This is a genomic window from Variovorax brevis (genome assembly GCF_030317105.1).
Classification (GTDB): Bacteria; Pseudomonadota; Gammaproteobacteria; order Burkholderiales; family Burkholderiaceae_C; genus Variovorax; species Variovorax brevis.
Genome location: NZ_JASZYG010000014.1, coordinates 1 through 115,343, shown reverse-complemented (window position 1 = coordinate 115,343; position 115,343 = coordinate 1). Strand labels below are relative to the sequence as shown.

General features: G+C 66.0%; 91 protein-coding genes and 1 tRNA gene (1 of these 92 running past the window's edge). 44 read left to right on the top strand and 48 right to left on the bottom strand.

Annotated features, from left to right (window positions below):
• Nucleotides 1-2,811: the 3' portion of an efflux RND transporter permease subunit gene (locus QTI66_RS30835; protein ID WP_286564125.1), read on the top strand. Its footprint begins 330 nt before the window's first position; the window shows 2,811 of its 3,141 coding nt (coding positions 331-3,141); the start codon falls outside the window, past its left edge; its stop codon occupies nucleotides 2,809-2,811.
• A 66-nt stretch (nucleotides 2,812-2,877) separates the two neighbouring features.
• On the opposite strand, the gene QTI66_RS30830 is transcribed toward QTI66_RS30835, so the two are convergent.
• The 4 genes from QTI66_RS30830 to QTI66_RS30815 form a co-directional block, all read right to left on the bottom strand.
• On the bottom strand, nucleotides 2,878-4,797 hold the full coding sequence (locus tag QTI66_RS30830; RefSeq protein ID WP_286564123.1) for a sensor histidine kinase: 1,920 nt from the start codon (nucleotides 4,795-4,797) through the stop codon (nucleotides 2,878-2,880).
• 140 nt (nucleotides 4,798-4,937) lie between these two features.
• On the bottom strand, nucleotides 4,938-5,207 hold the full coding sequence (locus QTI66_RS30825) for a DUF3297 family protein (protein ID WP_286564121.1): 270 nt from the start codon (nucleotides 5,205-5,207) through the stop codon (nucleotides 4,938-4,940).
• A 62-nt stretch (nucleotides 5,208-5,269) separates the two neighbouring features.
• Nucleotides 5,270-5,674, bottom strand: a complete 405-nt coding sequence (locus QTI66_RS30820; protein ID WP_286564172.1) for a PPC domain-containing DNA-binding protein — start codon at nucleotides 5,672-5,674, stop codon at nucleotides 5,270-5,272.
• A gap of 141 nt (nucleotides 5,675-5,815) precedes the next feature.
• On the bottom strand, nucleotides 5,816-7,180 hold the full coding sequence (locus QTI66_RS30815) for an NAD(P)/FAD-dependent oxidoreductase (RefSeq protein ID WP_286564120.1): 1,365 nt from the start codon (nucleotides 7,178-7,180) through the stop codon (nucleotides 5,816-5,818).
• 151 nt (nucleotides 7,181-7,331) lie between these two features.
• On the opposite strand from QTI66_RS30815, the gene QTI66_RS30810 reads away from it, so the two are divergent.
• A tRNA-Gly gene (locus tag QTI66_RS30810) sits at nucleotides 7,332-7,407 on the top strand.
• 126 nt (nucleotides 7,408-7,533) lie between these two features.
• Here the strand turns inward: QTI66_RS30810 and QTI66_RS30805 are convergent.
• Nucleotides 7,534-9,585 carry an AsmA family protein gene (locus QTI66_RS30805; RefSeq protein WP_286564118.1) on the bottom strand — a complete coding sequence of 684 codons (2,052 nt, stop codon included), beginning with the start codon at nucleotides 9,583-9,585 and terminating at the stop codon, nucleotides 7,534-7,536.
• Nucleotides 9,586-9,808: 223 nt separating this feature from the next.
• Between QTI66_RS30805 and kdpF the strand changes: the two genes are divergently transcribed.
• From kdpF to QTI66_RS30755, 10 genes are all read left to right on the top strand, one after another.
• Nucleotides 9,809-9,907, top strand: a complete 99-nt coding sequence (gene kdpF, locus QTI66_RS30800; RefSeq protein ID WP_286564117.1) for a K(+)-transporting ATPase subunit F — start codon at nucleotides 9,809-9,811, stop codon at nucleotides 9,905-9,907.
• A gap of 1 nt (nucleotide 9,908) precedes the next feature.
• Nucleotides 9,909-11,642: a potassium-transporting ATPase subunit KdpA gene (gene kdpA / locus QTI66_RS30795; RefSeq protein ID WP_286564116.1), complete on the top strand. Its 1,734-nt coding sequence runs from the start codon at nucleotides 9,909-9,911 to the stop codon at nucleotides 11,640-11,642.
• A 9-nt stretch (nucleotides 11,643-11,651) separates the two neighbouring features.
• Nucleotides 11,652-13,745, top strand: a complete 2,094-nt coding sequence (gene kdpB, locus QTI66_RS30790) for a potassium-transporting ATPase subunit KdpB (protein ID WP_286564115.1) — start codon at nucleotides 11,652-11,654, stop codon at nucleotides 13,743-13,745.
• 17 nt (nucleotides 13,746-13,762) lie between these two features.
• On the top strand, nucleotides 13,763-14,338 hold the full coding sequence (kdpC, locus tag QTI66_RS30785) for a potassium-transporting ATPase subunit KdpC (protein WP_286564114.1): 576 nt from the start codon (nucleotides 13,763-13,765) through the stop codon (nucleotides 14,336-14,338).
• Between the two features lie 12 nt (nucleotides 14,339-14,350).
• Nucleotides 14,351-17,092 (top strand): DUF4118 domain-containing protein, encoded by a 2,742-nt coding sequence (locus QTI66_RS30780; RefSeq protein ID WP_286564113.1) that lies wholly within the window; start codon nucleotides 14,351-14,353, stop codon nucleotides 17,090-17,092.
• An 18-nt stretch (nucleotides 17,093-17,110) separates the two neighbouring features.
• Nucleotides 17,111-17,803, top strand: coding sequence for a two-component system response regulator KdpE (gene kdpE / locus QTI66_RS30775; RefSeq protein WP_286564111.1), 693 nt, complete (start codon nucleotides 17,111-17,113; stop codon nucleotides 17,801-17,803).
• Nucleotides 17,804-17,835: 32 nt separating this feature from the next.
• A complete protein-coding gene (locus QTI66_RS30770; RefSeq protein WP_286564110.1) occupies nucleotides 17,836-18,600 on the top strand; it encodes a pseudouridine synthase in 765 nt (254 codons plus the stop codon).
• Between the two features lie 107 nt (nucleotides 18,601-18,707).
• On the top strand, nucleotides 18,708-19,391 hold the full coding sequence (locus QTI66_RS30765; protein WP_286564109.1) for a response regulator: 684 nt from the start codon (nucleotides 18,708-18,710) through the stop codon (nucleotides 19,389-19,391).
• Nucleotides 19,346-20,779, top strand: a complete 1,434-nt coding sequence (locus QTI66_RS30760; protein ID WP_286564107.1) for a sensor histidine kinase — start codon at nucleotides 19,346-19,348, stop codon at nucleotides 20,777-20,779. Before QTI66_RS30765 ends, QTI66_RS30760 begins: the two co-directional genes overlap by 46 nt.
• Before the next feature lie 136 nt (nucleotides 20,780-20,915).
• Nucleotides 20,916-21,251 carry a hypothetical protein gene (locus tag QTI66_RS30755; protein WP_286564105.1) on the top strand — a complete coding sequence of 112 codons (336 nt, stop codon included), beginning with the start codon at nucleotides 20,916-20,918 and terminating at the stop codon, nucleotides 21,249-21,251.
• 38 nt (nucleotides 21,252-21,289) lie between these two features.
• Here the strand turns inward: QTI66_RS30755 and QTI66_RS30750 are convergent, their stop codons facing one another.
• The 7 genes from QTI66_RS30750 to QTI66_RS30720 all read right to left on the bottom strand — a co-directional run bounded on the left by QTI66_RS30750 (nucleotide 21,290) and on the right by QTI66_RS30720 (nucleotide 27,505).
• A complete protein-coding gene (locus QTI66_RS30750; RefSeq protein ID WP_286564103.1) occupies nucleotides 21,290-21,574 on the bottom strand; it encodes a hypothetical protein in 285 nt (94 codons plus the stop codon).
• A 312-nt stretch (nucleotides 21,575-21,886) separates the two neighbouring features.
• Nucleotides 21,887-22,564 carry a hypothetical protein gene (locus tag QTI66_RS30745; RefSeq protein ID WP_286564101.1) on the bottom strand — a complete coding sequence of 226 codons (678 nt, stop codon included), beginning with the start codon at nucleotides 22,562-22,564 and terminating at the stop codon, nucleotides 21,887-21,889.
• Between the two features lie 17 nt (nucleotides 22,565-22,581).
• A complete protein-coding gene (locus tag QTI66_RS30740) occupies nucleotides 22,582-23,412 on the bottom strand; it encodes a fimbrial biogenesis chaperone (RefSeq protein WP_286564099.1) in 831 nt (276 codons plus the stop codon).
• On the bottom strand, nucleotides 23,409-23,924 hold the full coding sequence (locus tag QTI66_RS30735) for a hypothetical protein (protein WP_286564097.1): 516 nt from the start codon (nucleotides 23,922-23,924) through the stop codon (nucleotides 23,409-23,411). The genes QTI66_RS30740 and QTI66_RS30735 overlap by 4 nt, the downstream gene beginning before the upstream one ends.
• Nucleotides 23,924-24,523 carry a hypothetical protein gene (locus QTI66_RS30730; protein ID WP_286564096.1) on the bottom strand — a complete coding sequence of 200 codons (600 nt, stop codon included), beginning with the start codon at nucleotides 24,521-24,523 and terminating at the stop codon, nucleotides 23,924-23,926. The genes QTI66_RS30735 and QTI66_RS30730 overlap by 1 nt, the downstream gene beginning before the upstream one ends.
• 19 nt (nucleotides 24,524-24,542) lie before the next feature.
• Complete coding sequence (locus QTI66_RS30725) at nucleotides 24,543-25,151, bottom strand: hypothetical protein (protein WP_286564094.1); 609 nt, start codon at nucleotides 25,149-25,151, stop codon at nucleotides 24,543-24,545.
• Between the two features lie 116 nt (nucleotides 25,152-25,267).
• The gene (locus tag QTI66_RS30720; protein ID WP_286564092.1) at nucleotides 25,268-27,505 is read right to left on the bottom strand and encodes an SdrD B-like domain-containing protein; all 2,238 of its coding nucleotides are present in this window, start codon (nucleotides 27,503-27,505) and stop codon (nucleotides 25,268-25,270) included.
• A gap of 527 nt (nucleotides 27,506-28,032) precedes the next feature.
• On the opposite strand from QTI66_RS30720, the gene htpG reads away from it, so the two are divergent.
• The 6 genes from htpG to QTI66_RS30690 all read left to right on the top strand — a co-directional run bounded on the left by htpG (nucleotide 28,033) and on the right by QTI66_RS30690 (nucleotide 39,787).
• The gene (gene htpG / locus QTI66_RS30715) at nucleotides 28,033-29,943 is read left to right on the top strand and encodes a molecular chaperone HtpG (protein WP_286564091.1); all 1,911 of its coding nucleotides are present in this window, start codon (nucleotides 28,033-28,035) and stop codon (nucleotides 29,941-29,943) included.
• 171 nt (nucleotides 29,944-30,114) lie between these two features.
• Entirely contained in the window at nucleotides 30,115-30,510 is a 396-nt protein-coding gene (locus QTI66_RS30710; protein ID WP_286564089.1) for a hypothetical protein, read from the top strand.
• A 153-nt stretch (nucleotides 30,511-30,663) separates the two neighbouring features.
• On the top strand, nucleotides 30,664-33,732 hold the full coding sequence (locus QTI66_RS30705) for a type VI secretion system Vgr family protein (RefSeq protein WP_286564087.1): 3,069 nt from the start codon (nucleotides 30,664-30,666) through the stop codon (nucleotides 33,730-33,732).
• Between the two features lie 77 nt (nucleotides 33,733-33,809).
• On the top strand, nucleotides 33,810-38,822 hold the full coding sequence (locus QTI66_RS30700) for an RHS repeat-associated core domain-containing protein (protein WP_286564085.1): 5,013 nt from the start codon (nucleotides 33,810-33,812) through the stop codon (nucleotides 38,820-38,822).
• Nucleotides 38,819-39,349, top strand: coding sequence for a hypothetical protein (locus tag QTI66_RS30695; RefSeq protein ID WP_286564084.1), 531 nt, complete (start codon nucleotides 38,819-38,821; stop codon nucleotides 39,347-39,349). The genes QTI66_RS30700 and QTI66_RS30695 overlap by 4 nt, the downstream gene beginning before the upstream one ends.
• A 252-nt stretch (nucleotides 39,350-39,601) precedes the next feature.
• Nucleotides 39,602-39,787, top strand: a complete 186-nt coding sequence (locus QTI66_RS30690) for a hypothetical protein (protein WP_286564082.1) — start codon at nucleotides 39,602-39,604, stop codon at nucleotides 39,785-39,787.
• A gap of 146 nt (nucleotides 39,788-39,933) precedes the next feature.
• Here the strand turns inward: QTI66_RS30690 and QTI66_RS30685 are convergent, their stop codons facing one another.
• From QTI66_RS30685 to QTI66_RS30660, 6 genes are all read right to left on the bottom strand, one after another.
• A complete protein-coding gene (locus QTI66_RS30685; protein ID WP_286564080.1) occupies nucleotides 39,934-41,058 on the bottom strand; it encodes a CaiB/BaiF CoA transferase family protein in 1,125 nt (374 codons plus the stop codon).
• Between the two features lie 27 nt (nucleotides 41,059-41,085).
• Nucleotides 41,086-41,511, bottom strand: a complete 426-nt coding sequence (locus QTI66_RS30680) for a PaaI family thioesterase (RefSeq protein WP_286564078.1) — start codon at nucleotides 41,509-41,511, stop codon at nucleotides 41,086-41,088.
• On the bottom strand, nucleotides 41,508-42,731 hold the full coding sequence (locus tag QTI66_RS30675) for a CaiB/BaiF CoA transferase family protein (protein WP_286564076.1): 1,224 nt from the start codon (nucleotides 42,729-42,731) through the stop codon (nucleotides 41,508-41,510). Before QTI66_RS30675 ends, QTI66_RS30680 begins: the two co-directional genes overlap by 4 nt.
• A gap of 5 nt (nucleotides 42,732-42,736) precedes the next feature.
• Nucleotides 42,737-43,717, bottom strand: coding sequence for a tripartite tricarboxylate transporter substrate binding protein (locus tag QTI66_RS30670; protein ID WP_286564075.1), 981 nt, complete (start codon nucleotides 43,715-43,717; stop codon nucleotides 42,737-42,739).
• 152 nt (nucleotides 43,718-43,869) lie between these two features.
• The gene (locus QTI66_RS30665) at nucleotides 43,870-44,853 is read right to left on the bottom strand and encodes a Bug family tripartite tricarboxylate transporter substrate binding protein (RefSeq protein WP_444815072.1); all 984 of its coding nucleotides are present in this window, start codon (nucleotides 44,851-44,853) and stop codon (nucleotides 43,870-43,872) included.
• 32 nt (nucleotides 44,854-44,885) lie between these two features.
• Complete coding sequence (locus QTI66_RS30660; protein ID WP_286564074.1) at nucleotides 44,886-46,631, bottom strand: acyl-CoA dehydrogenase family protein; 1,746 nt, start codon at nucleotides 46,629-46,631, stop codon at nucleotides 44,886-44,888.
• Between the two features lie 90 nt (nucleotides 46,632-46,721).
• Here QTI66_RS30660 and QTI66_RS30655 point away from each other — a divergent pair, with 90 nt between their 5' ends.
• The gene (locus QTI66_RS30655) at nucleotides 46,722-47,624 is read left to right on the top strand and encodes a LysR family transcriptional regulator (protein ID WP_286564170.1); all 903 of its coding nucleotides are present in this window, start codon (nucleotides 46,722-46,724) and stop codon (nucleotides 47,622-47,624) included.
• Here QTI66_RS30655 and QTI66_RS30650 read toward each other — a convergent pair.
• Complete coding sequence (locus tag QTI66_RS30650; RefSeq protein WP_286564073.1) at nucleotides 47,615-48,643, bottom strand: serine/threonine protein kinase; 1,029 nt, start codon at nucleotides 48,641-48,643, stop codon at nucleotides 47,615-47,617. The genes QTI66_RS30655 and QTI66_RS30650 overlap by 10 nt on opposite strands.
• Nucleotides 48,644-48,798: 155 nt before the next feature.
• Between QTI66_RS30650 and QTI66_RS30645 the strand changes: the two genes are divergently transcribed.
• From QTI66_RS30645 to QTI66_RS30630, 4 genes are read left to right on the top strand one after another with little or no spacing between them, the layout of a single operon-like run.
• The gene (locus QTI66_RS30645) at nucleotides 48,799-49,668 is read left to right on the top strand and encodes an amidohydrolase family protein (RefSeq protein WP_286564072.1); all 870 of its coding nucleotides are present in this window, start codon (nucleotides 48,799-48,801) and stop codon (nucleotides 49,666-49,668) included.
• Nucleotides 49,665-51,182 carry a sugar ABC transporter ATP-binding protein gene (locus QTI66_RS30640; RefSeq protein ID WP_286564071.1) on the top strand — a complete coding sequence of 506 codons (1,518 nt, stop codon included), beginning with the start codon at nucleotides 49,665-49,667 and terminating at the stop codon, nucleotides 51,180-51,182. Before QTI66_RS30645 ends, QTI66_RS30640 begins: the two co-directional genes overlap by 4 nt.
• A gap of 9 nt (nucleotides 51,183-51,191) precedes the next feature.
• Nucleotides 51,192-52,214: an ABC transporter permease gene (locus QTI66_RS30635; protein ID WP_286564069.1), complete on the top strand. Its 1,023-nt coding sequence runs from the start codon at nucleotides 51,192-51,194 to the stop codon at nucleotides 52,212-52,214.
• A gap of 55 nt (nucleotides 52,215-52,269) precedes the next feature.
• Nucleotides 52,270-53,211 carry an ABC transporter substrate-binding protein gene (locus QTI66_RS30630; protein WP_286564068.1) on the top strand — a complete coding sequence of 314 codons (942 nt, stop codon included), beginning with the start codon at nucleotides 52,270-52,272 and terminating at the stop codon, nucleotides 53,209-53,211.
• A gap of 251 nt (nucleotides 53,212-53,462) precedes the next feature.
• On the opposite strand, the gene QTI66_RS30625 is transcribed toward QTI66_RS30630, so the two are convergent.
• The 12 genes from QTI66_RS30625 to QTI66_RS30570 form a co-directional block, all read right to left on the bottom strand.
• Nucleotides 53,463-54,581: a DUF2855 family protein gene (locus QTI66_RS30625; RefSeq protein ID WP_286564067.1), complete on the bottom strand. Its 1,119-nt coding sequence runs from the start codon at nucleotides 54,579-54,581 to the stop codon at nucleotides 53,463-53,465.
• A 157-nt stretch (nucleotides 54,582-54,738) separates the two neighbouring features.
• Nucleotides 54,739-55,890: a DJ-1/PfpI family protein gene (locus QTI66_RS30620; RefSeq protein ID WP_286564066.1), complete on the bottom strand. Its 1,152-nt coding sequence runs from the start codon at nucleotides 55,888-55,890 to the stop codon at nucleotides 54,739-54,741.
• A 35-nt stretch (nucleotides 55,891-55,925) separates the two neighbouring features.
• Nucleotides 55,926-56,399, bottom strand: a complete 474-nt coding sequence (locus QTI66_RS30615) for a FixH family protein (RefSeq protein WP_286564065.1) — start codon at nucleotides 56,397-56,399, stop codon at nucleotides 55,926-55,928.
• An 81-nt stretch (nucleotides 56,400-56,480) separates the two neighbouring features.
• Nucleotides 56,481-57,872: an ABC transporter permease gene (locus tag QTI66_RS30610; RefSeq protein WP_286564064.1), complete on the bottom strand. Its 1,392-nt coding sequence runs from the start codon at nucleotides 57,870-57,872 to the stop codon at nucleotides 56,481-56,483.
• Nucleotides 57,869-58,564: an ABC transporter ATP-binding protein gene (locus QTI66_RS30605; protein WP_286564168.1), complete on the bottom strand. Its 696-nt coding sequence runs from the start codon at nucleotides 58,562-58,564 to the stop codon at nucleotides 57,869-57,871. Before QTI66_RS30605 ends, QTI66_RS30610 begins: the two co-directional genes overlap by 4 nt.
• 103 nt (nucleotides 58,565-58,667) lie before the next feature.
• Nucleotides 58,668-58,910, bottom strand: a complete 243-nt coding sequence (locus QTI66_RS30600) for a hypothetical protein (RefSeq protein ID WP_286564062.1) — start codon at nucleotides 58,908-58,910, stop codon at nucleotides 58,668-58,670.
• 10 nt (nucleotides 58,911-58,920) lie between these two features.
• Nucleotides 58,921-59,688, bottom strand: a complete 768-nt coding sequence (locus QTI66_RS30595; RefSeq protein WP_286564060.1) for a helix-turn-helix transcriptional regulator — start codon at nucleotides 59,686-59,688, stop codon at nucleotides 58,921-58,923.
• A 267-nt stretch (nucleotides 59,689-59,955) separates the two neighbouring features.
• Nucleotides 59,956-63,945: a thioester reductase domain-containing protein gene (locus tag QTI66_RS30590; protein ID WP_286564059.1), complete on the bottom strand. Its 3,990-nt coding sequence runs from the start codon at nucleotides 63,943-63,945 to the stop codon at nucleotides 59,956-59,958.
• Nucleotides 63,946-63,972: 27 nt separating this feature from the next.
• A complete protein-coding gene (locus QTI66_RS30585; protein ID WP_286564058.1) occupies nucleotides 63,973-68,712 on the bottom strand; it encodes a condensation domain-containing protein in 4,740 nt (1,579 codons plus the stop codon).
• Complete coding sequence (locus QTI66_RS30580; protein WP_286564056.1) at nucleotides 68,709-76,391, bottom strand: type I polyketide synthase; 7,683 nt, start codon at nucleotides 76,389-76,391, stop codon at nucleotides 68,709-68,711. The genes QTI66_RS30585 and QTI66_RS30580 overlap by 4 nt, the downstream gene beginning before the upstream one ends.
• Nucleotides 76,392-76,473: 82 nt before the next feature.
• Nucleotides 76,474-77,997, bottom strand: a complete 1,524-nt coding sequence (locus QTI66_RS30575) for an AMP-binding protein (protein WP_286564054.1) — start codon at nucleotides 77,995-77,997, stop codon at nucleotides 76,474-76,476.
• Nucleotides 77,994-78,761 carry an iron-containing redox enzyme family protein gene (locus tag QTI66_RS30570; protein ID WP_286564053.1) on the bottom strand — a complete coding sequence of 256 codons (768 nt, stop codon included), beginning with the start codon at nucleotides 78,759-78,761 and terminating at the stop codon, nucleotides 77,994-77,996. The genes QTI66_RS30575 and QTI66_RS30570 overlap by 4 nt, the downstream gene beginning before the upstream one ends.
• A gap of 174 nt (nucleotides 78,762-78,935) precedes the next feature.
• Between QTI66_RS30570 and QTI66_RS30565 the strand changes: the two genes are divergently transcribed.
• The 6 genes from QTI66_RS30565 (at nucleotide 78,936) to QTI66_RS30540 (ending at nucleotide 85,174) form a co-directional block, all read left to right on the top strand.
• Nucleotides 78,936-79,199, top strand: coding sequence for an acyl carrier protein (locus QTI66_RS30565; RefSeq protein ID WP_286564052.1), 264 nt, complete (start codon nucleotides 78,936-78,938; stop codon nucleotides 79,197-79,199).
• Nucleotides 79,200-79,208: 9 nt separating this feature from the next.
• Entirely contained in the window at nucleotides 79,209-81,056 is a 1,848-nt protein-coding gene (locus QTI66_RS30560) for an alpha/beta fold hydrolase (protein WP_286564051.1), read from the top strand.
• A gap of 182 nt (nucleotides 81,057-81,238) precedes the next feature.
• A complete protein-coding gene (locus QTI66_RS30555) occupies nucleotides 81,239-82,246 on the top strand; it encodes a PLP-dependent cysteine synthase family protein (protein WP_286564049.1) in 1,008 nt (335 codons plus the stop codon).
• Nucleotides 82,243-82,884 carry a GNAT family N-acetyltransferase gene (locus QTI66_RS30550; RefSeq protein WP_286564048.1) on the top strand — a complete coding sequence of 214 codons (642 nt, stop codon included), beginning with the start codon at nucleotides 82,243-82,245 and terminating at the stop codon, nucleotides 82,882-82,884. The genes QTI66_RS30555 and QTI66_RS30550 overlap by 4 nt, the downstream gene beginning before the upstream one ends.
• A 5-nt stretch (nucleotides 82,885-82,889) precedes the next feature.
• Nucleotides 82,890-83,870, top strand: coding sequence for an amidohydrolase family protein (locus QTI66_RS30545; RefSeq protein WP_286564047.1), 981 nt, complete (start codon nucleotides 82,890-82,892; stop codon nucleotides 83,868-83,870).
• Between the two features lie 50 nt (nucleotides 83,871-83,920).
• A complete protein-coding gene (locus tag QTI66_RS30540) occupies nucleotides 83,921-85,174 on the top strand; it encodes a cytochrome-c peroxidase (RefSeq protein ID WP_286564046.1) in 1,254 nt (417 codons plus the stop codon).
• Nucleotides 85,175-85,180: 6 nt separating this feature from the next.
• Here QTI66_RS30540 and QTI66_RS30535 read toward each other — a convergent pair whose 3' ends face one another.
• The 8 genes from QTI66_RS30535 to QTI66_RS30500 form a co-directional block, all read right to left on the bottom strand.
• Complete coding sequence (locus QTI66_RS30535; RefSeq protein ID WP_286564045.1) at nucleotides 85,181-85,588, bottom strand: RidA family protein; 408 nt, start codon at nucleotides 85,586-85,588, stop codon at nucleotides 85,181-85,183.
• A 30-nt stretch (nucleotides 85,589-85,618) separates the two neighbouring features.
• Nucleotides 85,619-86,890, bottom strand: coding sequence for a hypothetical protein (locus QTI66_RS30530; protein WP_286564044.1), 1,272 nt, complete (start codon nucleotides 86,888-86,890; stop codon nucleotides 85,619-85,621).
• On the bottom strand, nucleotides 86,887-87,675 hold the full coding sequence (locus QTI66_RS30525) for an outer membrane lipoprotein-sorting protein (protein ID WP_444815071.1): 789 nt from the start codon (nucleotides 87,673-87,675) through the stop codon (nucleotides 86,887-86,889). The genes QTI66_RS30530 and QTI66_RS30525 overlap by 4 nt, the downstream gene beginning before the upstream one ends.
• Nucleotides 87,676-87,840: 165 nt before the next feature.
• Nucleotides 87,841-88,197, bottom strand: coding sequence for a DUF1304 domain-containing protein (locus QTI66_RS30520; protein WP_286564043.1), 357 nt, complete (start codon nucleotides 88,195-88,197; stop codon nucleotides 87,841-87,843).
• A 31-nt stretch (nucleotides 88,198-88,228) separates the two neighbouring features.
• Nucleotides 88,229-88,654, bottom strand: coding sequence for an organic hydroperoxide resistance protein (locus QTI66_RS30515; protein WP_286564042.1), 426 nt, complete (start codon nucleotides 88,652-88,654; stop codon nucleotides 88,229-88,231).
• A 71-nt stretch (nucleotides 88,655-88,725) separates the two neighbouring features.
• Complete coding sequence (locus tag QTI66_RS30510) at nucleotides 88,726-89,148, bottom strand: MarR family winged helix-turn-helix transcriptional regulator (protein WP_286564166.1); 423 nt, start codon at nucleotides 89,146-89,148, stop codon at nucleotides 88,726-88,728.
• Nucleotides 89,149-89,383: 235 nt separating this feature from the next.
• The gene (locus tag QTI66_RS30505; protein ID WP_286564041.1) at nucleotides 89,384-90,199 is read right to left on the bottom strand and encodes a crotonase/enoyl-CoA hydratase family protein; all 816 of its coding nucleotides are present in this window, start codon (nucleotides 90,197-90,199) and stop codon (nucleotides 89,384-89,386) included.
• Nucleotides 90,200-90,240: 41 nt separating this feature from the next.
• On the bottom strand, nucleotides 90,241-91,089 hold the full coding sequence (locus tag QTI66_RS30500; RefSeq protein WP_286564040.1) for a 3-hydroxybutyryl-CoA dehydrogenase: 849 nt from the start codon (nucleotides 91,087-91,089) through the stop codon (nucleotides 90,241-90,243).
• A 93-nt stretch (nucleotides 91,090-91,182) separates the two neighbouring features.
• Here QTI66_RS30500 and purT point away from each other — a divergent pair, with 93 nt between their 5' ends.
• From purT to QTI66_RS30445, 11 genes are all read left to right on the top strand, one after another.
• Nucleotides 91,183-92,382, top strand: coding sequence for a formate-dependent phosphoribosylglycinamide formyltransferase (gene purT / locus QTI66_RS30495; protein ID WP_286564038.1), 1,200 nt, complete (start codon nucleotides 91,183-91,185; stop codon nucleotides 92,380-92,382).
• A 351-nt stretch (nucleotides 92,383-92,733) separates the two neighbouring features.
• Complete coding sequence (locus tag QTI66_RS30490; protein ID WP_286564037.1) at nucleotides 92,734-94,542, top strand: acyclic terpene utilization AtuA family protein; 1,809 nt, start codon at nucleotides 92,734-92,736, stop codon at nucleotides 94,540-94,542.
• Between the two features lie 125 nt (nucleotides 94,543-94,667).
• Nucleotides 94,668-95,489, top strand: coding sequence for a helix-turn-helix domain-containing protein (locus QTI66_RS30485; protein ID WP_444815070.1), 822 nt, complete (start codon nucleotides 94,668-94,670; stop codon nucleotides 95,487-95,489).
• 7 nt (nucleotides 95,490-95,496) lie between these two features.
• Nucleotides 95,497-96,372 (top strand): branched-chain amino acid ABC transporter permease, encoded by an 876-nt coding sequence (locus QTI66_RS30480; protein ID WP_286564035.1) that lies wholly within the window; start codon nucleotides 95,497-95,499, stop codon nucleotides 96,370-96,372.
• Nucleotides 96,373-96,469: 97 nt separating this feature from the next.
• Entirely contained in the window at nucleotides 96,470-97,546 is a 1,077-nt protein-coding gene (locus tag QTI66_RS30475; RefSeq protein ID WP_286564034.1) for a branched-chain amino acid ABC transporter permease, read from the top strand.
• A complete protein-coding gene (locus QTI66_RS30470; RefSeq protein WP_286564033.1) occupies nucleotides 97,543-98,355 on the top strand; it encodes an ABC transporter ATP-binding protein in 813 nt (270 codons plus the stop codon). The genes QTI66_RS30475 and QTI66_RS30470 overlap by 4 nt, the downstream gene beginning before the upstream one ends.
• 640 nt (nucleotides 98,356-98,995) lie before the next feature.
• Nucleotides 98,996-99,775 carry an ABC transporter ATP-binding protein gene (locus tag QTI66_RS30465; protein WP_286564032.1) on the top strand — a complete coding sequence of 260 codons (780 nt, stop codon included), beginning with the start codon at nucleotides 98,996-98,998 and terminating at the stop codon, nucleotides 99,773-99,775.
• A gap of 4 nt (nucleotides 99,776-99,779) precedes the next feature.
• Entirely contained in the window at nucleotides 99,780-101,636 is a 1,857-nt protein-coding gene (locus QTI66_RS30460; RefSeq protein WP_286564031.1) for an AMP-dependent synthetase/ligase, read from the top strand.
• A gap of 28 nt (nucleotides 101,637-101,664) precedes the next feature.
• A complete protein-coding gene (locus tag QTI66_RS30455) occupies nucleotides 101,665-102,834 on the top strand; it encodes an ABC transporter substrate-binding protein (RefSeq protein ID WP_286564030.1) in 1,170 nt (389 codons plus the stop codon).
• A 256-nt stretch (nucleotides 102,835-103,090) separates the two neighbouring features.
• Nucleotides 103,091-104,038 carry a DMT family transporter gene (locus QTI66_RS30450; RefSeq protein WP_286564029.1) on the top strand — a complete coding sequence of 316 codons (948 nt, stop codon included), beginning with the start codon at nucleotides 103,091-103,093 and terminating at the stop codon, nucleotides 104,036-104,038.
• 42 nt (nucleotides 104,039-104,080) lie between these two features.
• Nucleotides 104,081-104,650, top strand: a complete 570-nt coding sequence (locus QTI66_RS30445) for a DUF4124 domain-containing protein (RefSeq protein ID WP_286564028.1) — start codon at nucleotides 104,081-104,083, stop codon at nucleotides 104,648-104,650.
• 72 nt (nucleotides 104,651-104,722) lie between these two features.
• Here QTI66_RS30445 and QTI66_RS30440 read toward each other — a convergent pair whose 3' ends face one another.
• From QTI66_RS30440 to QTI66_RS30410, 7 genes are all read right to left on the bottom strand, one after another.
• Nucleotides 104,723-106,174, bottom strand: coding sequence for an NAD-dependent succinate-semialdehyde dehydrogenase (locus QTI66_RS30440; RefSeq protein ID WP_286564027.1), 1,452 nt, complete (start codon nucleotides 106,172-106,174; stop codon nucleotides 104,723-104,725).
• 65 nt (nucleotides 106,175-106,239) lie between these two features.
• The gene (locus QTI66_RS30435; protein ID WP_286564026.1) at nucleotides 106,240-106,452 is read right to left on the bottom strand and encodes a DUF3820 family protein; all 213 of its coding nucleotides are present in this window, start codon (nucleotides 106,450-106,452) and stop codon (nucleotides 106,240-106,242) included.
• Between the two features lie 147 nt (nucleotides 106,453-106,599).
• Entirely contained in the window at nucleotides 106,600-107,250 is a 651-nt protein-coding gene (locus QTI66_RS30430; RefSeq protein WP_286564025.1) for a TetR/AcrR family transcriptional regulator, read from the bottom strand.
• A 49-nt stretch (nucleotides 107,251-107,299) separates the two neighbouring features.
• Nucleotides 107,300-108,241 carry an ABC transporter permease gene (locus QTI66_RS30425; protein ID WP_286564024.1) on the bottom strand — a complete coding sequence of 314 codons (942 nt, stop codon included), beginning with the start codon at nucleotides 108,239-108,241 and terminating at the stop codon, nucleotides 107,300-107,302.
• 10 nt (nucleotides 108,242-108,251) lie between these two features.
• Entirely contained in the window at nucleotides 108,252-109,754 is a 1,503-nt protein-coding gene (locus tag QTI66_RS30420; protein ID WP_286564022.1) for a sugar ABC transporter ATP-binding protein, read from the bottom strand.
• Nucleotides 109,755-109,761: 7 nt separating this feature from the next.
• Complete coding sequence (locus QTI66_RS30415) at nucleotides 109,762-110,808, bottom strand: ABC transporter permease (RefSeq protein ID WP_286564021.1); 1,047 nt, start codon at nucleotides 110,806-110,808, stop codon at nucleotides 109,762-109,764.
• Nucleotides 110,805-111,917: a sugar ABC transporter substrate-binding protein gene (locus tag QTI66_RS30410; protein ID WP_286564020.1), complete on the bottom strand. Its 1,113-nt coding sequence runs from the start codon at nucleotides 111,915-111,917 to the stop codon at nucleotides 110,805-110,807. The genes QTI66_RS30415 and QTI66_RS30410 overlap by 4 nt, the downstream gene beginning before the upstream one ends.
• Nucleotides 111,918-112,152: 235 nt before the next feature.
• On the opposite strand from QTI66_RS30410, the gene QTI66_RS30405 reads away from it, so the two are divergent.
• The 4 genes from QTI66_RS30405 to QTI66_RS30390 all read left to right on the top strand — a co-directional run bounded on the left by QTI66_RS30405 (nucleotide 112,153) and on the right by QTI66_RS30390 (nucleotide 114,400).
• The gene (locus QTI66_RS30405) at nucleotides 112,153-112,758 is read left to right on the top strand and encodes a cupin domain-containing protein (protein WP_286564019.1); all 606 of its coding nucleotides are present in this window, start codon (nucleotides 112,153-112,155) and stop codon (nucleotides 112,756-112,758) included.
• An 85-nt stretch (nucleotides 112,759-112,843) separates the two neighbouring features.
• Nucleotides 112,844-113,167, top strand: a complete 324-nt coding sequence (locus QTI66_RS30400) for an ArsR/SmtB family transcription factor (RefSeq protein WP_286564018.1) — start codon at nucleotides 112,844-112,846, stop codon at nucleotides 113,165-113,167.
• A 91-nt stretch (nucleotides 113,168-113,258) separates the two neighbouring features.
• Nucleotides 113,259-113,765: an arsenate reductase ArsC gene (locus QTI66_RS30395; protein WP_286564017.1), complete on the top strand. Its 507-nt coding sequence runs from the start codon at nucleotides 113,259-113,261 to the stop codon at nucleotides 113,763-113,765.
• Nucleotides 113,762-114,400 (top strand): aquaporin, encoded by a 639-nt coding sequence (locus tag QTI66_RS30390; RefSeq protein WP_286564016.1) that lies wholly within the window; start codon nucleotides 113,762-113,764, stop codon nucleotides 114,398-114,400. Before QTI66_RS30395 ends, QTI66_RS30390 begins: the two co-directional genes overlap by 4 nt.
• 64 nt (nucleotides 114,401-114,464) lie before the next feature.
• Here the strand turns inward: QTI66_RS30390 and QTI66_RS30385 are convergent, their stop codons facing one another.
• On the bottom strand, nucleotides 114,465-114,836 hold the full coding sequence (locus QTI66_RS30385; RefSeq protein ID WP_286564015.1) for a YidH family protein: 372 nt from the start codon (nucleotides 114,834-114,836) through the stop codon (nucleotides 114,465-114,467).
• Between the two features lie 5 nt (nucleotides 114,837-114,841).
• Nucleotides 114,842-115,343 (bottom strand): AMP-binding enzyme (locus QTI66_RS30380; RefSeq protein ID WP_286564014.1); only part of this gene is annotated, 502 nt, incomplete at its 5' end.

Here is a 115,343-nt window from a genome sequence, read left to right as displayed (position 1 = left end):
GTCGAGTACCTGAACCAGGTGCAGGGCAGGCTGCCCGCCGGCGCCGTGGCCTCGCTCGGGCCCGACGCGACGGGCGTCGGCTGGGTCTACGAATACGCGCTGGTCGACCGCACCGGCCGTCACGACCTCGGGCAACTGCGGGCGCTGAACGACTGGTTCCTCAAGTTCGAACTCAAGAGCGTGCCCGACGTGGCGGAGGTCGCCAGCATCGGCGGCATGGTGCGGCAATACCAGGTGGTGCTGGACCCCGACCGCCTGCGTGCACTGGGCGTCACGGCGGCGGTGGTGAAGGCCGCCATCCAGAATGCCAACCAGGCCAGCGGCGGGTCCGTGGTGGAGTTGGCCGAGGCCGAGTACATGGTGCGCTCGCGCGGCTACCTGCGTTCGCTGGACGACTTCCGCACCATTCCCCTGTCGGTGTCCGGCGCCACGCCGGTATTGCTGCGCGACGTGGCCACGGTGCAGGTCGGCCCGGAGATGCGACGCGGCATCGCCGAACTGGACGGGGAGGGCGAAGTGGCCGGCGGCGTGGTCGTCATGCGCTCGGGCAAGAACGCGCGCAGCACGGTCGAGGCGGTGAAGACGAAGCTGGAATCGCTGAAAGCCAGCCTGCCCGCCGGCGTCGAGATCGTTCCGACCTACGACCGATCCTTGCTCATCGATCGTGCGGTCGACAACCTGCGCCACAAGCTGGTGGAAGAGTTCATCGTGGTCGCCCTGGTGTGCGCCGTCTTCCTGTTTCACTTGCGCTCGGCGCTGGTGGCTGTGGTGGCGCTGCCCATCGGGGTGCTGGCGGCCTTCGTCGTCATGCAATGGCAGGGCGTCAACGCCAACATCATGTCGCTCGGCGGCATTGCGATTGCCATCGGCGCCATGGTCGACGGCGCCATCGTGATGGTGGAAAACCTGCACAAGCATCTCGAAGCCTTCGAGACGCAGGCCGGCCGCCCGCCGGGTGCCGGCGAGCGCTGGAAGATCGTCGGCGAGGCATCGACGGAAGTGGGGCCGGCCCTTTTTTATTCGCTGCTGGTCATCACGCTGTCCTTCGTGCCGGTGTTCTCGCTGGAGGCGCAGGAAGGGCGACTGTTTTCTCCACTGGCCTTCACCAAGACCTACGCAATGGCCGCGGCTGCCGGCCTGTCGGTGACGCTCATTCCGGTGCTCATGGGCTACCTGGTCCGCGGGCGCATTCCGCATGAAGCATCGAACCCGGTGAACCGGCTGCTGATGGCCGCCTACCGGCCGGTGCTGGAAGCGGTGCTGCGTTTTCCGAAGGCGACGCTGGTCGCTGCGGCGCTGTTGCTGGCGCTCACCGTCGTGCCCTTGATGCGCCTGGGGGGAGAGTTCATGCCGCCGCTGGACGAAGGCGATCTGCTCTACATGCCTTCCGCGCTGCCGGGCCTGTCCGTGTCCAAGGCCTCGCAGCTGCTGCAGCAGACCGATCGCCTCATCAAGACGGTGCCCGAGGTGGCGCGCGTGTTCGGCAAGGCCGGCCGCGCCGACACGGCGACCGATCCCGCGCCGCTGGAAATGTTCGAGACGACCATCCAGTTCAAGCCCCGCGACCAGTGGCGCGCGGGCATGACGCCCGACAGGCTGATCGAGGAACTGGACCGCGCCGTGCAGGTGCCGGGCCTGTCCAACGTGTGGGTGCCGCCGATCCGCAACCGCATCGACATGCTGGCGACCGGCATCAAGAGCCCCGTGGGCATCAAGGTCGCGGGGGCGGACTTGGCCACCATCGACGCGTTGACGACGCAGGTCGAGGCGGCCGTGAAGCAGGTGCCGGGCGTGAGCTCGGCGCTGGCCGAGAGGCTGACGGGCGGGCGCTACATCGACGTCGACGTGGACCGCGCCAGGGCCGCGCGCTACGGCCTCTCGGTGGCCGACGTGCAGGCCGTGGTTGCCACCGCCATTGGCGGCGACAACGTGGGCGAACTGATCCAGGGCCGCGAGCGCTATCCCATCAATGTTCGCTACCCGCGCGAGATCCGCGATTCGCTGGAGCGCCTGCGCAGCTTGCCCTTCGTCACCGACAAGGGCGCGCAGTTGCTGCTGCAGGACGTGGCGCGCATCAGCATCGAAGACGGGCCGCCGATGCTGCGCAGCGAGAACGCGCGCCTGTCGGGTTGGGTCTATGTGGACGTGCGCGGGCGCGACCTTCGCTCCGCCGTGCAGGACATGCAGGCCGCCGTCGCGAAGGCGGTCAGGTTGCCGGCGGGCTATGCGCTGTCATGGTCCGGCCAATTCGAATACCTGGAGCGCGCGACCGAGCGGCTCAAGCTCGTGGTGCCGGTGACGCTGGCCGTCATCTTCCTGCTGCTGTATTTGCTGTTCAGGTCGTTCGCGGATGCGGCACTGGTGATGGCCGCCGTGCCCTTCTCGCTCATCGGCGGCTTCTGGCTGGTGTGGGCGATGGGGCACTCGGTGTCGGTGGCCACGGCGGTGGGCTTCATTGCGCTGGCCGGCGTGGCGGCGGAGTTCGGCGTCGTCATGCTGGTCTACCTGAAGAACGCGCTGGCCCGGCGGCAGGCTGCCGGCGAGCCGATGAACGACGAAACCCTGCGCGCCGCGATCCGCGAAGGTGCGGTGCTGCGCGTGCGGCCCAAGGCGATGACGGTGGCGGTGGTGATGGCGGGACTGCTGCCCATCCTGTGGGGCAGCGGCGCCGGCTCGGAGGTGATGAGCCGCATCGCCGCGCCGATGGTCGGCGGCATGATCACGGCGCCCATGCTGAGCATGCTGGTCGTTCCTGCCGCGTGGTATCTGCTGCGACGCCGGGGTTCTTCGCGGCCGATGGAAGGGGGTTGAGAGGCAGCCAGGCTCCCGCAAGCCGCAAGCCGCAAGCCGCAAGCCTCAAGCCTCAAGCCTCAAGCCTCACAAGCTGCGTCCTTCCACCAGCGTCCCGCGCGCGTCGCCGTGATCATTCATCGCGAAGTCCTGTCGCGCGGTCTTCGACGGAGCGTTCGGCCGCAGTGCCGACGGCGCTGGCGGCCGCGTCGTGGTCGTAGGCAATGCAATCGTGAACGTGCAGCCCTGGCCCGCGCCTTGGCTGACCGCGGCAACGGTGCCGCCATGCAGCATGACCAGATGCTTCACCAGCACGAGCCCGATGCCCAGGCCACTCTTGACGCGATTGGCCAGCGGCGGTCCCTGCACGAAGGGCTCGAAGATGTGCGGCAGCAGGTCCGCCGTGATGCCCACGCCGTTGTCCTTGATGTCGATCACCGCGTTGCGGCCGCGCTCCCGGGCCTCGATGCGGACTTCCATGCCCTGGCGCGAGTACTTCAACGCGTTGGTGACGAGGTTGCTGATGACCTGCTCCAGCCGCATCGGGTCCGCCATCACCCACAGGGGCCGTTCGGCCGGTTGCAACACGATGTCGTAGCCCTCGGCGGCGGGCGTGTCGCGAATCGATTCCACGCAGCCGTGGATGCACGCGAGCAGATCGACCGGCCGCGTGTCCAGCGCGATCTTGCCGGACAACAGCAGGCTCACGTCCATCAGGTCGTCGACGATGTTGCCCAGATGCCGGCTCTGGCGACGCACGATGTCGTAGTAGCGGGGCGAACGCTTCGGGTCGCTGGCAAAGCGCTCCAGCAGTCCGACGGCGCCTGCAATGGCGGCCAGCGGGTTTCGCAACTCGTGCCCCAGCAGGGCCATGAACTCGTCCTTGGCCCGGTTTTCCAGCTGGGCGCTTTCCCGGGCGCGCGTTTCGTTGGCCAGCAGTTCCTCGCGCTGGGCTTCCGCCGCCCGGCGGGCCTTGCGTTCGCTGTCGAGCAGTTCGCCCGCATGAAGCAGTTCCCGGTTGAGTGCGTTGACCTCCGTCAGGCCCGTGCGAAAGGGCGCCGGGCGCTCACCGTGCCCGAGCGAACGCGCGGCGCGCGAGGCGGCCGCGACGGCATTCACGATCTGCTGGCCAAAGAAATAGGCGCCGCACAGGGCCAGCGCCGTCGCGATGGTCATGCCGGCCAGCAGCCAGACCACGGCATGCCGGGCCGCGGCCTCGATGACGCTCACGGGCGCCGACACGGCCACGGTCCAGTCGGTGAGCGAAGAACGCGCGAACGCCACGTAGGCATCGATCTTTTCGAAAGTGGTGTAGCGCACGAGGCCTTCCGGCGAGCTGGCCGCCGCTGCAACCAGCTCCGGCCGCGCACCCTCGCCGAGCACCGCGTCGCCACCCTGGGTGCGCGCGATGAAACGCCCCTGCCGGTCGATGACGCGGACGATCCACTCGGGATGGCCCCTGACTGCGAGTGCCGCCTTCCGCCAGTAGTCGACGGGAAACGCCTGTGCAACGATGTATTTGCGCCCGCCTGCCGCCTTGGCGGGCACATAGACGGCCGTCAACAGCCGGCCGCTGGAGCGGCCCCAAAACAGATCGGACACCAGGGGCTGCTGCGTTTCCAGTACGCTGGCGAGCCGCGCGTTCGGCGCGTTGCGCGGGGACGGCGTTTCGAAGGGCAGGAGCGTGCTGAAGATCTGCCTTCCCTTCTCATCGAGCAGCAAGGTCCTCACGCCAGACTCGCTGCTGATCGCCTCGGCATCCTTGTAGAAGGACTCGAAGTCACCCGTATCGAGATACGGCGAGTTGCCGAGCACCTCGAGCGCGCCCAGCGAGCGCTGGATGTCGCGGTCCACCAGCAGCGCCGAGGCGCGAACGGTTTCGTGCAGGCCTCGCAAGGCCGCCTGTCGTTCCCCCTCCTTGACCTTGTTGAACGCGATGGCCGCTGCCAGCAGCATCGGGACCAGGATGGATGCCGTGGCGAGCGCGATGAGTGTGCGGATGCGCATCGGTTGGACCGTCGTTGTTGTAGTTCTTTGAATGGGTCGCGCGTTCCCTCCCCAAAGTCGGAACGGAGCTCGCCGGGAAGACCAGGCCGCGGCGGCGTGCCATGCCGCCTCCGGTCAGGAGGCGGTGGCCAACGGCGGCGCTAGCGGTAGAACACTTCGACTTTGCCCTTCAGCTTGATGAGCAGCGGCTTGCCCTTGCGGTCCACCGTCTTGCCGGCGGGCACCTTGATCCAGCCTTCGCTGATGCAGTACTCCTCCACGTCGTGGCGCTCCTTGTCGTTGAAGCGGATGCCGATGTCGTGGTCGAAGACCGCGGCGACGTGGTGCGGACTGCGCGGGTCGATGGACAGGTGGTCAGGGAGCGCAGGCAATGAAGATGCCGTGTCGGCGCTGGATTTCGAATCGTTCATCTCATCATTTTCAGACCATTGGCGAATGCGTCAAATGCGAGGGGGCTTGTTCATGTGTCCATTTATGTGGCGTCCGATCGCCGGATGACCAATTCGGCCCAACCCGTGGCGGGATCGGGTTCACGTGTGAAGTGCCACTGCGGCAACAATGCCAACAAGATCTCTGAGGTCGTGCGAACGATGCATCCGTAGGCGGCATGGCCACCCAGCACGCGGCCCTGTGCGTCGGCCACGCTCAGATGCAGGTGCGAACCCGTTGGCGCGACGCTGCCTGAAAGCGTGAGCAACTCCGTGTCTCCCTCGACAGTCGTGGCATCGGGAGCGCCTGCGAGCCGGATCTGCGCAGGTGAAAGACTGCCGATGCCGGACAGCACGAAGGCGGCTGTCATGCCGCTCGCGGCGACGGCGCGCTCCAGTGCGCGCCTCAGGTCGTCGCCGGGGACCAGGCGCAGCGGGAGTGCCTGGATGGAGGAGTGGTCGGTCGTGTCCATGCCGCATGATGCGTCGATGCGGTTTCAAAGTCACACATGTTGGCCTTGCGCGATGTGGCGCGAAGGTCACTGCGGCGGCGGTGCTGCGCAGGCAGGCCGCCTGGCTTCAGAGTCTGTTCAGTCGCCCTTGAGAACCGTCTCGCCCCGCAGCTTGCCCATGTCGCGGATGTTGAAGCGGTGCCGCTTCCATCCGTTCCACGTGCGGCGCCAATGGCGCAGCGAGATCAGGTAGTAGATGACCTTGAACATGCGCAGCGCGCCCCACATCGGCGTGTTGCCGTAGATGTCGCCGGCCAGCAGCGACATCAGCCCTTCCTTCACGCGCAGCGGATTGGCCGGATGCATGAACATGTCGCGGATCGTCGGGTTGGTCGCGCGATAGATGAACCACGAATACTCGCGCGGTCCCTTGCGCATCATCTCCTCGAAGGCCTTGCGTTCCTGCGCATGCAAGGCAGGACGGTCGAGCGCGGTCGCCACCAGCTCGGCGCCGTCGAAGGCGCTGTGCATGGCCAGGTAGACGCCCGAGGAGAACATCGGGTCGATGAAGGTGAAGGCGTCGCCCAGCATCAGGTAGCGGTCGCCGGTGGCGTGCGTGCTGCTGTACGAGAAGTTGCCCGTGGCGTGCACCGCGTCGTCCACCAGCGTGGCGTCCTTGAGGCGGTCCGCCAGTTCGGGGCACATCGCGATGGTGTCGCGAAAGAATTCCCTGAGCGGCTTGTCGCGCGACTTCAGGTAGTAGGGCCAGCACACCGCGCCCACGCTCGTGGTGCCATCGGCCAGCGGAATGAACCAGAACCAGCCGTGCGGGAACCAGCAGATGCTGATGTTGCCCTCGCGCTTGCCTTCCAGCCGCCGCGCGTCGCGAAAGTGCCCGAAGAGGGCCGTGCTGTTGTGCGCTTCGTTCTTTTGCTTGCTGCGGAATTTGTTGGCCAGGAAGGTGTCGCGGCCGGTGGCGTCCACCACGAACTTCGCGCGCCATGTGCGGTGGGTGCCGTCTTCAAGCTCGGCCTGTACGGTGGCGCCGTCGTCGTCGAAGGCCACGTCGCGCACCTTGCAGCCTTCCAGCGTTTGCGCGCCGCGCGTGGCGGCATGGCGAAAGAGCATCTCGTCCAGGTCGGAGCGGCGCACCTGCCAGGCCGAAGGCATGGTCTTGTCCCACGCTTCGGCGAATTCCACGTAGCTGCAGTGCGCGTGTTCGATGGACACGAACTCGATGCCCCACTTGGTCATGCCGAATTTCTCGACCTGGTCGCGCACGCCCAGGCGCTCGAACAACTGCACGTTGGCCGGCAGCAGCGACTCGCCGATGTGAAAGCGCGGGTGGTGTTCTTTTTCAACGAGCACCACGTTGCGGCCCTGTTGCGCAAGCAGCGCTGCGATGGTGGAGCCGGCCGGTCCGCCGCCGATCACGAACACGTCGCAGCTGTCGGGGTTCAGCGGCGCATTTGCGGCCATCGGAGAAGGGGTTTGCAAGGACATGTAGAGAGCGTAGTTCCGCAACGGTGGGAAGCGCAGGATAGCGCGCCGCGCACGCCGCCAGACAGGCCATTTTGCGTGCGCCGGACAGGGGTCGGCGCCGTCTCGGCATTCGAGACGGGCGACCCCCTATAATTCGCAGCACGCAATTCATGCGGGAGTAGCTCAGTTGGTAGAGCGCAACCTTGCCAAGGTTGAGGTCGAGAGTTCGAGACTCTTCTCCCGCTCCACTTTCGCTGTCGCAACCATCGGTTGACGGCGGCACAGCAAGCAAAGGCCACCTTTCCAGGTGGCCTTTTTGCTTTGCGCCGACGCGTTGATGCCGTTGATCTTCGCGCGCAAAGGATGCGCCGATGTCACCCGCCAAACACGTTCCTGATCGGCGCAAGCAAGCCCTTTTTCTTTGGCGCCGCCGTCTTGGGTGATTCGGCCGAGGTGCTCGCGCTGCCGTTGTAGGCGGAGTCGCAGGGATGCGGGTCCGTCACCTTGCCCAGCAGTCGCTGGCCGAGCAGCGTGGCCCCGCCGGTGGCCACCGCGGCGCTGATGCTCGCAGCCTCGCGCGCCGTGCCCGCCATGTTCACTTCCACCGTCGGGTGCGAAAGCGTGCCCACCACTTTCACGAGGCCCGCGAAGCTGGACGGATCCAGCCCCGTGCCCTTCTTGACGGTGGGGCGCATCGCCAGGTCGATGCGCTCGGCGCCCAAGTCGATTTCGCCCGACATCACGATGTCCAGCCGCTCGCTTTCCGCGGCGATGGAGCGGTCCACCACGATGGTGCCGTTGCGCACCGGCAAACGTGCGGCGGCGCAGCTGATCTTGACCGGTTCGTCGGGCCGGCGCATGGGGGTGAGGGCGCGCATGAGCGCCGTGAGCAGCGTCTCGGCGCCCGTCGTGCGCCGCGGCACCGACTGCGCCGCACCCATCTTCAGCCGCACCTCGCCATCGAGCGAGTCGGCGATGGCGTGCAGCGACGAACCCGAAGCACTCAGGTTGGCGTCCATCTGCGTCCTGCCGCCGGCGATGACGGCCTGCCGGCGCAGCAGCGCCAGCAAGGCGTCCATGGCGACGTTGCGCGCCTTGACGCTGGCGCTCACCCGCGGCGCCTCGCGGCCGTCGCCGGTGTGCACCGAGCCCGACACGCTGAAGGTGCCGCGCGCCAGCCCGAAGGCGAACTGGGCGACATCCACCCGGTCGGGATGCGCCGTGGCCTTGCCTTGCAGGCTGGTGAGCTCCAGGCCAGTGGGCAACACAAGCCGCTCGACGTGCATCTCCGTCTTGATGGTCAGCTCGGGCAGGTGGATGGCGGGGAAGGGCGTCTCGGAGAACACGCGCCCGCTGGCCGCGGCGGCAGCGGGCGGCGTGGCCGGCTCGCGGTACAGGCGCGCCAGGTCCAGGCTGTCGGCGCGCATCACGATGTCCAGCTCCGGCGGCGAGGCCGCGCGGTCCCACACGATGCGACCGCCGATGGACTGGCCGTTGGTCTCCAGCTCGATGGGGTCGACCACCAGTTCGCGCGCGCGCCAGTTCAGGTCGGCGCGCACGGTGGCCGGCAGGGGCACGGGCAGCGCGACGCCCACGATGCGGTTGAGCGCGGCGGCGTTGCGCACGCTGGCGTCCACCCGCATGCGGGCCTGGCCCGCCGAACGGCCCAGGTCCACGTCGCCCTTGACGGTGGCCGTCGTGCCTTCCATGGTGAGCGCCAGGTCCAGCGGCACCGAGCGGTTGGCGGCAAGTGCCGCACGCACCGTGCCGACACGGCCTTCGAGGTGGATCTTCTGTTCGTGGAACACCACGTCGAGATCCAGCTGGTTGAACTCGGCCGGCCGGGCTTCGCCCACGTTGGCGAGCGACAGGGCTTCGATCCGGATGGTTTCGGTGCGGCCGCTGCGTCCGCTGTGAAAGGCCAGCACGCTGTCGTGCGCAATGAACTCCGAAAGCGTCACCTGCACCTTGCCGGGGGCCTTGGGCTCGGCCTGCGTGTCGGCGCCGGGGTCGGCGTCGGCGCGCGCAATGTTCCAGTTGCCCTGGCCGGTGCTGGCGTTGGTTTCCAGCAGCAGGTCGACGCCGTGGACCTCCACGCTGCGGATCTCCACGCGGCGCGACAGCAGCGGCTTGAGCGCCACATGCATTTCGAGTTGCCGGATGCGCGCCATGTCCGGCCGGGAGCCCCAGGACGTGTTGCCCAGCCGAACGCCTTCGGCCACCAGCGCGATGTTCGGAAAGAGCTGGAAGCGCACCTTGCCGTCGATGGCGAAATCACGGCCGGTGGCGGTCTTGACCTCCTGCACCGCGCGCGCCATGACGGCCCCGCGGTCGATGCTCTGGACCAGCAGCCACACGCCGCCGGCCGCCAGCAAAGCCAGCAGCACCACGCCGAGCAGCAGCCTGCGCACCCAGGTCCATTTCATGGGGGTTGTCTCCTCTTCCGATTTTTACGCTTTCTTTATGCAAGCGACCGGGCTCTCTGCCCTGTTTTTATGCGCGGAAGAGAAAACTCCGTTTCATGGATTTGATGCAGGAGCAATGAATGGACATCGTTTGGATCGCGACCCTCGCCGTGTTTTGGGTCGCATTGGTCAAGGGGGTTGACGGGCTGGTTCGGCTGGAGCGGCCGGGCCCAGGGGAAAAATCATGATCGGGCTGGAAGTGCTTTACGGCTTGGGCGGGCTGATTGCCGTGGGGCTCTTCGCCTATCTGGTCTTTGCCCTGATCTGCGCCGAGGAGTTCTGACGTGAACACCTCCGCCTGGATTCTTCTGGCCGCCTTCCTGGTCGTGCTGGGCTTGGCGGCTTGGCCGCTGGGCAAGGCGCTCGCCGCGCTGTGCGACGGGCGCGTTGCGTCTTGGATGCGCCGCGTCGAAGCGCCGCTTTTCAAGCTGGCGGGCATCGGGTCCGCCGACGCGATGCCGTGGCGCACTTACGCGCTGGCGCTCATCGCGTTCAACGCCATCGGCGCGCTGGCCGTGTATGCGCTGCAGCGGCTGCAAGGCCTGCTGCCGTTCAACGCAACCGGCATGGGGGCCGTGTCGCCCGACTCGGCCTTCAACACGGCCTTGAGCTTCGTCTCCAACACCAACTGGCAGGGCTACGTGGGCGAGGCGACCATGAGCCATTTGACGCAGATGTTGGCGCTCACCGTCCAGAATTTCCTTTCCGCGGCGACCGGCATCGCCGTGGCATTCGCGCTGGCGCGCGGACTGGCCGCCCGCGGCGAGGGCCGTGGCGGTGCGCCGGGCACGGTGGGCAACTTCTGGGTCGACATGACGCGCATCACGCTGTGGCTGTTGCTGCCGCTGTCCATTGCCGTCGCGCTCTTCTTCGCGAGCCAGGGCGTGATCCAGAACTTCGAGGCCAACCAGACCTTCACCACGCTGGAATCCGCGCGGCAGACGATTGCCATGGGGCCGGTCGCGTCGCAGGAGGCGATCAAGATGCTGGGCACCAACGGAGGCGGCTTCTTCAATGCCAATTCGGCGCATCCGTTCGAGAACCCGACGGCGCTCGTCAACTTCGTGCAGATGCTGGCGATCTTCGTGATTCCGGCCGGCCTGTGCTTCGCCTTTGGCCGTGTGGTCGGCGACCGGCGCCAAGGCTGGGCGCTGCTGGCGGCGATGACGTTGATCTTCGTCGTGGCCGTGATCGCGATCATCCCCGCCGAGCAGGGCGGCAATCCGGCGTTGAAGTCCTTGGGCGTCGACCAGGTGGCCAGCGCGCTGCAGGCGGGCGGCAACATGGAGGGCAAGGAGGTGCGCTTCGGCATCGGTGCCTCCAGCCTCTTTGCGGCCATCACCACGGCGGCGTCGTGCGGTGCGGTGAACGCGATGCACGATTCGCTAACGCCCATCGGCGGCTTGGTGCCCATGGTGTTGATGCAACTGGGAGAAGTCGTGTTTGGCGGTGTCGGCACCGGGCTCTACAGCATGCTGATCTTCGCGATCCTCGCGGTGTTCATCGCGGGGCTGATGATCGGCCGCACGCCCGAGTACCTGGGCAAGAAGATCGAGTCGCACGAGATGAAGCTGACGTCGATCGCGATCCTCGTCACGCCGATCCTGGTGCTGGCCGGCACGGCCGTGGCAGTGATCGCGGCGGGGGGCAAGGCAGGCATTGCCAATCCGGGCGCGCATGGATTTTCGGAAGTGCTCTACGCGCTCACGTCGGCCGGCAACAACAACGGCAGCGCCTTTGCGGGGCTGTCGGCCAACACGCCTTTCTACAACGCGCTGCTGGCCGTGGCGATGTGGTTCGGCCGCTTCGGCGTGATCGTGCCGGTGCTGGCCATCGCCGGTGCGCTGGCGGGCAAGAAGCGCCTGCCGGTCACGAGCGGCACGATGCCGACGCACGGGCCGCTGTTCGTCACGCTGCTGATCGGCACGGTGCTGCTGGTCGGTCTTCTCAACTACGTGCCCGCCTTGGCGCTGGGCCCTGTCGTCGAACACCTGATGCTTTTCGCGCCGGGTGCCTGAGTGAACACCATGCAAACCAGAACCTCCCTTTCGCTGCTCGACCCGGTGCTGCTCAAGCCCGCGCTGTGGAGCGCCATCGCCAAGCTCGACCCGCGCGTGCAGTGGCGCAATCCCGTGATGTTCGTCGTGTACGTCGGCAGCATCATGACGACCACGCTGTGGGTGCATTCGTTGGGCTTTCCGGGCGACACCGGCATGCCGCCGGCCTTCGTGCTCGCCGTGTCGATCTGGCTTTGGTTCACTGTCCTCTTCGCCAACTTTGCGGAGGCGCTGGCCGAAGGGCGCAGCAAGGCGCAGGCGGCGTCGCTGCGGGGCATGCGCAAGGACACTTGGGCGAAGAAGTTGAAGGAGCCGTTTTACGGTTCAGCCTTCCTTCCTGAACAGGCGCCGAACTTGCGGCGTGACGATGTGGTGCTCGTCGAAGCCGGCGACACCATTCCGCTCGACGGCGAAGTCATCCAGGGCGTCGCCTCGGTCGACGAAAGCGCCATCACCGGCGAATCTGCGCCGGTGGTGCGCGAATCGGGTGGCGACTTCTCGGCCGTGACTGGCGGCACCCGCGTGCTGTCGGATTGGCTGGTGGTGCGCATCACGGTGAACCCCGGCGAGTCCTTCCTCGATCGCATGATCGGCATGGTCGAAAGCGCGCGGCGCCAGAAGACGCCCAACGAGATCGCGCTCACCATCCTGCTGGTGGCACTCACCATCGTGTTCCTGATGGTGACGGTGACGTTGCTGCCTTTCTCGATCTTCAGCGTCGAAGCCGCGAAAGCGGGCACGGTCGTTTCGCTGACCGCGCTCATCGCGCTGCTCGTATGCCTGATCCCGACCACCATCGGCGGCCTGCTGTCAGCCGTCGGCGTGGCGGGCATGAGCCGGATGATGCAGGCCAACGTGATCGCGACATCGGGCCGCGCGGTGGAAGCCGCCGGCGACATCGACGTGCTGCTGCTCGACAAGACCGGCACCATCACGCACGGCAACCGTCAGGCGAGCGCGTGGTTTCCGGCGCCGGGCGTCTCGCGCGACCGCTTGGTGCGGGCCGCCTTGCTCGCATCGCTGCCGGATGAAACGCCGGAAGGCCGCAGCATCGTCGAACTGGCGCGGCGCGGCGGGACCGAGACGTCGGCCGCCCCATGCACGCACTTCGTGCCCTTCACCGCGCAAACGCGCATGAGCGGCGTCGACCTGCCCGCTGCGCCGGACAGCCAGGACGCCAAGCCCATCGTGCTGCGCAAGGGCGCCGTGGAGGCGGTGCGCAAGCATGTGGAATGCCTGCGCGGCGTGATGCCGACGGAAGTCCTCCGCACGGCCGACGACATCGCGCGCCGCGGCAGCACGCCGCTGGCCGTGGCCGAAGGCGGGCGCGTCATGGGCGTCGTCGAACTCAAGGACGTGGTCAAGACCGGCATCAGCGAACGCTTCGCGCAACTGCGCCGCATGGGGATCAAGACGGTGATGATCACCGGCGACAACAAGCTCACGGCCGCCGCCATCGCGGCCGAGGCCGGCGTGGACGATTTCCTCGCGGAAGCGACGCCCGAGGACAAACTCGCGCTCATCCGCCGCTACCAGAACGACGGACGCCTCGTCGCGATGACGGGCGACGGCACCAACGACGCGCCCGCCCTGGCGCAAGCCGACGTGGCCGTGGCGATGGGCAGCGGCACGCAGGCCGCGAAGGAGGCTGGCAACATGGTCGACCTGGACTCCAATCCGACCAAGCTGCTCGAAGTCGTGGAGACGGGCAAGGCGCTCCTCATGACGCGCGGCTCGCTCACCACCTTCTCGATCGCGAACGACGTGGCGAAGTACTTCGCGATCATTCCCGCGATCTTCGTGTCGACCTATCCGCAGTTGTCGGCGCTGAACGTGATGGCGCTGGCGAGTCCGTCGTCGGCCATCCTGTCGGCGGTGATCTTCAATGCGCTCGTGATCGTGTTCCTGATTCCGCTGGCGCTCAAGGGCGTGCGCTATCGGCCGGTGGGCGCCGCGGCGCTGCTGCGCCGCAACCTGGCCATCTACGGGCTGGGCGGATTGATCGTGCCCTTCATCGGCATCAAGGCCATCGACATGCTGCTGGCTGTCGCCGGGCTGGTTTGATTCAGGAGATACAGAAAATGAAAAGCATTCTTCGTCCTGCGCTTGTTTTGTTCATCGCACTGAGCGTGATCACGGGGCTTCTCTATCCCCTTGCCGTGACCGGCGTGGCGCAGGTGGCCTTTCCGGCGCAGGCTCGCGGCAGTCTGGTGAACGGCGCTGATGGCAAGCCGGTGGGCTCGTTGTTGATCGGCCAGGACTTCAGCGATGCGAAGCACTTCTGGGGCCGGCCGTCGGCCACGGGCGACAAGCCGTACAACGCGCTGGCTTCGGGGGGATCGAACATGGGGCCGCTCAATCCGGCGCTGACCGAGGCCGTGGCTGCGCGCATCAAGGCGCTGCGCGAAGCAGACCCCGAAGCGGGCGCACAGGTGCCGGTCGACCTGGTCACCGCATCGGCCAGCGGACTTGATCCGCACATCACGCCGGCGGCGGCCCGTTACCAGATCGCGCGGGTGGCCAAGGCGCGCAACGTGCCGGCCGATCCGCTCGCTGCGCTGATCGACCGCCACACCGAAGGGCCCTTGCTCGGCTTCCTCGGCGAGGAGCGCGTCAACGTGCTCGCACTCAACATGGATCTGGACGCCATGCGATAACCTGCGCGCCACATGCCGGAACCCGTGCGCCCCAATCCCGACGACCTGATCGCGCAGATGCGCGCCGACGAGGCGCAATCCTCGCGCGGCAAGCTGCGGATCTACTTCGGCGCCAACGCAGGCGTCGGCAAGACGTGGGCAATGCTCAGCGCCGCGCAGCGCGAACCCAAGGCCGGCCGCGATGTCGTCATCGGCGTGGTCGAAACGCATGGACGCGCGGAAACTGCGGCGCTGCTGGCGGGCCTGGAGCAACTGCCGCTGCGCCATGTCGCGTACCGGGGCCACACGCTCGCGGAGTTCGACCTGGACGCAGCCCTGCACCGGAAGCCCGCGGTGATCCTGGTGGACGAACTCGCCCATTCCAACGTGCAGGGCTCGCGCCACGCCAAGCGCTGGCAGGACATCGAGGAACTGCGCGCCGCCGGCATCGACGTGTGGTCGGCCCTGAACGTGCAGCACCTGGAAAGCCTCAACGGCACCGTCGGCGCCATCACCGGCGTGCGCGTGCACGAGACGGTGCCCGACGCGGTTCTCGACGACGCGGAGGAAGTCGTCTTCGTCGACGCGACGCCGGATGAACTCACCAGCCGGCTTGTGGCCGGCAAGGTCTACCTGCCACAACAAGCGGCACGCGCCGCGCAGAATTTCTTTCGCAAGGGCAACCTCATCGCCTTGCGCGAGATTGCCTTGCGCCGCACGGCCGAGCACGTGGAAGACGACGTGCGCGGATGGCGCGTGGAGCAGTCCGCGCCGGGGCTGCAGGCGTGGAACACTTCGGGCGAAATTCTGGCCTGCGTCGGTCCGCATGAGGACGCGGCGCAAACGGTGCGCACCGCCGCGCGCCTGGCGGGGCAACTCAATGTGCGATGGCATGCCGCGTATGTCGAAACGCCGCGGCTGCAGCGCCTGGACGCAGCGCATCGTGACCGCATCCTGGCGGTGTTGCAACTGGCGGAAGAACTCGGCGCATCGACGGCGGTGCTGACCGGCGACGACGTGGCGCAAGCCATTGCCACGCAGGCGCAGCGGCTCAATTGCGCGACCGTGGTCATCGGGCAGCCGTCGCAGGCCACGGGCTGGCGACGCATGTGGACGGCGCCGCGCATCTCGCGCGCATTGCCCCGGCTGGCGCCGTCGCTGGACATCGTGACGGCCGGTGCGCCGGGCAGTTCGCGCCGCCTGCCGCGCGCACCCCTCGGTGCCGCACACATCGACGGTGCGACCGATGGCGACGCCGAACGGCAGCGCATGCGTTGGCCGGGCTACGCGTGGGCGTTGGGGGCGAGCGTGCTCATCACGCTGCTCGCGCATCCGCTGCTCGGCTGGCTCGAATCCGTGAACATCGTGATGCTCTACCTGCTCGGCGTGGTGGGCGTGGCGATGCGCTTCGGGCGTGGGCCGGCGGCTTTCGGTGCACTGCTGAACGTGGCGGCCTTCGACTTCTTTTTCGTCACGCCGCGCCTGTCCTTTGCCGTGAGCGACTGGCAGTACCTGGTGACCTTTGGCGTGATGCTGGCCGTTGGGCTGCTGGTGGGGCAACTCACGGCGGGCTTGCGATTTTCAGCGGGCGTGTCGGACAGCCGCGAGCGCCGCGCGCGCTCGCTGTTCGAGCTCACGCGCGATCTCTCGGCAGCGCTGCAAACGGAGCAGGTGACGGCCATCGGCGCATCGGCCGCGCAGCGGCACTTCGGCGGGCCAGCGCTGGTGCTGGTGACCGACGCCAATGACCGCCTCACGCTGCCCGACACGGCGCCCGCCGGCTTCGACGCGAGCGTGGCCGACTGGGCCTTTCGCCACGGCCAGCCCGCAGGACTGGGCACCTCCACCCTGGCCGCGCAGGCGTGGCACTACGTTCCCTTGAAAGCGCCCATGCGCGTGCGCGGCGTGCTGGCCCTCCAGCCCGCGCAGCCGCGCTGGCTGCTGATACCGGAGCAGTCGCAGCAACTCGACACGCTGGCGCGGCAGATCGCCATCGCGCTGGAGCGTGTGCACTATGTCGACGTGGCGCAGCGCGCGGTGGTCGAGATCGAATCGGAGCGCCTTCGCAACGCCTTGCTCGGCGCCATTTCGCATGACGTGCGCACGCCGCTCACCGCGCTCATCGCGCTGGCCGAATCCTTGCGCGGCCTGCCGGAAGGGCCGAAGGCGCAGGCCGCGCGGGCCATCGTGCAGCAGGCGCGCGAACTCAATGCGCTGGTGGGCAACCTGCTGGACATGGCGCGGCTGGAAAGCGGCATGGCCGGCGGCGCGGTGAACCTGCGGCGCGACTGGCAATCCGTGGAAGAAACCGTCGGTGCCGCCATTCGCGCGGCGCGTCCGGCGCTTGGCGAGATGGCCGTGCAGACGAATCTGCCGCCCGACTTGCCGCTGGTCGAATTCGATGCGGTGCTGATCGAACGCGTGCTCGTCAACCTGCTGGAAAACGCCGGCAAATACGGCGCGCCGCCGGTGGTGGTGGGTGCGCGCGTCACCGACACGTCGCTGCTTCTTTCGGTGCGCGACCACGGCGCCGGCCTGCCCGCCAGCCTCAAGGGCCGGGAGCACACGCTGTTCGACAAGTTCACGCGCGGCCAGGCCGAGTCCGCGACGCCGGGTGTCGGCTTGGGCTTGGCGATCTGCAAGGCGGTGGTGAACGCGCACGGTGGCGAGATCGAGGCGGTGAACGCCGAGGGCGGCGGCGCAGAATTCACGGTGACGCTGCCGCGCCGGACGCCGCCCGACGCGCCTGAACTGACCGAACTGCCCGCCGACTGACATTCCCCCGGAAACGACATGCCCCCACCCACCGCCATCGTCATCGAGGACGAACCCCAGATCCGCCGCTTCGTGCGCGGCGCGCTCGAGGCCGAGGGCTGGCAGGTGCACGAGGCGGCGACGATGCGCGACGGCCTCGCGGCGGCCGGAACGCGCCAGCCCGACCTGATCGTGCTCGACCTCGGCCTGCCCGATGGCGACGGCACGGCGCTCATCCAGGACGTGCGCGGCTGGTCGGCCGTGCCGATCATCGTGCTGTCGGCCCGCTCGGATGAAAACGACAAGATCGCTGCGCTCGATGCCGGTGCCGACGACTATCTCACCAAGCCCTTTGGCACCGGCGAACTGCTGGCCCGCGTGCGCGCCAACCTGCGCCGCCCGCGCGCTGCGGCCGGCGGCGAGGCCGAGGCACCCAGCTTCCGCTTCGGCGAGGTGGAAGTCGACCGCGCCGCGCGCATCGTGCGCCGCGCGGGCAACGAGGTGCATTTGACGCCCACCGAATATCGCTTGCTGTCGGTGCTCGTCGCCAACGCCGGCCGCGTGCTGACGCAGCGCCAGTTGCTGCGGGAGGTGTGGGGGCCATCGCATTCGGAGCAGAGCCACTACTTGCGCATCTACATGGGCCATTTGCGGCAAAAGCTCGAAGCCGACCCGGCGCAGCCGCGGCATCTGTTGACCGAGACTGCGGTCGGCTATCGCCTCGTGGTCTGAACCTGTTGCGGGCGCTGAGCGAAAATCGCCGCATGTCCGAAGCCGCCCCCGTCCGCCTCAACAAACGAATGGCCGAACTCGGCCTGTGCTCCCGCCGCGAGGCGGATGACTGGATCGACCGGGGCTGGGTGCTCGTCAACGGCGAGCCGGCGGCCATGGGCGTCAAGGTCTTGCCCGGCGACCGCATCGAGGTCGACCCCAAGGCGCGCGGGCAGCAGGCGGCGCAGGTGACCATCCTGTTGCACAAGCCCGTTGGCTATGTGAGCGGGCAGGCCGAGGACGGGCATGAGCCCGCCGTGATGCTCATCAACCCGCGCACGCACTGGAAGGGCGACACCACGGGCAACCGTTTTTCGCCCACGCAATTGCGCGGCCTGGCGCCCGCGGGCCGGCTGGACATCGACTCGGTCGGGCTGCTCGTGCTCACGCAGGACGGCCGCGTCGCGCGCCAGTTGATCGGCGAAGACTCGGGCATGGAAAAGGAGTACCTGGTGCGCGTGTCCTATGGCCCGGTCGCCACCAATTCGCAGGCTGCGTTTCCGCCGGACCAACTCGCACGGCTGCGTTTCGGCCTGAGCCTGGATGGCCAGCCCCTCAAGCGCGCGCAGGTCGACTGGCAGAACCCAGAGCAGCTTCGCTTTGTGCTCACCGAAGGCAAGAAGCGCCAGATTCGCCGCATGTGTGAACTCGTGGGCCTGAAAGTGGTCGGACTCAAGCGCATCCGCATTGGCCGCGTGATGCTGGGCAACCTGCCGCAGGGTCAGTGGCGCTACCTGGCGCCGCACGAGCGCTTCTGATTGGCGGCGACGGCGCCGGGCTTGCTCATCCGGCGATAAGAATGCGTTGGTAGGGTGGGGTGCCGCCAGCGGCGGCGACTTCAACCCGAAACCGGAAGGAATTCATCGTGCGTGTACTGGTGGCAGAAGACGACGAGATGATCGGCCGCGGCCTGGTGCAGGCGCTCGAGGGCGCCGGCTGGTCGGTCGATTGGGTGCGCAACGGGCCGCTGGCGCTCAGCGCCTTGGGTGACGGCGGCTACACCTGCGCCCTGCTCGACCTGGGCCTGCCCGCGCAGGATGGCACCGACGTGCTGCGCCGCGCCCGGCAACGCGGCGACACCACGCCGGTGGTCGTGCTCACGGCGCGCGATGGCCTCGATGACCGCATCAACGGTCTGGACCTGGGCGCAGACGACTACCTGCTCAAGCCCTTCGAGTTTCGCGAACTGCTGGCGCGCATGCGCGCGGTGGTGCGCCGGCGCGACGGCAGCGCGCATTCGGTCATCGGCACCGGCGCCTTGCAACTTGACTTGACGACGCGAGAGGTCATGCTCGAAGGCCGGCGCGAAGCATTGACCGCGCGTGAATTCGCGCTGCTGCACGCGCTGCTGGAGCGCCCCGGCGCCATCCTCTCGCGCGAGCAGCTGGAAAACCGCATCTACGGCTGGGGCGAGGAAGTGACGAGCAACGCCGTGGACGTGCTCATCCACGGCATGCGCCGCAAGCTCGGCCCCGATGCGATCCGCAACGTGCGCGGACTGGGGTGGCGGGTGCTGCCGTCTTCTGCTTCATCTTCTTCTGCTGGATGATGGCGCGACCCCACTCGCTGCGGCGTCAGCTGTGGTGGTCGCTGGTCATGCTTCATCTGGTGGCCACGGCGGTCACCGCGCTGTTTTCCTATCTGGCCTACGGGCGCCTCATCGACACCTTCATGGACGAGCAGATGCGCTTGGTCGCCGAGTCGCATTCGGGCGACCGCGACCCGCTGGCACTGCCGCCGACGGCGGGCGAGAAGGCGATCCAGGGCGGGGCCTTCATCGTGCAACTGTGGAGCGCGGACGGGCAGGCCTTGCTGGCCAACTCATGGGCGCCGCTGACGATGGCGCTGCAGCCCACGCCCGGCGTGCAGGATGTGAACGCCGCATCGCAGGTCGACGACCGCTGGCGGGTGTACACCGCGCCGCCTGGCGCGCATGCCGGCCAGCCGCGCGTGCAGGTCATCCAGAGCGCGGCGTTCCGGCGCCACCGTGCCACGCGCCGCGCCTTGCTGGAGAGCCTGCCCATCGTGCTGCTGCTGCCTGTGTCGCTGCTGGTGCTGTGGCTCATCGTGGGGGCGGGGTCGCGATCACTGCGTGTCGTCGCGCACGACATTGCAGCGCAGGACGAACGCAGCCCCGACGAGTTGCCCGTGACGCGCGTGCCGGAAGAAATCGGCCCGCTGGTCGTGGCTTTCAACAGCGTGCTCGCGCGGCTGCGCGGCGCGCTCGCGACGCAGCGGCGCTTTGTGCAGGACGCAGCGCACGAGCTGCGCACGCCCATCACGGCGATCGGCCTGCAGATCGAGAACCTGCGGGCGCTGATTCCGCGGGGCGAGGCCAGCGATCGCTTCGAGCAGCTCGAAGCCGGCGTGACGCGTGCCCGGCACCTGACCGAGCAACTGTTGCGCCTGTCGCGCCAAGACACGCCCACGGCTGCGGTGACCGCAAGCTGTGCGCGGCGCGATGAGGGCGACCGCGAATCGGGCGTCAACGTTGCCGCGGTGCTGCGTGAAAGCGTCGGGCAACTCATAGCGCTGGCGGACCGGCGGCATGTGGACATCGGCTTCGAGGGCCATGGCGCGACGGAGGTCGACGTGCCGGCCGCAGAACTGCGCACCGTGTTCGATAACCTGATTGACAACGCAGTGCGCTATTCGCCCGAGGGCGGCGTGGTCGATGTGCGCCTGTATGCGCTGGCCGGGCGACCGGTTGTGGACGTGGTGGACAACGGACCGGGCATCCCGCCGGAACTGATGTCGCGCGTGTTCGACCGGTTCTTTCGCGTGCCGGGCTCGCCGGTGGGCGGCAGCGGCCTGGGACTGGCGATTGCGCAGGGGGCGGGCGTGCGGCATGGCATGCAGATCGAATTGCTCAACCGCGAAGGCTGCAAGGGGTTGATTGCGCGTGTGCATCTGGTGGGGCCGACGGCGCTTGTTTGAGGACGTCCGCCCCTCATTCGCCCGTAAGTTTTCCCTCACTGCCGCCTCAGTCTGCTTGCCTAGAGTGAACGCAGGCCACCCGTTGCGCAGTCTCGCCAACGGGTTCCGGCTTATCCACACCTGGCAGGAGACAGCTATGCACGTATCCCTCAAGCTCATCGCCATTGGCGCCATCACCACCTTTGCAAGCCTTGGCGCACTGGCGCAAAACAGCGACGGCGGCGACTACCGCCCCATGCAACTGAATTCGCCGCCGAACCCTGAAGTGCAGAAGGGCGCGATGGAAGCCGCACGCACGCACGGCGGCGCCGGCGCGGAAGCGCCCGGGTCGTCGAGTGCGATGACGAACAACGGCAATGCGGACGCGAACGAGGTGCAGAAGGGCGCGATGGCGGCGGCGAAGAGCCACGGCGGTGCGGGTGCGGAGTCGACGGGGAGTTCGACTGCGGCGCCTGGGGGTAGCGGGGGCTGAGCGGATTTGCTGCGACGGATGGCGTTGCGCGGCTTTGGTCACAGGCTGTGCGCGATGAAAAGATCGTTTGGCGAGGTCGGCACGAAGAGTGTCGACTCACCGGCTTTGTCGATGTGATAGGTGCGGCCGTTGAGCATCACCGATCTGGTATTGGACCAGACGCGGTATTCATAGCCGCCTTGGACCGGTCTTGCAGCGAGGACGCGGAACACCGGAGGTATGACCACGCGCAGGGTCACGCTTGCTGACGCGCTGGCGTCGCCGATCGAAGATTCCGCGGCGCACGTCAGCGGGACCAAGAGCCACGCGACGATGCCGGCCATCGTGCCGCCGGTCCGGAAAACATCGCAAGCTGACATCGAACCTCACGCCGCCAGATATTCGGTTGAAGCACGGAAGCGATGCCGGACTGTCGATTTGCAGCAGAGTTTCGCGCGGAAGCGCTGACGTGCCGGCGACACCAGACGAGCGCGAACCCCTCCACTGCATCTTGCTCCTGGACGGGATCGCGTGTCACTATTGCCGCGGCGGCAGGCAACTCGCAGTTGTCTCGGAATGTATCGGGAGCGAGGCGGACTCGATCCCCGATGCGATCACCCCGGCTACACGCGCCCAAGCGCACGAGCGTTTCGCGCTCAGGGCGCGCTTGCGGTGAAGGTCACTTGTCCGGTGTAGTCGCCCGCCCGTGGCAGTTGTGCCGGAGTGGGCGCATAGCCGAAGGTCCAGGTCGCCTTGCGCCAGGTGACCAGATTGCCGTAGCTGTTGCCGAAGGCATTCCCGGAGACGGTGGTGGAAGTCGCGCTGGTGCCTGCATCGGGCAGCAGAGGTGCCGACAGCGTCGAGTCGCTCGTTTGCACGGTGATCTGCGACATCGGAATGATGTTGCTGCCGCTTTTGAGCGGCAGCACGGTATTGGCGCGCAGGGTCACGCTACCAACGTTGCTACGCACCTCGACGGGCAGTGCGTTGTTGCTTGGCGCGACCGAGAAGACCGGCGCCGCGCCATTCCAGTTCACCGACGTTGGGCCGCCGGGCACCGGGACCGTACCCCCGGGCGCGCCGGGAATCGATGGTGTGAGCGCGAAGCTTACAGGAGGGTCTACCGCGGTCGCGCTGCCGATTCGCAGGTAGACGAACCTGTTGATGTTGATGGCGAACTTGAGTTCGGCAACGGCTGGCGTGCCAAGGCCACTGACAGTGGTCGTTCCCGCTGCAACCGCGGTGCACACCAGCATCAGCAACGCGCCCGCCAACCCGGCGCGCGGCCGGTTTGGCCACGGCAGGCGCGAGCATCGTGGTGGGAGCGTGTGCATCGGCGTCCTCTTCAGTCTCAACGCAACTCTGCGTCGACCTTGAAGCCACCCTTTTCCCATTCGAGAAGGCCCTTGACCTTGACAGGGTAGACGGGCTCGACGGGCTTGTTCTGGTCGCCCCGGGGCACGAGCGCTATTTGCCGGGTCTGGCCCGGCATCACCGGCGAGCCGTCCGGCACCAGTTCGAACGAGGTGCCACGGGCGTCCGTCGCATCCAGGGTGCCATCGAGGCGGCCGTGCGCTTCCCCCGTGTTGCTGATGGTGACAATCGGCGAGCGCTTGCCGCGCACCTCTTTCATGCCCACTTGGCTCAACGTCATCTTTGGCTCGGCGCCATTGACCATGACATAGACCGCGACAGCGATACGCCCCGTCACCGGCAAGCTCATGTTGGTGCCGCCTTGGGCGATGCTGGCCTGGTAGGCGGGCTCCACGCCTTCGACGGCGATCATGAAGCGGCATTCACCCTTGGAGGCGTCGGCCGGCGGCTCGACCTGGAAGCGAAAGCTTGCCTTGCCGCGGGCGGGGACCTTCACGGTGCGGCGCTCTAGCGTCACCCAGGGGCGGCAACTGCCCGGTTGCAGCGCGTCGAAATACGCGACTTCGCCGTCCGTCGAGTAGCTCCAGTCGATGGTGCGCAATGACACCTCGGTGGGCGTTGCGCCCAGGTTGTTGATGTCCAGCGCCTGGCCCAGGCGCACGCCACTCTTGGCCGACACCTCGAAGCGGGAGGGCGAGACCGCAATCTCGAAGGGTGCGGCGTGGGCAATGGTGGCCGCGCCAACCGCCAGCAGCAGCGCAACACGGCGCAGCGCCCGGCCGAATGTGGGATGGAAAAGGGTATTCATGGCAGTGTTTCTATCTCGAAATAGGCTTCAAAGCCCAGCCGCATGCCGCGGGTCAGCCGCAGTTCGCGCAGATCCACCTGCCAGCTCAGTTCGAAGCCTTCGGACATCCAAGGGTCGCGAACCACGCCGTTCCAGACCTGAATGCGCTCGCCCGGGCGACCCTGCCCGCTGGCAAAGAGGCCTTGGCTTCGCCATTGCACGAGTACGGCATTGGGTGTGCGAACGCCGGGAACACCCGCAGGAATCACGTAGAAGATGCGTGCGCGGCGCCCCACATGGCGCGCCGTGTTGAGCCGGTAGTCGATGCGGCCAAAAGAGGCGCGCGCAATGGGCGAGACCGGTGTTCCGGGTCGCGCGATGCCGCCATCGTCCAGGGTGGCTTGCACCTGGGCGCGCGGCGAGGTCGAGTCGTCCAAGCGCTCGACCTGGGCCTGCGCGGGTACCGCCAGGATGGCGAACAGGAGCAGGGCGGCGGGCAGGAAGACCGCGCGAAGGCTTGCAGGGCGTTTCATCAGATCATGGTGGCCGTGAACCGCACCGATCCGGTGTAGTTTCCGGCCGGGTACACCGTGTCGTTGATGTACTCGAAATTCAGGATGTTGGTCATCTCGCGTGAGCCGGCCAGGATCACGACGGGGTCGAAGCGGGCCAATTGCTGGGCTGCGGCGCCCGTGAACACGCCGCTCACGATTTCGGCGTTCCCGCCGCTGGGCGCGCCGCCGTTGGAAGTCCAGCGGATGCTGGTGAAGGGAATGGTTGCGCCGCCGCAGGTTCCGCTCTGGCAGCTCAGTGCCACGCGCGAATCGACGGTCAACGTGACGGACTGCGGTTCCAGCCCAAAGAAGGGCCGGGTCGGCGTGACCCGCACGGTAACGCCGCCGGCCTGGCCGGACGTGCCGCTCACCGGCCCCTGCCCGACCTTGTCGTTGGCAACGTCGAACAACACTGTGTCGACGCCGGTGGCCACGCCGACCTGCAAAACGAGTCCATAGGAGCCATAGTCGCCGGTGGAGGTGAACACCGCGCCGGCGTCGGGAACGACGCCGGCGCTCGCGAGCAGGCAAAGCAGCGCCCGCGCGATGGCCGCGCGGGAGCGCGCCAAATCGTTCATGCGCTGCTTCGCGTGCACCTTAGAGCCCTTGCGCCGTGTAGGTAACGGCGGCCGTGTAAGCGCCAGCCTTCCAGGCGGCGGCCGTGGCGGTGTCGAGCGTATAGGTCCAAGTGCCCGTGACCACGGTGTTTTGCGAAAAGTTGGTTTGGGTACATGTTCCCAAGTCGTTCCCCGGGTGGGGCAAGGTGCCGGTGGTCGCAACTTTGAACGCCGAGTTGGCGGGGCCATTCGCGGCTGACCAAGTGCCGACGGCGCAATTGATGTTCGCGCCCGTGCCGTTCGTCCAAGCCCAGACTGTCAGTGCGGCGGGCTGGGTACCGAGGGTGATCGTCGGATCGGTGCCGTTCCAGTCGACGTTGGGGGTGCCAGTCGTCGGCACGGTCCCTGACGGCAACGCACCAGGAATGTTGAATGCCGCGGTCCAGCTTAAAGTGTTCTGCGAGGCGACGTTCGAGCCGACGCGCAGCACGATGAGCTTGGGCACGGTGACGCTGAGGTTGACGCCAGCCGTCGCGGTGACCGTGCCGGTGCCGCCGGCGGCTTGGTTGTACTTGGCTTCAGCCATGGCGTTGCTGGCCGCGAAGGCCAGGGTGGTAGCGGCTGCAAGGGCCAACAGGTTTTTCTTCATGGTTATCTTCCTTTTGAAAAATCGAACGAACACAGGTTTAAAAAGCGCTGAACGGGCGCCCGTGGGAGTGAGCTCTTGCGCCGGTTGGCACAGGCAGCCCGTTGTCTGCTGCAGGGTCATTCGCCCACCTTGATCACAGGGATCTCGGCGGTGGCTTGACCACGCAGCGGAACGTTGACGCTCACGCCGCTGTCGCCGGCCACGCCCCAAGGCAGTGGCACGCTGTCAAGCGTGAGAGTCAGTTGGTGGCGACCCGTGGTCACCGTCGGAAATTCGAAGCGCCCGTCGCGGTCGGTTGTGGCGCGGTAGCGGCCATCGAGCACGACTTCCACGTTGGCCGCGCCGTTCTCGCCGGCCTGTTGGCGTCCGTCGCGGTTGGCGTCCAGGAACACGCGACCGCTTACGCTGCCGCTGCCCGCGCCGCTGCGCACGCCCGCCGCTTGGTATGCCGTGCCGGAACTACCATCCCAGCGCAGGAAAGCGTAAAAAGTCTTGTCGTTGCTGCGATAGACCTGCGGGCCGAACAGCGAGGTCTGGATGGCGGCCGAGCGGGCCTGGTTCATGTTCGCCGCGATCCCGAAGTGCCAGCCCGGCGCGATTTCCTTTTCGGCGGTGAGGGAGCCCGATAGGCCGCGACTGGTGTAGAGGTCGCTGTCCTGCGAGGTCCAGCGCAGGTTCCCGGTCACCGAGAAGCCGCTGTCGAACCAGTAGCGAAACTGCACCCCCGCTGTCGGGTAGGTGCGCGTGACGCCGCTGCTTTGGTCACGGGCGTAGCCCAGCGTGGTGGTCAGCTCGGGGCGCAGCGCCGCGTAGCGGCCGGTGATCCAGTCCTGCTCCCATTGGAGTTCCTGTCCGGTCGCGGCGGTGCCAAGGAGCACGACCTGCTCATTTCGCAGCGCCATCAAATTCAGGCGGGTGCGTGGTAGATCAAAGAAGCGGGTCTGATAGAAGACGTTGCCGTAGAGGCTGCGGTTCTCGCCCAGCAGATTGCCTACCGCCGAATTGTCGTAACGGGTCCTGGACAAATTGGCGTTGGCGCCCACGGAGGTGTCACGGTCCAACAGGTACTGGAAGTTGCCGTTGAAGGCCGTGCGGGTGTAGCCATAAAGGTTGGACACGCTGTCGCTATCGGCGCGCTCGAAGTCGAAGCCGCCGCCCCAGTTCATCCGGCCGGTGCTGTGGTCGACGCGCCAGTAGGCGCCGCGGTTGCCGGTGATCAGCGCATAGTCGCCGAAATAGAGATTCGGGTCGGCGGCGTAGGCGCCGAACTGATGGTTGAATCGCCCGGTGCGGGCGCTGGCCTCGACGAACAAGCCCTGCGAATCGCCGGTCTGCACCCCGGGCGTGGCAGATGTGACCTGGCTACCCACCAGCGTGGTGCGCACCTTGAAATCGGCATCGGCGCCCGGCAAGGCCTTGGGGGCATAGCCAACCGAGGTGGCCCAACTCGATACGTTCTTGGCGCCAAAGCCTTCCGGTGTATAGAAGCTGGAGAAATAGGCAGGGACGTAGTTGGCGCGGTCGATTTGTCCGGCCACGAACCATTCGTCGCTCAGGCGCCGGGTCGCGCCCAGCCAGGTCATTGAACCTTGGGTCGTCTCGAATCCTGGGTAAGGCCCGCCGGCCAGGAACCCGCGTTGGCCCGAGCCGGCGCGCAGGTCCCAGTCGCTGTTGAAGATCCGGGTGGACAGGCCGCGCACCATCGTCGTGCCGAGCGACAGGCGGTAGTTGCGGCTCAAGCCGTCCGTCACGTCGCTGAATGTGTCGCCGACGGTCGTGTCGGCAAAGGTGTTGGGCGTGATTGGGAAGCCGATGTTGCGGAAGGTGAAGCGATCGCCGGTGCGTTCCCTGGCGAAACCGAAGGTGCCCATCGCACGGTCGGCGAGCGGGTCGCCACTCAGATGGCGAGCGTCGAGTTGCAGCAAAACGTCGCCGTAGTTGAGCGTTTCGCGACGGTACTCGGCCCGCAGTCCGTACTCGGCGGCGTGCTGGCGGCCAAAGCCTTCAACGCTCGATTCGGCGAAACCAGCACGACTTTCCAGCGACCAGGCCTGGAAGCCGGTGCCTTCTACCGGTGGCTCTTCTTCGGTCGCCGCGCCGGTACCCGGCGCCGCATCCGCTTCCATGAATCGGTCCTCGTAGGTCGCGGGCGCCGCCTGGATCATGGCGCGCAGGCGTTCCTGCTCGGCCTGCACCCGATCCATCGACCGGATCTGCGCCTCAGCCACGACGATCTTCCCCGTGTCCGCGGCTTGCGCAGTCGATGCAACGACCAGCGCACAGCCGACGACGAGCCACGCCACCGGATGTTCTCCGGGCGGTAAGCCTTGCATCATCAATCGGTCGCGGGTCAAGAGGAAACATCTCCATAGTCCTTCGGACGGGGTTGGAGACGTGAATGTAAGAGTCTTCCTACAATTTGTAAGAGGAAGTAATGCTCAGAAGTTAATAGTTTTAGACACTTTGGTTACAGATTATAACCTTTGGTGTAGCGTGAATTCCTACACACCTCGGCCGGACGCACGGTGTGTAGCGCGTTGCCATGCGAGCATGCGCTCGCATACGGGCTCAAGGCTGTACCGGAAAGGCCCCCATCGCCGTCCCGCGATCGAAGACATCCATGCATTTCGTCCGGGTTGACAAAGGACTGCTCCATGGCGGGGCAGGTTGTCCTGCCCCAGCTCAATCTCGTGGGTGAACGGTCGATGCAACGGCGCCGCGCAGTGCGGCCCCACTTGCGCCCCGCCCCCGAATTCACGTCGATCACCGCCCAGCCCACCCCGGACAGTTGAAAATGGCGCCCCGCGCCGCCATATGGGCGCTTCCGACGGGCCCTCCGGCCCGGCGTATCCCTTTCCGGAAACTCATTCCCTTCAAAGCAATGACCGCCGCATCCAGCAAACTCCCCTTCCAGGCCGAAGTCGCCCAGCTTCTTCACCTCGTCACGCACGCCCTCTACTCGAACAAGGAAATCTTCCTGCGCGAGTTGATCTCCAATGCGTCCGACGCCTGCGACAAGCTGCGCTTCGAAGCCATCAACAACAGCGCCCTGTATGAAGACAACCCCGACCTGTCGGTGCATGTCTCCTTCGACAAGGACGCACGCACGCTCACCATCCGCGACAACGGCATCGGCCTGTCGCGCCAGGAAGCCATCGAGCACCTGGGCACGATCGCCAAGAGCGGCACCAAGGAATTCATGAGCCGCCTGTCGGGCGACCAGAAGGCCGACGCGCAGCTCATCGGCCAGTTCGGCGTGGGCTTTTATTCGGGCTTCATCGTCTCGGACAAGATCACCGTCGAGTCACGCCGCGCGGGCCTTTCCGCCGCCGAGGGCGTGCGCTGGACCAGCGCCGGCGCCGGCGACTTCGAGGTGGAAGACATCGAGCGGGCCGAGCGCGGCACCAGCGTCATCCTGCACCTGCGTGAAGACGCCGACGAGTACCTGAACACCTGGAAGATCAAGCAGATCATCGGCAAGTATTCCGACCACATCTCGCTGCCCATCCTCATGGAAAAAGAGGAATGGAAGGACGGCGAGAACGACCAGCCCGGCGGCATGGTCAAGACCGGCCAGTGGGAAGCCGTCAACAAGGCCAGCGCGCTGTGGGCCCGCCCCAAGAAGGACATCACGCCAGAGGAATACATCGAGTTCTACAAGAACACGCTGCATGACTTCGAGGCACCGCTGGCCTGGAGCCACAACCGCGTGGAAGGCAGCACTGAGTACACGCAGCTGTTGTACGTGCCCTCGAAGGCACCGATGGATTTGTGGAACCGCGAGCGCGCCGCCGGCGTCAAGCTGTACGTCAAGCGCGTCTTCATCATGGACGACGCCGAGGCGCTGCTGCCCAGCTACCTGCGCTTCGTGAAGGGCATCATCGATTCGGCCGACCTGCCGCTGAACGTGAGCCGCGAGTTGCTGCAGGAAAGCCGCGACGTGAAGGCCATTCGCGAAGGCAGCACCAAGCGCGTGCTGAGCATCCTGGAAGACCTCGCGCGCCAGGAAAAGGAAGGCGAAAGCGACGAGGACAAGGCCAAGTACGGCAAGTTCTACGCCGAGTTCGGCGCCGTGCTCAAGGAAGGCCTGGGCGAAGACTTCACGAACAAGGACCGCATCGCCAAGCTGCTGCGCTTTGCATCCTCGACCACCGACACGGCGACCGTCAGCCTGGCCGACTACAAGGCCCGCATGAAGGAAGGCCAGGAGGCGATTTACTACATCACCGCCGACACCTTGGCCGCCGCCAGGAACAGCCCGCAACTCGAAATCTTCAAGAAGAAGGGCATCGAGGTGCTGCTGATGACGGACCGCGTGGACGAGTGGGCGCTGAACTACCTGAACGAGTTCGACGGCACCGAACTGCAAAGCGTCGCCAAGGGCGCGGTCGACCTGGGCAAGCTGCAGGACGAAGGCGAGAAGAAGGCGGCGGAAGAAGCGGCCGAAACCTTCAAGCCCATCCTGGAAAAGCTCAAGGAAGCGCTCAAGGACAAGGCCGAAGACGTGCGCGTGACCACTCGCCTGGTTGATTCACCCGCCTGCCTGGTGGTGAAGGACGGCGGCATGAGCACGCAGCTCGCCCGCATGCTGAAGCAGGCTGGCCAGCCGGCACCCGAAGTCAAGCCGGTGCTGGAAGTCAACGCCGAACATCCGCTGGTCAAGAAGCTGGAAGGCTCTGCGCACTTCGACGACTTGGCCAACATCCTGTTCGACCAGGCGCTGCTGGCCGAGGGCGGCATGCCGGCGGATCCGGCCGCCTATGTGCGGCGAGTGAACGCGCTGCTGGCCTGAGCTGCGCCAGCAGGCATCGGCGCGCAATTGTTGTGGATCGGGCAGAGCCCGATTCGCCGCGCGCCCGCGGGTGCCGTAGTTCACGGCCTCGCGGCTTCCCTGTCGGGCGAAAGGCTCTGGACGCGCCCACAATCGAGCGCGGTTCAAAGATCGCGTGAAGGGGGAAGTCAAATGAAATATTCGAAGGTGTCTCGTTGTGGCGTGCGCGCCTTGCCGCTGCTGGCGGCACTGTGCCTGGCAGGGTGCGCCAACGTGGGTGGGGGTGTCGGGTTCGGCATTCAGCTGGTGCCTGGACTGTCGCTCAACCTGGGCTATGGCGCGGGCGGGGCCGTGGTCGGCGTGGGCACGGGCTGGGGCCCGGTGGGTGCCGGGGTCGGCATCAATCAATCGGGACAGGTCATCGGCGGGGGCGGCGTGGGTGTCGGTGTGAGTTCCGGCAATGTGGGTGCGGGCGTCGGGGTTGGGCAGAGCGCTGTGCTGTACGACCCGAAAGCGCCGCCGCAGAACGCGTATGCGGTGCCGCCGCCGGCTACCGTGGCGCAGCCGGGCAGCGTCGAAGCGCCCTGACCGGTGGCGGCATGCGCAAAAAAATGCGCTGCCGATCTCTAATTTCGACAGTTTTGATGTCGCCAATTCTCGCTAATTGTCGCTAAATCGGGGCGTACTCCAAGACTTAAGGGCACACTTTCTGGATAACGAGATTATTCAGGGAGTGTCACCATGTCCGATGCCGGCGGCGCTGGCGCGCGCACGCTACAAATCAGCAGTCCAGCGATTCCGACTTTGCTCGGCAGGCCAGCATTGGAGCCAGTGCGGTTGTCAGGCCAGGAAGGTCTCAACAGCCTGTTCGGATACGAACTGCTGCTCAAGACGCCAGACGCGCTGAACCTGGTTGTTGCCGACGCGGCGAGCTTCAACCTTGACGACTTCATCGGCCGCGAGATCAGTTGCACGATTGAACTGGACGGCGCGGGCGAGTTCGTTGCGGGAGCCGTTGGCGCCAGCATGGACCACATCGGCGCCGGCGTGCGACAAATCAACGCCCTCATCACCGATGCGGCGCTGTGGGGAGAAGAAGGTCGGCACGTCCAGTACAGGCTCACGCTGCGCCCATGGCTGCACCTTGCAACGCTGGCGAGCGATTGCAAGATCTTTCAGAACAGGAGCGTCATCGACATCCTCGATGAAGTGCTGGCGAAGTACGCTTTCCCTGTCGAGAAGCGACTCTTCGACACCTACCCGCCGCGCGACTATCAGTGCCAGTACAATGAGACAGACTTCGAATTCTTCGAGCGTCTTTGCCAAGAGTGGGGGGTCAGCTACCACTTCGAACACAGCGAAGGCAGTCATCGACTGGTGCTCGCTGACGCTGTCGGCGCCTACAAGAAAATCGACAGCCTTGCGTACCAGCAAGTCGAGTACCACCCCCCAGGCTGGAAGGTGGATGCCGAATACCTGCACAGCTTCGTGCCCGAGCATCGCCTGACCAGCGGCCGGTACACCACCCACGACTACGACTACACGCGTCCGCGCGCGGACCTCAGCGCAGGACGCAGCGACCCGCGGCCCACCGGTCAGGCCGACGGCGAGGTCTACCAGTGGCACCACACCCACGCGGGCAGCCACTACGCACAGCCCAACGCCGGTAGCAGTGGACCCAACGATCCCCGGGACGAAGGCCAGCGCATGGCTCTGCTGCGCATGCAGGCGCAGCGTACCCACGGCGCCCGCGCCCGCGCCAGCGGCAACCTGCGCGGCATGGTGCCCGGATGCACCTTCCAGCTGACGCGGCATCCGAGAGAAAGCGCCAACGCCGACTACCTCGTTCTCCAAACAGAGTTCCTCATCGAAGACGTGGCGCAGGACAGCCAAGCCAAGGACGCCGCACCGGATCGCCGCCAGCGCTGGCGCGTGGAGGTCCAGCTCACCGCCCACCCTGTGAAGGAACCGCTGCGTCCCGCCTTGCTGCGCTCCAAGCCGCTCACCCACGGCCCGCAAACTGCCCTTGTGGTCGGGCCCGAAGGCCAGAACCTGTGGACCGACGAGTTGGGCCGCATCAAGGTGCAGTTTCCCTGGGACCGCATCGGAAGCAAGAACCAGCACAGCACCTGCTGGGTGCGCGTCAGCTCCCCGTGGGCGGGCGGTCAATTGGGGGGCGTGCACATCCCGCGCATTGGCCAGGAAGTCATCATCGACTTCATCGGTGGCGACCCCGACCTGCCTGTGTGCACTGGCCGCGTTCACAACCAGTTGAACCTGCCGCCGTGGGATCTGCCCGGCCAGAGCGCCCTCAGTGGCTTCAGGTCGCGGGAGCTGACCAAGGAAGGCGGCAACAGCGCCGCGGGCCGCAGCAACCACCTGATCCTGGACGACACCGAATCGAAGATCCAGGCGCAGCTCAAGAGCGACCATCAGCACAGTCAACTGAGCCTGGGGCACATCAGCCGCATCGAAGACAACGCCGGGCGCAAGGACGCCAGGGGCGAAGGCTTTGAGTTGCGCACCGACGGCCACGGCGCCATCCGCGCCGGGGACGGTCTGCTCATCACCACCGAGGCACGCGCCAACGCCAAGGCGCATGTTCTGGACAGTGGCGAGACGCGACAGCGCTTGACCGAAGCGCGCGATCTGCACGAAAGCGGCGCAGACATTGCGCAAAAGAACAAGGCGCAGGAAGCCGCCGATCAAGCCGAAGTCGCCAAGGCGCTCAAGGAGCAGAACGATGCCATCCGCGGCGAAGGAGCAGCCGACGCTGCGAAGGGGGCCTTTCCTGAATTGTCGCGACCGCATCTGGTGCTGGCGTCGCCGGCGGGCATCGAAACCACCAGCCAGTTCAGCACGCATATTGCAAGCGTCGAGCACACCGCCATCACCAGCGGCAAGCACACCAGCATGGTCAGCGGCGACAGCTTGCTCGCCGTGGCCTTGCAGGCCATCAAGCTCTTTGCGGCACAAAAGGGCATTCACGTCGTGGCAGCGCAGGCCGATATCGAGATAGAGGCGCTGAAGACGTGCATCCACATGCTCGCCAAGGAGGAGATCACCCTCAAGGCCGACCGCATCAAGATCGAAGCGAACACCGAACTGGTGATGAGCGGCGGCGGCAGCTACGTTCAATTCAAGGCCGGCCAGATCGAAAGCGGCACCACGGGCTCCGACACGCGTCACGCGAGCGCGCATTCCATGTCCGGCCCCAGCAGCAAAGGCACGCCGGCCTTGCCCGAAGGTCGCAAGCCGGGCAAGGGGCAGCTGGAACTTCTCAATCGCTACGCCAACAGCGAGGGGCGCAAGGGCGCGAGCTATCGGGTCACCGACGTGCTGGGCCAGGTCAAGACGGGCGTGCTGGATAGCAACGGCTTCGCGGCCGTGTCGGGCCTTGCGCCAGGGGGCACCCGGATCACCTTTGGCAAGGACCCGCGCAACCCCTGGGACGAGGGGAGCTACTTCGGCAAGTCAAGCTGGCCGCCCAGGGAGCACGACGGCGACGTGGAGGCGGCGGCCATGCCACCGTCCAACACGCTTTTCGACGGTCCGATGCGGCAAGCCGCCAGCGCAGCCGCCACTGCACTTGTTGCGGCTGGCGTGCCTGCGGTGGCCGGCAAGTTGGGCGCTGCGTCAGGTGTTGCGTCGCAAGTGATGCAACAGGCGCTCGGTTCGGTGGCCAGCGCCGCCATCGCCCCGACGGGCACGACCGGCACGACCGGCACGACCGGCACGACCGGCGCGCTAGGGAAGAGCCCCATCCAGCTGCCTCCCGGCATATCACTCGCGCCCGTTTCCGCGGCTTAGCCGCGAGCGCGTTTGCGCAGGCTTCGCGAGAAGCACAACAACAAATCAAGACAAGAGTTCAGGGACGACCCCAAAGCATGACCCCGCAACAGCAAGAGATCGAGAAAAGATCCAACGAACCCGAGACGGCGGTGGTGCCGCTGGACCAGATCAAGACGGAAAGCACCGGCGCAGCCGCCAAGGCGGTGGACGACTGGCTTCAAAGCATCAGCGGCAAGGTCGTCACCCTCGAGCGGGTGGCGACCGTGGCCGGCGCCATCCCGGTCATCGGCAACATCATGGCCCTCGTGGACGCGATGGGCGACGTCATCACCCTTGCGAAAGACAAGTTCCAGAAGGAAGAAGACAGGTTCTTCACTTGGGTCAGCCTGGGCATCAACCTCATCGGCATCGTGCCGGGGGCGGGCGGCGCGGCGCGCACGAGCCTGCGGCCAACGCTGATCCTGGTGCGCCAGAAGTTCAAGACGTCGATGCACGACATTGGCGATGCGGTGATCGTCATGCTCGCCGATCATCTCAACGAGACCCTGGCCGGCGAGATCGACAAGTTCGTTGACGAGGCCACCAACCGGCTCGGGCCGATGCTGCAGGAAGCCGGTAACAAGGGCGAAGCGGTGATCGGCAGTTGGAGTGCCGGCCTCAGAAAGCTTGCCAATGGCCAAATCTTCGACGCTTCCCCTCTGCCGGCGAAGCCTCTGCATGACCCCAAGAAGGAGTACAGCAACTTCCTCTCGGCGGTTTGGGGCGCTCTTGGCGAAAAAGCCGCCGCTGCGCGGGCAGCAGCCCTTCAGGAACTCAAGCTGAAAGGCAACGCGGCATTCAAGGCCCTGATCTCGGACGACATTGCGGCTTCGTTGAGGAGAAGCGCTGGCGCTCTGGACGTCGTGGGCAAGCAGGTCAAGGACGCCCTGCAGGACCAGGCCAATGCCGGCAAGCCCAAGTCCATTGGCTGGCTGCTGGCCCAGCTCAAGACCGCGGTGGCGGCGTTTCGCCTTCGGCGCAAGGGCAAGCCCGACGGCAAGATCGTGAACAACACCGAAAAGGCCGAGCTTCATGTCAAGGGCAAAAAGGGGCAGGTTGACTCCGTACGGAAGGAAAACGTTCAGGACGTGGGCGATGCCAATCAGTGCAAGTCTTGCCCGGCACCTGTCGGGTCCCCCGCTTCCATCAGCTTCGCCACCGGCAGCGAAACTTTCGTCCACACCGACTTCACGCTGCCGGGGCACATGCCCATCACGTGGAACCGCACCTACTACTCACGCCTGGGTGCCTTTGACCACCCGCAGCATCGAGCCAGCGCCAGCGTCGCGCCGGCCTATCTGGGCGCACGCTGGATCACCCCCTACACGACGCGCATCGAGCAGGCGTCCGATGGCAGCCTGCGCTACATTGCGGCCGACGGTCGCGAGCACAAGTTTCCACGGCTGGCAGGCCCCCCAGCAGACCGACCAGGCCAAACGGGCCAGAGCCATCACAACCTCATCGAAGACTTCACCTTGGGGCGTGGCCATGACGGCCTGCTGATCCTCAGCCACGGCCGAGACTACGTCGAGACCTTCGAACTGGCCCCGCAGTTCATCCGCAGCGGGAAGGCGCACACGCAAAACAAGGCCGTGTTTTATCGCCTGGCCTCGCAGCGCACGCGAGCCGGCCACCAGACCGAACTGGCCTACCGCCACCCGCAGGGCCAACTCTCGGACATCACCAGCGGCGACACTCACGTCAGCACCGCGCTGGACGAACAAGGCCGGATCCAGAGCTTGTGGTTGGTGCAAGAAGCCCAAGCTGTGCGCCAACTGGCTGCCTACACGTACGCCGAGCGCAGCGACGGCAGCAGCGACCTCGTCGGCGCGCAAGACGAGAACGAGGATCGCTGGAGCTACCAGTACCTCGGTGCCGGCCAAGGTGCCAGCACCCACCTCATCAGCCGTTACACCGACCGCACCGGTCGCGGCATGCAACTGCAGTGGATGCACCCAGATGGCTTCGACCACGCCCTGACCTCCGCCAACAGCCACCGCGCAAAAGCCTGGCGCGAAGCCGCCGACGACGGCAGCTTCGACATCACCCTCATCTGGAACCGGCACATCCGCCTGTCCACCGTCATCGACGCGATGGGCGCCGAGACCCTCTATTACTACGACCTCGAGGGCTACACCTACCGCATCGTCCACCCGGCCGTCACCGGCGCGGACGGCAAGATCTACGAGAACGAAGAGTGGTTCTTCCGGGATGCAAACAAGAACGTCACCACGCACATCCACCCCGACGGCGGCAAGGACAGCTACACCTACGACTCGCGCAGCAACCTGCTGAGCCACACCCGCGCCGACCACAGCACCGTCCACTTCGCCTACGACGCACAGGACAACCTCACCGGCATTCGCGACGGCGAGGGCCATGCGTGGAAGCGCGCTTACGACGGCGCGAACCTCGTCGAGGAAATCGACCCGCTGGGCCACAAGACCGAATACAGCTACAACGAACACGGCCTCCCGGTGGAAATCACCGACGCCAAGGGCGGCAAGAAGAAGCTCACTTACGACGCAGCCGGTCAACTCACCACGTACACCGACTGCTCGGGCAAGACCAGCCGCTGGACCTACGACGAGCGAGGGCGCTTGCTGAAGGCCACCAACGCAGCCGGCGAAGCCACCCAGTACCGCTACGAACGCGGCCAGCTCGCGCAGGTCACCCACCCCGACGGCGCCTATGAGCACCTGCGGCACGACGCCGAAGGGCGCCTTGTCGATCATCGCGACGCGCTCGAGCGCCAGACCCGCTACGACTACAGCGCCGCCGGCCTCATCGCCCGGCGCATCGATGCCAACGGCAACACGCTGGCCTACGGTTGGGACCGACTGGGCCGCTTGGCCACCCTTGAAAACGAGAACGGCCGCGTCCACTCCTTCGCCTACGACCCTGTGGGCCAACTCATCAGCGAGACCCACTTCGACGCCAGTCGCACCCACTACCACCACGATCCTGCGAGCGGCGCGCTGCGCCAGATCGCGCAGGCCGACAGCCTCACGCGGTTGAGCTTCGACCCGCTGGGCCGACTGACCGAGCGCCAGGCAGGCCTGTACGACAAGGCCAGCGGCCACATCGACCCCGCCACCCTTCAAACCGACAGCTACGCCTACGACGGCAACGGCCGCCTGACCGATGCGCGCAACGCGCACATCCACCTGCAGTGGTTCCACGACCCCGTCGGCAACGTACACAGCGAGCACCACCACTACCGCATTGACAGCAATGGCCGCGCCACCACCGAGCCGCTGACGGCCGTGTGGCAACACCGCCATGACGAACTGGGCCACCGCATCCGCACCGTGCGCCCCGACGGCCATGCCCTGAACTGGCTCACCTACGGCAACGGCCATGTGCACGGCCTGATGCTCGATGACGAACAAGCCCTGCACATCGAGCGCGACGACCTTCATCGCGAAGTGCGCCGCGAGCAGGGCAACCGTATCGCCGAAGAGCGCCAGTACGACCCGGCCGGACGATTGAAAGCGCAGCTGCTGAGCCGCTTCCAGACACCGGGGCAAGCTGCGACCGGCTCCGCCTTCAGCCTGAAGCGCCACTACGACTACGACCGAGCCGGCCAACTCACCGGCATCGGCGACAGCCGCCGAGGCGCCTTGAGCTACCGCTACGACCCCGTCGGGCGCTTGCTGCAAGTCAACAGCCGCCTGGGCACCGAGACCTTTGCCTTCGATCCGGCCAGCAACATGGTGGACAGCGGCGTGCAAGGTGATGGCGAAACCACAACGCCTGCGCGCGCCACCCACATCCATCCGGTGCTGGACAACCTCATCAAGGACTACGCCGGCACCCACTACGACTACGACCGGCGCGGCAACGTCGTGCTCCGCCGCCACAACGGCCACACCACCCGCTTTCACTGGAACGCGCTGGGTCGTCTGCAGGAAAGTCGCAGCGCCCAAACCCGCACCACCTACCTCTATGACCCCTTGGGCCGGCGCATCGCCAAGAAGAGCGAGCCCATCATCATCGAGCCGGGCGGCGCGGGCAGCCAGTGGTACGCCAGCGAGTACCGTCGCCAGACCAGGGAGCGCGGCTTGGGGACCACCCTCTACGGCTGGGACGGCGACCAGATGGCTTGGGAAAGCGATCCGCTGTACCTGCGCACTACGCACTACGTGTACGAGCCCGGCAGCTTCGTGCCCCTCCTGCAAGCCACCAGCCGGGGGGACATCTGCCAGGCCATGCTGAGGCGGCCGAAGCACCTCGCCACGGCCTACGCGGGGAACGACGCCAACTACGATCTGGACCGCGATCCGCTTTACAACGGCAACTATCAGCCGGGGATCGGCGAGGACGGAGAGGGGCCGTCAAGACTGGAGCGCGTTCACTACTACCAGTGCGACCATTTGGGCACGCCGATGGAGTTGACGGACGCGGGCGGCGAGATTGCGTGGGAGGCGAGCTACAGGGCGTGGGGCGAGGCCAGCATCACGATCAGTGAGGCAGCGAGGAAGGCAGGGATCAGGAACCCGATTCGGTTCCAGGGGCAATATCTGGATGAAGAGACGGGGCTGCACTACAACCGGTATCGGTACTACGACCCGCAGAGTGGGCGATTTGTCAGCCAGGATCCCATCCGTCTCGCGGGCGGGATCAACTTGCAGCAATATGCACCGAACCCCGTCGAGTGGATGGATCCGCTTGGGCTGCAGAAAAAGGCAACTTCAAGGACGGAGGCTCAACAGAAGAAGTGCGGGGCCACACTAACCTCTAATCAAGCTCGACGAGAGGCGTTGAGGCGTGCCCGAATACCTCTTACTGCTGCGCCCTTTGCACAGAGGACCGCATCGGGCCTGTTTAGTGGAAGACGGGCCGCGCCCCCGGGTATGGAGCAATACATCTATAAGGTGGCGCAGCCATATGGAGGAGAAGACAAGGTCATGGTCTTGTCTCACCACAAAGCGGACGACGTCCATCCCTGTGCTCATTGGCATGTTGGCGAGGCAAAAGTACTGGGTCAGGATGGATTGCCATCAGCATCTGAAAAAAATGGCGCATGGAAATATCAGACCGGCGGCCCCGTGGTTGAACACATATGATGAATTCAAACGTCAAGAGTCAAAAACTGAACGCAAAGCTTCAGCAACAACAGCAAAGAGTACTCCTTCGGGAATTTCTGAAGGATCCTTTAAACGCGGGAGTCGAGCGGGAGATTGTGAGCACCATCTTTTTTCCGGAGTCCAGAGAAATTGGCGCGAACATAAGGATGCGAGCAAAACAGGCCGGAGTGCGCATAGAGACCGATGGCCTTCGAGGCATTTCAGAATTGATGGCTCCCGCGCTTGGTGATCTTGAGAAAGAACCTTCCCTGTTTTGTCATTTTTCGTCTTTCTACGCTGTTGGAGATAAAATCAATCGATCGAATTTGCCTGTCTTTGAGATAAAAAGTGAATTTTTAAAAAACTGGTATGAAAGAAATGTTCATGAAGGCTTAAGCAACTTTTTTTTCTGCTCAAGCAAATGCTACTCGATGGGCTTTCTGATAGATTGCTATGCAAGTGATCCGCAAATTCATGGCGGAAGTGATCGGGGAATATTTGAATTCCGATATTGGCATGAGACTTAGCAGGTTGCAGAAATATCGCCTTCGAAGCAAAGATCCTCGGTTGCTGCTTTTGGCTCGGCAATGCGCGCGATTCTTCAAGAAGGGGCATATGGCAGGATTACACTTGGCACCATTCGCAGCCCGCATGGACAAGATCACCAGGACCTGGATTGTCATGAATGAAACGGCAAGGCCGGACGAAAGCGATATTGCCAGTTTTGAGATGACGACTGGAATGTTGCTCAAGACTTTGGGTGTTCTAGAAAAATCACAATGGCGGACAAGTATTTCCTTGCTAAGGACTCAGAATATGAACGGGTTATCGAGGCCTTCTTGGCGCTGAAGGCACCTAACAGATTTTCTTGTCCACGTCAAAAAACAGGACAGTGGGCGATCGCCTGCGCGGAGTGTGATCTTCTTTTTTCAACCGTTGGTCCGGACGCAATTGCGGCTGAATGAACGACACAAATTGCGTCTTTTTCTTGAAAGATCGGGCTTGCGGCTGAGGCGGATGAGCTTGAAATTCGCAGGCGCGTTTTAGCACAGCGCGGCCATGCTTCGACGGGGGACCTTGCTGCATTGCAATTGCGACTGCCCCCCGCCCCTCAAGCCAAAAACCCATCCCCCGGCGTCAACGGCGCATGCCGATAGCTCGCCGGCGTACGGCTCAACTTCACCGGGGCCCCAATCCCCCGGTAGCCGCCCTCCAGTTCCACCACCATTTCCCGATGGACCGTGTGCGGATGCTCCAGCGCCGCATCCACCGCCAGCACCGGCGCGGCAGGCACGCCGGCCGCCATCAGATCGTCCACCAGCGTGCGTCCGTCAAATGAGGCCAAGGTGGCCTCCAGCGTCTCCTTGAGCGCCACCCGGTTGACCGAACGCGACCCGGCGGTTTGATACATCGGATCTTGCGCCAGCTCCGCACGGCCGATGACACCGCAAAAGCTCGCGAACTGGCGGTCGTTGCCCACGGCCAGGAAGATCGGATCGGTGCCGGTGTTCAGCGCGTCGTAGGGATAGATGTTGGGGTGCGCATTGCCCGTGCGCTTGGGCTTGCGGCCATCCATGAACCAGTTGGCCGCGTGCGGGTGCAGCAGCGAAAGCCCGCTGTCGTACAGCGCCGCTTCCACGAACTGCCCCTTGCCGCTGCGCTGGCGTTCCTGCAACGCGAGCAACACGCCGATCACTGCATTGAGCCCCGTCACCATGTCGACCACCGGCAAGCCCACGCGCAACGCGTCGCCGGAGGCTTCGCCGTTGACGCTCATGATGCCGGTCATCGCCTGCACCGCGGCGTCGTAGCCCGGCAGCGCGCCGAGCGGGCCGTCCGCGCCAAAGCCAGACACGCGGCACCAGATCAACCCCGGAAAGCGCTTCGACAATTCGTCGTAGCCGATGCCCCAGCGCTCCATCGTGCCGGTCTTGAAGTTCTCGATCAGCACGTCGGCCTCGGCGACCAGCGCCAGCAGGGCCGCGCGCCCGTCTTCGCTGCCGAGGTCCAGCGACATGGTGCGCTTGTTGCGGTTCAGGCCGTGGTAGTACGAGGCCACGCCGTCCCGGAAGGGCGGGCCCCAGGTGCGCGTGTCGTCGCCTTGCGGCGGCTCGACCTTGAGCACGTCGGCGCCGTGGTCGCCGAGGATCTGGCCGCAGTAGGGGCCGCCGAGGATGCGCGAGATGTCGAGCACGCGGATGCCCGCGAGTGCGCCGGTGTTCAGTGGGGTGGTCATGGGGCTTGTTTACCGCAGAAAGTGGATTCAGTTGCTTGTGGGAGACCGCTCGACCAGCTTGAAGGTGCCGGTGGCCAGGGCCAGCAAGTCGCCCTGTTCGTTGCGTGCCTCGCCGCGCACGAAGCACAGCGATCTTCCGCGGCGTTCGCAGGTGGCGCTGCCGATGATGTCGCCGTCGCAGGGCGCGACAAAGTGCAGCGCCATGTCGACCGTGATGACCCCGAAGCGTGTCGGCGCATGGGCGCGTGCGGCGCTGGCGAGCGTGCAGTCGAGCAGCACCGCGAGCGCGCCGCCGTGCACGTCGCCGCGGCTGTTGGTGTGCATGTCGTTGCGCGGCATGCGTACGGTGGCCTGCATGCCGCCGATGCTTTCGCCGCGCAGCCCGAAAGCCTGCGCCATCGGCATGGGCAGGCCGAAGAGCAGGCCCAGGGGTTCGTGCGCGAAGTCGTTCATGCCGCCACGCCGCTGTCGTGCAGTGTCTCGATCTGCCTGGCATCCAACGCCAGCCACTGCGCGAGCACTTCGTCGGTGTGCTGGCCGAGTTGCGGCGGCGCGCGGTAGCTGACGGGGCTGTCGCTCATGTTCAGCGTGCTGCGCAGGATGGGAATGGTGCGACCGCTGCCGTGTTCGACCTCCACCGTCATCTTGCGATGGCGCACCTGCGGATCGTCGAAGACTTGGTCCATCGTGTTGATGCGGGTGCAGGGGATGTTCGCGGCTTCGAGCAATGCAAGCCAGTGCGCGGTCGTTTGCAGCGCAATCCGCGGCTCGATTTCCGCATGCAGCGCCTCGCGTTCGGCGACGCGCTGGCCGTTGGTGGTGAAGCGCGGATCGGTGGCGAGCGACGGGCACTCGAGCACGTTGCAGAGTTCGGCGAATTGGCGGTCGTTGCCGGCCGCAATCACCGCCCATCCATCGCTCGTGCGGAACACGCCCGAAGGCGCCGCGATCGGGTTGTTGTTGCCCTGGCGCGAAGGCACTTCGCCGTTGAGCAAATAGCCTTGCGCCAGGTGCACGTTGAAGCCGATGCTCGCGTCGAGCATCGCGGCGTCGATGAATTGGCCGCGGCCGGTGACGCCGCGCTGGATCAAGGCACCCAGCACCGCCAGGCTGGCCTGGTAGCCGGTGACCAGGTCGGTCTGCGGAATGGCCGTGCGCATCGGTGCACCATCGGCCGGGCCGCAGGTGCTCATCATGCCGGTCATCGCCTGCATCACGAAGTCGTAGGCGGGGCGCGGCGCGTAAGGCCCGTCTTGCCCGAAGCCGGTGACGGAGCAGTAGATCAGGCGCGGGTTGATCTCGCGCAGCGTCTCGTAGTCGAGCCCGTAGCGGCGCAGCGTGCCGGCCTTGAAGTTCTCGACCAGGACGTCGCACTCGCGCGCCAGCGAGCGCACCAGGCTGGCGCCGGCCGGCTTGGAAAAGTCGATGGCGATGGAGCGCTTGTTGCGGTTGCAGGCGAGGAAGAAGTTGGAGTCGCGTCCCTTGCCGGCGGGTTGCTCGGTTTCCATCGCCACGCCCAATTCGCGTGCGTCGTCGCCGCGGCCGGGCGCCTCGACCTTGACCACGTCGGCGCCCAGGTCGCCGAGCAACTGCGCGCACCAGGGGCCGGCCAGGACGCGGCTCAGGTCGAGCACGCGCACGCCATCAAGGGCGCGGGGAGGAGTCGTGCCCATGCCGTTCAATCCAGCAACCCGGCCTTGCGCAGGCGGGCGACGCGGTCTTTCTCGCGGGCAGTCGCCGCGAGCGCGTACTTGCGATAGTCGTCCGGACCCATGTAGTTGACTTGCTGGTTCAACTGGTCGAGCACGCGCAGGCCGGCCGGGGATTCGAGCGCTTTCTTGAACGCGTCGTGGATGACTTTCACCTTGGCCGGGTCCATGCCGGCCGGGCCGGCGATGCCGTAGGGCGATTCGATGAAGGCGTCGACGCCTTGCTCCTTGAGTGTCGGCAGATCCGGATAGCGCTTGACGCGCTTGGCCGTGAGCATCGTGAGATAGCGCATCTTGCCGGCCTCGATGTGCGGCACGGCCACGCCCGACAGCGGCGCCGCGTCGATGTGGCCGCCGAGGATGGCATTGGCCACGTCGGCGTCGCCCTTGTACGGGACCATGTTGAACTGGATGTTGGCGGCGGTCGCCACTTCGTCCATCACGATGCGCGGCGTGCCGACTGCGCCGGTGGCGCCGACGTTGATCTTGCCCGGGCGCTTGGCGGCATCGGCGGCAAATTCCTTCCAGGTCTTCCACGGCGCATCAGCCTTCACGGTCAGGCCGAAGGTGTAGTCGGACAGCATCAGGATGTAGGAGAAGCTCGTGGCCGGGTCGTACGCGACCTTGTTGACGTAGGGCTCGCGGTACACCGACGCGGGCAGCACGGCCAGCGTGTAGCCGTCCGGGTTGGCGCGCGGCATGGCGGCTGCGGCGTTGATGCCGTTGGCGCCGGGGCGGCTGTCGAGCACCACGGCCTGGCCCAGGATCTTGCCGGCTTCGTCGGCGAGCACGCGCAGGTGCTGGTCGGTCGGGCCGCCTGCGGCATAGGGGACGATCAGCGTGATCGGCTTCTCGGGGAAGCCGGCCGCGAGTGCGGCGCCGCCAACGCTGCATGCCAGCGCGGCCGATGTGGCGGTCAGCAGGTTCCTGCGGGTCAGTGTGAATCTCATGTCTTGCCTCCTGGTAATTTGTGGGAATTCAGAAGGTGTGAAGCTTTCGTAGCGAGGGCGCCGAGGTCGGGTCGCGGAGCGGAACCGTACTCCAGTACGGTGAGCACCACAGGCCCGGGATCGGTGGCCGCAGTAGAAAGGCTCACACCTTCTCAGTCGAGTTGGGCGCCGGATTGCTTCACCACGACGGCCCACTTGGCCGTCTGCGTTCCGATGAACTTGCCGAGTTGCTCGGGCGTGGACGACGGCGCGGGCTCCAGGCCTTGCGCGGCGAACAACTGCTTCACCTTGGGCGTGGCCAGCACCTCGACGAATGCCTTGTTGAGCTTGGCGACGCGGTCGGGCGGCGTGCCGGCCGGCGCGACGATGCCGAAGAAAACGCTCACGTCGTAGCCGGGCACGCCTTGCTCGGCCACCGTCGGCACTTCGGGCATGGCTTGCGAGCGCGCAGCCGTCGTCACGCCGAGCGCGCGCAGCTTGCCGGACTTGACGTAGGGCATCGCGGTGAGCACGTCGGTAAAACTCATGCTGACCTGGCCGCCGAGCAGGTCGGTCAAGGCGGGGCCGGTGCCTTTGTAGGGGATGTGTTGCAGATCAGAACCCGTCATCTCGTTGAACATGACGCCCGCCAGATGCGACGACGCGCCGTTGCCCGAGGACGCATAGCTCAGCTTGCCCGGATGGGCCTTGGCATAGGCGATGAGTTCCTTCACGTTGTTGGCCGGAACGCTCGGGTTCACGACCAGGATGTTCGGCAGGTGGCCGACCTGGATGACCGGCGCAAAGCTCTTCGCCGGGTCGTAGTTGATCTTGCGATAAAGGCTCGAATTGATTGCGAGCGGGCCCGAGGTGCCGAACAGCAGGGTCTGGCCGTCAGGCGTGGCACGCGCGACGTACTCCGCGCCGATGTTGCCGCCCGCGCCGGCGCGGTTCTCCACAATCATCGGCTGGCCGAGGCGGTCTTTCATTTCAGCGGCGAGCGTGCGCGCCATCGCATCGGTGGGGCCGCCCGGCGGGAAGGGGATCACCAGCATGATCGGCTTGTCGGGGAAGCCATCGGCGTGGGCTTCAGTCGTCATGAGCGGCAGCGTGGTGGCGCAGGCCAACGCGATGGTGAGGGTCTTGAGCAGTCTCATTTGCTTGTCTCTCGTTCTGAATGGTTCGATCGTCAGGCCGCGATGGTGGCGGCGGTCGGTGCGGGAAGCGTCCAGTCGGCGGGGATGCCGGCCGGTGCGAGCGGATCGCGCGGCAGCACGCGGTGCAGCAATACGAGCTGCGCCCACTCGATGCGCTGGGTCGATCCGCCACGGGCGCCTTCCCAGGCCATCGCGATGGCGCTGCTGGTGTGATACAGCGCGGAGGCCGCTTGGCGTGCGATGACGTCGCCTTCCTTCGCGGCTTCGGCGGCGCTGGCGGCCAGCGCGCAGGCGCGGTCCAGCGCACCGCGCAAGGCCTTCGTGAAAGCGGGTGCGAGCGGCGCATCGTCGAGCAGCGCGCCAAAGTGCGCCTGCAAGGCGGGCAGCGAGTTCTCTCGTGTCACCGCGCGGATCACGTCGAGCGCGACGATGTTGCTGGTGCCTTCCCAGATCGAGCCCAAGTGGGCATCGCGCACGAGGCGCGGGTCGGCCCATTCCTCGATGTAGCCGCAGCCGCCGCGCACTTCCATCGCGTCGCCCGTGACCTTGCGCGCGTCGCGGCACGCGCGGAACTTGATGAGCGGCGTGAGGATGCGCAGCAGCGGGTAGGCAGCAGTGTCGCCACCGTCGGAGCGCATCAGCGCCTGCGCGGTCTGGAACACCATGGTGCGGGCCTGCTCGGCCGGCAGGCGCAGCTTCTGCAACTGCTTCTGCATCAGCGGCATGTCGGCTAGGCGCTTGCCGAAGGCGCGGCGTTCGCTTGCGATGTATTCGGCCTCGGCACACGCGCGGCGCATCAGGCCGGCGGCGCGCACGCCGTTCGACAGGCGCGAGTTGTTGACCATGTCGGCCATCTGCACGAAGCCGCGGCCCTGTTCGCCGACGAGGTAGGCGATGGCGCCTTCCAGGCGGATCTCGCCGCTGGCCATCGAGCGCGTGCCCATCTTGTCCTTGAGGCGGATGATGCGGTAGTGGTTGTGCGAGCCGTCGTCCAGTTGGCGCGGCAGCAGGAACAGCGACACGCCCTTCATGCCGGGCGCCGAGCCTTCGACGCGCGCCAGCACCATCGCGAAATCGGCATCGGGGTTGGAGCAGAACCACTTGTCGCCGGTGAGGCGCCATTGCCCCTGATCGTCCTGTGCGGCGCTGGTGACGGTGGCTGCGATGTCGGAACCGGCCGCCTGCTCGGTCATGAACATCGCGCCCTGCGCCAGTTCATCGAAATCAACCGACTGGAAGCGCGGCAGGAAGCGCGCGACCAGTTCCGGGCTGCCGAACTTCTTGAGCGTGCGCGCCAGCGAGTCGGTCATCGACACGGGGCAGCACAGACCAAATTCCGCCTGCACGAAAAGGTAGGTCAGCACGTACTTGACGAGCGGCGGCATCTTGCCCTTCCAGCCCAGCGTTTCCTCGCGGTGCGACATGGCGGCCAGGCCGAATTCGCTGAGCGCCAAGCGCTCCATCTCGACATAGGCGGGGTGCTTGTTGATGCGCTGGTCGTCGATGCCGGTGCGGGTGCGCAGCGTCAGCGTGGGCGGGTTCACGTCGGCGGTGTGGGCCAGTTCGTCGAGCGTGCCGCCGGCCAGTGCGCCGAGCCTGTCGAAGTGCGGCTGCATGTGGCGCAGCAGGTCTTGCGGCAGGTAGAGCGCGAGCAGCTTGTGCAGTTCGGTGTCGGTGCTGAAGAGGTTTTGTCCGTGGCGGTCGGGCACGGGGTGGGCGCTTTCGGCGGCGTGGGCGGCGTTGGCGGTGTGAGCGGTCTGGGCAGCGGTGTGGGCCATGCTTCGTCTCCTGAATGGCCCGGATTGTTGGCGTCGCGACGATATCTGTCTAATATCGAATTTGTCTTGATTGATTTGATTGGCCTATCGATGGAACTGCGCCACCTGCGCTACTTCTGCGTTCTGGCGGAAGAGCTTCATTTCGGTCGCGCCGCGCGGCGCCTGTCGATCTCGCAACCGCCGCTCAGCGTGGCCATCCGGCAGCTCGAGGAGTCGGTCGGCGCGCGGCTGTTCGACCGCAACAGCAAGGAAGTGCGGCTCACGCCGGCCGGCAGTGCGCTGCTCGCTTCGGCGCGCGTGCTGCTGCGCCAGGCCGAAGACGCGGCGCTGGAAGCGCGCGACGTATCGCACGGGTCGGCAGGGCGGCTGCGCGTGGGTTTTGTCGGCGCGATGCTGTATCGCGGCTTGCCGCAGGCCTTGGTGAGCTTTCAGGCGGCGTATCCGGCCGTGCGCGTCACCTTGGCCGAACTCAATTCGGGCCAGCAGATCGCCGAGCTGATGCACGACCGCATGGACGTCGGCTTCGTCCACACCAGCCGCATGCCGCCCGAGCTGAACCAGGTGCTGCTGCTCTCGGAGCCCTTCGTGGCCTGCCTGCCTGCGTCGCACCGGCTCGCGCGGCGCCGCACCCTGGGCCTGGCGAGCCTGCGCGACGAGCCCTTCGTGCTGTTTTCACGCGAGGCCTCGCCGGACTACCACGAGCGCATCCTCGCCATCTGCGCCGATGCCGGTTTCCGCCCGCAGGTGCGGCACGAGGTGCGGCACTGGCTGTCCGTCGTGTCGCTGGTCTCGCAGGGGATGGGCGTGGCGCTCGTGCCATCCGCGATGCAGCATGCGGCCCTGCGCGGTGCGGTGTTCAGGCCGCTGGAGGAGGTGGTCGCCGGATCGGACGCATATTGCGTCTGGCGCAGCGGACCCGACAACGCCGTGGTGCAGAACTTCCTGCGCGTGGTGCAGAAAACGCAGCCGGGCCAAGGCGACGCTCAGGCGTAGAGCGGTTCCTCTTCCATCGCCTCGCACTGGTCCTGCAGCATCTGGATCTGGCCCTTCCAGTAGTCGCTGGAGCCGAACCACGGAAAGTTGATCGGAAAAATCGGGTCCTGCCAGCGGCGCGCCAGCCAGGCGCTGTAGTGGATGAGCCGCAAGGTGCGCAGCGGCTCGATCAGGGCCAGTTCGCTGCGATTGAATTCGCGGAACTGTTCGTAGCCGTCGAGCAGGCCCGACAGCTGCCCCGTGCGCTGCGCGCGATCGCCGGACAGCAGCATCCACAAGTCCTGCACCGCAAAGCCGGTGCGCGCGTCGTCCAGGTCGACGAAGTGCGGGCCGCCACCGGGGCGGTCGGTGGGTGTCCACAGGATGTTGCCGGGATGACAGTCGCCGTGCACGCGCAGGCGATGAAGGCCGTCCACGTCCTGGGCCGTGGAGGTGTCGGCGAGCGCGGTCGCGCCGATCATGTCCAGCGCCTGATTGCAGATGGCTTCCCAGTCGCGCTGCACGTCCAGCGGAATCATGTCGTGGCCCAGCAGCCGGTCGCGCGAGGCGATGCCGAAGCTCTGCAGGTCCAGCGTCGGGCGCGTCATGAAGGGCTCGTGCGCACCAACGGTGTGGATGCGCGCCAGAAAGCGGCCGATCCATTCGAGCACCTCGAAGTCGTCGAGCTCGGGCGGGCGCCCGCCGCGGTAGGGGCTCACGCTGAAGGCGAAGCCGCCATGCTGGTGCAGCGTCGAGCCCTTGAGCGCAAGCGGTGCCACCACGGGCACCTCGGCTGCGGCCAGGTCGGCGGAGAAGGAGTGTTCTTCCAGGATCTGCGCCTCGCTCCAGCGGCCGGGCCGATAGAACTTGGCGACGACGATGCTGCGGTCTTCGAGGTGGATCTGGTAAACGCGGTTCTCGTAGGAGCTGAGGGCCTGGAGCCGGCCGTCGCCGTGCAGGTCGAGCGTTGCGAGCGCGTCGAGCACCACGTCGGGGGTGAGGGTCTCGTAAGGGTGCGCATGTGCAGCGGATTGGGGCATGCGGGCATTGTCTCCCGCCGCGTCGGATGCAACCGTAACCTTAGGTTTGCGGATGGCACCCGGCCAACGATCAATGCCGCGATTCAGCGTCGCGGGAAAGCCCCAGTGCAATGAGGAGTGCACTCGCCGCTCGCCTAACCAATAATTTGCGGGCCATGATCCAGCGCATCGACGCCCACCAGCACTTCTGGCAACCCGCGCGCGGGGACTATGGATGGCTGCGTCCGGACGTGCCGGCCTTGCATGCGCTGTACCGCGACTTCATGCCGGAAGACCTGGTAGGCCACCTGCAAGCGCAGGGTGTCGTGCAGACCGTGCTGGTGCAGGCGGCGGCCAGCGAGGCCGAGACGGACTTCCTGCTGGCGCTCGCAGAAACAAACAACTTTGTGGGCGGCGTGGTGGGCTGGGTCGACCTGAGCCATGCCGACGCCGCATCGACGCTGGCGAAATGGTCTGACGGGCACGCCAAGTTCAAGGGCGTGCGGCCGATGCTGCAGGACCTTGCCGACACCGACTGGATCGCGCACGCGCCGCATCCCGCAGCCATCGAAGCCCTGCAGCGGCTGGGCCTGCGTTTCGACGCGCTGGTGAAGCCGCCGCACCTCGGGGCGCTGCTGCATTTCGTGCAGGCCTGGCCGGATCTGCCAGTGGTGATCGACCATGCCGCCAAGCCGCAACTGGCTGAAGGCTGGAACGCCCCTTGGGCCGAAGCTTGGCGCCGCCAGATGGCCGAACTGGCCGCGTATCCGCAAGTGTGTTGCAAGCTGTCCGGCCTGCTGACCGAAGCCCCGCCATCGGCCGGCGCCGACGCGCTGCGGCCCGTGTGGGACCACCTGCTGCAATGCTTCGGCCCCGAACGCCTGATGTGGGGCAGCGACTGGCCGGTGCTCAATCTCGCCAGCGACTACGCCAGTTGGGTCGCCATCAGCGACGTCCTGGTCCGTGAACTGGCTCCCGACGAACAGGCCAGCGTGCGGCAAGGCTGCGCCACGCGTTTCTACGGCCTGCCGACGCCGCACGCATGAATCCCATCGTCGAGATCCGCGCGCTGTGCAAGTCCTTTCCCGGCGTGCGTGCGCTCGACCATTGCCGATTCGAGTTGATGCCCGGCGAAGTGCATGCGCTCATGGGCGAGAACGGCGCGGGCAAGTCCACGCTCATGAAGGTGCTGGCCGGCGTCTACCAGAAGGACGCGGGCGAGATCCTGGTCGACGGCAGGCCGGTCGACATCGCCAGCCCGCGTGCGGCGCAGGCGCTGGGCATCGGCATCGTGCACCAGGAACTCAACCTGATGAACCACCTGAGCGCGGCGCAGAACATCTTCATCGGCCGCGAGCCGCGCGGGCGATTGGGCCTTTTCCTGGACGAGCAGGCGCTCAACGCAAAGGCGGAGGCGATCTTCCAGCGCCTGCGCCTGCGGCTCGATCCGCGCACGCCGGTGGGCGAACTCACGGTGGCCCGCCAGCAGATGGTGGAGATCGCCAAGGCGCTGTCTTTCGACTCGCGCGTGCTCATCATGGACGAGCCCACCGCGGCGCTCAACAACGCGGAGATCGACGAGCTGTTCCGCGTCGTGCGCCAGCTCCAGGACGAAGGCGTGGGCATTGTCTACATCTCGCACAAGATGGACGAGCTGCGCCAGATTGCCGACCGCGTCACCGTGATGCGCGACGGCCAGTACATCGCCACGGTGCCGATGGCCGGCACGCCCATTGAAAACATCATCTCGATGATGGTGGGGCGCGACCTCGGCGACGACTTGCGCGCGATGCCCGACACCTCGGACAACGCCGTGGTGCTCTCCGTCCAGGGGCTGCGGCGCGGCGCGGCCATCAAGGACGTCAGCTTCCGGCTGCGCAAGGGCGAGATCCTTGGCTTTGCGGGCCTGATGGGCGCAGGCCGCACCGAAGTCGCGCGTGCGGTGTTCGGCGCCGATGCGGTCGAGGCTGGCGAGGTCGAGGTGCACGGCAAGCGCGTGCGCATCCGCTCACCGCGTGACGCGGTGCGCAACGGCATCGGCTACCTGTCGGAAGACCGCAAGCATTTCGGCCTGGCGACCGGCCTAGACGTGAAGACGAACGTGGTGCTGTCGAGCCTGCGGCGCTTCACGCGCGCCCGCCTGTTCCTGGACCAGGGCGCCATCGACAAATCCGCCAAGCACTACGTGCGGCAACTCAGCATCAAGACGCCGTCGGTGCGGCAGGCGGTGCGGCTGCTGTCGGGCGGCAACCAGCAGAAGATCGTCATCGCCAAGTGGTTGCTGCGCGACTGCGACATCCTGTTTTTCGACGAGCCCACCCGTGGCATCGACGTGGGCGCCAAGGCCGAGATCTATCGGCTCCTGAGCGACCTCGCCGCGCACGGCAAGGCCATCGTGATGATCTCTTCCGAACTGCCCGAAGTGCTGCGCATGAGCCACCGCATCCTGGTGATGTGCGAAGGGCGCATCACCGGTGAACTCAAGGCCGACGAGGCCACGCAGGAAAAGATCATGCACCTGGCCACCCTGCGCGAAAGCGCCACTGCAGCCCCCGCCTGAACACTCCCCATGGACAACTCCTCCGTCCCCGCTTCGATCCCCGCCGCATCGCCGACAAGCCTGATGGCGCGCCTGTTTCGCCCGTCCACGCGGCAGAAGCTGCTGGCCTTCGCGAGCCTGCTGGTGCTGATGATGTTCTTCAGCTTTGCGTCGCCGAACTTCCTGCAGGCCGACAACATGGTGGCGATCCTGCAGGCGACGGCGGTGAACGGCGTGCTGGCCATTGCCTGCACCTTCGTCATCATCACCTCGGGCATCGACCTGTCGGTGGGGACGATGATGACCTTCTGCGCCGTCATGGCCGGCGTGGTGCTCACCTACTGGGGCATGCCGCTTTACATGGGCGTGGTTGCGGCGATTTTCTTTGGCGCACTGTGCGGCTTCGTGTCGGGCGTGATCATCGCCAAGCTCAAGGTGCCGCCCTTCATTGCCACGCTGGGCATGATGATGCTGCTCAAGGGTCTGTCGCTGGTCATCTCGGGCACCAAGCCGATCTACTTCAACGACACGCCCGGCTTCACCTACATCTCGCAGGAATCGCTCATCGGCGAGTGGTTTCCCGCGCTGCCCATTCCCAACGCGGTGCTGATCCTGTTCGTCGTGGCCATCGTGGCGAGCATCGTGCTCAACAAGACGCCGCTGGGCCGCTACACCTTTGCGCTGGGCAGCAACGAGGAAGCGGTGCGGCTGTCGGGCGTGAACGTGGACTTCTGGAAGATCGTGGTGTACACCGTGAGCGGCGCCATCTGCGGCATCGCGGGGCTCATCATTGCGTCGCGCCTGAACTCGGCGCAGCCGGCGCTGGGGCAGGGCTACGAGCTGGACGCCATTGCGGCGGTGGTCATCGGCGGCACATCGCTCAGCGGGGGCACGGGCACCGTCATCGGCACGATCATCGGCGCCTTCATCATGAGCGTGCTGACCAACGGCTTGCGCATCATGTCGGTGGCGCAGGAGTGGCAGACGGTGGTGACGGGCGTCATCATCATCCTGGCTGTTTACATGGACATCATCCGCCGCAAGAAGCAGTAGGCGGCGCATTCTTTTTTTCCCGACGAAGCAACCCCAACCAAGGAGACACGAAGTCATGAAGAGAAGAGCAGTGAGCATTGCCGCCGTGCTGGCCGCCAGCCTGGGCCTGGGCGGCGTGGCGATGGCGCAGGAGCAGCCCTACATTCCGCTGGTGTCCAAGGGCTTCCAGCACCAGTTCTGGCAAGCGGTGAAGCAGGGCGCCGACCAGGCCGCGAAAGACTACAAGGTCCGCGTCACCTTCGAGGGACCGGAGACCGAAGCCATGGTCGACAAGCAGATCGACATGCTCTCGGCGGCGCTGGCCAAGAAGCCCGCCGCGCTCGGCTTTGCAGCGCTCGACAGCAAGGCGGCCATTCCGCTGCTGAAGAAGGCGCAGGCCGCGAAGATTCCGGTGGTCGCCTTCGACTCGGGCGTGGACAGCGACATTCCCGTGACCACCGCCACCACCGACAACAAGGCGGCCGCCGCACTCGCTGCGGACAAGATGGCCGAGCTGATCGGCAAGGCGGGCGAAGTCGCGCTGGTGGTGCACGACCAGACCAGCCGCACCGGCGTCGATCGGCGCGACGGCTTTGTCGACCGCATGAAGTCGACCTATCCGAACATCAAGATCGTGAGCGTGCAGTACGGCGGCGGCGACCAGCTCAAGTCCACCGAGATCGCCAAGTCCATCCTGCAGGCCTACCCGAACCTCAAGGGCATGTTCGGCGCGAACGAGGGCTCGGCCATCGGCGTGGTCAATGCGGCCAAGGAGACCAAGCGCAAGTTCGTCATCGTCGGCTACGACTCGGGCAAGCAGCAGAAGGACGCGATCAAGGACGGCCTCATGGCCGGCGCCATCACGCAGAACCCGGTGGGCATCGGCTACAAGACGGTCGAGGCGGCAGTGAAGGCACTCAAGGGCGAGACGCTGCCCAAGGTCATCGACACGGGCTTTTATTGGTACGACAAGGGCAATATTGCAGATCCGAAGATCGCGGCGGTGTTGTACGACTGATGGCCTTGTCTCCTCTCCCTTTGAGGTGGGGCTCCGACTTTTCCCCTCTCCCTCCGGGAGAGGGTCAGGGTGAGGGCACCGGGCGTATCCACTCGCCCCGCCTCATCAAAGGCCCGGAGCCCTCACCCCAGCCCTCTCCCGGAGGGAGAGGGAGCAAGACCGAGTAACTATCCCCTCTCCCTCCGGGAGAGGGTCAGGGTGAGGGCACCGGGCGTATCCGCTCGCCCCGCCTCATCAAAGGCCCGGAGCCCTCACCCCCGCCCTCTCCCGGAGGGAGAGGGAGCAAGAAGGGACAGCATGTGGCCGGAGCGTGCATCGCCGCGGCCGGCCAGCACCGCGAGGTAGGCCGATTGCACGGCGTCAGTGCCGCGATGGTGCTCGGGCACGAGCCACGGCGCGGCCGGGTCGCTCACCTTGGCAACGAATGCGCGCCACGCCTGCAGCAGCTTGTCGGCCAATCCGGCCGCTCCCCATTCCTCTGAACGCTTCTTGATCTGTGCCGGCGCAAAGAACAGCGTCGCACGCGGCCCGGGCAGGTCCTTGGCGCCGCCCAGTTGCTCGACGTGCGTGCCGCCAATCGAACTGCTGAAGCGCAGGTTCGCGAATCGCGTGTGGATATTCATGCGCAGGTCTGCGTTGCCCGCAAAGTCGATGTAGGCGCACGCAGTGTCAGCGTCAATGGCTTCCAGTTCGTCGTAGCCAATCACGCGGCTGTAGCAGCCCAGGCTTTCGCAAAAGGCCTTGTTGGCGGGCGAGGTGAGGCCGATCACTTCGATGCCCGTGCGTTGCGCCAGCTGGAAGGCAGTGCCGTAGGCCGTCTTGCTCGATGCGCTCGACAGCAACAGCGCCTTGGCGCCGAAGAAGTCGTTCTCCGCAAAGAAGTCGTCGATGAGCCATGAGGTGGTGAACAGCGGACGCAGCAGCGCCTGCACGTCTTCGGTGTCGGCCGTGTACATCGGGTCGGCGCTGCAGCGCGAATAGCGGTTGTAGACCGGGTGCAGTTCGCGGCGATGCGGCGCCGCATCGAAAAAGCCGTCGGGCTTGAGGCGGTCAGCCTGAAGCACCACCTGGTCGGCCATGGGGAAGTAGCCGTAGAGCCGCTCACCCACTGCAACGCCAGGGTTCATCGACTGCACCACCGAACCGAATCCCCACACCGGGATCACGCCCCAGCCTTCTTCACCGCTGGGGAAGAAGTTCCAGTAGCTCATCGCGTTGCCAAAAGCGGCGTAGGTGATGTTGTTGGAGGTGAGCGCAAAGGTGTCGATGCGAACGCGCACCTGGCCTTCGGTCAACGGCGCGTCGTCAGTGCTGCGAAGGCGCGCGGTGCCGAGCGCATCCTGGCGGGTGAGGAGGGTGGTGGTGCTCATGGCAAAAGCCTTTCGAAAATGGGCATCGAATGGAACAACGCCGCGCTCGCCATTGTGTCGGCGCGCGTGGCGTTCATGCAGTCGCGATTGCGACGCGACGTCGACGCGACTCCGACGCGACTCCGACGCGACGCCGCAAGCGCATTTCGACGGCCCGTCAATACCCCGGGTACTCCATCTGCAAGGCGACCCACGATGCCGTGTCCTGTCCATAGTCCGCGGCCAGCCCCTTGAGCGCCTGGTCCAGCGCGAGCAGCGGCACTTTGCCATCCGGCGGGCTGAGCATGCGGCGCGGCGCCTTGTCCACCGTCGTTGCCGGAACGAAGTACAGGCCGCGCTTGCTCTTGACCGGCGCGGCGCTGTCGGCGACGGTGAGTGCCTTGGAGCGATAGGTCGCGGAGTACACCTCGGCCTTCAGCGCCAGCGAGATTTCGTCGAAGCCCGGTTCCAGCTTGATGCCGACCTCCTCGTGTGCCCAGAAGGACGCGAAGTTGCCGGCAATGGTGAACTTGTCGCGCCACGTGAGATGAAAGCGATCGGTCGGGTGCCTGGCCGACCAGCCGCGTTCGGGGCCGCCGAGCCGATGCGCAACGCTGGTGGCCTGCTGCGTGCCGGCGATGGCCTCGATGATGGCCAGCGACACCGGAATGTTGGCCGTCACGCCCGTGGTCGTGATGATCTTGCCGTCCTCGATGTAGCGCCGATCGCGCTGCCATGTGGTCGCCGGATACCGCTTGCCCAGTTCGTCGATGGAATACCAGTGGGTGGTGGCCTTGTGTCCGTCCAGCAGGCCCGCTTGCGCGAGCACCCGGACCCCGTCGCAGACCCCGACGATGACCGAGCCCTTGGCCGACTGCTCACGGACCCATGCCAGCAGCGTCGGGTCGTCGTCGCGGTGCACGGCCGGCACCACGATGTAGTCGGCGCCCTGCGGATACTGGCGATCGAAGGCCGCGATGGTGGCCTGCGGCTGGATGTTCATCGGCGCCGGAAAGATGCGGATCGGCCCCGGCTGCGTGGCCAGCGCATACACGTCGGCCACGCTCGCGGCACTCAGGATGCCGTAGGGCACCACGTAGTCGCTCAACTCGGTGTAGTAGTTCTCGGCGACGACGGCAATGACCGGCCGCTTCCGGCCGAAGCGCGGCTGGTAGGGCGTCAGCCTGTCGGCGCGCGAGTCGGACGTGTCCAGCCTCTGGGTCGGCGTCCGCGCGGCCTGTGCCCAGGCGTACGGCGCGAACATGGCGCCGACGCAAAGGCCCAGGCAACCGATGACGAAATGGCGCACTTGCAGTTGTTTCTTGTTCATTGGAATCCCGGGAGTCGGAGGCATTGCACTGACCTTCACTCGGGCAGCACTATGTTGAACGTGACCTCATCCGCGCCTTGCGGCCCGCGGATCTTGAGGTGAAGCACCCACCAGCCGCCCATGTTGAACTTCATGCCTTCGAGCGCATAGTGCCCGGGCTGCGTGCCTGGCTTGACTTGCGGCTGGGTTGGAAGTCCGTGGCCGTGTTCGGGCATGTCGCCGCTGACATCGATGGAAGCGCCCGGCACCGGCTCGCCCGTTGCACCCTGCAGCGTGATGGTCCAGCCTTGAATGCGCCCGACAGCCACGCCCGGCGCGGGCGGCGTGATCTCGACGACGTACTTGCCTGCCGCCGACGTGCGCTTGAAGGATGTGTCGAGGCTTGCAGGCCGCTCGCGCGTGGCAGCGTGCGTGGACGCGGCGGCGCTGTCATGCGGCGTACATCCCGCGAGTACCGCGGCAAGTGTCATCGCCGTGGCAGCAGAGAAGGTGCGCCAGGGTGGTTTCATTCAGGGAGCCTCCATCGAAATGCGAAATGCGAAACCAAAACGGGATTCGGGAAACGGGCGCGCCATGCCGCAAACGTGGGTTCATACATGCCGCAGCGCCTCGACGATGTCCAGTCGGGCGGCGCGGCGCGAAGGAAGCCAGGCCGAGAGGATGGCCACCAGCACCAGGCCGGCGGTGGTGCCCGCAATCAGCTTTGGTTCGCCCCACACGCGGATGATCAATGGCACGGGCGAGCGTCCGGGTGGGGTCCAGGTCAATCCGCTGAAGTTGATCAAGCCCGCAATGCCGGCCGCGATGCCAACCCCGATCACGGCACCCGCGGCGCCCAGCAACAGCCCCTCGCTCATGAAGAGTCGGCGCAAGTGCGAGCGCCGCAGTCCCATGGCGCGCAACGTGCCGATTTCCACCGTGCGTTCGATCACGGCCATGCTCATGGTGTTGCCCACCGTGAACAGGACGATGGCCCCGATCAGCGCCGCGACAAAGCCGAAGATCGTGCCGAACAGCGCCAGCGCCTGGCCGTAGAAGGGGTTGAGCGTCGTGTAGTCCACCACCTCGGTCGATTCGCCGGCAAAGCTTGTGCGCAGCAGGAACTCAAGACGCTCGCGCGCGGCCTTCATCTGTCCGGTGTGCTGCAACTGCACGACGATGGCGGTCGCTTTCGGCGGGTCATTGCCGAAGACCAGGCGCTGCGCCTGCGCCAGGTGCAGGCCGACGTACACGTCGTCGAACTCCTTCACGCCCTGTTCCTCGGCCTTGACGACTTTCAACTGTGCGACGTTGGGCGCGCCCCGTGCGGTCGCGGCCAGCATTTCGATGGAGTTGGCGAACGGCGCCGCCAAGCCGTCCTGGCCGGCCAGTGCGCCCAGGGCTGCCACGTCGACTGAAAGCTCACGCGCACCCGGGCGGGACGGCGGCGATGGCGGCTCCGGGCAATCCTTGATCTGCAACGGCTTGCACAACTGGAGAACCCGCGCCAGGCTGACGCCCACGATGGCTGCGTCCGCAGGCGTGCCAGTGAGCGCCATGGGTGGGATCTCCACGGGAAAGTCGTAGTCGTTCCAGGCGCGCATCACGTTCTGGTCCGCCACGACCACGCCCACGCCCAGCGCGGTTCGCGACACGCCGGCGCTGAAGTTGCCGGCGATGCCCTGCAGGTCGAGCGTGGGCGTTGCCATCACCACCATCGGCTGCAGCACGGGGTCGGCCTTGATGGTGTCGATGATCTTCTGGTAGCTGGCAATCCCATAGGCTGCCGGGTTGCCGCTGCCGTACAGGTAGTAGCCCTGGCGCTGGATCTGCAGATGTCCGCCGTACTTCACATAGTCGGACTGCAGACCGTAGGTGATGTTGCGGCTGTAGCCGCCGAACAGAAGGACCGCATTGGCGCCGACGATCATCGCCAGCAAGGTCGTGATGGAGCGGCGCCGGGCGCGCAACAGGTTGCGCCAGGCCAGTGCAAAGGTGTTCATGCCACCGCCTTGGCCCGGCACACCCCGGCGACGCTGCCGTCCTTGATGCGGATGAGATCGTCGGCCGCTTCGATCACCTGCGCGTCGTGCGACGAAATGATGAAAGACACCTGCTGCTCGCGCTGGAGGCTGCGCATCAACGCGATGATCTGCGCGCCGGTCTGGCTGTCGAGGTTGGCGGTCGGCTCGTCGGCCAGCACGATCTGCGGACCCGCTGCCAGTGCACGCGCAATGGCCACCCGCTGCCGCTGGCCGCCCGACAGTTCGCCGGGCCGACTTCCGGCCTTGTCGGCGAGCCCCACGGCGTGCAGCAATTCGCGCACCCGCTGGTGGCGCTGGCGCCGCTCGCGGCCGACCAGCACCAGCGGGTATTCGACATTCTCGAACGCCGTCAGCACCGGCAACAGATTGAAGTTCTGGAACACGATGCCCAGGCTGCGTGCCCGGAAGTCCGACAGTGCGTTGTCGTCCATTGCGCCGATGTCCTTGCCGGCCACTTGAATGGAGCCGCTGCTGGGCCGGTCGAGCCCCCCGATGAGGTTGAGCAGCGTGGTCTTGCCGCTGCCCGAGGCGCCGCAAATGACGGTGACCAGTCCGCTGCGAACCGTGAGATCGACATGGCGAAGGGCGGAAACGCCGACAGCGTCCAGGTGATATGCCTTTCCAACCGCATTTAGTTGTGCTGCGTCAATAGTCATGAAGTCGTAAAAGGCAATGCGTGCGCAGGTTATTGGATGTCGAGGGAATAAAACTGTTCTTTCGTACGGGTCGCGGCAACTTGCGGGGCGCGACGCGCTAAAACTGGATGCGTAACCAGTCCACGATCGTCTTGAGAATGTAAAGAGTGCCAGCGCCAATCAACGGCGGCAGCGCAATTGCAAAAACATTGAGCGTGACCCGGCTGGTCATGGAGATGTCGGGCTTCTTGCAAGCAATGAAAACTGCGGCAGGCGGAAAAAACAGGATCCCCAGGACGTAAGCCCGATAGGTGTACCCGTGTTTTTCGACAAAGGCGCCAATTTTTTGTTTGAACGACATGCGCGCCGCCTCAGTAAATGCGCAGCCGGTTGAAAACGGCAACCGCTTGCGCTCTATTGGAAACATTGAGCTTGGCGTAAACGTTTTTCAGATGGAATTTGACGGTGCGCTCCGACGTGTACATGATCCTGCCGATTTCCCAGGAGGTTTTTCCTTCGCCCACCCATTTGAGGACGTCTCGCTCCTTGCTGGTGAGATTGATTCCAAAACAGTCGCTTTTGGTTTGAGGGGCGACCGAATGCAGCATGAATGTCGAATGCAGGCAAAAGGCGATGACGCTGAGCCCCAGGGATTGCTGGGGACTCTCCACGTCACAGTCGAACTGCCACAGCATGACGACGTCGTCGGCTCCGAAGCTCGCCGACTGCACGATGGCGGCCAGACCGCAGCCGCCCTGCATGCGCCGCGCGGCATCGGCGAGTTCGGCGGGCAAGGCCGCGTCCTGCTGCGGCAGCGGCTGGCTCGACCACAGAAAAGCATGGTCGGTTTGCTTGAATCGTTCGAAGCTTTTGCCGTATTGCTCGATGCTGATGGCCGATGCAGCTTTTGATTGTCCCGAGAAATCCTCGCTCGGCCCGCCGTTGTAATAGACCAGTCCACACGCTGCCGAATTGATCTTGCGCTGTAGAAGCAACACGGATTTGCGGAATGGAATGATCTCGTGCATGCGGCGAGAGATCTTGTCCAGTTGAAGCGTGATGTCCCGGCAGGGCTGAATTTCCCTGATGATGCGCGAAAGTATTTCCAGATCTCCGGCAGGAGCGTGGATGGCTGACATGTCTTCCTGAATTTGCATTTTTATTTTACGGGTGCAGATCAGCCGATGACTCCCTGTTTGCGTCGAAATATTTTGAAATAAGATATCGAGCGAAAAAACAATAGGGCTTGAAAACAGTTGGATTGACTGAACTATTCGGCGTCATCTGCTGCGAAGATCAATCGTAACGCCATTCCTTCAACGCCGCCAGATCCTCGCTGTACTTTGTCCATAAAATATTTGGTATGCATTTAACAATTTGGCGCAATGGCTATTCGGTTAATTGCCTTATGTGTATTTTGTAGTCGCGAATGGTGGGGATTTGGGCGGCGTCAGATACCCGCTGCTTTCGAAATGCTCAATACAGCGCTTTAGCCAATTGATCGTCGGCTGCAGTCCGGCGGCCAGCGCTTGCGGGGCGAGCACCTGCATCCTGTGAATGCTGATGGGCAATTGCCGACCCACGCTCGCATCCGTCTGCGGGTTGAGCCTTCGGAGCGCCGGAATCAGCATGGCAAGCGGGTGATCGGTGTTGCGCCGTACGTGCACGTCCAGCTGCTCGAGCCAGTCACCGAAGGCCAGGTGCTCGAGTGAATAGCCGCGCGACTCGATGAGCGCCACCACCTCGTCGAAGGAATGCCAGTGTGGATTGAGCACATGCACCGCCTGGCCGCGCGCCCCGGGCCGCGAGGAAGCCTCGACGATGATCCGGCTGACCAGGTCGACAGGCAGGACGTTATCGAAGCCCACCCCGCGCGGCGCCTTGCCAAAGAGGGCGATGCCCTTGATGAGCCGGCAAAACAGGTCATCGGTGTTCATGCGCCCGGTGCTCGCGCTGCCCACGATGCGCCCCGGCCGGTAGATGGTCACGGGCAGGCCGCGTCGGCCCGCTTCGGCCACCCGCTGCTCGGCGACCCATTTGCTCTGGTCATAACCGTCGGGCAACTGGTCGTGCAGTGGCAGCGCGAGCACTTCGTCGAGTTGCGCGGCCTTCCGGTCCAGCACGCCGGCCGTGGAGATGTAGTGCACCGGCTTCGCGTGATGCTGGCAGGCCAGGCGCAGCACGTCGGTGGTGGCATCGACGTTGACGCGCTTGAGCAGGCTGTACGGATACACGAAGTTGATGAGCGCAGCGTTGTGATAAATCGCGTCGATCTGCTGCGCCAGGCGGTCGAAGACGTCGGCGTCGAGCCCCAGCTGCGGCTGCTCCAGGTTGCCGGGCACGGCGACGATGCGCCCGGCATGCGCCGGCACCCACACCTCCTGCGCCTGCATCGCCTGGACAATGCGCTGGAGCGCCGCGGTGGCGTCGGGTGCGCGCACCAGGCAGTGCACCACCGCCCCGGTGTTGGCCAGCAACTGCGCCAGCAGGTGCGCGCCAAGGAAGCCTGTCGCGCCGGTGAGCAACACATGCGATGGCGCCGCGAAGTTGTCGCTGGCGGCCACTGCAGCCGGCGGCGCAATGTCGGCAGGGAGCCGGGCTTCTTCGGCCAGGTCCGGTTCCACGCGCGTCGCCGTGCCGCTGCGTATCCTTTGCGCCAGTTGAACGATGGTCGGTGCCTCGAAGAAGCGCGCCATCTCCACGGCCACGCCCAGCTTCTCTTCGATCTGGAAGAGCATGACCGCGGCGAGCAGCGACTGGCCGCCAAGCTCAAAGAAGTTGTGGTGTGGCTGGATGCCGTCGCGCTTGAGCAGGGCCGACCAGATTTCTTGCAGGCCGCGCTCGATGGCGTCGCCTGACGGGTCTGGCAGCGCCGCCGATGCATCGGCGCGCCCGGGCGACATCGGCGTCGGCCCGGCTTCTGGCGCCAGCGCCGCAAAGAAGCCTTGCGGCGTGCGCCAGGCGGGCCATGCGTCGACGCAGTGCAGCGGCTCGTCGAGCGTCCAGCCCTGGGCAGCGCCCGGCAACGCCTGGCGGACCATCACCGCCGCTGGAACGCTCGCACCGCTGATGCGCAGACGGCCGCGCGCAAACGGCGCCGCGGGGTGCCCGTTCATGTCGATGACATCGAGCCGGCTGCCGGGGACGCACGCCAATGCCGACGGACCGGTCGATGCGTCGGCATGCTGCCATCGCAAGTGCGGCAGCGACGTCCCGGGAGAATGCCATTCGCACACGATGGCGGCGCTCTCGTTCAGCGCGCGCAGGCGCGCCGCGCCGCGCGCGCTCAGGCTTTGCGCATCGACGATCCAGTGCTCGCAGTCGATGGCGCCGACATCCGTCGCTGGCACTTCGCCGAGCAGGCGCGTGCGCTGCGGGTCCAGCACCACGGTGTGCCATGGGTCGTGGGCGAGCGCCACCTGTGCAACGAAGTCTTCGCCGGGGGAGATGCACAGGCCGTGCAGGCTCAAGCCGCTCGCCAGTCCCATGAGCGCATGCCACAAGGCGCGGCCGGCCGACCATGTGTCCGCGAAGGCCATCCCGTGCGCCGTGCCCACGGGGCAGGCTGCGGCGAAGGCCTGGGCCGCTTGCAGCAGTTGCTGTTGCGTGTAGCGCAACAAGGTCCGGCGGCCTGCCTCGCCTTGGCTCCGCAGCCAGCAGGCACCGCGATCCGGCCGGGACGCGTCAGGGCCATCCACACTTGCCGCATCGTCAGTGCCAGGCAGGCGAAGCGAAGCGTAGTCGCCCTCCGGCGTGTCGCCAGATGCGCCGGCCCAGATGCATTCCAGCCCCAATGCAAGTGCCGACAGCAGTTGAACCAGAGCCTGCGCATCGCAGCTTTCGGGATCGCACGGCAACACCACGCGCTCGCCGGGCTTGAACCCGAGCGCGAGCCAGCGCTGCTGCGCCGCCTCGCAGCGCTGCAGCAGTTCGCCGTAGCTCAGACCCGTCGTTGCGGTTCCGCCGACCAGGGCCAAGCGCGCCGGTGTCCGTGCGGCGTGCGTTCGCACACAGTCCAGCAGGCTTTGCGCGCAGTGCTGCATCGATGGTGGCGGCAATGCCGGGAGTGGCTCGGCGTGCAGGGCCAGTTGCCGCACGTGGACTTCGCCATCGTCCACCAGACGCGCGAGCAAGGCAGCGAACTGGCGACCGATTTCTCTGACGGCCTCAGCGCTGAAGCGCGCGGGATCGTACGCAAAGTGAAACTGGAGCGTGTCGCCTGGCAGCACGATCAGCGCGAGCCGGTAGTGCGTCTGCTCGACCGCGCGTACGTCCTCGACGCGCAGGCCCAGCGCCGAGACCATGCGCTGGAACTGCGCTTGCCCGGGGTAGTTTTCGAACACATAGACGGTGTCGAACAGCGCCTGCCCGCGCGGCATTTCGCTGCATTGCTGAATGTCGGCCAGCGGCAGGATCGAGTGGGACTCGGCCGCCTGGATGTCCTGCTGCAAATCGCGCAGCCAGGCGCCTGCCGTGACGCCGGTGTCCAGGCGCACCCGCATCGGCACCGTGTTGATGAAGATTCCGACCATCGCGTCAGCGCCGGCCAGCCCGGCGTTGCGGCCGGAAACCACCATGCCGTAGCAAAGGTCGCGGCTGTCGCCATAGAGCGCGAGCAGCAGCGACCATGCGCCCTGGCACAGCGTGTTGAGCGTGATGCGTTGGGTGCGGCACAGTCGCGCCGCCGCTGCGCTCCACGCCTGCGGCATGGCTGCGTCAAACAATGCGAGTGGCCCTGCTGCACGCTGCGTGGGCGGCGGGCAAACGGCTGGTGCCCATGCCAGCGCTTCATGCAGCCCGCGCAACTGGTCGGTCCAGAAGGTGCGGGCGGGCTGCATGTCCTGCTGGCGCCGCCATGCGGCGTAGTGCCGGAAGTCTGGCCGTGGCGGACCGTTACCCGGCTCCCCTGCATAGTGACGAAAAACCTCGCCGAGCAGGATCGGCATCGACCATCCGTCCAGGATCGCGTGATGCCAGGTCCACAGGAAGCGCCAGCGCTGTGGTCCAAGGGCCATCAGCTGGATGCGCATGAGCGGCGCCGCGTCGAGGTCCAGGCCGGCCGCGCGGTCGCTGGCCAGCAAGGCTTCGAAGCGCCGGGCCTGCGCCTGTGCATCGAGTGCGCTCCAGTCCGCGCGCGCCAGGGGCAAGCGCACTTCCCGCAGCACCACCTGCAGCGGCTGCGCATCGCGCAGGCGGACAAAACGCGTCTTCAGCACATCGTGACCTTGCGCCACGGCGGCCCATGCCTGGGCAAAACGCTCTTCGTCCAGTGCGCCTTCGAGCAGGCAGGTGAACTGCTCCACATAGACGCCCGAGCCGGCCGCCAGCTGCGAGTGGTGCAGCATGCCGTGCTGCACAGGGGTGAGGTAGTAGATGGTGTCAACGTTGAGGGTCATGCGGTCCAGCAGGCAAGAGATAGGGCGTCACGCCGGTGCTTCGGAAAGTTCGGCGAGCAGGCTGTCCAGGCCGTCCTGGCTGATCTCGATGTCGGGCACGTCCGACGGCGTCATGCCGCCTGCGCCGGGGCTGGTGCAATGGCGCAGCAGCGTGCCCAGTGCGTCCGCGACGCGCTGGAGCAGGCAGCCCATGCTGTCTTCGACGGCGCCGCCGCCGGTGAATGCGGCCTCGATCGTCAGGCGCCCGTTGTGCAGAAAGGCGTAGATGTCCAGCAGGTGCGTGCGCGGCTGGCGATCGCTGCGGATGCCGGGCGCCGGCGTGGCCGTGCCGGTGAATGGGCCGACGGACACACCGGGCTGATCGATCGCCCCGAGGTAGGTGAACAGCACCGGCGAGGGCGGCATCGCGGCCAGCGCCTGGCGCACGGGAGCATCCTCGGGCGCCAGGTAGCGCAGCGCGCCAAAGCTCGCGCCCTTGTTCGGCACCTCGCGAAGGCGCTGCTTGACGTGCTTGATCAAGCGGTCCGGCGCGTCGAGCCCGACGCCTTCGATGAGCACCGGGTAGATCGATGTGAACCAGCCGACGCTGCGCCCCAGGTCCACCGTGTCGGCCAGCGCATCGCGGCCGTGGCCTTCCAGGTCGAGCAGCATGGCCTTGCTGTCACACCAGCCGTTGAAGCCGGCATGCAGCGCGGCCACCAGCAGGTCGTTGGCGTCGGTGCCATAGGCGCGGTGGGCGGTGGTGCGAAACGCCATGCTCAACCCGGCATCGAGGCTGACCTGGCAGCTGCCATGCGGCTGCGCGATGCTTCGCGCAGCGGGCGGACGCAAGGCATGGCGCATCAACGCGGGCCGCTCCGGACCGGACAGGCGCTCGTTCATCTGCGCGGCAAAGCGGCTCCAGTAGCGCTCGTCATCGGCCAGCGCACCCGTGGCCATGCGGGCGCGCCAGGCCTGCACCCAGTCGCTGGTGGAGCTGGTTTTCGCAGGACGCAACCCTTGCGCGCCGGCCTTCAGGCTGGCGTAGATGTCCGCCATGTCCTGCAACAGGATGCTCCACGAAACGCCATCGACCAGCAGGTGGTGCGCCACGAAGAGCAAGCGGCTGGCGCTCAGTGGGCCTGCGTCGAGCCAGCGCATCTGCCATAGCGGCCCGCCTTCGATGTCCAGGCTCGATTGCGCGGCGGCAATGGCGTCATGCCATGTCTGCTGCACGACGCTCCCCGAGCTGGCGTCGGTGCAGTCGATGGCCACCCATGCGGGCGGCTGCCATGCGTCGATGGCAAGAAAGCGTTGCTGCCAGCGGCCGTCCACCTGCTCGAAACGCGAACGCAGCGCATCGTGCTGTTGCGCCAGCAGCCGCAGCGTGGTGTCCATCAGCGCCGCGTCGGGCACTTCGCGCATTTCCAGCAGCAGGGCCTGGTTGAAGTGCGAACGATCGACCTGTACCGCGTCGAAGAACCAGGCCGCCGCCGGGCCGGGTTCGACCAGGCCGACCAGCGGTGCCTGTTCCACGGCGATGGCGGGCGTGGTGCTGACCACGCGGGCGAGCGCGGCAATCGTCGGGTACTGGAACAAGTCGCGCGGCTTCATGTAGAGCCCTTCGGCGCTGGCCTTCGACACGATGACGGCCGCCAGGATGGAGTCGCCGCCGAGCGCAAAGAAGTCGTCATCGACGCCCACTTCCGTGAGCGACATGACTTCGCGCCACACGGCGGCGAGCCGGTGTTCGGTCTCCGTGCTGGCGGTGCGCCCCATCGCCTGGATGTCGGGGGCGGGCAGGCGCGCTTCGTCGAGTCGGCCGTCGGCATGCAGGGGCAAGCGGTCGAGCACGACGAAGGCGTCGGGCAGCACGGCATCGGGCAAGCGCAGCTTCAGCCGCTGACGGAGCGCGGCGCTGAAGTCAGGCGCCGACGGGTGCGTGGCAACAAGGTACGCGGTGAGCGCCGGGCCTTCGGCCGTGTCACGCATGAGCACGGCCAGTTCGCGCAGTTCGCCGGGCTCGCATGCGCTGGCCAGGGCTTGCTCCAGCACGGCGATATCCAGGGGCGTCGCGCGATGCGAGGCCCGCCGCCCGGCGGGCGCTTCGCAATGCAGCGTGCCGCCCATGCGCCGCAGGGTGAAGGGGGTCGCGTGAAGGGCACGCGCGCCGAGTGCCGCGCGCAACGAGGCGGCTACATCGACCGGCGAGTCATCGACGCCGCAGTCGTTGGCGTCATGACAGGTGTCGCACAAGCACGCGTTGCGAGCGTCCATGACAAGGTGCAACGTCGCGAACTGGCGTTCGTCGGCCAGGTCGCCAGCGGCGCCGAGCAGCACGGGCGTCGCGCCACCTTCTTGTTGCAGCCAACGCCAGCCTGATTCGGTGGGCTCGAAAACCAGTGGACCCCAAGTTGGGTGAAGCCCCGCATCCGGCAAGAAGCGCAGCCACGTGCCGCGAAAGCTTTGCCGCAAGGCTTGCGGATGTTCGCCATAGGCCAGCCATCGCGTGGCACCGGCCTCGCTTCGTCGCAGCACCGCGGGCATCAGCAATGCAGGCAGCACCGCGCAGTCCAGGCGCTGCGTTGACAGCTCGGCCAGCAGTGCGCCGGCCCAGGCGTCGCGGTCGTCCGCTTCGCCGCTTGCCAGGTCCGTACGGCGGATGTGCACATGCGCGCCGCAACAAAGACTGGAGGCCAGGCAGGCCACCGCAAGATTCGTGTCGCCGTGTTCGAGCAGCAGCAGTCGGCTTGCTGCGTCGATGCAAAGCGCCTGGCCCACGCCTTCGATGAAGCGGCTCGGCGCCGAAGGCCCGGCCAGCAGGGGCGGGTGCATGCGGTCGCTCGCGGTGCCTGCGGACCCCCGCTCGAACGCCATCAGCGCGGGCGCCCAGCCGCTCCACTGCGGCTGCGGGCTGCGCACGACCACGTCCAGCCCCTCGGTCGATGCATCCGCCGCAACCCGGTATGCGTTGGCGCCGACTTGCAGCAGCGCCAGCAACAGCACGGCCTGCTCGACCACGCTGTGAAGTGCGATGCCGACACGGCCGCCCTTGCCCACGCCGTGCCCGCGCAGCCTGGACACCCACGCCTGCCGCGCTTGGTCGAGCTGGCCGAAGCTCAGCACGCCAGCGGCGCATTGCACAGCGGGTGCCGTCGGCGAACGCTGCACGGCGGCGTCGAAGCTTGCCGGCAACGGCGAGCTTGCATCGGCCGCGGGCATGCCAGCGGCGGCAATGGTGCGAAGCGTTCGCGCGTGCACATCCGCGTCCGCCAGGCAATAGCTTGACAACGGCCGTGTCGGGTCGGCAAGCACCTGTTCGAGCAGCCGCTCGTACTGCGTCGCCATGCGGGCAATGCTGGCCTCATTGAACAGGTCGGTGTTGAATGTCCACGCCGCGGTGTACGTATCGCTGCTGTTGAGGATGTTCAGCGTCAGGTCGTGCGTGGCGCCGCGCGTGCCGGTGCTCGATGCGACCAGCACCTCGCCGAACAACGGCGAAGCGGGCGTCGCCCCGCCATCGCTCGCGCCGCGTTGCTGGTTCCAGTTGAACATCACCTGAAACACCGGCGAGCGGCTCGGGTCGCGTTGCGGCCGCAGCGTCTCCACCAGCAAGGGAAAAGGGTAGTCCTGGTGGTTGAGAACGCGCAGCATCATGGAGCGCGTGCGCGCCAGCAGATCGGCAAAGCGCTGCCCGGGAGAAAGCTCGCAGCCCAGCGGCACGGTGTTCACGAAGTGGCCCAGCACCTGCTCGCTGCCCGGCAGATTGCGGCCCGACATGGGCGCCCCGATCACGATGCGCGTCTGGCCGCTGTGCTTGTGCAGCAGCAACTGGTACACGCCCAGCAGCAGCATGTACGGCGTGACGTGGTTCGCCTTGGACACCTGCCGCGCGGCGCGGGTCAAGCCGGCGCCCAGCACATGGTTGTAGATGCGGCCGTTCTCCGTCTTCACCGGTGGGCGCGGGTGATCGCAGCCCAGTGCAAGCACCGGCATGCCGCCTTCCAGCTCTGCCTTCCAGAAGTCCGCAAGCGCTTGGCCGCCGGAGCCGCTCAGGCGTTCGGACTCATGCCGCACGAAGTCCCGGTACTGAAGGCCAATGGGCGCCAGCCGCATCGCTTGACCGGCTGCGCCGAGCCGATACAGCGACTCCAGTTCGCGCACCATGATTTCCAGCGACCAGAAGTCCGCCGCGATGTGATGCACATTGAGCAGCAGCACGTGGCGCAACATTTGCGCATCGCCGCTTGCGGCCGCATTGACCAGCAATTTGAGCCGGATCGGGCTCGCGCGCAGATCGAAGGGCGCGTTGGCCTCGCGCTCGATCCATTGCACGACGTCGTCGCGGCGCAACGCGTGTGCATGCGACACCTCCAGCCGCGCACTCGGCTCGGCGCCGACACGCTGCTGCGGTTGACCATCAACGATCTCGTAGCGTGTGCGCAGGATCGGGTGGCGCGCAATCAGGTAGTCGATGCAAAGCGTGAGCAGCGCCGTGTCCAGCGCGTCATCGAGACGGCATGCATAGGTGACGTTGTAGGCCGCGCTGTGCGGATCAAGCTGGTGCAGCGACCACAGCGAGCGCTGCGCTTGCGAAAGCGGAAAGCTACCCGCGCTGTCGCCGAACTGTTCGAGCAAGTCGATCAGTGCCTGCTTGTGCTGCCTCAACGAATCCAGCAACTCCGGCGTCATCGCGTTGCGCGGCGCCTGGTATTGCAACTTGCCGTTGTCCGTCCACAGCTTGATGCCTTGCGCCGCAAGTCGATTGATGAAGTCGATGGAACTCATATCTGGCCCTGCTCAAGATTCGCGTCGAGGTGCGTGCCTTGAGAGGCCGCGTCGGGCGCTGCGTCTTCTTGCGCATCGCGGGCCAGCTTTTCGGCGACGGTGGCGACGATGTCGTCCAGCGTGGCGCCGTCGAGCAGGCGCCCGAAAGGGATGTCGACCTGCAGCTCCCTGCGGATGGCGTTGCGAAACTCAGCCGCGTCCAGCGAGTCCATGCCGAGCTCGATCAAGGCCGTCTTCGGGCTCAGGCTGGCTGCGGCAATCTGCAACGTCGTGGCCAGTTCGTCGACAAGGCGATGCGTCAACGCCTGGCGCATCCGCACCGGCGACAGCCCACGCAGCGACGCGGCCCAGGTGCCTGTACCCGGCGATGCCGCCTCACCTGACGGCGCTTGCGCGCTGGCGACTTCCTGCAGCAAGGCGCGCAGTCCAGGGCCGGGCGATCCCTTCGAGAGCAGGCCGACATCGACGGACCACACCAGTTCATGGCCGCTGCCGTGCACCAGCAAGCGTTCGAGCGCATGCATGGCATCGGCAGGCGCCATGTCGAAGAGGCCGACCGCGTCGCTGCGGCGCTTGTGTTGCGCGTCGCGCCGGCTGGCCATGCCGCTGCCGCCCCAGAGGCCCCAGCCGATGCTTTGCGCGGGCAGACCCATGGCGCGGCGCGATGCGGCCAGCGCGTCGAGCCAGGCATTCGCGGCGCCGTAGGCGCATTGCCCCGGTGAGCCGATGCATGACACCACCGACGAAAACAGCACGAAGTGATCAAGCGCCAGCGCGGTCGTGGCCCGGTGCAGATTCAAGCCACCGGCCACCTTGGGGCGCAGCACTTCCAGCACGCCGGCGCCAGTCTGTGCGTGCAGCAAGCCGTCGTCGAGCACGCCGGCGGTGTGGAACACGCCCTTGAGCGGGCGCCTCGCATCCCATTCGATCTCGTCGATGAGGCCGCGTACTTCTTGCGCGTCCGCCACGTCGATCTGGCGAAACAGCAACGTGGCGCCGACCGCCTCCGCCCGCACACCCAGACGCAGGCGCTGCGCATCGTCGGGAAGCTCCCGGCTGGCCGACACGATGCGGTTCGCACCTTTCGCGATCAGCCATTCCACCAGCGTCGTGCCCAACGCACCGCGTCCGCCGGTCACCAGATAGGTTCCGGGGGCCAACTTTGCGCCCGTCGGTGCCGCCAGCGCATGTGGCTTGACGCGCGGCACATGGATCGTGTCGCCACGCACGGCGAACTGGCGCTCCAGCGCATGCGCGGCCGGGCCGATCGCACGCAGCGCGCCCGTGCAATGCGCTGCATCCACCTGCCCGAGATCGATGACGGAAACGTCCACCGCGCCAGCCTCGTGCATCAGGCTGCGCGCGAGTCCCCAGGCCGCGGCCTGGCACGGCATCGGTGTGCGGTCGCCGGCAACGACGCTGTGGGCCGCACGTGTGAGCAGTGCCACGCGCAGCCTGCGGGCGCCCCATTCAATGCCTTGCAGCGTGCGCCAGAAATGCGCGAAGCGCTGATATTCGGCGTTGACGATGCGCAGTTCCCCGGCGCCATCGTGCGGTGCACCGGCCACCGCGTTCCAGGCGTAGAGCAGCACGAGCGGCTTGTCGGAGGCAAGCGCCAGTCTTGCGAGCGAGCGCGTAAGTTCGTCGGTGTGAACGGACTCGGGCGACGGCAGCTGCGTCATGCCCTGTCCCAATCCCTCGGCGGCCGCGTGCATGGCGCGGGCCAAGGCCTTGTCGGCGCCGAGCAGGCAGATCTCGGTGTCGATGGGCATTGCATCGGATGCATCGATCGGCGCCAACGTGTTCCAGCCCATGCGATGCACCGACGGCTCGACCATCTGCGCACCCACGCGAACCGGGTCTGCAGCGGTGAGTTGCAGGTTCTCCAGTTCGAGCAGGCAACGCTCGTCCTCGTCGTAGATCCACAGGTCGGCGCGAATCAGTGGCGCGGTGGCGACGACGCGCACTGCGCACCACAAACAATCCTGTTCGCCCAGGGCTTCTCCGCGCAGACTCTCAAGGCCGACCGGCAGGTACAGCCGCTCATCCGGCTGCGGCGGCAGCGCGGCCGCGACCAATTGCAGGCAGGCATCGAGCAGGGCCATGTCCGCAAAATGACCGGCCGCGGCGCTCTCGGCCATGCGGCGGACACGACCGATGGCCCAGTCACCATGGCGCGCCACCTCGCCGAGGGCGCGGAAGGCCGCGCCGTAGTGCAGGCCCACCTGCGCGAGTTGCTGATACAGGGCATCGGTGTCGAGCCGGTCCGTGCATTCGGCGCGCAGCTTCTGCAGCGACGGCACGGCGCTCGGCGTCCGCTTGGGTGGTCCGATCTGCGCCGATGCGTGCAGGGTCCAGCCGTCGCGGTCCTGGCCGCCGCGCTGCGAAAAGATCTCCAGGCGCCGCGCGCCGCCCGCACCGGCGTGCAGCCAGGTCGACACCGATGCGCAGGTGTCTTCATCGAGCCGCAACGGCTGTTCGAAAGAAAAGTCGTGCAGCGCCAGCGGATGATCGAGCGCACCCCGACGGGCGCCATCGAGCGCCATCGCGATGTAGCCGGCAGCCGGAAAAATGGCTTGCCCCTGCACGACATGGCCGCGCAAGATGGGCTGCTGACGCAAGCTCAGCGATTGCTCGAAGCCTTGCCCGGCCGTGCCTGGCAAATTCAACTCGCGGCCCAGCGGTCGCCTGTCGACCGGCGTGCGCGCTTGCTGCGCCGAGCCCAGCGGCGTGCCGCCTTGCGCGGGCAGGCGAGGGCCGATCCAGTAGGACGCCATGTCGAGCGGGTAGGGCGGCAGGCGCGTGCGACGCGGTGGATGCGGCGCAACGAGGGAGCGCTCGAACGCGCCCCAATCCACGGCGTGGCCGTCGCCGTACATCGTGGCCAGCGCAAGCAACAGTTGCTCATGCTCGTCGTGCTGTTCATCGAAGCTGTGCACGAAGCGGCCCGCCCTGGCGCCCTGCGATGCACCGGCGCAAGACCGGGCAAGGTTGGCCAAGGTCTTGCCGGGTCCGATCTCCAGGAAGCAACCGATGTCGTTGTCGAGAAGGCACTGCATGCCTTGGCGAAATTGGACGCCTTGCCGCACATGGTCAACCCAGTAGCCCGGATCGCAAAAGCGCTCCGTTTCAAAGCGGCCCGTGAGGTTGGAGACCAGCGGCAGGCGCGGCGGCTGAAAGCGAACCGACGCCGCCACTTGCCTGAATGGCTCCAGCATCGCGTCCATGAGGGGCGAATGAAAGGCACGCGCGACCGACAGCGGTCGCGTCTGCACGCCCTCCTGCTTGAGCTGCGCGACCCACGTCGCCATCGATTGGGGATCGCCGGACACGACCACGCTTTGCGGCCCGTTGTCGGCAGCCAGCGCGATGCGGCCTTGCCATGCTTGCAGCCGTGGCGTGATGTCAGCAGCGGGCGCCAGCACGGCCGCCATCGCGCCCGCCGGCGTCCGCAGTTGCATCAGGCGACCGCGTGCGGCCACCAGCCGCAGGCCATCCTCCATCGAGAACACGCCGGCCACGCAGGCGGCTGCGTATTCGCCCACGCTGTGGCCCATGAGCGCGTCAGGCGCGATGCCCCAGTCGATCCACAGCCGGGCCAGCGCAAGCTCCAGCGCGAACAGCGCAGGCTGGGTGTACTGCGTGTTATGCACCAGCGTTGGGTTGCTGCCCCACAGCACGTCGATCAGCAAGTGTTCGGACAGCGCCTTGAACTGCTCGTCGCACGCGTCGATGTGCTGCCGGAAAACGCCCAGGTTTTGATAGAGCCTGCGCCCCATGGCAATGTGTTGCGAGCCCTGGCCGCTGAACAGGAAGGCCAGGCGTGGCGCTGTCGACGGCGTGGCGTCGTGCGCGATCGGCGCCGCGCCGCTGCGCGCCAGCTCGACGCACAGCGCCGCGGTGTCGCGCACCACGAAGGCACGTCGACAGGCGTGCGTGTCGCGGGCCACGCGCAGGCTGTGCGCCAGGTCGCCAAGCGGGGTATTCGGTTCGCGAAGCAGATGCTCGTCCAGTTCGCGCAAGCTGCGGGTCAGCACATCGGGGCTATGCCCTGACACGGGCACGATCTGCGCGCGCACGTCGGTGCCGTCGCTCGCCCTGGCGCGTGTGTCGCCATCGCCATCGCCGCCGCGCCATGCTTCCACGATGAGGTGCGCGTTCGTGCCGCTCATGCCGAAGGCGCTGATGGCGGCCACGCGACGTCCGGCGTTCGAGGCGGGCCAGGGCATGTGGCGGTCGGTGACGCGAATGCCGTTGTTCTGCCAGTCCACATGCGGTGTCGGCGTTTCGAAATGCAGGTGCGCCGGCAACTCGGCCTTTTGCAGGGCGCACACCACCTTGATCAGCGACGCGACCGAGGCTGCGGCCTCCAGGTGGCCGATGTTGGTCTTGATGCTGCCCACATGCAGCGGCCCGGCGCGCCCGGTGTCGTGGCAATAGACGTCGTGCAGCGCGCGCAGTTCGACCGGGTCGCCCAGCGCCGTGCCGGTGCCATGCGCTTCGACATAGTCGACTTCCGACGGCGCAACGCCTGCGCGTTGCAACGCAGCGCGAATCACGTCGCGCTGTGCGCGGCCATTGGGCGCTGTCATGCCATTGCTCTTGCCGTCGTGGTTGACGGCGCTGCCACGAATCAGCGCGCGGATCGGGCGGTCTTGCGCGAGCGCGTCGGAAAGCCGCATCAAGGCCACCACGCCGGCCCCTTCGCCACGCACGTAGCCGTTGGCGCCGGCGTCGAAGGTCTTGCAGCGGCCATCGGGCGACAGCGCTTGCAGCTCGCACAGCGCGATGGTCATCTCCGGCGACAGCATCAGGTTGACGCCCCCGCTCAGCGCAAGGTCGCATTCCCGGTTGCGCAGGCTCTGGCAGGCCAGGTGCGTGGTCACGAGCGAGGAGGAGCAGGCGGTGTCGAGCTGAAGGGCGGGCCCGTGAAGACCGAACAGATAGGCGATGCGCCCCGCCGCCAACGGCCTGCCCGTGCCCAGCGAGGTTTGTGCGTAGCTGTGCAGCTCCGCGGGCAGCTGTTCGCTCAGGCGCGCGTAGTCGTCCAGCGAAGAGCCGACAAACACGCCGGTCCTGGATGCCTTGATGCTCTCGCGGCTGAAGCCCGCTTCCTCGATGGCGCGCCAGCTGCATTCGAGCAGCAGCCGCTGCTGCGGGTCCATGCGGCGCGCCTCGCGTCCGGAGACGCCGAAGAAGGCCGCATCGAACAGGTCGACCCCGTCGATGAAGGCGCCGTGGCGGCTGTAGCTGGTGTCGGCCCGGCCGGGGCGCGGGTCATAGAGCGCGTCGCTCCAGCGCTCGGGCGGCACTTGCGTGACGGCGTTGATGCCGGCGGCAAGCAACTCCCATAGGCGTTCGGATGAATCGGCGCCTCCGGGCAGGCGGCACCCAATGCCGACGATGGCGATGGGTTCATTGGCGGCGTCGCGTGCGCACTGCAGATCCTTGCGCAGCGCCTCGATCTCTCGCGCGGCGGCATCGGAGGGCGAATGGGTTCTTGCATCGTCCGCAGTGTCGATGCGTGCGCAGGCAGCGGTAGCGGCTGGGTGCAGCTGGGGCGAGGCGGGTGGCTGCGGCGTCTGCGCGCCCGCTGCTGCTTTCATCTCGGCCAGGTACAGGGCAAGCGCCTCGACATTGGCGCACTCCCAGAAGGCGGTGGTCTCGACCTTCAGGCCGGTTTTGCGCTCGATCAACGACGCCAGTTGCGGCGCGCGGATGGAATCGAAGCCCATCTCCGTCCACGGCGCGTGGCGCGGGACGCGCGCCGCTTCAATGTTGAGCATGGCGGCGGCGGCCTGGGCGATCTCCTGTTCGAAGTGGCGCCGCAGGAATGCGGGTTCGGAATCAGCGATGGAAACGCAGGGGTTTTCTGTCGTGCCCGCCTGGTCCGGCGTCGCTGTTGGACAGCCGTTTTCGGTCCAGACGGCGACGGTGCGCAGCGTACCCTCCAGGTAGGCGCGCCGGGTCAGCGCGCGCGAGATCTTGCCGCTGGAGGTCATCTCGATCGTGGCCGGTTCCACCAGCACGACCCGATGCGGCGTCAAGCCGATGTCGTCGGCGATCGCGCCAACCATGCGCCGCAGCACAGCCCCGGTGTCCATGCTGCGCCGCTGGGCGCGGCCGATCTCCTGAACAAGCACGAGCCTCTCGGCGTCGTCCACGAGGGTGGCGAACGCCGCTCCGGCCCCGCGGCGCAGTTCGGGTACAGCGTCCTGCACGCACTCTTCCAGGTCCTGCGGATAGAGGTTGCGGCCGTGGATGATCAGCATGTCCTTTGCGCGGCCTGTGACGTAGAGCTCGCCATCGACCAGTGCACCCAGGTCGCCGGTGCGCAGATAGCCTGTTTCGGTCTCGCCAGCCAGTCGGGCGCCAAAGGCAGCCGCGGTGGCAACGGGGTCGTTGTAGTAGCCGGCGCCCACGCTGGGGCTTCGCACCCAGATCTCGCCCACCTGGCGATCGGCCACCGGCGCACCGGTGTCATCGACGATGCACAGCGTGTGGCCGTGAGGCGCGCGTCCGCAGCAAACCAGTTCCTTGAGATCGTTCGCGTCGGGCTGCGCCGGCTCGATCACGCCGCGGGTCAATGCGGTGCCGCTCACCTGCAGATGGCGAACCCCTTCGCCCCTTTGGACCCCGCTGACCTGAAGCGTCGCCTCGGCCAGTCCATAGCAGGGAAAGAACGCGCCGGGCGCCAACCCGAAGGGTGCGCCGGCCGCCAGGAAGGCGTCGACGGTGCTGCGCCGTATCGGTTCGGCACCGCAAAAGGCCAACGCCCAGCACGACAGGTCGAGCCCCGCCTCGCCCGCTTCGGGCGAGCGAAGTGCCGCCGCGGCCAGGTGGTAGGCAAAGTCGGGTGCACCGGATGTGTTGATGCGGTAGTCGGAAATCACCTTCATCCAGCGCAGCGGCTTCTGGATGAAGGCGGCCGGAGACATCAGCACCAGCGTGCCGCCGGTCGTGGCCAACTGCAGCAGGGCCGACAAGCCCATGTCGTGATAAAGCGGCAACCAGGACATCAGGTGCGAGCCGCTGTGGTGGCCCATCGCAGCGGCGATGACCTGCTGGTTGTCGATGATGTTGGCGTGCGTGATCATCACGCCCTTGGGGCTGCCGGTGGAGCCGGAGGTGTATTGAAGAAAGGCCAGGTCGCCGGCCCGTGGCAAGGGCCAGGGCGAAGCGGCCTGCATGGCATCGCCCGCCTGTTGGAGCAGGGCCTCGCACGTGGCGATGCGGCAGTGGCCGAACAGGCCGTCGCTTGCCTGCATGCCCTCGAGCAGCGCAGCGGACCTGGCCGGCGCGATGATCAAGGTGGCACCGCTGCTGTCGACGATGGCCGCGAGCTTGCGCCACTGGCCGATCTTTCGTGGCTGCTGCGGGTGCAAGGCCGGAATCGCGACCATGCCGGCCGCCAGGTTGCCGTAGAAGGCGCAGGCAAAGTCCAGTCCGGTGGGCAGCAGCAGGACCACGCGGGCACCGATGGGCAGCACCTCGCGCAGCGCGTGGGCCATGCGCATGCTGGCGTCGTACAACTGCGCAAAGCTGACGCGGCTTTCGACTTCCTCGCCCTCCCGCAGCACGGTGAGCGCAATTCGCTCTGGCGTGCGCTCCTGCCATGCACGCAGGGTTTCGATGATGGACGCGGGCGCACGCGCCGTGGAAAAGAGTGGTGTGTCCATGTTCTCTCGACGAATTGGTGGAGCTGACCCGCACGGGCCGCGCTGATGGCGGCGTCTGGCGCCGCCTGGCGTCGCGACTTGCTCAGCCGCCTTCGAGGAAGGCTTTGGCGATGGCCTTCCGGTTGAGCTTCATGTTCTTGGTGCGAAGCCCGTTTTCGATGCTGAAGTCCAGGTGCGTGAAGAGCACTTCCTTGATCTGCTGCTGGGCAGGCAGGTCCTGGTTGATCTGCCGCACGTGCGCTCGCAAGGCGGCCAGCACGTGCGTGTCGTCCTGGGCCTTGGTGGAGATCACGGCCGTCAGGCCATGCCGCGCGTTGGCCAGCACCACGGCAACGCTGGCACGTGCGTCGGCCTGGATCAACGACTCGATGGGTTCCGGATGAAACTTCTCGCCGTTGCTGGTGATGATCGCGTCCTTCTTGCGTCCGATGATGTGCAGGAAGCCCTCGCTGTCGAACTGCGCAATGTCGCCGGTGGCCACCGTGTCGCTCGCCAGGAAGGTCGAGCGGCTGTCTTCTTCGCTGGCCTCGTGGTAGCCCAGCGACAGGAGTGCGTTGCGCCGAATGATCACCTCGCCTTCGTCGGACAGCGTGACGCTGCCCGGCTCGGCGGGCTGGCCCACCGAGCCCACGCGCATGAGGCCGGGCTTGTTCCACGCGACCATGCCCGCTTCGGTGATGCCGAAGGCTTCGTACAGCGCGATGCCGTGGCGCCAGAAGAAATTGAGCGCGGCGCGCTTGATCGGCGCCATGCCCGTGATCATGTAGCGGATGTTGCCGCCCGTCAGCTCGGCGAGCTTGCGCGTGAGCACGTCCGGGTCGTTGGCGCCTTGGGCACCGGCGCTTGCGCGTGCCATGACCTGCAGGGTCTCGTAGAGAACCGGCGGTGCAATGACGAAGCTGGGGCGGTGCTTCTTGAGGCCGCTGAACAGCAGCGGAAACGGCACGTAGACAAACTCCACCCCGTGATGGAGGCAGAAGTAGTAAATCATCCGCTGCTGATAGTTCGCAAAGGGCAGGAAGGTCAGGAAGCGTTCGCCGGGCACCACGCCAAAGGCTTCGAAATAGAGGTTGAGCAGGTGCTCGGTGCCTGCCCGGTTGATGACCAGGCTCTTGGTCTTGCCGGTGGTGCCCGAACTGAACACCAGCGAATGCGTGCCCGGCGCGTGTTGCAGCGGGTGCGAAAGCAGTGCCACGGCGATGGCTGGCGCATCGATCTCGATGGGTTGCACCCGGGCATCGGGAGCGCTCGCCGAGGCGATCCACTCGGAGTCGACCGCCAACAGGCTCAGCTGGTAGGTGTCGATCAGTTCGTCCCAATCGGCGGTCGGGCGCTCGTTGGCCAGCGCGACCGAAATGCACCCGAGTTCAACGCAGGCCAAGTCCCAGGCCATCCATGCATAACCGCTGGGCGCGGCGATGCCGACGCGGCAACCACTGCCGATGCCCATGGCGCGCATCCGCTGGGCGACGCGCAGCGTGTCGCAATGCAGGTCGTGAAAGGTCCTGACCGTTTCCACGCCTTTGGCATCCACCAGGACCAGTCGGGTGGGCTGGCCGCGCAGGCGGGCAAGGATGTCGGCAATGTGCATCTGATCGCCCTTCATGCGCTGATTGGCTCGGGCAGCGCCGCCGCCTTTGCCTTGAGCAGGGCGGCATATTTTTGGGCCGCGCTTTCGTACATGCCCCAGAACAGCTGGCAGGTGTGGGTGACGGCAAAAAGGGCTTCTTGCTGCATCTTGTGCGTGGTGCACAACTCCGACACCAGCTGGATGCCTTCGGCAACGTGGGCCACGTCTTCCTTTTGATGGACAGAGAAGAAGGCGGTGTCCGCTTCACTCAGTCCATAGATCTTGCCCAGGATGGTGTGCCGCGCTTCGCCCGCACGCGTCTCCAGGCTTTGGCCTTCGCTGGCGATCATCACCGCGGCGGCACCGATGTGATACGTGTCGCTGTTCGTGCAGTTGCGCAGGCGGTAGTCGATCAACTCGCGGGTCGCGTCCGACGGCATCCATGCGTCGCGCTCTTCATCGCTGATGCCTTGTGCGCGGATGAAGTCGCGCATCAACTCGACATGGTTCTTGGTCCTGGAAAAGCGCCCGGTCTCTTCCTCGAACATGTTGTAGAGCAGGCGGCGCTTGTGGTCCGGCAGCGGGCAGCGGAAGTGCAGGTTCTCGATGTACTCCAGGAAGTATCTGGTGATCTGGTAGCCCTCGAGGGAAATGATCTTCAGCAGATCGAGGTTGCGCGTGGGCGTGAACAGCTCCTGAAAGATCGGATGGTTCAGCGTGAGTTGGGCGTTCAGCGTTTCGCGCAGCTTGATGGCGAAGCTTTCCTTGTCCAGCGCGCATGCCTCGATGGTTTCGCTCATGTCGATCTCCCCGTCATGTGTTGTTGTTGTGCAGGAAGTTAACGCAGTACACACGTGCCCGAACCTGTCCATTGGGGCAAGGGCGAAACCGGCAATTCAGTACTTCCGGGCAGTAGTCAGCACGAAGGCCGCCCGCTATAAATCTGCGACCCAAAGGGAGAACCAATGCAAGACATGGCCGCAGAATCCTTCGACGCGCTCGTCGATCTGATCCATCAAATCACCCCTGTCGACGTCGCTGCCGAAACGCTCAGCCGTGACTCAAGCCTGACGACTGACCTGATGCTCGATTCGATCTCGCTCATCTCGCTGGTGGCGCTGACGGAAGAGCGCTTTGGTGTGAGCTTCGCAGGGCACACGGAAGCGGTTGCCAACCTGGCAACCATTGGCGAGGCACTCGACCTGATCGCCTTGCTCAAGGCCGGCGCCACGCATTGAGCGGATCGAATGCAAAGCCGGGAATTTCCGATGCCGCTCAACGGCGGCCAAGCCAGCGCGTGGCGAGCACTCGATATGCGCCTGCAGGCAGGACGCGTGCCCGCCGATGCGCCCACGTTGCTGCTGGACGGTGACGCCGTCATGCAGCTATTGGCAACTGCAGCCGAAGGGCGGGCAACGTTGCCATCTTGCGCACAGCTTGAACGCGCACGCGATCAAGGACGCCTGCGGTTGGTGGCGGCGTACCACGACTTCGCGGGCGCGTGCAGCTTGCAGCGCTTTGAGGAGATCCTGCGCGCCGCCGTGCAAGCGCATGCCGGTAGCGGCACCGAGATTTGTTGCTTCATCCTTGCGCATGGCCTGGATGGTGGCGATGCGCTGGGCGCGCAGCAGCCTGCGGCGCTGGATGCGTGGATCGAGAGTGCCGTGGCCCCGGTGTTCGAAGCGCGGCGCCGCTTCGATGGCTATTTCGGGCGGCAACCCTTGCGCCTGCCAGCGCAGCCGCAATCCGTTCATCTGTTGGCGCTGGAGGCCGTGGTGCAGTGCCTGGCGATGCACACGTCGTCGGCCGGCGATGGCGTTCACTTGCTGCACGCCGAGGCGCTTTGCACCGAAACGCAGTTGCTGCGCCACGTGGCCGAACAAGTGGACATTCCCTTGGCCGACGACGCCCCGGCATCCGATCGTTTCGCGACGCTGCTGGTGCAGGGCTTGCGCCATGCACAGGCACTGCATGGGCTCGACGCGCACGCGTTGCAGGAGGCGTCGGCGGACAATGCCATCCATCTCATCGCCTTGCCGGCACCGCGAATCGATTTGCGCGTGCGGGTGGCGAGTTGCGTGGGAGTGCATCGCGCGGCGCACGAAGACCAGCGCGCCGCCGCTGCGCGCCTGCGCGACATGCCGGGCTTGCACCTGCGGCGCCTGGTCGATCCGGAGCATGCCTACTGGCGCGTGGGCGACAGCGGCCCAGCGCTGGTGATCGTCAACGCATTCGGGCTCGCGCCGGACTTCTGGCAACCGCTGGTGCGCGACCTGTGCCGGCACTTCGTCGTGCTCGCATTGGGCCCGGTGAACGAGGACGCGCCGCATGGATTGCATCGCAGCTGCCATGACGCGCCCGATGCGCTGGCGAGTCATCTGCGGGCCGTGCGCGCCATGCTGGCTGCTGAAGGCGTGGGGCAATGCCACGTCGCCAGCTGGTGCGGCGGTGCCAAGTTTGCGATCGAACTCGCCCGCGCACTGCCTGCGCAGGTGCTGTCGCTGAGCTTGCTGTCGCCGTCGTTTGCAGGCATCGAAGACGACGGCGGAAGCGATTCGGCCTATGAGACCAGCCTGCACACGATGTGCAAGCTGGTCGAGCGCATGCCGCAGTCCGCCGACAGCATGGCCCGCTCGATGCTGGCGCTCATGAAGAAGCGCGAAGGCGCCGCCGACACTGACGCCGGCGCCCTGCTCGCCATGCCTGATGCGAACACCTTGCCGTGGCTTCATGCGCCTTTCGCGTCGGCGGAAAACATGATCGACTACAGCCGCCAGTTGCTGAACTTTCGCGCCCACACTCCGTTGGTGCCGCCGGCTGGCGCGCCGCTGGAAGTGCCCATGCTGCTGGTCACGGGCGAACTCGACGAGACGACCAGTGCGGCACGTGCGCAATCGCTGTGCCGCAAGTTCGGCGGCGCGTCGCACTTCGAGCTGCAGTCGGCGGGCCACTATCTGATTCATCAGAACAGTGGCCTCGTCGCGCAACTGTTGCGCGCTTTCATGGCCGGGGGCGAGCAAGTGCAGGCGCCGCATCCGCGCTTTCGGCGTGTGGAGCCGGTGTTGCAGGAGTGCCTTGTGTCGGGGGAAATCTAGGGCGCCTTGGACCGATCGGGTGTGTCGGGCAATCCCCCAAAGGTTGAAGCCCGAACGGACAGGTACCGGTCGGGCGTTTGCGTTACTAAAGTCCTTCATCGCCACGCGCATCGCCGTCGCGACGGATGCGGGCCACAGGCCCGGCTTCATCACACCAAAAAAAGATCCAGGGAGCGCAGCGAATGTTTGCCAACAGCGTCGCCGAGTTGATAGGTCACACACCCATGATGCATCTCAAGAGCTTGTCCGATCCGGCTCGGCGCATCGCCGTGTACGGCAAGCTGGAATTCCGCAACCCCGGCGGCAGCGTGAAGGACCGCAGTGCCATGCAGCTTCTTGCGCAGGCCAGGCGCGACCACGGTCTGGTGCCAGGATGGTCGATCGTGGAGTCGACCTCGGGCAACATGGGCCACGCGCTGGCGATGCTGTGCGCGGTGCATGGATACAACTTCATCTGCATTCTCGATCCGAAGACGCCCAGGGCCAACGTCAACATCGTGCGCGCCTTTGGTGGGCGGGTGGAAATGGTCGAGCACCCTGACGAGCAGGGCGGTTTCCAGAAAAAGCGCATAGCGCTGGCCAAGGCGATCGCCGCGCGAACGCCGCGCTGCATCAACCTCGACCAGTACAACAACCCGGCCGCCATCGACGCGCATCACTACGGCACCGGGCCGGAGATCCACGACCAGCTGTGCGGTGCCGTGGACGTGCTGGTCGGGAGCGTCAGCACCGGCAGCCATCTGAGCGGCGTGGCGCGCTACCTGAAGGAGCGCGATCCGTCCGTCCACGTGGTGGGCGTCGAGCCGCAGGGCTCGGTGGTGTTCGGCGGGCAGTTCAAGCCCTTCCTGCAAAACGGCATCGGCCTGAGCTACAAGCCGGGCAATATCCGCGAGGAGCTCATCGACGAGGTCATCAAGGTCAGCGACCGAGACGCCTTCCTTGGTTGCCGCCGCCTGGCGCGGGACGAGAGCTTGCTGATGGGCGGCTCCTCCGGCTCCGTGATCGCCGCGACGCGGCAATTTCTGCAAAAGCAGGACGGGCCTTGCAACGTGGTGCTGGTGCTCGCCGACAGCGGCCTGAAGTATCTCGACACGGTCTACGACGACGAATGGCTGGTGGCCCACGACCTGGGCGACGTGCTTGAAGACATGGCGGCGCAACGCAATGCAACGCAAGAGGTGCCGGCATGACCGGGCAGCGCAACGCAACGCAGGCAGGCGCGTGCTACGACATGGACTTTGGCGGCGCGCGCACCGTGGGCGTGGTGTTCGGCTGGCCACAACACATCGACGCCGCGCTTGAGCCGCGCATCATCGAGTTGATGCGGGTGACGACGGCGTCGGCGCCGATCATCGGCTTTGCACAGGAAATCAGCGACGCCGAAGCACAGCAATACCTGCACGAGCTCAAGGCCAACCTCGGCGCCGGCAAGTGCCGCCTGCTGACGATCGTCACCGACGACGGCACAGTGATCGGCCTGTGCACGCTGCGCCGCAACCTCAATCCCAATAATTGCCACATCACCGACCTGGCCAAGGGAATGATCCTGGAGCGCTATCGGGGCGGGTTGGTGCTGCCTGCGGCGTTCCTGGAAATTGCGTTGAAGTGCGAGGCCGACGGCGTCGACGTGCTGACGCTGGACGTGCGCGACGCCACGCCGGCCCACCGCGCATGGGAGCGTTTCGGGTTCCAGACCTACGGCACGCTGCCCGACTATGCGCGGGCGCAGGGCAAGACCCACGCTGGGCACTTCATGATGCAACGCGTCAGCGACCTGAAAGCGCGTGCGCTACAGACCCTGCGGGCGTCGGCGACTGCGCGGGCCTGAGCGACATGAGCACGGCCGTCGCCAAAACCGGCACGCCCGCCGCGGGTGCCGCACTCTACGATGGGCACATCGTCGATGCGCATTGCCACATCGCATCGACGCGCTTCATTCCGCCCGCGTTCTTCGAGGGCCTGTGCCGCAACGTCGAGGCGCGGCTGGCTGCCACCGGCGTCAAAAAGTCGATCAACGAACTGCTCGACGCGTACCTGCGCATGAGCCAGGATCACGAGGGCGACGTGCTGGTGGCGGAGATGGATTCGGCCGGCATCGACCAGGCCGTGCTGCTGCTGCCCGACTTCACTTTTGCAATGCGCAGCGAGCTCAGCATCGAAGAGATGTTCGTGGCGCATCACGCGATCCTTCAGCGCCATGCAGGCCGCTTCTTTGTGTTTGCCGGGGTAGATCCGCGCTGGGGCCGCGATGCGCTGACGCTGTTCGAACGCGGCGTGACGGAGTTCGGCTTCAAGGGCCTGAAGCTGTACCCGCCCTGCGGCTACAGCCCGAGCTGCGAACAGCTCTATCCGTTTTACGAACTCTGTCAGGCGCATGGCCTGCCGGTGCTGCTGCACATCGGCCCGACCAGCCCCAGCCTGGCCTTCAGCTATTCGCACCCCGACTTGCTCGACCAGGCAGCGCTGGACTTTCCGGGGGTGAACTTCATCCTCGCGCACGGTGCCATCCACCATGTGCAGGCGTGCGCGAGCCTGTGCGCCTTTCGCCCCAATGTGTACCTGGACATCAGCGCCTTCCTGGGCTCGACCCATCCGGGCGGGTGGCAGGCGGGGCTTGCGGAGCTGTTCAGGCTCAACATCAATCACAAGATCCTTTTCGGAACCGACTGGCCGGTGTTTCGCTACTCCGGCGGCCACCGCAAGGTGATGGAGATGTTTGTTGGCCCCAAAGGGCCGCTGGCCGGCATCTCGCAACATCAACGCAGCTGGCTGATGTCGCGCAACGCGCTGCGCCTGCTGGGCGGCAACCCCTGATGCGCCAGGCGCCGGGAACACGCGCCGGGGCTGCGCGCGCATTGACACGCATGCGCTTCGTTCTTGCTGTGCTCTTCGGGCTGGCCGTCGGCGTTGCGAATTCGCAGCCGGGTGGCGCGACGAAGAGTGAGCGAGACACGTGGTCACCGCAAGAGCTGGCGCTACTGCGCTCGATGAAGCTGTCCCGGCTCGCACCCGCCGAGCCCGACGTGAGCAACCGATACGCCAAAGACCCGCGCGCCATTGCGCTGGGCAAGCAACTGTTCAACGATCCACGCTTCAGCAAGAACGGCCAGGTGTCTTGTGCCTCTTGTCACCAGCCACAGCACCAGTTCCAGGATGGCCGGCCTCTAGGCATTGGCGTGGCCGTGGGCGTGCGCCGCACGATGCCGCTGATGGGCGTGGACCGCAATGCATGGTTCTTCTGGGACGGCCGCAAGGACAGCCTGTGGTCCCAGGCGCTGGGGCCGCTGGAAGATGCCAGGGAGCACGGCGGCAATCGGATGCGCCATGTCCGTGTGCTTGCAAGGCACCATGGGCCGGCCTATGCAAAGCTGTTCGGCCCACCGCCTTCGCTCGCCGGCCTCCCGCAGGACGCGGGTCCGCTGGGCACCGACATCGAACGCGCGGCCTGGGCGGCGATCGACAAGGGGCGGCGCGAAGGGGTCTCGCGCATGTTCGCCAACATGGGCAAGGCCATTGCCGCGTACGAGTCGACCTTGCAGTACGGCCCCTCGCGCATGGATCGCTACGTCTCGTCGCTGGACGACCCCGACTCACGTGGCGCGAGCGCCCTGGATGCGTCGGAAAAGGCGGGGCTCCGGTTGTACATCGGCAAGGCGCAATGCTTCGTATGCCACGGCGGGCCTTTGCTGAGCGACCAGTTCTTCCACAACATCGGCGTGCCACCGCTCAAGTCCGGCCTCCCTGAGCGCGGCAGGGTCGAGGGCCTGACGCAGGCACTGGCCGACGAGTTCAACTGCCTGGGCCGCTTCAGCGACGCCCGGCCCGACCAATGCCAGGAACTGCGCTTTGCATCGACCGAAGACGCGTTGCTTCTGGGCGCCTTCAAGTCGCCCAGCCTGCGCAACGTGGCGCTGCGACCGCCCTACATGCACACCGGGCAGTTCGCCACGCTGGAGCAAGTGCTCGAGCACTACAACCGCCCGCCCGAAGCGACCACCGGGCGTTCGGAATTGAAGAAGCTCAAGCCCATCAACCTGTCGCCGGCCGAATTGGCGCAGCTGGCGAGTTTTCTGCGCGCGTTGTCCGGGCCGGTGGTGGAAGGCGCGCCAACGCGCTGAGGGCGATCAGCCCTCGCACGATTCCGCCTTGACGGCGGTGCCCATCACCTTCACCCGGCCGCCAAAGGGCAGGGCGGCTGCCTGGTAGACGGTGCGGGCCGGCCGCCGGTCGGGTTCGAACAGTTCGGCATACACGGCGTTGACGGCAGGCATGTCCGCGAGATCGGTGAACGCGATGTCCACGAACACCAGGTCCTGCGGCGTGAAGCCGGCGGCCTTGAGCGCGCAGAACAGGTTGCGAAACGCAAGGCGTGCCTGGTCGCCTGCATCGCCGGGCACGAGCTGGCCCTGCGCGTCGAGGGCGAGCTGGCCGCTCAGGTAGCAGGTGCGGTCGACCACCACGGCATGGCTGATGGGCGAAAGCCATTGGGGCAGGCCTTCGCCCGAGGTGATGAAGCGTCGTGTCGTCGTCATGGGGGGCCTTGTTGGCGGTGTGGAACGTCGTCAGAAGAACTTCTTGAGCAGCAGCTGGAAGACGTGCTTTTGCCGCTGCGCGCCATATTCTGTGCGGGGCTCTCCGGTGGTGGTTTGCCACTGCGCCGCGATGTCCATGTCCTTGAAGTGATAACGCGCCTCCGCCCAGTAGACGCGGCTCTGGTCAGAGAGGCTGACCTGCATGAACGCGCTGAGATCGAGCCGCGGCCACAGCGCGTCCTGCCAGCGCGCCGTCAGGAACAGGTTGCGGCGGGTGGATGGATCGCGCAACAACTGCGCTTGCTGCCGGTAGGCCCCATAGGTCGGGATCGGCCCGGCGCGCAGGTCACGCCAGCCCTTGTCGTCCAGTGCTGCGCCATTGCGCTGCAGCTCGACGCCGAGGGTCAGCTTTTGCGCGGCGGTGCAGTTGACGCCGACGACCCCGCGGCTGAGCCATCCGGTGTTCGACGTGTCTCCCGTCGCCCGTGAATACAGGCTGGCGCCGTGTCCTGCGCTGACTTCGAGCAGCGCCAGGCAGGACGGGTTGAGCAGTCGCGTCAGGTTGACCCCGATCTGGGGCGAGTCGTTCGACTCGCCGTTGCCGTACAGGAGCCACTGCGGCGCGAAGTCCTCGCCCCAGCGCTGGCTCCAGGCGAGCATCCACCGATCGCGCCGGTTGGTGGCACCCCAGTCCGGGCTCCAGCCGGAGGTGGTGGATTGCGAGGCAAGGCGCGGCGCGTAGATGGCGGTGAGCGAGCCGTCGTCCCAGACTTTTTGTCCGCGCAGCATCACCGTGCCGAGACGGTTTTCGCGCAGGCTCGCCGGATCGAAGGTGCTGTCGACGCGCACGGCCCCTTCGCGGAAGAAATCCGTCGGGTTGTAGCTGAAGGCCACACCGTAGCGCGCGTTGATGCGGCCGGCGTCCAGCAGGAACTCGCTGCCGCGAGGCCGGCGGCTGACGTACAGCTCCTTGAGCGTGTTCACCGCATTGCGCCCGTCGTTGGACGATGCGGGGTTGGCCAGCTCCAGCCGGTCGGCTGCAAGCAGGCGCCAGTCGGGCGAGAGGGGGTGGTCGATGTTGAATTCGAGCGCCAGGCGCAGCGAATCTTGCACGTCACCCCCGGGCCGCAAGCTGGCCCGGCGCAGCATCGGCTCGATGCTGAAACTGCTGCCGCCGTCTTGCACGGGCTTGCTCTTCGTTTCGTCGGCGAGTAGGAGGCCGGCGAGTTCGGCGCTGTCCTGCGCCCACGCGATGCCGGGCGCCGCGAGCAGGAGCCCGACGATCCAGCATGCGGCCCTCATTCAGGCTGGAACTGCGGCAGGAAGTCGCGCTGAAACCAGCTTTCGGGAATGTCGCGCTCGACAAAGGGGCCGTAGCGCATGACCGTGACCAGTTTGGGATTGAGTCCGTCGATGATGACCATCTCGGTGGGCCGCGACGCACCGAGCTCGTCGCGAAAACGCCGGTAGAAGGCCGTCTTCATGAGCCGTCCGCTTTCGCTGAAGAAGCGCGCCTTGATGGGCCGGCTGGTGGCGGTGTCGACCCACATCTCGATGCCGTTGTAGGTCACGTCGGGCACCTTGGCGGCCAGCACGAGCTTGTAGGCGTGGCGGCTTTGGCGCTCGCCGTCCTGCACGTCTTCTTCGCCCTCCAGGCGCGCTTGGTAGGCCTGCGCGAAGTTCACTGTTACCACGTCGCCGTTGGCGGCCTGGCCCAGCAGGCGCTGTTGCGGCGAGATGCGGATGCTGGCCTTGCTGGCCGGGTCGTAGAACCACAGGTCGGTGCCCGATTTCAGCATCGCCTTGTTGACGTCGCGCAGCGGTGCCACGAATCGCAGCAGGCTGCGGAACTGGCCGCCGTTGGGTTCGGCCCGCGAATAGGCTTGAAGGTCGGTGCTGTCGCGTTCCTGGCCGTTGTCGTATTCGACCAGGCTCACCGTGGTGGAGAAGGGCTTGGCCGGATTGCGCACGGCGTCGCTGGCGGCCAGCAGCGTTTGCGCATCCGGTTCGGCGGCCCAGGTGGACACCGCCAGGAAACCCGCCATGAGCAAGCCCAGCGGCCAGCGGGCCGTCGCATGCGTCGCCATCGAAACTCCCTTGATCTCATCGGGCTCTCGTCTTCGGCCCTGCTGGCGCAGCATAGCCAGCAGATGCGGCAACGCCCAGCTGACCGAACGGGCAGTTGGGCGTTGTGCAGGGAGGGGCGAGGAGCCGGCCGGGAGTTCAGGAATGCGTGGAGCGAAACTCCGACGCTAAGTGAGCAGGAGGAGCAACGCCAGCGCAACAGCCGCCGGCAATGCCTGCGTCACGAAGATCTTGCTTGACGCCGTGGCACCGCCGTAGAGCCCGGCCACGATCACGCACAGCAAAAAGAACACCATGAACGCATGGTTGTCCGTGGCCACGCCCCAGAAGAGCCCGGCGGCCAGGAAGCCGTTGTAGAGCCCCTGGTTGGCCGCCAGCACCTTGCTGCTGTCGGCAACTTCCTGTGTCATGCCGAAGGTCTTGAGGCCCAGCGGCTTGTTCCACAGGAACATCTCGAGCACGAGGATGTACACGTGCTCGATGGCGATCAGCAGGACTGCGGCGTACGCAATCAGGCGTGACATGGCGTTGCCGGCCGGTGCGTCGTCGTTGTCGTCAGGCGATGGCCAGTTCGACGTCGATGTTGCCGCGCGTGGCGTTGGAGTACGGGCACACCTGGTGCGCCGTTTCGACCAGTTGCTTCTTCTGCGCGTCGTCCAGGCCCGGCAGCGTGATGGCCAGCTTCACGGCGATGCCATAGGCCTTGCCGTCGTTGATCGGGCCGAGCGAAACGCTGGAGTCGATGGCCACGTCGTCCGGCACCTTCACGCCGATCTTGGGACCCACGGCCTTCATCGCGCCGATGAAGCAGGCGGCATAGCCCACGGCAAACAGTTGCTCGGGGTTGGTGCCGGGCTTGCCCGAGCCGGGCGAGCTGAGCTTGACGTCGATGGCGCCGTCGCTGGACTTGCCGGCGCCGTCGCGACCGCCCGTGGTGTGGGCTTGGGCGGTGTAGAGGACTTTGTCGAGTTGGGTGGTCATACAGTTTCCTTGGGTTGCGCTGGGTTGAAAAATGCCTCGGATCGAAGCGGGTGAAAGGATGTGTGAGTGTTCTAGGCCGCCTTGATGCGGTCGCGCAAGGACTGCACCTGCTGCGTCAACGAAACCAGTTCGGACACCGAGCATTGGCTCGCCGCCATCAGGCAGGCCGGCACGCTGGCAGCTCGCGTCTTGAGCTTGCGTCCGGCGGCCGTGAGCGTGACGTGCACGCGGCGCTCGTCCTGCACGTCGCGAATGCGGGTCACGAGGCCGCTGGCTTCCAGGCGCTTGAGCAGTGGCGTGAGCGTGCCGGAGTCAAGCGACAGCCGCTCGCCCAGTTCCGACACCATGAGCCCATCGCCTTCCCACAACACCAGCAGCACGAGGTATTGCGGATAGGTCAGGCCGAGCTTGTCGAGCAGGGGCTTGTACAACCGCGTCATGGCCAGCGATGCCGAATAGATGGCAAAGCACAGCTGGTTGTCGAGCCGGAGCATCTCGGCGGGTGTGGGGGTGGAGGGCGTTGCGGGCACGGGGTGAATTCTATCGATCAATTAAATTGTGTGCAAATTAATTGCGAAGGCAATCCATGCAGGCCTTGGGGTTTTGCTCCTTCCCCCTCCGGGGGAAGGCTGGGATGGGGGCACGCGGCGGTCGATAAGAATGTGTGTCGGATCGACCGCCGAGTGCCCCCACCCCAACCCTCCCCCGGAGGGGGAGGGAGTGAAGAAATCAACGGCCGCTGAATCGTGCCGGCCTGCGCTCGACAAAAGAGCGCACACCCTCCGCCGCGTCCTCACTGTTCGACAGCCGCTTCTGCGTCTCGATGAACTCGCTCATCGCAGCGAGCGGGCCGTGCTCGATGGCCTTGAGCACGTTCAGCCGCGTGGCGACAACGGCGAGCGGCGCCTGCGCGGCGATGCGCTCCGCAATGCGCACCGCTTCGCCCAATTCTTCCCCTGCGGCCACGACCTTCTGCACAAAGTTCAACCGCAGCGCTTCGGCGCTGTCGAACTCATCGGCGGTCAACAGGTGCAGCATCGCGTTGCCCAAGCCTGCGCGCTCGGCCATGCGCAGCGTGGCGCCGCCCGTGGCCATGATGCCGCGTTGCACTTCCATCTGTGAGAAGCGGCAGTTGTCCGCCGCCACCACGATGTCGGCGCCGAGCATGAGTTCAATGCCGACCGTGAAGCAGATGCCTTTCACGGCCACCACCATCGGCTTGGTGCGGCGCCGATAGCCGGCGGTGCCGAAGTCGTGCGGTTCCACGAGTCCCAGTGGAATCGCTTTTTCGCCGCGCTTCATGTACTCCGTGATCGCCGGCAGGTCGAGCCCCGCCGTGAAGTGATCGCCAAATGCATGCAGCACGCCCACCCGCAGTTCCGGATCGTCGTCGAGACGCGTGTACGCCTCGGCCAACTGGCGGAACATCGGCGCCGTCCAGCCGTTGCGCTTGGCCGGCCGGTTGATGCCGATCAGCAGCACATGGCCAACGACCTGGGTGTCGATACACCCTTCGATGGGCGGGGTGGTGGGCGTTGCAATCATTCGGCTTGTCTCCTTGGGTTGTTGTCTCGTGGGGCCGGAGGTCAGTAGGTGTACACGCCCTTCTTGGTCTTGCGACCGAGTTGGCCCGCAGCCACCATTTCCTTGAGCAGCGGGCAGGGCCGGTACTTGGAGTCGCCGAACTCTTCCAGGTACACCTCCATCACCGCCAGGATCACGTCCAGGCCGATCATGTCGCCCAGCGCCAGCGGGCCGATCGGCTGGTTGCAGCCCAGCTTCATGCCCGCGTCGATGTCCTCGGCGCTCGCCACGCCTTCGGCCAGCACGAAGAAGGCTTCGTTGATCATCGGCACCAGGATGCGGTTGACCACGAAGCCCGGCGCGTTCTTCACCGTGATGGGCGACTTGCCGAGCTTTTCGGCCAGCGCCTTGACGGCGTCGTGCGTTTCGTCGCTCGTCACGAAGCCGCGGATGATTTCCACCAGCGCCATCATCGGTACCGGGTTGAAGAAATGCATGCCGATGAAGCGGTCCGGCCGCGACGTGGCCGCGGCCAGCTTGGTGATCGAGATCGACGAGGTGTTCGACGCGATGATGGTCTCGGGCGCGAGGATGCCGTCGACCTGCTTCAGGATCTTGAGCTTGAGCTCGTGGTTCTCCGTGGCGGCCTCGATGACGAGCTGCGCGCCCTTCAGGTCGTCGTAGTTGGTCGAGCCCTTGATGAGCGCCAGCGCCTCGCTCTTTTGCGCTTCGCTGAGCTTTTCCTTCTTGATCAGGCGGTCCAGGCTGCCCGACACGGTGGCGATGCCCTTGTCGACGGCGGCCTGTGCAATGTCCACCATCACGACGTTGACGCCCGCCACGGCGCAAGCCTGCGCGATGCCGTTGCCCATGGTTCCGGCGCCGATGATGCCGACGGTTTGAATAGCCATTTGATATCTCCTCAAGTAAAAAATCGAAAGCGCGGGCGCTGGGCCCGGCGTGGGCTCCATTGTCGGACACGCCGTGAATTAAAGTCCGTCTCCATGACGACCATTGGCACACCCCTTTCTCCCTCCGCAACCCGCGTGATGCTCCTGGGCTCCGGCGAACTTGGCAAGGAGGTTCTCATCGCCTTGCAGCGCCTGGGCGTCGAGACCATCGCCGTCGACCGCTACGAAAACGCACCCGGCCAGCAGGTGGCACACCACGCGCGCACCATCACCATGAGCGATCCGGCGGCCCTCAAGGCGCTGATCGAGGCGGAAAAGCCCCTCCTCGTGGTCCCCGAGATCGAAGCCATCGCCACGCCGATGTTGCAACAGTTGGAAGACGCCGGCGTGGTGCGCGTGATTCCCACCGCCCGCGCCGCGCGCCTCACGATGGACCGCGAAGGCATCCGCCGTCTCGCGGCCGAGACACTGGGCCTGCCCACCAGCCCTTACAAATTCTGCGATTCGCTGGCCGAACTGCAGGCCGCCATCGACGCCGGCATCGGCTACCCCTGCGTCGTCAAGCCCGTGATGAGCAGCTCCGGCAAGGGCCAGAGCAAGATCGACGGCCCCGCCGACGTGCAAAAAGCCTGGGACTACGCCATGGCCGGCGGCCGCGTGAGCCACGGCCGGGTGATCGTCGAGGGCTTCATCGACTTCGACTACGAGATCACGCTGCTGACGGTGCGCTCCCTGGGCGCCGACGGCAAGGTGCAAACCGCCTTCTGCGAGCCGATCGGCCACCTGCAGGTGAGCGGAGACTACGTCGAAAGCTGGCAGCCCCACCCGATGGCGCCCGCCGCGCTGCAAAAAGCGCAGCAGATCGCGCAGGCGGTGACGGCGGACCTGGGCGGGCAGGGCCTTTTCGGCGTCGAGTTGTTCGTCAAGGGCGAGCAGGTCTGGTTCAGCGAAGTCAGCCCGCGCCCGCACGACACCGGCATGGTGACCATGGCGACGCAGTGGCAGAACGAATTCGAGCTGCATGCGCGGGCCATCCTGGGCCTGCCGGTGGACACGACCCTCAAGAGCGCCGGCGCGAGCGCGGTGATCTATGGCGGCGTGGACGCCACCGGCATCGCCTTCGACGGCGTGGCCGCGGCGATGCGCGTGCCCGGCGCGGACGTGCGCCTGTTCGGCAAGCCGGAGAGCTTCGTGAAGCGGCGCATGGGGGTGGCGCTGGTGCATGCGGATGACATCGAAACCGCCCGCAGCCGCGCCCGCGAGTCCGCCGCCCTCGTCAAACCCCACCCCTGACTCTTTCTTTCTCCCTCCCCTTCCGGGGGAGGGCAGGGGTGGGGGCACGCGGCGGTCGAAAAGCGCACCGCCCCTTGCCACCTCTGCATGCCCCCATCCCAACCTTCCCCCGGAGGGGGAAGGAGCAAGACCCGCCAGTTTTCGCAAGCCGCACCGATTCGTCAAACCCCACGCCTGACCTGCTCCCTCTCCCGCTGGCGGGAGAGGGTGGGGTAAGGGCGGCGGCGCCAGAGACGCCCATTCGCCCCGCGACCGCCCAAGACCCTCATCCCAACCTTCTCCCCAAGGGGAGAAGGAGCAACAGCCAGTTTTCGCAAGCCCCACCGATCCAGGGCGCATAGTCTCGGCAGGATGAGCACTCCCGCCACGTCCACATCCCCCAACCGCGTCGTGCGCATCGGCGGCGCGTCCGGTTTCTGGGGCGACAGCAGCGACGGCCCGCGCCAGTTGGTGCGCGACGGCCAGATCGACTACCTCGTCTTCGACTACCTGGCCGAGACCACGATGGCCGTGCTGGCCGCCGCGCGCCTGCGCAAGCCCGCCATGGGCTACGCCACCGACTTCGTGGACATCGCCATGCGCGACGTACTCGCTGACGCGATGGCCAAGGGCATCCGCATCGTCAGCAACGCGGGCGGCATCAATCCCGAAGCCTGCGCAGAAGCCTTGCGCGCGCTGGCGGCCGAACTCGGCGTCGAGGTGCGCATCGCCGTCGTCACCGGCGACGACGTCAGCGCCCGGATGCCGGCCCTGCGTGAAGCCGGCGTGCGCGACATGTACAGCGGCGAAGCCCTGCCCGAGCGCGTCGTCAGCGCCAGCGCCTACCTCGGCGCGCTGGCCGTGCGCGATGCGCTGGCGGGTGGCGCGCAAGTGGTCATCACCGGACGCTGCGTGGACAGCGCCGTCACGCTCGGCCCGCTCATGCACGAGTTCGGCTGGGCCCAGGACGACTGGGACCGGCTCGCCGGCGGCAGCCTCGCCGGGCACATCATTGAATGCGGCTGCCAGGCCACCGGCGGCCTGCACACCGACTGGCAGGACATTCCCGACTGGCCCCACATCGGCTACCCCATCGCGCTGTGCCGCGAGGACGGCAGCTTCAGCATCACCAAGCCGGCAGGCACGGGCGGGCGCATCTTGCGCGCGGCCATTGCGGAGCAACTGCTTTATGAAATCGGCGACCCCGGCGCGTATGCGCTGCCGGATGTCGTGTGCGATTTCCGCGAGGTGCGCATCGAGCAGGAAGACGAAGCGCATGTTCGCGTGCACGGCGCCCGTGGACGTCCGCCCGGGCCGGCCTACAAGGTGTCGGCCACCGCGCAGGACGGCTGGCGTTGCGCGGGCAGCATGGTCATCGTCGGCATGGACGCGGCTGCCAAGGCGCGCCGGACCGCGCAAGCCATCCTTGATCGCACGCGGCGCCTGTTTGCGGAACGCGGACTTCCTGACTACTCGGCAACGCACGTGGAAGTCCTCGGCACCGAAGTGCTCTACGGTCCGCGCGCACGCACCAGGGACTCACGCGAGGTGATGATGCGCGTCGTCGTCGACCATGCCTCGCGCAGCGCACTGGAAATATTTGCGCGTGAAGTGGCGCCTGCCGGCACCTCGTGGTCGCCAGGCACGACAGGGCCCGGTGGTGGGCGGCCGGCGGTGTCGCCGCTGGTGAAGCCGTTCTCCTTCCTCATCGACAAGGCGAGCGTCGACGTGCAGATGAGCATCGACGGCGAGACGCGCAAGGTCGTCGTGCCTTCATCGGGCGCGTCGACAACGCCAGCACCCTTGCCCGAACCCGCAGCGCTGTCATGGCCGGCCGGCACCGCGATGCGCGAAGTGCGCCTCATCGACCTCGCATGGGCACGCAGCGGCGACAAGGGCGACGTCTCGAATATCGGACTCGTTGCGCGGCGCGCGGAGTGGCTGCCGCTGCTGTGGCAATTGGTCACGCCCGAGGTGGTCAAGGCGTGGTTCACGCATCTGGTGCATGGCGAGGTCGAGCGCTTCCATCTGCCTGGCATTGCGGGCATGAACCTGGTGCTGCACCAGGCCCTCGCCGGCGGCGGCCCGCGTTCGCCGCGCCTCGATCCGCTGGGCAAGGGCATGGCGCAGATGCTGCTCGAAATGCCGTTGTCAGTACCCTCCGACAGCGTGTGGGATTAGGGCGTTGCCTAAGGGAAAGTCCCCGCGCACTGAAGCGCAACACAGCGACGCGCACCGCTACCATCCCGCGAGCACGACGTCTCTTCTTTGTCATGAGTCGATCGCTGTTGACAGGAGACGAGGGCATGCAGGAGACGAGCATGGCGACGCCCCCGCGTGGTGATCGCCTCATGTGGTTGACGACGCATCGCGTGTTCTACGCGGGCTTGCTGGGGGCAGTGGGTGAGCGCACCTTTGGCGGTTGGGGAATCTACGTGGCCTTGTCGGCCGGCGACCCCATTCGCGTGTGCATCGGCAATGGCGCGTGGCAAAGCGGTGAGTTGCTGGTGGTGCCGCCGCAGGTGCCGCACCGCGTCGAGAGCGCACAGCCGCTGGTGCTCAACCTGCTCATCGAATCCGACTCCGTCGATCCGGCGCGCCTGCCGGCCTTCCTGCAAAACTGCGGCCGCGTCGATGCGCCGCGCTTCGTCGAACGGGTGCGCGGCATGCATGCGCGGCTGCTCGCGGCGTCGGGCCGGGAGTCCTTCGAGGGCTTCGACTTCGACACGCTTTTCTTTGGCGAGCCGCTGGCGCCGCGTGCGATGGACGCGCGCATCCAGCGCGTGGTCGACCGCATCAACGCCGACCCGTCCGGCCCGGCATCGGCCGAGGAGTGTGCCCGCGCCGTGAACCTTTCCTTCTCTCGCTTCCTGCATCTGTTCAAGGAAGAGACCGGCGTGCCCTTTCGTTCCTTCCGCGCCTGGAAACGGGCGCGCAGCCTCTTGCGCCACGTGCGGCAGCCGTCGAGCCTGACCGACATCGCGCTCGATGCGGGCTACCCGGACTCGACTCACTTCAGCCACTCGATCCGACAGGTCTACGGCCTGCGGCCCAGCGAGATCCTCGCGGGCTCGCGGCGGCTGAAGCTGCACGACGGCGCGGCCACCCGAAACACCACGCCCGACTGAGGTTGCATTGCAAGTTCTACAACTCCTGCTCTCAGGCGTTTCGCAAGGCTGCATCTACGGCCTGATCGCGCTGGGCTTCGTGCTCATCTACAAGGCCACTGAAACGGTGAGCTTCGCGCAAGGCGAGCTGATGATGCTCGGCGCCTTCTGCGCGCTGGCCGCCATGACGAGTTTCAACTTTCCCTTCTGGCTGGCGGCTGTCTTCGCGGTGATCGCCATGGCGGCGATGGGCGTGCTGCTCGAACTGGTCGTCATTCGCCCGGTGCTGGGCCAGCCGCAGTTCACCATCGTGATGCTGACCATCGGCATCGGCTACGTGATGCGCGGCGCGGTTACCATGATTCCCGGCATCGGCACCGAGACGCACACACTGCCCGTGCCCTACAAGGACGCGATCTGGAAAGTTGGCGGGCTGGTCGTCAACCTCGAGCAACTGGTGATCATCGTGGCGACCGCCATTCTTTGCGGCCTGCTGTTCGCGATGTTCCGCTACAGCAAGCTGGGCATCGCGATGCAGGCCTCGTCGCAGAACCAGCTCGCCGCGTACTACATGGGCATTCCGGTGAAGCGGCTCAACGGTCTGGTGTGGGGCTTGGCCGCGGCAGTGGCGGCGATTGCCGGCATGTTGCTCGCGCCCATCACCTTCGTGCACGCGAACATGGGCTTCATCGGGCTCAAGGCATTTCCGGCGGCGGTGGTGGGGGGCTTCGGCAGCCTGCCCGGCGCGATCGTCGGCGGGCTGGTGATCGGCATTGTCGAATCGTTTGCGGGCTTCTACCTGCCGGATGGCTTCAAGGATACGGCGCCGTACATCGTCGTGCTGCTGATGCTCATGATCAAGCCGAACGGATTGTTCGGCGAAAAGCTGCGCAAGAAGGTCTAAAAGAACATGTGCCCCCACGCTCGTCACTTCGTGTACTCGCTGCCCCCCGAGGGGGCGCAGCCCCGCCTTGGGGCGGCCCGGCGCCGGGTCTGAATCCATGCGCTTCATCTTCAAGACTTCCTACGCGCAAGACCTTGCGCTGGCCAAGCACGGCGGGCATCGCCTCTGGTATGGGCTGCTGGGCGTGCTGCTGGTCGCGGCACCCTGGCTCATCGACGAGTACTGGCTGGCGCAACTCACCTTCGTGCTGATCTACGGCATCGTGGGCTTGGGGCTGATGCTGCTGGCGGGCTTCACGGGCCAGTTCTCCATCGGACACGCGGCCTTTCTCGGCACCGGGGCCTACACCCAGGGCGTGCTCACCAACATGGGCGTGCCGTTTCCCCTGGCGCTGGTGGCTGCTGCTGCGCTGTCGGCCGGCGTCGGCGTGGTCGTCGCGCTGCCGGCCTTGCGCGTGAAGGGCATCTACCTTGGCATTGCGACGCTGTCCTTCGGCTTCATCGTGGAAGAAATATTTGCGCGATGGGAGAGCGTGACGGGCGGCAACGCGGGCTTGCACGTGAAGTCGCCTTCCATCTTCGGCTGGCAGCTGGGCTCGGGTGATGGCTTCTACTTCCTGTGTCTGGTGGTGGCGGTGCTTTGCACGCTGGCCATCCTGAATCTGTTGCGCTCGCCGACCGGCCGCGCTTTCGTGGCCATTCGCGATTCGGAGATCTCGGCGCAGAGCATGGGCATTCACCTGGCGCGCTACAAGACGATGTCCTTTGCGATCTCCGCGGCGCTGGCCGGCCTGGGTGGCGCGCTGTATGCGCACAAGCTGAGCTTCATCTCGCCGGACCAGTTCAACATCCTGCAGTCGATCGACCTGTTGCTGCTGGTGGTGATCGGCGGCCTCGGGTCGGTGCATGGCGCTTTCCTGGGCGCGATCTTCCTGATCTCCATGCCGCAATTGATCGCGATGTCCAAGGACTTCCTGCCGCCGCTGATCGGCCAGGCGCCGGGGCTTCAGGGCTTCGTGTATGGCGTGGTGCTGATCGCGTTCGTGATGTTCGAGCCCCTGGGCATCTATGGCCGCTGGCTGAAGATCCGCACGTGGTTGCAGCTGTTCCCGTTCTACCGGCGCGGCTTGTTCAAGCGGCAGAAGTCGTTCACCAAATCGGATCGCCTCAGATGAGCGAGATTCTTCTTTCTGCCAAGGACCTGAGCGTGCGTTTCGGTGGCGTGCTCGCGGTCAACAAGGTGAGTTTCGACGTGCGGCGTGGCGAGGTGTTCACGCTGATCGGCCCCAACGGCGCGGGCAAGACGACGGTGTTCAATCTCATCAGCCGCATCTACACGCCGACGACGGGCGAGATCACGTGGCACGGTGGAGCGGCGCCCATTGCGTTGACGCAGCAGGCGCCGCACGCGATTGCGGCGCTGGGCATTGCACGCACCTTCCAGAACATCGAATTGTTCGAGCATGCGACGGTGCTGCACAACCTGCTGATCGGGCGGCACGTGCATCGGCAGACGGGCTTCTGGAGCGAAGTGTTCTTCACCGGCGCCACGCGGCGCGCCGAGGTCGCGGCGCGCGAGAAGGCCGAGCAGGTGATCGAACTGCTGGACTTGCAGCATCACCGCGACGCGATGGTGGCGGGCCTGCCCTACGGCGTGCGCAAGGTGGTGGAGCTGGCGCGCGCCCTGTGCACGGAGCCGCAGCTGCTGTTGCTGGACGAGCCGTCGTCGGGCCTCAACGTCGAAGAGACGGCCGACATGGCGTTCTGGATCCAGGACATCCAGCATGAACTCGGCGTGTCGGTGCTGATGGTGGAGCACGACATGTCGCTCGTGTCCAAGGTATCGGATCGGGTGCTGGCGATGAACCAGGGCGAGGTGCTGGCCACTGGAACGCCGCGCGAGGTGCAGTCGGATGCGAAGGTGATCGAGGCTTATCTGGGGACGGTGGATGACGTCAGCAGTTTGCGGAGGGTTGTGGCGTGATCTCTTGTGTGTTCGCTGCGGAGGCCGCCCGGCATGCGATGGCCGCCGGACGCCTTCACTGTGGCGGTCGCTTCGCGACTTCCCTGCGCTGCTCGCGTTTTGCGGGGTCTCGCAGAACTCGCTTCGCTCAAACAGCTGCGAGCCTGATCCCGCAAAACGCTGCGCTGCTCGGCGCCACAGAGGCGGCGCCCAGCGGCCATCGCATGCCGGGCTCCGGGGAGGCGCTGACGGTGTGGGCGTTTCGATCGAAAACGCGCGTGGGCCTGACGGCGCGCAGGACCACGAGGCGCGCACACTCTTTCCCTTGGCCACGACCGTCGAAACGTCCAGTTCACCCCCCACCCGTGAGCAGTGGACAGTTCACCCCCACCGTGTCCAGCGTCGGTGGGTGGTATGCCTGCGGGCGGCTGTTGAGCCTCGGGCGAGCACCGCAGCGAAAGGCGGGAAAAGGGCCGCAGCTGTTTGAGCGGAACGAAGTGCAGCGAGTTCTGCGGACCCCGCCTTTCGCGAGGAGCAGCAGCGAAGTCCGAAGGACCCGAGGCGTCAGCCGCCCGCAGGCATACCGCCCGCCGACGCCGCCCCAACGCTCCCTGTCCTATGGCCCCCCGACGCCCCCCGCACAACAACAAGGCGATAGAACATGAGCGCCGACAACAGCGTCCTCCAACTGCTCAACGTAGAAAGCGCCTACGGTCCCATCAAGGCGATTCGGGGCGTGAGCCTCAAGGTCAGGCCAGGCGAGATCGCGACCGTGCTCGGCTCCAACGGCGCCGGCAAGACGACCATCCTCAAGACCATCTCCGGCATCATCGACCCGCGCAAGGGCAGCATCGAGTTCAAGGGCCAGAACATCACCGCCAAGGACCCAGCGTTCATCGTGCAACAGGGACTCAGCCACGTGCCCGAAGGCCGTGAAGTGTTCCCGCTGCTCTCCGTCAAGGACAACCTGCTGATGGGCGCCTACACCCGCAAGGACCGCGACGGCGTGGCGCGCGACATCGAAACCGTCTACGCCTACTTTCCCATCCTACGCGAGCGCGCCACCCAGGACGCCGGGCTGCTGTCAGGCGGCCAGCAACAAATGCTCTCCATCTCGCGCGCCATCATGGCCGCGCCCGACCTCATCCTGCTCGACGAACCCAGCCTCGGGCTGTCGCCCAAGCTCACCAAGGAAATCTTCGAGATCGTCGTGCGCATCAATCGCGAGCGCGGCACCACCATCCTGCTCGTCGAGCAAAACGCCAACATGGCCCTCAACGCATCGGACTACGGCTACGTGCTGGAAAACGGCCGCATCGTCATGGAAGACACCTGCGAGCGCCTGCGCGAGAAAGAGGACATCAAGGAGTTCTACCTCGGCCTCAAGGAAGAGGGCGTGCGCGGTGAACGCCGGTGGAAGAAAAAGAAGACCTGGAGATGAACGCATGAAAGGCCTCTGGGACACCGACCACATGCAGCCGCGGCTCGACATCGTCGTGCCGGGCGAAACCATTCCCGCCATGTTCTGGAACGCCGCCAACATGCGCAGCGACAAGGTCTGGATGCGGCAGAAAAAACTGGGCATCTGGCGCAGCTGGACCTGGCGCCAGACCGCCGACGTGGTTCGCGAGATCGCGGGCGGCCTGCTCTCCCTCGGCTTCGGGCCCGGCGAATGCGCCTCGATCCTGTCGAACACCGTCATCGAATGGGTGCTCGCGGACCTGGCCGTGCTCAGTTGCGGCGGCGTGGCCAACGGCATCTACCCGACCGACGCCGCCTCGCAGGTGCAGTACCTCTGCGAAGACTCGCGCAGCACCATCCTCTTCGTGGAAGACGACGAACAACTCGACAAGGCGCTCGAAGTGCGCAACAGCCTTCCGCTGCTGCGCAAGGTCATCGTCTTCGACATGGAAGGTCTGCGCGAATTCAACGACCCCGGCGTCATCAGCCTCGACGCGCTGCAGGCGCTGGGCCGCGAGTACAACGCGGCGCACCCCGCTGCGATCGACGAACGCGTTGCCGCCTGCCGGCCGCAGGACCTCGCCATCCTCGTCTACACCTCAGGCACCACCGGCAAGCCCAAGGGCGCGATGCACAGCCACGCCGGCCTCGTCTACACCACGCGCGGCTACAACATGCTGGTGGCGCAGGACGAACGCGACGAACGCATGTGCTTCCTGCCGCTGTGCCACATCGCCGAACGCATGGGCGGCGAATACTTTGCGATGTACACGGGCTCGATCCTCAACTTCGTCGAGAACCCCGAAACGGTTCCCGAGAACGTGCGCGAGATCGCGCCCACGGTGTTCACGGCCGTGCCCCGCGTGTGGGAGAAGTTCTATTCCGGCGTGATGATCGCGCTCAAGGAAGCCAGCGGCGTGCAGCAGGCGGCCTATGCGTGGAGCATCGGCGTCGGCCAGAAGATCGCCGGCCATGTGCTCGCGGGTGAGCCGGTCAGTGGCGCGCTCAAGTTCAAGTTCCGCATTGCACGCCTGCTGGCGCTGGACAACGTGCGAAAGCTCATCGGCATCCATCGCGCACGCTTCCTGGTCACCGGCGCGGCGCCGATCTCGCCGGACCTTGTCAAGTGGTATCTCGCGCTGGGCGTTCCGATGCTTGAGGTGTGGGGCATGACCGAATCCTGCGGCGCTTCCACCGGCGTGCCGCCGCAACGCATCAAGCCCGGCTCCATCGGTCCCGCCGCGCGCTACAACGAAGTGCGTGTGGATGACGTCACGGGCGAGATCCTGGTGCGCGGACCCAACGTCTTCATGGGCTATCTCAACCTGCCCGAGAAGACCGCAGAGACCGTCGACGCCGATGGCTGGCTGCACACCGGCGACGTCGGCAGCATGGACGACGACGGCTACCTGCGCATCACCGACCGGATGAAAGACATCATCATCACGGCGGGCGGAAAGAACATCACGCCGAGCGAGCTGGAGAACGAACTCAAGTTCAGCCCCTACATCACCGACGCGGTGGTGATCGGCGACAAGCGCGCCTACCTCACGGTCATCGTCATGATCGACCAGGAGAACGTCGAGAAGTTTGCCCAGGACAACGACGTGCCCTTCAGCAACTACACCAGCCTGACGCGCGCGCAGGCGGTGCAGGACCTGATCCAGGCCGAAGTCGATCGCGTCAACGCGAAGTTCGCGCGCGTGGAGCAGATCAAGAAGTTCTTCCTGCTCGAAACGCAGCTGAGCGCCGAAGACGAAGAACTCACGCCGACGATGAAGCTCAAGCGCAAGCTGGTGCAGGCCAAGTACGCCGAGCGCATCGACGCCATGTACGCATAGATTTTTTGTGACCCCAAAGGAGACTGTGATGAAGACGTTGACAGCATTGGCCCTTGCGACTTCGTTGGCGCTGGGCGCCGGCGCGGCAAGGGCGCAGCAACAGGGCGTGAGCAAGGACGAGATCCGCATCGGCACCATCCAGGACCTGTCGGGTCCGCTCGCCGGCTATGGCAAGCAGGTGCGCAGCGGGATGCAGCTGGCGGTCGATGAATACAACGAGCAGGGCAGCATCCACGGCCGCAAGCTCAAGCTCTTCGTCGAGGACTCCGGCTACGACCCCAAGAAGGCGGTGCTCGCGGCGCAGAAGCTGGTCAACCAGGAAAAGATCTTCATCATGGCCGGCCACATCGGCACGGCGCAGAACATGGCGGCGATGCCCGTGCAGTTCGAGAAGAACGTCGTCAACTTCTTCCCGATCGCCGCGGCGCGCGAAATGTACGAGCCGCTCAACCGGCTGAAGTATTCCTTCGCGGCCACCTACTACGACCAGATGCGCCTGACCCTGCCCAAGATGATCAAGGACAAGGGCGCCAAGCGCGTGTGCACCATCTACCAGGACGACGAGTTCGGCCTCGAAGTGCAGCGCGGCGCCGAAGCCGGCCTGAAGGTCGCGGGCCTCGAACTGGTCGAGAAGACCTCGTTCAAGCGCGGCGCCACCGATTTCTCGTCGCAGGTCGCGAAGATGAAGGCCGCCAATTGCGACCTCGTCGTGCTCGGCACCATCATCCGCGAGACCATCGGCACCATCGGCGAGGCGCGCAAGACGGGCTTCAATCCGGCCTTCCTGGGCACCAGTGCGGCCTACACCGACCTCATCCACAAGCTGGGCGGCAAGGCCATGGATGGCTTGTACGCCACCATGACGGTGCAGAACCCCTACACCGACGAGCAGTCGCAGCCGCTGCGCTTCTGGGCCAACAAGTACAAGACCAAGTTCAACGAAGACCCGGCGGTGTTCTCGGTGTATGGCTACCTGGTCATCCAGTCCTTCGTGCAGGCCGCGCAGAAGGCCGGACCGAACCTGACGACCGACACGTTCATCAAGGCCATGGACACCATGACCTATGAGCCCGACATGTTCGGCAGCCCCAAGAGCAACTACACCGCCACCAAGCGCCTGGGCAACGACCAGTCGCGCCTGTCGCAGATCGTCGATGGCAAATGGAAGGTGATGTCGGACTACGTCGGCGCGCAGTAACTGGGCTCGCCCCCAGGCTTGCTCACTTCGTGTAGCCCCAACCCCCTACCGGGGGCAACACCAGCGGCCCGGAGAGCTATTGCTCGCCCCCAGGCTTGCTCACTTCGTGTAGCCTCCAACCCCCTACCGGGGGCAACACCGGCGGCCCGGCAAAGCCGGTTCCGCGGTGTTCCTGGCATGTGCATGACATGCCTTTACATGAGATGCGGGCTTCGTCGCCAGCGCGGATCCTGCGTGGCTGCAACAATGCGACCCGATGCAATCCCTCACCCGGCTCCAGCTTGCGCTGCTCATTCCACTCACGCTCGTATGGGGCCTGAACTGGCCCGTCATGAAACTGGGGATCGACGGCTTTCCGCCGTTGACCTTCCGGGCGATCTCCATCTGGCTGGGCGTGCCCATCCTCGGCGCGGTGCTGGTGGCGATGAAGGTGCCCTTTCGCGTGCCGCGCAGGCACTGGGCACAACTGCTGTGGCTGGCGGCCACCAACATGTTCGTCTGGCATGCCTGCATCATCCTGGCGGTGAAGCACTTGCCCAGCGGACGCTCGGCCATCCTCGGCTACAGCATGCCGATCTTCTCGGCGGTGATCGGCGCGCTGCTGTTCTCGACGGCGCTCACGCGGCGCGGCTGGCTGGGCGTGACGGCTGCCGCGGTGGGCGTCGGCCTGTTGCTGTGGCATGAGTCCACCGATCTGGCCGGCCAGCCCGGCTACGTTGCGCTGGCGCTCTTTGCGGCCTGCACCTGGGCGCTGGGCACGCAACTGTTGCGCCGCACGACCCTCACGGTGCCGACGCTCACGCTTTCGTTCTGGATGACCACGCTCACCGCTGTGGTGTTGACGCTGCTCGGTGTGCTGTTCGAGCAACCGCAATGGCGGATGCCCGGCACCGCGACCTGGGGCGCCATCATCTACAACGCGATCCTCATCTTCGGCTTTGCGCACGCCGCATGGTTCGTGCTGGCGCGCGGCCTGCCGCCCGTGGCCTCGTCCTTGAGCGTGATGCTGATTCCGGTGATCGGCGTCTTCAGCAGCGCGCTGTGGCTGGGCGAGACGGTGCACTGGCAGGACTGGACGGCGGTGGTGCTGATGGTGGTGGCCATTGGCTCGGTCTTGTGGCCGGCGAGGGCGACGGCTGCGTCGAAGACTGCGGCGGCGGACGCAAGGGTAGCCGCCAGCGCAGCGCCCGCGCCACGTCGCTGACCGGCCCTGCAAGAGCCAATTGGCGCGCGCACAATGCCGGACATGCGCCGCCTTGTCGTTCCTTGTGCCTTCATCGCCTTGCTGGCCACGGCCGCGCACGCCGAGGTGATCCGCTGCGCCGACCCGGCCGGCAACGTGAGCTACACCGACGGCGCCTGCCCTGCGGGCACGCGGCGCACGGGCGGCGTCGGCGGCGCGGCAGTCAGTGTGGTGCCCGCACCCGAAGTTCCCATGGCCTCCGATGTACCGGCCCGGGACCCCCATGCCAACGCCGCCCCGCCACGTGCGCCGCTGCAAAACGCAATGCCCGGGGGGCCGGCCATCATCGGCAACAGCGCCAATACCATCGGCGCCGCATCGAACCCTGTGAACCCCTCGGTCGGCGACGCGGTGGTGCTCGACGATGGCTATGGCTACCCGGGTGTCTACGGCGGGGCGTATCGCCGGCCGCCGGTGCCGCGCGACCAGCGCCCGCGCATCCGCCACTGCGATGCGACCGGTTGCCGCGACACCCAGGGCAACACATGGAATCGCAACGGTCAACTGGACCGCTACCAGTCGATCGACGGCAAGACCTGCCGGCCCGTGGGCACGACCACCCTGTGCCGCTGAAGCAGGGCCAACAACAATAAAAAAGCGCGGCAACGCATCCGTCGCCGCGCTCAACAAAACGCAAAGCCTGCGTCAGGCCGCCATGATCGACACGGCCTTGGTCACCACATAGGCTTCCATGGCTTCCGGGCCGCCTTCCGAGCCGTAGCCCGAATCCTTCACGCCGCCGAAGGGCATTTCAGGCGTGGGCGCTGCGGGCTGGTTGATCCACAGCATGCCGACTTCCACCTGCTGCGCCAGGATGTGCGCGTTCTTGATCGACTGCGTGAAGGCGTAGCCGGCCAAGCCGAAGGGCAGGCGGTTGGCTTCGGCAATGGCTTCTTCCAGCGTGTCGAAACCGCGGATGGCGGCGATGGGGCCGAAGGGTTCGTTGTTGAACACGTCGGCTTCGAGCGAGACTTCGTCCAGCACGGTGGGTGCGAAGAAGTTGCCATCGCTGCCCACGCGCTCGCCGCCGGTCAGCACCTTGGCGCCGGTCTTGCGCGCGTCGGCCAGGATCTTGTCCATGGCGCCGATGCGGCGTGCGTTGGCCAAGGGGCCGAGGGTGGTGCCTTCGACCAGGCCGTCGCCCAGCTTGAGGCGCTCGGTCTGGGTGGTGAGCGCCTTCGCGAACTCGGCGCGGATGCTGTTGTGCACCAGGAAGCGGGTCGGCGAGATGCAGACCTGGCCGGCGTTGCGGAACTTCGCGCCGCCCGCGGCCTTGACCGCCAGGCCGATGTCGGCATCGGCCGCGACGATGACGGGTGCGTGGCCGCCCAGTTCCATCGTGGCGCGCTTCATGTGCAGGCCAGCCATGGCAGCCAACTGCTTGCCGACCGGCGTCGAGCCCGTGAAGGTCACCTTGCGGATGACGGGGTGCGGAATCAGGTAACTGGAGATTTCAGCCGGGTCGCCATACACCAGGCCGACCACGCCGGGCGGAATGCCGGCATCGACGAAGCACTGCATCAGCGCAGCGGGCGAGGCGGGCGTTTCTTCCGGCGCCTTGCACAGGAAGGAGCAGCCGCTGGCCAGTGCCGCGCCGAGCTTGCGCACGATCTGGTTGATGGGGAAGTTCCACGGCGTGAAGGCGGCGACGGGGCCGATGGCTTCCTTCATGACCAGTTGCGAGGAATTGAGGTTGCGCGATGGCACGATGCGGCCATACAGGCGGCGGCCTTCGTCGGCAAACCATTCGATGATGTCGGCGCCGGCGGTGGCTTCGCCGCGCGCTTCGACATAGGGTTTGCCTTGTTCTTGCGTGAGGATGCGGCCGATGTCGCCGGCGCGCTCGCGCAGCAGGCCGGCGGCCTTGCGCATGATGATGGCGCGCTCGTTGGCGGGCGTCCTGCGCCACTTTTCAAAGCCGGCCTGTGCGGCGGCCAGCGCGCGGTCCAGGTCGGCGGTGCCGGCGTGCGCAACCTTGCCGATCGTCTTGCCGGTGGCGGGGTTGACCACGTCGATGGTCTTGCCACTGGCGGCGTCGCACCATTCGTTGGCGATGAGCAGGCGGGTGTCGGGGTAGGTGGTGGTTGTGGTCGTCATGCGAAGTCCTCAAATCGGACGCCGATGATAGGCCGGCGCCGCGTCCCCGCCCGGCGCAGGGGAAATCAGCGGCGGCGCAGGGGCGCCAGCAGCTGCTTGAGGCCGTTGTGGTCGATTTCGTGCATGAGCTGCAGCAGCCGGCCAATCTCGCCCTTGGGAAAGCCTTCGCGGGCGAACCACGTCAGGTAGTTGCCCGGCAGGTCGGCGATGACCTTGCCCTTGTGCTTGCCGAAGGGCATTTGGAGGGTGCAAAGCTTTTCGAGGTCGTCCGGGGTCATGGGTCAATGGTAGTTGCCTCTCCATCTTGTCCCCTCTCCCTCCGGGAGAGGGTCAGGGTGAGGGCACCGGGCGGTTGAAATGCTGCAACGCTATTTGAGGCCCGGTGCCCTCACCCCCGCCCTCTCCCGGAGGGAGAGGGAGCAAGATCAGGCGCCGTCGGGGTCGCGCAGCACCAGCCGCAGGATCGTGTCCATGTTGAACTTCAACCGCGCCGCCAGCGCGTCGCGGCTGGTGAAATTGAAGCCGAACAGAACCGCGCCCGTATGGCGGTTGTTCAGGTAATAAAACGCGATCGCCGCAATGGTGATGCACAGCTGCACCGCGTCGATGCCGCTGCGAAAAACGCCCTCGGCCGCGCCGCGCTTGAGGATCGCATCGACGCTCTCGACGTACGCCTTCTGCAGCTTGCGCAACTGCTTGTTGCCGGCAATGTGCCGTGCTTCGTGGAGGTTGGCGCTGTTGACCAGCGTGATGAACTCGGGGTTGTCCAAGTAGTACTGCCAGGTGAACAGCACCAGCTTTTTCAGCGCCTCCACTGGTGGCAGGGCATCGAGCCCCAGTGTCTGCTCATTGCCGCGGATGCCGGTGTAGGCGGCCTCGACCACGGCTTCGAACAGCTGCTCCTTGCCGCCGAAGTAGTGATAGATCATGCGCTTGTTGGCGCCCGAGGTTTCGGCAATCACGTCAACGCGGGCGCCGGCCAGGCCAAGCTTTGCAAACTCGACCTTGGCGGCCGCCAGGATGTCGGCCTTGGTCGCTTCCGGGTCGCGTGCGCGGAACGGCATCAATTCGCCCATGGGATTCGTCGCTTTGTTGGGGAAGATGCCAATGGTAGCCTTCGGCGCGCTATTTGACCGTGGCGAGCTTGCTGCGGTCGATCGTCAGTGCAATGGCCACCGTCAGCACGATGCCGAACACGATCTGCTGCGCCGTGGCCGGCACTTCCAGGTACACCATGCCGGTGCGGATCACGGCCACGATCATGGCGCCGATGAGCGTGTTGAGCACGCCGCCGACACCGCCCGTGAGAGGCGTGCCGCCGATCAGCACCGCGACGATGGCCGGCAGCAGGAAGCCCTCCGCCAGATTGGGCGCGCCGCCCGCGAGCTTCACGGAGAACAGCAAACCCGCGAAGGCCGCGATGAGCCCCGAAAGGGTGTAGACGGCGATCTTGTAGCGTTCCACGCGCAGGCCCGATGCGGCCGCCGCCGGCTCGCCCGCCCCGATGGCTTTCAGCGCGCGGCCAAAGGTGGTGCGGCGCTCGACGAAGAGCATCACGGCCAGCAGCGCGCCGGCGATCAGCACCTCGTGCGGAATGCCCGCCGTGCTCGCGGTGACCCAGCCAAAAGACTGCTCGCGCAGGGCCGCGTCCATGAAGATCGCGCGCTGGCCCGAGGCGTACTGGCCGATGGACAGCGCAATGCCACCAATGGCCAGCGTGGAAATGAAGGACGGTACCTTGAGCCGCGTCGACGCGTAGCCCGAGACAAAGCCCAGCAGCGCACCCACGGCCACCACGCCGAAGGCCGACCACACGCCGAGCCAGGGGAGTGACAGCGTGGCGAGCACGGTCGTCATGTTGGCCACCGACTGCGCCGACAGGTCGATGCCGCCGATGAAGATCACCAGCGTGATGCCCAGCGCCATCACGAACAGCGTGGAGACGTCGGCGGTCATCTGCAGCAGGTTGGACGGTTGCAGGAAGCCGGGGTTGATGGCGCTCACCGCGAGCGTGAGCATGAGCAGTGTCAGCCAGGGGAGGTGAGGGCGGATTTTTTCGAAGGTCATGGCGAGCTCTTCAGGTCATGTGGTGAACGAGGTCGAATAACGTGGGTTTATTGCCGGGCACGCAGTCGAACCACTGCTGCACCTTTCCGTCGCGCAGCACGGCAATCGTGTGCGAGAGGCCGATCGCCTCTTCCAGCGTGTCGGCCATCAGCAGCACGCCGCAGCCGTCGTCGCACATCTCGCGGATGACTTCGTAGATGTGTTCCTTGGCGCCGATGTCGACGCCGCGCGTGGGGTGGTCCAGCAGGATCACATCCGCGCCGCTGCTGCGCCATTTCGAGATGACGACCTTCTGCTGGTTGCCGCCCGAGAGCTTGCCCGCGTTGGCGTCGACCGAGGGCGTCTTGATCTCCAGGCGCTTTACCCATTGCTGCGCGGTCGCGCGTTCGGCCTTGCGCTGGAGCACGCCGCCGCGGCTGTAGCGGCCCATCTGCGAGAGCGTCATGTTCTCGAACACCGACATGCCGCCGACGATGCCCTCGATCTTGCGTTCGCGCGGGATGTAGCCCACGCCGTGCTTCACGCCATTGGCCGCATTGAAGCGTCGCACCGCCTTGCCCTTGATTTTGAGCGAACCGCTGTGCGGCTTCTCCAGGCCGAACACGGTGCGCATGATCTCTTCGCCGCCCGAGCCTTCGACGCCGACCAGGCTCAGCACCTCGCCGCGCCGTAGCCGGAAAGTGATGTCCTCGAATTTGCCGGCGTGCGTGAGTCCGTCGGCCTCGATCAGCACCTCCTGCGAGCAGGGCTTCTGCTTTTCCTCGCGGTAGTAAGCCGTGCTGATCTCGCGCCCGACCATCTTCTGCTGGATGCTCTCGGCCACGGCCGTCTTGCCGTCGACCACGTCGACCACCGCGCCGTCCTTCATGACGTAGATGCGGTCGGAGATGTCGATGACTTCGTCCATGCGGTGCGACACGAACACGAAGGAGGCCCGCGCGCGCAGCCGGCGGATCAGCCTGAACAGCAACTGCACTTCGTCCTTCGACAGCACGGAGGTCGGCTCATCCAGCAGGATCACCAGGTCGCCTTCGATGCGCTCTTCCAGCGCCATGACTTTGGCCAGCTCCACCAGTTGGCGCTGCGCGAACGACAGCTTCGACAGCGGCGTGCGCGGGTCGATGTCCAGCTCGACCTTGGCCAATTGCTGGCGCGCGGCCGCGGCCATCTTCTTCCAGTTGACGATGCCCCAGCGCACGAACTGCTGCTCGAAGCCGATGAAGATGTTCTCCATCACCGAGAGGTTGGGAATGAGCGATTGCTCCTGGAACACCATGCCGATGCCCTGAAGCATCGCGTCGCGCGGGCTGGCGAAGGCTGTGGGCTTGCCATTGAGCAGCACCTCGCCGCCGTCGTGTTGGTACGCGCCGTAGAGCACCTTCATCAACGTCGACTTGCCGGCGCCGTTCTCGCCGACCAGACCGACGATCTCGCCGCGCCCGATCTCGAAGTCGATGCCCTTGAGGGCGTGCACGCCGGGAAAGCGCTTCTCCACTTTTCTGAATTCAAGCATGGCGGCCTCACTTCACGAGCGATTGGTTCTTGCGGTTGACGGCCAGTGCGACCGAAAGGATGACCAGCACGCCGAGCACGCCGTCCTGCAGGTAGTTGGGCAGCCCCACCACGACCATGCCGTTGTTGATGACGCTGACGATCAACACACCGACGACCGCGTTCCACACGCCACCGCTGCCACCCATGAGCGAGGTGCCGCCGATCACCACCGCCGTGACGGATGCGAACATGAAGTTCGAGCCCGTGAGCGATTCCGCCATGCCGCCGCGCGCCACCGCGAAGATGGCGGCAAGCGCATAGAACACGCCTGCCAGCATGAAGCCGAGGATGCGCACGCGCTTGACGTTCAGGCCGCTCGCGTGGGCCAGATCCTCACCACCGCCCACCGCGTAGAAGTGGCGCCCGAGGATGGTCTTGCGCTGGATGAACCACGCGACGAACACCAGCGCGATGGCCAAGTACACCATCAGCGGAAAGCCGCCGATGCGAAGGAAGATCAGCGCGCGAAAGGCGTTGTCGTCCACGCGCAGGATGTCGCCGCCCGTCAGCAGCACCGACAGGCCCATGCCGACGAATCCCATCGCCAGGCTCGACATGAACGACGGGATGCTCAGCTTGACGTGCACCACGCCGTTGACGAAGCCGATCAAGGCGCCCGCCAGCAGCGCCGCGGGAATGGCCAGCCAGCCCCACGCCGCCAGTTCGCCGCCGAGCGCGCTGAACAGGATGGCGAAGAGCACTGCCGTGGTGGAGATCGTGCCTTCCATCGACAGGTCGATGGAGCCCATCACGATGATGAAGGTCACGCCCACCGCCACCATCAGCGCGGGTGCCGCCGCGATCGCGATTCGGGCCAGATTGGCCAGCGTCATGAACTTCGGGTTGGCCGCCGCAAAGCCCAGCACCAGGGCCGCCAGCACCAGCGCGGGCGCCCATTGCATCCACGACACCGGGCGCGCCGCGGCAGTGGTTCGCGCGGGCATCGACGCCTGCAGGCTGCTGCCTGCTGCCGCGCTGCGCCGCAGTCCCGTTGTCGCCATGTGCGCGGTCACGCCCTGGCTCCGTACTTGATCTGGCCGCCGGAGGTGCCCCAGAAATCGGTCCAGTCGTACTTGGGGGTGCTGCTGATGTATTTCTTCTTGAACTCGGCTGCGTCCTTCTGCGTGATCATGATCGACGGGCCGTAGAACTCGCGATGCTCTTTCGGCTCGGCCGAGGGCTTGAACTTGCCGATGGCCGCGTAGTAGGCCAGCGCCGCGGTGATGCCGCCGCCCCAGTGCGGGTTGGTGAACACGGTCGTGAGCAGGTCGCCCTTGACGACCAGGTCCACCGCCTCCGGGCTGCCGTCGTAGCCCACCACCGGCAGCTTGCGCCCGTCGGCCTTGAGCGCTTCGAGCACGCCGTAGGCCATCGAATCGTTGGCGCAGAACACGCCGCCGATCTTCGTGCCGAAGCGGGTCAGGAAGCCTTCCATCACCTGGTTGGCCTTCTGCGTGGACCAGTCGCCCGGCTGGTAGTCCAGCAACTGGATGCCGGGGAAGTCCTTGAGCGCTTTCTTCATGCCGTTGAATCGCTCGATGGCCGGGTTGTTGGCCGCGATGCCGCCCACGCCGACGATCGCGCCCTTGCCGCCCATGGCGGTGAAGAGCGTGCGCGCGGTCTGCTCGGCCGGGCCTTCGTCGGACCAGGTCATGTGCGAAACCCAGGCGTCGCCGAAGTCCCAGGGGTGCAGGTCGTCGGGCTTGTTCCAGATGGTCGAGACGAAAGCGCCGGCCTTGCGCACCGCCTCCACGATGGGCCGGCAATTGGGCGCGTCGTTCGCGTCGCAGGCAATGGCCGCCTTGCCGCCGGTCTTGGACAGGAAGGCCTGGATGTCCGACAGCGACTTTTGCGAACTGCCGTTGTTCAGCAAGTGGACCATGTCGGACTTCTTCATGCCCACGCTCTCGACGAAGGATTCGCCACCCGAGGCGATCGCGTGCCAGTAGGGGTTGTTGCGATCGCGATAGCTCCAGGCGACGGCCGGCTTGCCCTGCTGCTGCGCGAAGGCCGCCAGCGGATTGGTGGCCGCGCCGATGCCGACCAATCCGTACGCACTGGCCAACAGGAAGTCGCGACGCCGCGCGGTTTGCTGGTCGATGAAGTTCTTGATGAAGGCCATGGCTGTCTCCTTGGAGGTGAGAGGGTGTGGTGCAATGTCTATGTAACTATCCGGTTAGTTATTGTTGTCGCCCGAAAGGACTAAGTCCATAGGGTTTAGCCTAGTAACTGGCTGGTTATTTGAGGTGGTATGTGGGCCGTGCGTTAGCTCGGCGCCTTGATGGCCTTCGACCCGGAGCGGCGAGGGGCCTGCGCAGGGCCTGCGTGAACCATGTTCACGGGCCGCCATCTGCGGCATGATGCTTTCTTCAGCACGGCATCGCTTGCAAACAGGAAACGCCATGAATGCACGTCGAGTTGTCACCGGTCATAGCGCCGAATCGTTTGCGGTCTTCGCGAGCGACGATGTGGTCGAGCCTGACGTTGTCGCCGGCCTGGGCTTCCAGTTCCTCAAGCTCTGGGGCGCGGATAGCCTTCCGTCATTTCCCGATGCGGGAAGCGCACAGGCCTATCGCGATTACTTTCCTCCAGCGGGTGGATTCCGATTCGGCATCTTTACCCTTCCTCCGGAGCGAGAGGTGCCTCTGGAGCCGGCAGAACGAAAGAACGTGTACGTTCAAATGGAACAGAAGTTTCCCGGTCTGGCCGCACACATCGAAGCCAGGAATCCAGGGATGCACACCAGCGATTCCATCGACTTCGGCTACGTCATCTCCGGCAGCATCTGGCTCGAACTGGACAATGGTGCAACGAGGGAGCTTCACGCCGGCGACACCTACGTACAGAACGGCACGCGTCACGCGTGGCGAAATCGCAGTTCGGAGCCGGCCAGCATCCTCGTGGTGCTGGTCGGGACAAGACGTGAGCCAACAGGCCTTTCTGTGGCTCAGAGCCAGCGCTGACCCGGCCCGGCCTTCGCTCTCAATCGCCCTGGATCCCGCGCGTCTCGGCTCTTGAATCCCCGCATATTTCCAGTATTATGGAAACATGGAAGAAAATGAAGTGGTTCGATCGCTTGCCGCACTGGCTCAAGGCGCCCGCCTCCGGGTATTCCGTGCCCTGGTGATCGCCGGCCACCAAGGCATGACACCCGGCGTGATGGCCGAGGGATCCGGCATCCCGCCCGCAACGCTGTCCTTTCACCTCAAGGAGCTGATGAACGCCGGTTTGGTCAGCCAGGAGCGCCAGGGCCGCAATCTGATCTACCGGGCTTCATTCGAGCGCATGAACGCGCTCCTGGGCTATCTCACCGAGAACTGCTGCCAGGGCGAGGCGTGTGCTGTGGACGCGGTGAACGCCTGTTCGTGTTGAAGGAAATCTCCATGAAGCAATCCGGTGTGCACTTGAAGGTGCAAGCCTTGCCAGCGCCCATCGCCTTCGATTCAAGGTAATGGGGCCTGACATGAGCGAATCGAAGCCGATCAACGTGCTGTTTCTGTGCACCCACAACTCGGCGCGCAGCATCCTGGCCGAGGCAACCCTGAACCACATCGGCGGCGGGCGCTTTCACGCATTTTCGGCGGGCTGCAGTCCGCGCGCGAATCAGCAGCCCAATCCGATGGCGCTGGACGTGCTGAGCAAGGCGGGCATCGCAACAGAGGGCTTGCGCAGCAAGAGCTGGGACGAATTCGGCAAACCCGACGCACCGCGCATGGACCTCGTCATCACCGTGTGCGACAACGCTGCGGGCGAGGTTTGCCCGTACTGGCCAGGACAACCGGCAACGGCGCACTGGGGCTACGCCGATCCGTCGGAGGCGCAGGGGTCAGTCGAGGACAAGCTCGAAGCCTTTCGGCAGACATTGCACGCCATCCGCCGGCGGCTTGAACTGCTGGTGAACCTGCCACAGGCGAGCGTTGACAAGTTGACGCTCCAGACGCAGGCACGAGAACTGGCCGGCAAGTCATGAACGTCTGGCACAAGGCGCTGGCCGAGCTGCTGGGCACGGCCGGCTTGCTGTGCGCGGTCGTGGGCTCGGGCATCATGGCCGAGCGCCTGTCGGGTGGCAATGGGGCCATCGCGCTGTTGGCCAACACCCTCGCCACCGTGTTCGCGCTCTACGTGCTGATCGAGGTCTTCGGTCCGATCAGTGGTGCGTACTTCAACCCGGCCGTCAGCATCGTCATGGCGCTGCGCCGCGAACTGCCGGCCGCAAGCCTGTGGGCATACGTGCTGGCCCAGTTGACGGGCGCGATGCTGGGCGCCTGGTTGGCCAACGCCATGTTCGATCTCAGCGTGCTCCAGTGGAGCTTGAAGACGCGCAGCGGATGGGGTCAATGGATCGCTGAACTCGTGGCGACTTCCGGCCTGGTGCTGGTGATCCTGCGCGCGCCGGCAGGCAAGGCCGCGCAGTGGGTGGCCTGCTACATCGGTGCGGCCTACTGGTTCACGTCCAGCACATCATTCGCCAACCCGGCGGCGGTGTTCGGGCGCATGTTCAGCGACAGCTTTGCCGGGATCGCACCGGGCAGTGCGCCTGGCTTTGTCGTGGCCGAGTTGATCGGCGCCGCAGTCGGTGTTTGGGTCTGTCGAATCGTGCGCTGAGAACTGCCCTGGCGAGGGAGCGCTGATGGCAGGCTTCGGCCTCGGGAATGCCAGGCGCGCCGCTTCACCCCGTGACTACAAACCACGCCGCCATTGCCACCGCAGCCGCTGCAAGTGCCACGTTCACAGCAGTTCCCGGCCAGGTCATATGACCGCGCGGCACTTCGGGGTGGCTGAGTTCCCGAAGGAAGCGCTGGAACTGCCAGGCCGACAAGACGGCGACGGCGGCCCCTGTCGTCAGCAGGAAAACCCCGAAGAACAGGGAGGCGTGGCCGTGCACCGGCGGCAACTGCGCGTCATTGGCAACGACGCGCATGAACAAGCCGAATCGCTCGACGACGAACCCCAGGCCGATCAACGCAATCGAGGTGCGCTGCCAAGCCAGCAGGGTTCGTTCCGCAGCGAAGTAGACCCGGGGATCGTCCAGATAGGACATCGTCCTCAGGCCACTGCCGCCGCTTCCGTTGCGCGAAGTTCGCGCCGCAGGATCTTGCCCACGGTGGACTTGGGCAAGGCATCGATGAAGTGCACGACCTTCGGCACCTTGTAGCCCGTGAGCGACGCGCGGCAATGCGCGATGACGTCTTGCGGTGCCAGCGTGGCGCCCGCCGCCTTCACGACGAACAGCTGGATCGCCTCGCCGGTCTTCTCGTCGGGCACGCCGATGCAGGCGCACTCGGCCACGCCGGGGCAGCTTGTTGCCACCGCCTCGATCTCGTTCGGGTACACGTTGAAGCCCGAGACGATGATCATGTCCTTGATGCGGTCTACGATCTTGAGGTAGCCGCGCTCGTCGAACACGCCGACGTCGCCCGTGCGGAAATAGCCGTCGGCCGTGAAGGCGCCGGCATTGACCTCAGGCTTTTCCCAGTAGCCGCTCATGACCTGCGGACCCTTGGCGCAGATTTCGCCGGCCTGGCCCAGCGGCACTTCGTTGCCGGCG

What these genes read in the sequence shown, in the direction of transcription:
- QTI66_RS30830 (WP_286564123.1), bottom strand. Translation starts at nt 4,797, where the DNA reads ATGCGCATCCGCACACTCATCGCGCTCGCCACGGCATCCATCCTGGTC.
- QTI66_RS30825 (WP_286564121.1), bottom strand. Translation starts at nt 5,207, where the DNA reads ATGAACGATTCGAAATCCAGCGCCGACACGGCATCTTCATTGCCTGCG.
- QTI66_RS30815 (WP_286564120.1), bottom strand. Translation starts at nt 7,180, where the DNA reads ATGTCCTTGCAAACCCCTTCTCCGATGGCCGCAAATGCGCCGCTGAAC.
- QTI66_RS30805 (WP_286564118.1), bottom strand. Translation starts at nt 9,585, where the DNA reads ATGAAATGGACCTGGGTGCGCAGGCTGCTGCTCGGCGTGGTGCTGCTG.
- kdpF (WP_286564117.1), top strand. Translation starts at nt 9,809, where the DNA reads ATGATCGGGCTGGAAGTGCTTTACGGCTTGGGCGGGCTGATTGCCGTG.
- kdpB (WP_286564115.1), top strand. Translation starts at nt 11,652, where the DNA reads ATGCAAACCAGAACCTCCCTTTCGCTGCTCGACCCGGTGCTGCTCAAG.
- kdpC (WP_286564114.1), top strand. Translation starts at nt 13,763, where the DNA reads ATGAAAAGCATTCTTCGTCCTGCGCTTGTTTTGTTCATCGCACTGAGC.
- QTI66_RS30780 (WP_286564113.1), top strand. Translation starts at nt 14,351, where the DNA reads ATGCCGGAACCCGTGCGCCCCAATCCCGACGACCTGATCGCGCAGATG.
- kdpE (WP_286564111.1), top strand. Translation starts at nt 17,111, where the DNA reads ATGCCCCCACCCACCGCCATCGTCATCGAGGACGAACCCCAGATCCGC.
- QTI66_RS30770 (WP_286564110.1), top strand. Translation starts at nt 17,836, where the DNA reads ATGTCCGAAGCCGCCCCCGTCCGCCTCAACAAACGAATGGCCGAACTC.
- QTI66_RS30755 (WP_286564105.1), top strand. Translation starts at nt 20,916, where the DNA reads ATGCACGTATCCCTCAAGCTCATCGCCATTGGCGCCATCACCACCTTT.
- QTI66_RS30750 (WP_286564103.1), bottom strand. Translation starts at nt 21,574, where the DNA reads ATGGCCGGCATCGTCGCGTGGCTCTTGGTCCCGCTGACGTGCGCCGCG.
- QTI66_RS30745 (WP_286564101.1), bottom strand. Translation starts at nt 22,564, where the DNA reads ATGCACACGCTCCCACCACGATGCTCGCGCCTGCCGTGGCCAAACCGG.
- QTI66_RS30740 (WP_286564099.1), bottom strand. Translation starts at nt 23,412, where the DNA reads ATGAATACCCTTTTCCATCCCACATTCGGCCGGGCGCTGCGCCGTGTT.
- QTI66_RS30735 (WP_286564097.1), bottom strand. Translation starts at nt 23,924, where the DNA reads ATGAAACGCCCTGCAAGCCTTCGCGCGGTCTTCCTGCCCGCCGCCCTG.
- QTI66_RS30730 (WP_286564096.1), bottom strand. Translation starts at nt 24,523, where the DNA reads ATGAACGATTTGGCGCGCTCCCGCGCGGCCATCGCGCGGGCGCTGCTT.
- QTI66_RS30725 (WP_286564094.1), bottom strand. Translation starts at nt 25,151, where the DNA reads ATGAAGAAAAACCTGTTGGCCCTTGCAGCCGCTACCACCCTGGCCTTC.
- htpG (WP_286564091.1), top strand. Translation starts at nt 28,033, where the DNA reads ATGACCGCCGCATCCAGCAAACTCCCCTTCCAGGCCGAAGTCGCCCAG.
- QTI66_RS30710 (WP_286564089.1), top strand. Translation starts at nt 30,115, where the DNA reads ATGAAATATTCGAAGGTGTCTCGTTGTGGCGTGCGCGCCTTGCCGCTG.
- QTI66_RS30705 (WP_286564087.1), top strand. Translation starts at nt 30,664, where the DNA reads ATGTCCGATGCCGGCGGCGCTGGCGCGCGCACGCTACAAATCAGCAGT.
- QTI66_RS30700 (WP_286564085.1), top strand. Translation starts at nt 33,810, where the DNA reads ATGACCCCGCAACAGCAAGAGATCGAGAAAAGATCCAACGAACCCGAG.
- QTI66_RS30695 (WP_286564084.1), top strand. Translation starts at nt 38,819, where the DNA reads ATGATGAATTCAAACGTCAAGAGTCAAAAACTGAACGCAAAGCTTCAG.
- QTI66_RS30690 (WP_286564082.1), top strand. Translation starts at nt 39,602, where the DNA reads ATGGCGGACAAGTATTTCCTTGCTAAGGACTCAGAATATGAACGGGTT.
- QTI66_RS30685 (WP_286564080.1), bottom strand. Translation starts at nt 41,058, where the DNA reads ATGACCACCCCACTGAACACCGGCGCACTCGCGGGCATCCGCGTGCTC.
- QTI66_RS30680 (WP_286564078.1), bottom strand. Translation starts at nt 41,511, where the DNA reads ATGAACGACTTCGCGCACGAACCCCTGGGCCTGCTCTTCGGCCTGCCC.
- QTI66_RS30675 (WP_286564076.1), bottom strand. Translation starts at nt 42,731, where the DNA reads ATGGGCACGACTCCTCCCCGCGCCCTTGATGGCGTGCGCGTGCTCGAC.
- QTI66_RS30670 (WP_286564075.1), bottom strand. Translation starts at nt 43,717, where the DNA reads ATGAGATTCACACTGACCCGCAGGAACCTGCTGACCGCCACATCGGCC.
- QTI66_RS30665 (WP_444815072.1), bottom strand. Translation starts at nt 44,853, where the DNA reads ATGAGACTGCTCAAGACCCTCACCATCGCGTTGGCCTGCGCCACCACG.
- QTI66_RS30660 (WP_286564074.1), bottom strand. Translation starts at nt 46,631, where the DNA reads ATGGCCCACACCGCTGCCCAGACCGCTCACACCGCCAACGCCGCCCAC.
- QTI66_RS30655 (WP_286564170.1), top strand. Translation starts at nt 46,722, where the DNA reads ATGGAACTGCGCCACCTGCGCTACTTCTGCGTTCTGGCGGAAGAGCTT.
- QTI66_RS30650 (WP_286564073.1), bottom strand. Translation starts at nt 48,643, where the DNA reads ATGCCCCAATCCGCTGCACATGCGCACCCTTACGAGACCCTCACCCCC.
- QTI66_RS30645 (WP_286564072.1), top strand. Translation starts at nt 48,799, where the DNA reads ATGATCCAGCGCATCGACGCCCACCAGCACTTCTGGCAACCCGCGCGC.
- QTI66_RS30640 (WP_286564071.1), top strand. Translation starts at nt 49,665, where the DNA reads ATGAATCCCATCGTCGAGATCCGCGCGCTGTGCAAGTCCTTTCCCGGC.
- QTI66_RS30635 (WP_286564069.1), top strand. Translation starts at nt 51,192, where the DNA reads ATGGACAACTCCTCCGTCCCCGCTTCGATCCCCGCCGCATCGCCGACA.
- QTI66_RS30630 (WP_286564068.1), top strand. Translation starts at nt 52,270, where the DNA reads ATGAAGAGAAGAGCAGTGAGCATTGCCGCCGTGCTGGCCGCCAGCCTG.
- QTI66_RS30625 (WP_286564067.1), bottom strand. Translation starts at nt 54,581, where the DNA reads ATGAGCACCACCACCCTCCTCACCCGCCAGGATGCGCTCGGCACCGCG.
- QTI66_RS30620 (WP_286564066.1), bottom strand. Translation starts at nt 55,890, where the DNA reads ATGAACAAGAAACAACTGCAAGTGCGCCATTTCGTCATCGGTTGCCTG.
- QTI66_RS30615 (WP_286564065.1), bottom strand. Translation starts at nt 56,399, where the DNA reads ATGAAACCACCCTGGCGCACCTTCTCTGCTGCCACGGCGATGACACTT.
- QTI66_RS30610 (WP_286564064.1), bottom strand. Translation starts at nt 57,872, where the DNA reads ATGAACACCTTTGCACTGGCCTGGCGCAACCTGTTGCGCGCCCGGCGC.
- QTI66_RS30600 (WP_286564062.1), bottom strand. Translation starts at nt 58,910, where the DNA reads ATGTCGTTCAAACAAAAAATTGGCGCCTTTGTCGAAAAACACGGGTAC.
- QTI66_RS30595 (WP_286564060.1), bottom strand. Translation starts at nt 59,688, where the DNA reads ATGTCAGCCATCCACGCTCCTGCCGGAGATCTGGAAATACTTTCGCGC.
- QTI66_RS30590 (WP_286564059.1), bottom strand. Translation starts at nt 63,945, where the DNA reads ATGACCCTCAACGTTGACACCATCTACTACCTCACCCCTGTGCAGCAC.
- QTI66_RS30585 (WP_286564058.1), bottom strand. Translation starts at nt 68,712, where the DNA reads ATGAGTTCCATCGACTTCATCAATCGACTTGCGGCGCAAGGCATCAAG.
- QTI66_RS30580 (WP_286564056.1), bottom strand. Translation starts at nt 76,391, where the DNA reads ATGGACACACCACTCTTTTCCACGGCGCGTGCGCCCGCGTCCATCATC.
- QTI66_RS30575 (WP_286564054.1), bottom strand. Translation starts at nt 77,997, where the DNA reads ATGAAGGGCGATCAGATGCACATTGCCGACATCCTTGCCCGCCTGCGC.
- QTI66_RS30570 (WP_286564053.1), bottom strand. Translation starts at nt 78,761, where the DNA reads ATGAGCGAAACCATCGAGGCATGCGCGCTGGACAAGGAAAGCTTCGCC.
- QTI66_RS30565 (WP_286564052.1), top strand. Translation starts at nt 78,936, where the DNA reads ATGGCCGCAGAATCCTTCGACGCGCTCGTCGATCTGATCCATCAAATC.
- QTI66_RS30560 (WP_286564051.1), top strand. Translation starts at nt 79,209, where the DNA reads ATGCAAAGCCGGGAATTTCCGATGCCGCTCAACGGCGGCCAAGCCAGC.
- QTI66_RS30555 (WP_286564049.1), top strand. Translation starts at nt 81,239, where the DNA reads ATGTTTGCCAACAGCGTCGCCGAGTTGATAGGTCACACACCCATGATG.
- QTI66_RS30550 (WP_286564048.1), top strand. Translation starts at nt 82,243, where the DNA reads ATGACCGGGCAGCGCAACGCAACGCAGGCAGGCGCGTGCTACGACATG.
- QTI66_RS30545 (WP_286564047.1), top strand. Translation starts at nt 82,890, where the DNA reads ATGAGCACGGCCGTCGCCAAAACCGGCACGCCCGCCGCGGGTGCCGCA.
- QTI66_RS30540 (WP_286564046.1), top strand. Translation starts at nt 83,921, where the DNA reads ATGCGCTTCGTTCTTGCTGTGCTCTTCGGGCTGGCCGTCGGCGTTGCG.
- QTI66_RS30535 (WP_286564045.1), bottom strand. Translation starts at nt 85,588, where the DNA reads ATGACGACGACACGACGCTTCATCACCTCGGGCGAAGGCCTGCCCCAA.
- QTI66_RS30530 (WP_286564044.1), bottom strand. Translation starts at nt 86,890, where the DNA reads ATGAGGGCCGCATGCTGGATCGTCGGGCTCCTGCTCGCGGCGCCCGGC.
- QTI66_RS30525 (WP_444815071.1), bottom strand. Translation starts at nt 87,675, where the DNA reads ATGGCGACGCATGCGACGGCCCGCTGGCCGCTGGGCTTGCTCATGGCG.
- QTI66_RS30520 (WP_286564043.1), bottom strand. Translation starts at nt 88,197, where the DNA reads ATGTCACGCCTGATTGCGTACGCCGCAGTCCTGCTGATCGCCATCGAG.
- QTI66_RS30515 (WP_286564042.1), bottom strand. Translation starts at nt 88,654, where the DNA reads ATGACCACCCAACTCGACAAAGTCCTCTACACCGCCCAAGCCCACACC.
- QTI66_RS30510 (WP_286564166.1), bottom strand. Translation starts at nt 89,148, where the DNA reads ATGCTCCGGCTCGACAACCAGCTGTGCTTTGCCATCTATTCGGCATCG.
- QTI66_RS30505 (WP_286564041.1), bottom strand. Translation starts at nt 90,199, where the DNA reads ATGATTGCAACGCCCACCACCCCGCCCATCGAAGGGTGTATCGACACC.
- QTI66_RS30500 (WP_286564040.1), bottom strand. Translation starts at nt 91,089, where the DNA reads ATGGCTATTCAAACCGTCGGCATCATCGGCGCCGGAACCATGGGCAAC.
- purT (WP_286564038.1), top strand. Translation starts at nt 91,183, where the DNA reads ATGACGACCATTGGCACACCCCTTTCTCCCTCCGCAACCCGCGTGATG.
- QTI66_RS30490 (WP_286564037.1), top strand. Translation starts at nt 92,734, where the DNA reads ATGAGCACTCCCGCCACGTCCACATCCCCCAACCGCGTCGTGCGCATC.
- QTI66_RS30485 (WP_444815070.1), top strand. Translation starts at nt 94,668, where the DNA reads ATGCAGGAGACGAGCATGGCGACGCCCCCGCGTGGTGATCGCCTCATG.
- QTI66_RS30475 (WP_286564034.1), top strand. Translation starts at nt 96,470, where the DNA reads ATGCGCTTCATCTTCAAGACTTCCTACGCGCAAGACCTTGCGCTGGCC.
- QTI66_RS30470 (WP_286564033.1), top strand. Translation starts at nt 97,543, where the DNA reads ATGAGCGAGATTCTTCTTTCTGCCAAGGACCTGAGCGTGCGTTTCGGT.
- QTI66_RS30465 (WP_286564032.1), top strand. Translation starts at nt 98,996, where the DNA reads ATGAGCGCCGACAACAGCGTCCTCCAACTGCTCAACGTAGAAAGCGCC.
- QTI66_RS30460 (WP_286564031.1), top strand. Translation starts at nt 99,780, where the DNA reads ATGAAAGGCCTCTGGGACACCGACCACATGCAGCCGCGGCTCGACATC.
- QTI66_RS30455 (WP_286564030.1), top strand. Translation starts at nt 101,665, where the DNA reads ATGAAGACGTTGACAGCATTGGCCCTTGCGACTTCGTTGGCGCTGGGC.
- QTI66_RS30450 (WP_286564029.1), top strand. Translation starts at nt 103,091, where the DNA reads ATGCAATCCCTCACCCGGCTCCAGCTTGCGCTGCTCATTCCACTCACG.
- QTI66_RS30445 (WP_286564028.1), top strand. Translation starts at nt 104,081, where the DNA reads ATGCGCCGCCTTGTCGTTCCTTGTGCCTTCATCGCCTTGCTGGCCACG.
- QTI66_RS30440 (WP_286564027.1), bottom strand. Translation starts at nt 106,174, where the DNA reads ATGACGACCACAACCACCACCTACCCCGACACCCGCCTGCTCATCGCC.
- QTI66_RS30435 (WP_286564026.1), bottom strand. Translation starts at nt 106,452, where the DNA reads ATGACCCCGGACGACCTCGAAAAGCTTTGCACCCTCCAAATGCCCTTC.
- QTI66_RS30430 (WP_286564025.1), bottom strand. Translation starts at nt 107,250, where the DNA reads ATGGGCGAATTGATGCCGTTCCGCGCACGCGACCCGGAAGCGACCAAG.
- QTI66_RS30425 (WP_286564024.1), bottom strand. Translation starts at nt 108,241, where the DNA reads ATGACCTTCGAAAAAATCCGCCCTCACCTCCCCTGGCTGACACTGCTC.
- QTI66_RS30420 (WP_286564022.1), bottom strand. Translation starts at nt 109,754, where the DNA reads ATGCTTGAATTCAGAAAAGTGGAGAAGCGCTTTCCCGGCGTGCACGCC.
- QTI66_RS30410 (WP_286564020.1), bottom strand. Translation starts at nt 111,917, where the DNA reads ATGGCCTTCATCAAGAACTTCATCGACCAGCAAACCGCGCGGCGTCGC.
- QTI66_RS30405 (WP_286564019.1), top strand. Translation starts at nt 112,153, where the DNA reads ATGATGCTTTCTTCAGCACGGCATCGCTTGCAAACAGGAAACGCCATG.
- QTI66_RS30400 (WP_286564018.1), top strand. Translation starts at nt 112,844, where the DNA reads ATGGAAGAAAATGAAGTGGTTCGATCGCTTGCCGCACTGGCTCAAGGC.
- QTI66_RS30395 (WP_286564017.1), top strand. Translation starts at nt 113,259, where the DNA reads ATGAGCGAATCGAAGCCGATCAACGTGCTGTTTCTGTGCACCCACAAC.
- QTI66_RS30390 (WP_286564016.1), top strand. Translation starts at nt 113,762, where the DNA reads ATGAACGTCTGGCACAAGGCGCTGGCCGAGCTGCTGGGCACGGCCGGC.
- QTI66_RS30385 (WP_286564015.1), bottom strand. Translation starts at nt 114,836, where the DNA reads ATGTCCTATCTGGACGATCCCCGGGTCTACTTCGCTGCGGAACGAACC.